We start from the raw sequence: 115343 nt of genomic DNA on the forward strand, positions 1-115343 counted from the left end.
GGGGATTTTTGCAGGAATGCTTATCGTTTTCTTAATTCTTGCTTATGTACTGGCCATTTATGTCTCTAAAAAAGCATTAAAGCCGTTAAGTAAATTAGCGGCAAAATTAGAAAACTTATCTGCCCATACTCACATCGAACCCTTGGCACCCTATTTTCCGGAGGATGAAGTCGGGAAAATTGCACATGCATTGGATAATTACGCGCAAAGCTTAACCGACTATGTGACCCGTGATAAAGAATTTAACGCCGATGTCAGCCATGAGTTAAGAACCCCGTTGGCGGTGATTACCAGTACCGTTGAACTCATTAAATCCAACCCGAACATCAGCGAAAAAGAACTCAGCCGCATTAACCGTATTGAGCGTGCCGTCAAACAATCCTCCGAGCTCACAGAAACCTTATTACTTTTAGCGCGCGAAGAACGCAAAGAAAACCAAGGTTTAGAACGCACCCAACCGGCCATCATTATCCGCAAGATATTAGAAAGTTACGAACCTACGCTCAAATTAAAACCGGTTAAAACCAAAGTCATTGAAAAAGACTGGTTACAAGTTAAAGCGCCGGAGTCTGTGATATCGGTTGTATTAGGCAACCTGATTGGTAATGCCATTAAATACACCACTGAAGGTACAATTCATATAATTATAGACACCCACTCAATTATTGTTCAAGATGAAGGCGTCGGCGTGAACGAATCTGAACTGCCTAAACTTTTTGAACGGCATTACCGTGCCAACAAAACAAGCTCAAAAGGTTCAGGAATCGGTTTGGCTATCGTCAAACGCCTGTGTGAGCTGTATAATTGGGACATTGAAATCAGACAAAATAAAACAGCAGGATTAACGGCCATTTTAACCTTTAATCCTGATTGACTCTTTAAAGGATTAAGCCAGTGTCTTTGAAAGCCACCACAAAAAAAGATATTCTCAATTGTTGCCGGCGTGGCCAATTAGCGCAGCTACAACAATTGTTAAAACAGGGTATCAGTATCGACACTGTCGACAGTGAAGAGTTTGCACCTTTAAATATCGCTCTCCGGCATGGCCGTTGGCAAGTGGCCCGTTACATCTTGCAACAAAATACTTTACCCAATTATGCCACCACACCTCCACTGATTGCCGCCTGCCAATATAATAAAGATGACACAACGGGTATTGACTTAATATACCGACACACGGCGAACATAAATTGCAGCGATAGCCAAAACCGCACCGGCTTAATGACAGTCTGCTTACTGGGCCATGAAAAGAAATTTGATTTTATAGTCAAACATTGTGAAGATGTTAATCGCTGTGATGACCATGGAATGACGGCTCTTTTAGATGCCGTGACCAGTCAATCGATAAAAATCGTGGAAAAATTAATTCAGGCCGGTGCCGATGTCAATCAATGCAATCATAACAATGACAATGCCTTGTTATTGGCTTTTAAAGCAAAACACCCTTCACCCAAATTGATTCAACTGTTGATTGATCACAAAGTTAATATTTATCAGCAAAACAAACAAGCGGAATCGCCCTATGAAGTCGCCAAACAAAAACATGCTGACCTCGTTAAGTTATTGGATATTGCCATTGCCAAAGAACAGCAAATTGAATTGCCACTGTTCAACGACATATCATCACAAGACCAAACCACGACCAAGACTAAACCACCAAACAACATGACAAGCAACAAGGAACACCAACACAACTGGTTCGAAGCTGTCAGCAAAGGCAACTTAGGCCAGCTAAATCGGTTGTTATTAAAAGACGTTAACATTAACCAAACCGATGACAAGGATTGTACTGCACTGATTCATGCAGCCGGCCAAGGAAAACGTGCTGTCTGCTCGTTTTTAATAGAAAAAGGTGCAAACATCAATCACCGCAGTCGCAACGGTAGCACCGCTTTATCAAGTGCCATTATTAGTCAATCTGATAACGTCGTCGAATTACTGTTGCGTCATCAAGTGAAGTTAAATGAAACAGGTCCTGGCGGATATCCCTATGTCAATTTAGCGGCAGCGCAATGGAATGAATCCTGTTTGAGCAGACTGGTAGAAGCTGGCGCCAGCCCACTGAGCAAGGATCCCGGTCGTGGCAACTTGTATCATAATGTGATTTCAGCCGCTGCCTATTACAGCCAGACAGGTAAAGCACTACAAACGCTTAAACTCATTCACACCTATAACATTGGCATCAATGATCGTGATGACCAAGGTCGTACACCACTGACCCTATTGGCACGTTTGGGCCGTCATGATAAAGACCAACAAGTTGCCACGTTGGCACATTTATTGCTTAAATGGCATGCCAAGCCCAATAACAAAGACAGTAAAGGCATGACTGCTTTAGATTACTGCCAACAAAATCAGTTAGCCAATACCCGAGGGGTTATACTGTCTTTTACCGATTAATCATTGCCAATGACACAGTGAACAAAAAACAACTGACAATCTTATTTCAAAAGCATCAACATTTGATTGATCAAGCCGTGTTCAGCAAACAAATCAATATAACCGGCGTGACCCTTGATGATGTTTATCAAGAAGTGTCCATTCGCGTGATTAAATTATTAGACAGTGACCGAGAAATTGAAAACCTTCCGTCTTATATATACAGAATCACGGCCAATGTGATTGTTGATTTAGCCAGGGCCAATAATCGCCATGCTCAAGAGACACCACTACCGGAACACCGTGATGAATCGGACAGTTATCATCCCGAACTCGATGGGGACGTACTCCAACCGGATAATAGACTGGCTGATAAAGAGTTACAGAAGACCATTTTAGCAGCCATTGAATCGCTTCCTGAGGATCGTAGAATTGCCGCTAAAATGAGATTACAAGGCTACACGGTTAAAGAAATGATGTCATTAACCGGCTGGTCTTACTACAAGGCTGAAAATTTGTCTAAACGTTCCATGACCGCCTTAAAGGAACAATTAGAAAAAATGGGTATTGATTATGAAATTAACTGAACAACAATTATCACAATTATTTCAAAATAGCAGCAAACATAAGCACACCACAATTGACGTTGGTGACTGTCTGTTAAACCCGAAATTAGCTGATGTTGATGCCATTGTTAGTGATTTTAATACTGCGCAAGCAGCACAATTAGCCACTCACTTTGCTCCTTGGTCGCAACAGGTGGCCAAAGACATTCAACACAGACGTCAACCCAACATATCTTCACGAATTAAACTGTTTATCAATCAATGTCTGCCTAAATCACCGATGATGGGGGCAAGCTTGGCTGTGGTTTTTACCCTATCTGCTGTGGTGTTTTTTAGTAACCAGCACATTGACACGCCATCGTCTAACACCAATGTGGCTACTAATGACGTTATTAATGCCTTACCTTTTGAAGGTGACAGCGATCGATTAAGTCGAGGCAATTTTGATGAATCGAACCAAGACGACCAATTATTTAGAGCCAATTTTAGCTAACAATCACCACCTCAATCTTGAAAACTGTTGGTCAATGGCTGCAAGAGCGACCGCATAAGATTCCCGAAACTGTCCATCGACAATTGCTCGCACATGTCCTAAAGCGAAATACCGCTTGGTTAATCGCTCATGATGACGTGACCGTTATTAATCAACAAGCTCGCCAGATTAAAGATTACCAAAGACAATTCATAGACGGCATTCCGCTGGCTTATATTCTCGGCGAACAAGCTTTCTGGGATTTAACCTTAAAGGTTAATGAACACACCTTGATTCCTCGTCCTGACACTGAACTCATCATTGAAACCATTTTGGATTTAAACCTGTCTCCGTCATCTATTTTGGACTTAGGCACAGGATCCGGCGCCCTGGCTCTGGTACTGGCGAGACTATTTCCTAACGCTTCAGTCACCGCCACAGATATCAGCTCCCAAGCCATTACAGTGGCACAGAGCAATGCCCAAAAATACCACATAAATAACATCTGTTTCATCCAAAGCCACTGGTTTAATAACATCCAAGGCACATTTGATTTAATTGTCAGTAACCCCCCCTACATCGAACCCGATGACAGTCATTTAAGCGGCTTAACTCATGAGCCAATAACAGCTTTAGTGGCCGATAATAACGGCCTTGCCGATTTACAGACCATCATTCGTCTGGCGCCTCAGTTTTTAAATCACAATGGTATCCTATTAGTAGAGCATGGCTATAATCAACAACAAACCGTCGCTGAATTATTTACTGACAAACATTATTGCAAGATAAAAACACTTTTTGACATTGAACAGCGTCCAAGAGCCACAATGGGTTATTGCAAATAGAATGTTATTTAAGCTTTAATTGTCCGGTAATAATCTGCCAGAACATCACCCAATCACCCATTAAACTATATAGTGGGTAGCTAAAAGTCGCGGGTCTATTTTTTTCGTACTTAAAATGTCCCAACCAAGCAAAACCATAACCAATCACAGGAACCAACAGCAACAACCAAGGATTACTTAAATAGATACTCAGCAAAACTGTCAAAATAACCAAAAAAGAACCGATAACATGTAACAAGCGACAAGTGGGGTTCTGATGCTGGGACAAGTAAAACGGATAGAACGCTTTAAAGCTGTTAAATTGTTTATTATGATGAGTCATGTGATTATTTTAACATATAATTATCTTTTACCTATTTGGAGTCTGTCATGCTTCAGCGAGCATTGCTTTTTACACTATTTATCTTGTTAACCGCTTGTGGGCCGGCACGCATTGAGAAGCCCAACAATGATTTGCCCACTCTTATTGAAGTGGTACGATTAGATGTCGGTAGCCAACAACTTATTATTCGCTTAAGCCATCGACAAGCTCAAGTTCGTGATGCATCAACATTACATTGTCAGTTACAAATTGATCAATCCAAAGCCATTACTTTACCAGTTTTACAAACCCCTGAATTAACCTCATACGCCAGAGAGGTATTGGCGTGGTCAATACCCGATTCGTTGTCAATACCGACCCAAGCAAGGATTGACTATGACTTTGATTGCACACTGCGCTCGGCCAAATGGCGCGATGAGCACTTTTATAGCCGTGGCACTTTGTATCGATTAGGACATCAAGAACCACCGATTTATCGATAAAAATCTTCTCAGTAAGTGAAGCATCAAATCACTCGACCAGCAATCAGAAAAATATGACTAATGGACTATTTGTTTTTTCTATGGTGTTATAGTACACTACAACACTATTAAACACAGACGGTAAATATGATGACTGTATTCAAACAAAACTTATTGGCCACAATGCTACTGGCAAGCGCTTTATCGTTAAGCCTTTTAATGAGCTATTGGCTGACTTATAACGACAGTGGTCATGTCGATAAGCCAACGGCTCAAAACATATTAAAAATAGAAAAATTCAATAAAATGAATCACAGCTTAATTTTATTGTTACCGGCCATCAGGTAAATATATGGCCTACCACTGGAATGACAGCCAACCTATTTATTTGCAACTCGCTGAGCAAATTAAAGACCTAATCTTAAATGATGATGTCGGCACCGGCGAAGCTCTGCCATCTGTTCGGCAACTGGCTGTAGACTACCAAGTCAATCCAATCACCGTTTCTAAATCCTACCAGATACTTGTGGATGAAGCGTTGGTGGAAAAAAAACGCGGTTTGGGTATGTTTGTTAGCAGCAATGCAAAAAATATATTAAAGCAAGAACAACGCCAAGCCTTTATTAACCATCAATGGCCACAAGTTCTCCAAAAAATAGAACAGTTGGACATTGATATCGACAGCCTTATTGAATCTTTAAAAGACACTGGGAGCCAATCATGAGTGCCATTTTATCCGCACATAATCTCAATAAAAGTTACGGAAAATTCCAAGCTTTAAAAAATATCAACATAAACATTGAACGCGGTCGAGTGGTTGGCCTGATCGGCCCCAATGGCGCCGGTAAAACCACCTTTCTAAAAGCTGTTTTGGGCTTAGCACCCTGTGATGGTGACCTGAACGTTCTGGGCATAGACCCATTCAAAAAGCGGGCTGAATTAATGAAGGATATTTGTTTTATCGCTGATGTCGCAGTTCTACCAAAATGGATACAAGTTTCCCAGTTATTAGACTATACCGAACAAGTCCACCCAAACTTTAACCGCCAAAAGGCTGAACAGCTGATTGCTAAAACTAAGGTTTCTCTCACACACAAAGTTAAAGAATTATCAAAAGGCATGGTGGCACAATTGCATTTAGCCATTGTTATGGCCATTGATGCACAACTGTTGGTTCTAGATGAACCCACCTTAGGCCTTGATATTTTGTTTCGTAAAGAGTTTTATGACAATTTAATCAATGATTATTTTAACAACCAACGCACCATCATTATCACCACCCACCAAGTAGAAGAAATTGAACACATTCTCACGGATGTGGTGTTTATTAAAGAAGGCGAAATCGTCCTTAATTCTGATATGGAAACACTCACCCGAGATTATTTTGAGGTCATGGTTAATCAAGATAACTATGAACAAGCCATGGCATTAAAACCGTTGGCTGTGAAGAAGGTATTTGGAAAACATATTATGTTATTCAAATCACCTTCGCGTGATCATGTTGCTGCCCTGGGTGAGGTTCAAAGACCGTCCGTTTCTGATTTATTTGTGGCTATTATGAAGGAGGACAACGCATGAAAACAATGTTGGCTTTATTGAAATTAGAATTTCAAGAGCACAAAGGTGCATTTTTTAAAACACCCATCATCATCGGTTTAGTGTTGGCCGCGCTTGCCATGCTGAGCTATTTCACCACAGACCGTTTTATTCTTGACGTTAGTGGTGGTGACAACATGCAATTTGCGATTGGCACCTTGCAACAACTGGGAGATGATAAAATAAACTTTGGCATTGATGTGTTTATGCTCATGACCGGTTCCCTGTACCATTTAATTTTATTTATTTTGGTGTTCTTTATATTGTTGGGAAGTTTGTATGATGACCGTAAAGACGGTAGTATTTTATTTTATAAGTCTTTACCTGTTTCAGATACTCAGACAGTAATATCAAAATTACTGACTGCCACATTAGTGGCTCCGGCTGCCTTTATCATTGGTATTATGATAAGTCATTTAATTATGTTTATCATTATTAGCCTGATATTGACATTTAACGGGCTAAATCCGTTTACGATATTATGGACAAATATATCATTTATCGAAAACTGGGGGGCATTCATCGTTGGTTGCATGGTTCAAGCATTGTGGGCTCTGCCCTTGTATGGGTGGTTACTATTCGCATCATCCATTGCTAAACGAAGACCATTTTTATTGGCGGTATTTGCGCCGTTAACAGTTGGTTTTATTTGGTACTGGTACAATGCGCTGGTTAACCTCAATTTATTTAAAATAGGATTTTTCCAGACCATTGGTCTGCTGTTCGCGAAAGCCACCACGCCTTTTGCTACCGGTCTTGGTCAGCAAAATTTTGAATCCATGGATTTCGATCCCACTGCCCATTCAAGTGTTGAGGTCATCAATAGTATGCTCAAGGGATTATGGCAAATTGAATTGTTATATGGTGTCATTTTTGCAGCACTGACCACTGGCTTAGCCGTATACATCAGACGTTACCGCAACACCATTTAATGAATATGGCGACTTCTTATTAAGGGGTCGCTTTGCTACAATATCCAAATTCGTTTTACGGCCTCTACGAGGCCGTTTTTAATAGCACTTATGCCGGATTACATTAAATACTTGCAACTGCCTTCGCCCTTTGTTTTTCATCGTGGCGGTCGTTTATATGAAGCTGAGTTACAATACGAAACTTGGGGGCAATTAAACCCGTCAGCAGATAATGCGGTATTAATTTTAACGGGATTATCACCTGACTCACATGCCTGTCGTCACCATAAAAATGATCAACCCGGCTGGTGGGAATTTATGATTGGCCCCGGTAAAGCCATAGATACCGATCAATTTTACGTTATATGCGCCAGCTCTCTGGGGAGCTGCAAAGGCTCGACAGGCCCCGCTTCTATCAATCCTAAGAATTCCCGTGCTTATCGCTTTGACTTTCCGGATTTGTGTCTTCAGGATGTCGCTAATAGTAACGTTTTGTTGTGCCGTCATTTGGGCATTGATCGTCTACACGCGATTGTGGGTCCATCAATGGGCGGTATGACCGGTACAGCTCTACTGCAACAACACCCGGGCTTTGCTCGCCATTGGGTACAAATTGCTGCCGGTTTGGCCTCTCCACCTTTTAGTACCGCCATTCGATCATTACAAAGAGAAGCTATTATTAATGACAACAATTTTAACCGTGGTTTTTATTCTCGTGAAGATTGGCCCATTGATGGCATGAAGTTTGCCCGTAAAATAGGCATGCTATCTTACCGTTCCGCGAAAGAGTGGAATGAACGTTTTCCACGTTCTTTAAAAAAGGTACCGGATCACCCTTTTGGTATCGAATTCCCTGTCGAAAGTTACTTAGAACATCATGCCAATCGCTTCATTCACCAGTTTGATCCAATTTGTTATTTATACTTATCTCGGGCCATGGACTGGTTTGATGCCTATCAGTATAAACCCAAAACAGCTCCCCATAATCCTCTGGCCGATATCAACATTGAATCTGCATTGATCCTGGGCACAGAAACTGACTTGTTGTTTCCCATTGATTTGCAAAAACAAGTATCTGATTTGCTCGATAAAGCCAGCATCGATAACCGCCTATATATCACGGACTCCATTCAAGGCCATGATGCTTTTTTAGTTGACGAAGATACGTTTTCAAAATTGGTTGCAGATTATTTATCAGCCACTGTATGAAGTATTTGCATCACTTTTTCATCATTTAAAGCAACAATATCTTCTGTCACATTCACACATTGTTCAATACAGCGGACGATGGCAATGGCATCATCCTGATGCGGACGACCTAACACCCATGGTGTCACTTTGCTTTTATCACCGGGATGGCCAATACCAATTCTTAAGCGTTTAAAATCTGCACCCAAACCCGGAATAATGTCTCGTAAGCCGTTATGACCACTATGCCCACCACCACGTTTGAATTTGGCCGTTCCTGGCGGGATATCTAACTCATCATACGCCACCACCACACGATTTGTCGGAATTCGATAAAATTGACAAAATGGAATAACCGTCTGTCCTGACCGATTCATGTATGTCTGTGGTTTAACAAGCCATAATTTCTCACCATAAAAGTCGGTGTGAGCAACCTCTGCTTTAAATTTATTTTCCTGTTTAAAAGTACACCCCACATGTGATGCTAAGGCATCTAAATACCAAAAACCGGCATTATGCCTGGTGGCTTGGTATTGTTGCCCGGGGTTACCAAGGCCAAAAATAACTTGAATCATATTATCAATACTCACTCAAAAAAAAACCACGGTACCCAAAACTGAGTACCGTGGCTCTAATCTTAGAAAATTCCGAGTTCTTAGTCGTCTTTTTCTTTGTTGTCATCTGAATCTGAATCGCCTTCAGATTCATCTTCATCAACTGTCGGTACATCAACATCCGGCTCTTCAACATCATCATCATCTGAAGTATCCAATACCGTGGCTGTGTTAACAATCACATCATCAAAATCTTCGTCCTCAGTCCGCAAGAATGCAACGACTTGAACCCCTTCAGGCATTTTGATTTCACTAAGCATAACCGAATCACCAACATCAAAGTTAGATAAATCAACTTCAAAGTACTCAGGTAAGTCTTTCGGCAAACAGGTGATTTCAATTTCATGTATTTGGTAATCAATAACAATACCGGCAACTTTACTGGCTGGACAATTGTCTGCACCGGTGAAGTGAATCGGAATGTTCATAACCAATTCCTGATTATCATCTACACGCATAAAATCCATGTGCATAATGACAGGTTTAGCCGGATGACGTTGCATATCCTTGATAACAACTTTTTGTTTAGCACCACCATCAGCGGTGAATTCAATAATACTGGAGAAGAAACCTTCGTCTTCAATTAAACGCAGTACTTTGTTGTGGTTCAATGTTAAATTTCTTGGCTCCCGGCCGGCACCATACAGTACCACAGGAACACGTCCTTCACGACGTAAGCGGCGGCTCGCACCTTTCCCCACATCGTCACGGAGTTTTGCATCAACTTTATAAATAGCCATAATATTTTCCTTTTAAAATAAAAGATTCTTGCGACCAGAATCTTATAAAAATCGATTGTGAGGTATTTTCAATACGAACAAAGAAAGTGTTGAATATACCTCACTTGTTTCAATCGATATACATGGAGCTAACGGACTCTCTGTTAGCAATACGTCTGATTGTCTCGCCGAGCATTTCAGCGACCGACAATTGACGAATTTTTTTACAATTCAGCGCTTCCGGTTGCAGTGGTATGGTATCCGTCACCACCAACTCGTTAATGTCTGAATTTTCAATGTTCTCAATGGCATTGCCGGATAACACCGGATGCACACAATAGGCATTCACTTCTTTGGCGCCCCATTCCATCAACGCTGTTGAAGCCGCACATAAAGTTCCGGCAGTATCAATCATATCATCTACCAGGATACAAATTTTTCCTTTAACGTCACCAATGATGTTCATCACCTTAGCCATATTAGGCTTTGGTCGGCGCTTATCGATAATGGCCAGTTCGCAACCTAATCGTTTTGCAATGGCTCTGGCTCGAACCACGCCGCCGATATCAGGTGAAACAATGGTCACATCTTCACTGTCATACTTCTGCCACATATCTGCCAGGGTCAACGGCGAAGCATAGACATTATCCACGGGAATATCAAAAAATCCTTGAATTTGATCAGCGTGCAAATCAACCGTCAATACCCGATCGATACCCACCGCGGCAATCATTTTAGCAGCCACTTTTGCGGTAATTGGTACCCGAGCAGACCGAGGACGTCGGTCTTGTCTGGCATATCCAAAATATGGAATAACCGCAGTCACTGTTTTAGCTGATGCCCTTTTTAAGGCGTCAACCATGACCAGCAATTCCATGAAATTATCTGCCGTGGGCCGACACGTTGGCTGAATCAAAAATATATCCTGACCCCGCACATTGTCTCTAATTTCAACAGAAACCTCGCCGTCACTGAAGCGCCCAACATTGGCGCGCCCCAAAGGAACACCCAAATTATTGGCAATTTTTTTGCCCAATTCCGGATTAGCGTTTCCGCAAAACAACCTGATTCCACGGTCGAACATTTCGTTGGCCCCTTAAATGAATATGCCCGCGCAGTGCGCAGGCATCACAAAATATGGCTGGGATGGCAGGACTCGAACCTGCGAATGCCAGGATCAAAACCTGGTGCCTTAGCCACTTGGCGACATCCCAATTCGCGAGAATTTTCTCTTTACCAGCTTTGTAATCGCTGTCAAAGGCGGCATATTATAACCACAATGACATTGTTTGCAAACCTTAATAATACATTTTGTTGCCAATTCATACTGACTGACAACAAACTTGTGCGCCATTATATTTCAATCAACTTGGTTCGACAATAAGCAGTGGCAATTTTTTGTTGTTTGAGGGCTTCAGACTTGTTATTAAATAATGCAAATAAAGTCGAACCGGTGCCCGACAACCGTAATAACATGTCTGAACTCAAAACTGAAAATATCTTAGATACCTCTGGGTAAGCTTGCAGTACCACAGGAAAACAATCATTTATCCAGAAATCTGTATCTGTCAAATAAGGTGTGCTTAAAGGTGTTTGCTGACGATTTAATTCAGGATGTTGAAACACGTCTTTTGTACCTATACTTACCGAAGGAAACAACAAAAGCACATATCCTCGATAAAATCTCATGGGTTCAATGTGTTCACCTATGCCGGTTACCAATGCGGATTGCCCTGTAACAAAAAAAGGCACATCAGCGCCTAAACGCAAAGCCATTTCTAATAATGTATTTTCATCTAAATGGCATTGCCAGATATTATTAAGCGTAAGCAAAGTGGTGGCGGCATTGGAACTGCCTCCACCCAATCCGGCCCCACTTGGAATTTGTTTATCCACATGTATATCAATGGCACAGATTTTTTGTGCATAAGGTTTTAATAATTCTGCGGCATGATAAATTAAATTATCTTCGCTGGCGATTTCATCAAAACCACTTATATTGACTGATGCTTGTGTTGCTGAAAGGGTTTTGAACGTCATCTCATCACCCCAAGGCAATATTTCAAAACAACTTTGCAGCTCATGATAGCCATTGTCTCGCTGGCCAACGATGCGCAACATCAAATTTATTTTAGCAGGGGATTTTTTGACAATCAGGGCCACTGCCAGTCTCGAATCACTAATCGAATACTGTACGGTGGCTTAGAGGCCATAATTCGATGTGGTAAACAGGCTTTAGGGTATTCTTGGAAACGATCATAAACAATATCCCAGCCTTGTTCTGATATGGTTTTTGAGTTTTCCGTAGTGTGGATGACAGCCTGCTCTTGGTTCAATGGTCTCGCCACGAGCCATTTTTTTAGGGCTTCCCAGGGTACCGGCCAGCCCACCGCATCCTCAATAAGTGTGGTTGCAGATGAAGCGTGGTAGGAATCTTCATTATTAACAATCATGGTGGCACCATCAAGGGTTTCTTCAATATACCAATCACCTTGTCCCATGGGTGCTTTGAACTGAGCTGTTGTTGCTGACTTGAGGTGATGCCACTTAAATTGGCCACTGCCACCTTCTTGACCATCGGACAAAGCCAATTTACCTGTCAATTGAAAGTTCTGAAAATCAAAATCACCGGCCATGTCACAATTGCTTGGTTTTTTCGCGAAATTTTGACAACCGCTCAATAAAACCACACAACATACAACAATTAAACCAACATTAATATCTCGCAACATGAACCGGCTTTGCAACAAAGCACCAAAATTATCCATACTGCTAGATTTAGAGATTATGTTTGAATTTAATATATGGAACAGTGCCGGTGAACTGATCTAAGTTAGTCGAGGCATTATCATTCATGTTCTTTCTGGCACCAAAAGAAAGGGTACCATCTTGATTAAAGTGCCAATCCACTTGTAAATCAATGCTGGAACGGTACAAGTCACTGTTTTGTTGGCTACTTGCAAAATCTGAATGTAAGCTGGCTCCGAAACGCTGATTACGCACACCTAATCCGAAACTGGTGGTATCTAACTGATCCTGATACAGACCCAACACATCACCGGATACCTGGCCGGTACTGAGGTCAACACCAAAACGCCAGTTGGTGCTTATATCCAACACCGAACTGATACCCAATTGGTAACCAAAATCATTACTATCAGAAGGTTTTATTTGATTGGGAACAGGCATAAATAATTGATTAACCTGGCTGTCATCGTAAACACCTAAGCGCAAAGACAACCAATCGGCAAATTGCATACGAAACATCACCTGATGGCCGTAAACACTGTTTTGTGTATTTAAGTACGCATGTCGAGCGCGACTTTGTGGCTTCAGTAAATCATAGGCATAGTCATCAGCATACATTGAGTCGCTTAATAGCCAATCACTACCTGACAATGAAAACTGCGTGGGCGCATGGGTTGTTAGCCGGGAGGTTTGTTGCACGCGTTTATCTGCCGTTTGACCAAAAGCCACGGAACATAAACACAACAAACATAATGTGATTAGATATTGCTTCATTTTCACTCCCAAATAACTAAGTACCCTAAGACTCAACATGAGTCGAATTAGTTCAAAGTTAATATTATTTTAACAAAAAAACCATGTTCCTGTCAATTTTACCCGAAAAAAATGTACCTGTAATCATTAAGATACTTATTATTCTTAAATAAAAGATTAACTTTTTTGAATCCGGTCACAAATTAAACAAGATATTAACTTTTGTCATTAACATGCTGCCAAAACTGACTGGCTTTTTTCATGGCTTTACCCATGATGGTGTTTTCCGCATACGCTCCATCAACCAACAATCCGGCAGGTTGAGCCATTAAAACTTCCATGGCCTGGCTGATGTTATCAACTGCATAGATATGAAACTGACCATCAATACAAGCCTGCTGCACGTCCGGACGTAACATTAAATCACCGGCATTACTGGCAGGAATAATAACCCCTTGCTGACCATTAAGCCCATTCAAAGCACAGGCATCAAAAAAGCCTTCTATTTTTTCATTCACACCGCCAATGGCCTGTAGCAATCCGTGTTGATCAATGGCACCGGTCATGCTAATGCCTTGGTTAATCGGAATTTGTGTGAGTTCAGAAATCAAACAACAAAACTCAGCACCAGAAGCCGAATCACCATCAATTCCACCATAACTTTGCTCAAATGCCACTGAAGCCGAAAATGTTAAAGGATGTTTTAGCGGCAGCATGTGACGTAACAAGCCGCCCAAAATCTCAAAACCTTTGGTATGTATTGATCCGGATTTTCCGGCCTTGCCCTCAATATCAATGACGCCGGCGCGACCGGCACCAATCGAGGCGGTAATTCTTGAAGGAAATCCATACACAATTGGGCCGGCGTGAATCACAGCCAAACCGTTAATCTGCCCCACTTGTGCACCTGAGGTCGAAATGTTTAAAGTACCGTTAGCCAGCTGCTCAAGAAATTTCCTCGCCGGTAAACCGGCACGTCTTTTGGTGCGGCGAATGGCCTCGCTGACGTGTTCGGTTTTGACTTCTTGGTGATTATCTTTACAAGCCACATAATGGGCTTCTCTGGCAATGTCTGCAATCCGTGAAAAACGTGCTGTCAACTTATCTTTTTGTGCACAAATACGCGCACCATGCTCGATGAGAGCCGCCACTGCGCCAGCCGTAAATGGATGCAAATTATCTTCCTGGATAATTTTAGCGATGATGGCACTGTAATGCTTAAACCCCTGGGCATTGCGATCAATCACTGAATCAAAATCTGACAACACTTTAAATAACTCAGGAAAATCAGGGTCTTGGTTATCCAATAGATAATATAAACCGGCATCTCCCAATAAAATTACTCGAATGCTGACCGGAATCGGCTCAGGTTTTAATGAAGGCTGACCAAACGGCCAATTCATTTCAGCCGGCACAATCTCAAGCAGTTCGTTTTTAAGGGTGCGTTTCAAAATTTTCCAAGCCCCCGGCTCAATCATGAGATCTCGGGCATCCAACACTAAAAAACCGCCGTCAGCTTGCAGTAAAGAGCCACCGGTTATACTCATATGATCGGCCATGACCGGACCATTTTCACTCCATTTACTTTCGATACTACCTAAAAGATTCTGTAAAGAGGGAACCCGCTCGGTAACAATGGGGCATTTTTTGTCAGGACTTCGTGATATAAGAACATTCACCGCATAGCGCTCTTGTGGCTGATAATTCTTATTTTTCTTATAAAAATATTGGTCAATGACATCCTGTTTTAGCTCATCTAAAAAATCATTAACTTCAGCGCTTTCAAAGTGGCTTTTCACTGATTGAATCTGGACATCCAACTGCTCCGAAACATACTGCTCCATTAACGTGCGGATGTCATTAATACCCACTTTTTTAACTTCATTTACTTTACGACTGACTTCTTCCAATTGCCGCGTGTAAAGTTGTTGTTTTTCCATCAGTTGCTTTTCCTGGGCTTCAGAAATATCACCGGCTGTCACTTTTTCTTGCCAACTCTTTGGGTCCAAAGCCTGGCCATCCACCACCGGCACCACAATGGTTTGGGCTCCCTGATTCGATTGGATATTTAACATTGCCAAAGACTGTTGCTTCAGTTCTTTTTCAAATGGCTCGGTGATTTCTTTGATCGACTTTTGCAAACTGTCTTCGGCCTGGGATTTTTCCTCAGCCATGGCCTCCGAATCAAGGGACTCACGAAGATCCTCAGCTATAAACACGGCCAATTCATCCATTGCCTGACTGAACTGATGACCTTTGCCGGCCATAAGGGTAATCAATTTCGGGCGGTCCGGTTGCTCGAAATTTGCCACGTAACAGTGTTCCTTTTTGAATTCAACTTGAGGCTGAGATGCTTTTAGAATATCAGAAACCATGCTCATGCGTCCGGTACCACTTAATCCACGTACATAGACATTCTGTCCAAATGCACGGCACTCGATGGCAAACCGCAGGGCATCAACGGCTTCATTTTGACCAACAACACCTTGCACAGGCTTTACTTCTTCTGTGTTTTTAAAGCCTAATTTTTCAGCATCACAGTGCCATCGAACTTCACTGCCTTTTAATTGGGTAACGTGTTTCATAAACTCCTCGAAGTATAAATTTAAGTGCTCAAACGATAACCGTAAACAATAACAAAATAAGCTTGCATGGTGCTGATTTTTTCCCTAAAGTTTGTATTTTTTGCCGGTTATTTTATGACAAGCAGGTGGCGCGTACTTAAGTTTGGCGGCAGTTCGGTATCCACACCCGAACAGTGGCAAACAATTTTGCAACAAGTAACAGACAATATACACCAGGGTTATCGTGTTTTACTGGTTCATTCTGCTTGTTACGGGTTAACCAATGCCCTTGAAGAAAAAATTAAAACCGGTCATTCCGTATATAAGTCCATTGAACAAAGACTCAATACATTGGCACAAGATTTCGCTGTGTCAATTGATGTATTCACCGAAGATCTTCAACAACTGCATCAGTTATGCGAATTATCTGAGTTAAACAATTACCAACAAGCCGAATTATTGTCCTGGGGTGAACGCATCACCCACCGCTTAATTATTAATCACATTAATAAAACCCAAGAAGCACATAGTTTAAACCCCAAAGACTGGCTGACCACCACTGTTGATGATCATCGCAATCCCCATTCACGGGTGTTATCGGCCAAATGCCAGGTGCAAAACAATCCTCAGCTACAAGACAAATTGCAACATCAATTTTACGTCATGCCGGGTTTTTTTGCCGCTGATGAAAGTGGCCGAACAGTGTTATTAGGCCGAAGCGGTTCAGATACATCAGCTGCTTATATGGCCGTTTTATTAAATGCTGAACGCATTGAAATCTGGACCGATGTGGATGGTATTTTTAGTGCCAACCCACATCAAATTCCAGAAGCAAAATTACTACTGAGGTTAAGCTATCAAGAAGCCAGAGAAATTGCCGCAAGTGGTGGCACGGTTATTCACCCGCGTTCCATTTTGCCGGCGGAACAAAACAACATTCCGATATACATTAAAAACAGCCTGAGGCCTGAAGCACCCGGCACCATTTTAAAACACGAATTTAGCCCAAAAAAACCACGGGTAAGCGCCGTCAATACCCGACACCAAGTAACATTGGTGTCCATGGAATCAGTTAATATGTGGCACCAAGCCGGTTTTATTAGCGATTTATTTGCAGTTTATAAAGACTTAGGCTTATCCGTGGATTTGATATCAACCGCTCAAACCAATGTCACTATATCACTTGATGCCGCTGACAATGTCTTAACACCATACATTCTTGCCAAACTCAAAGACCAACTGGCACCTTTGTGCGATGTAACAATAATTGCCAACTGTTCTGCGGTCACTTTGGTGGGTTATCGCATCAGAGCCATGGCTGATACCATTGCCTCCGTGGTGGCCACCTTTGCCGATCAACGCATCTATATCACCACACAATCCACTAATGATCTTAATCAGACATTTGTGGTGGATGAGGATCAAGCTGATAAGCTGGCTCGGGCTTTGCACGAGGTGTTAATAACGCGGTTACCTGAACGGGATGATTTTGGCCCGAGTTGGGCAGATTTGGTGGCCAGACGATCAAAAACCAAAACCATTACACAAACCTGGTGGCAACAAAATAGACAGCAATTATTGGATTTGGCTCAACAGCACTCACCGTGTTATGTCTATCATTTAGACACCATTAGTCGCCAAATTGACAAACTTAAATCACTCACAGCGGTTGATCGTTTTTTTTATGCCATGAAGGCCAATTCTCAACCCGATGTCTTATCGCGCATTTATCAACAAGGTATCGGCTTAGAAACAGTGTCCCCCGGTGAAATCCGCCGCTGTCTGGAAATAATGCCAAAATCCGATGTGGCGACACTGTTGTTCACGCCAAATTTTGCACCCATTGAAGAATACCAACTGGCACTTCAACAAGGCATTACCACAACCATTGATAATCCTTCGCTGCTGTATCTTCATCCCCATGTTTTCCAGAACCAGTCTGTCATCTTACGACTCGATCCGGGACATGGCAGTGGTCATCATCGCTATGTGCGCACCGCAGGTGAACAGTCTAAATTCGGCATACCTGAATCTGAGTTGCCAAAACTGGCAACATGGTGCCAACAACAGAACATTCATATTTGTGGCTTACATGCCCACACCGGCAGCGGTATTTTAGACCATCAAAACTGGCAACGCATTGCCCATTTTTTAGCGCGTGGCCTGCGTTACTTTACGGATGTAAGGATTATTAATGTTGGCGGCGGTTTAGGCATTAAAGAAAATCCCGGCGACACGGGTCTTAATTTTTCGGCATTGAACAAATCACTTTTGGAATTCAAAAAACAATACCCAAGCATTGAGTTATGGATGGAACCGGGGCGCTTTTTGGTGGCACACAGCGGTGTATTGCTGGCCAAAGTCACGCAAACCAAGCTCAAAGGAAACCAAGGTTATATCGGTTTAGAAACCGGAATGAATTCCCTGATTCGACCGGCTTTATATGGCGCTTGGCATAACATTGTTAACTTATCCCGCTTAGACGCTGTTTGTAACTACACGGCCAACATTGTTGGGCCGATGTGTGAAAGTGGCGATATTTTAGGCATTGACCGACCAATGCCCGATACCCAAGCTGGTGATGTGGTACTGATTGCAAACACGGGTGCTTATGGTGCCACCATGGCATCCCGATATAATTTACGTGAACCGGCGCAAGAGCTTATTTTTCGGGCTTAGTTTTAGACGGTGAGACCTCTGTGTAAGTCTCATGGCATTAATTCAAATCAGCGGATAAGGAAGCCAGCAGTGATTTAAATTCTGTGGCAATGGTTTTTTGTAAGTTTTCAGGCAATGCTTGCTGATTCACCGATAACCAGAAAACATCTTCCGCCCGATTACCAAAGGTTGCGATTTTAGCCGCTTGCATATCAATGCCGTGAGAAACAAAAATCCGGGTTAAATTAACCAATAAACCATCGTGATCTGAGCATTTAACATCCACCCGCGTTTCGCTGGCATCACGGCCGTTGCTAAAGATAATTTCAGGCATCTCAATAAAAAGACGCTCTCTGCGAGTGGCCACCATATCGCGTTTGCGAACTTCTTGTACCGGCATTTTCAAAGCCACCAACAAAGCAGATTCAATATGAGCCAGTAAGTCCTCATCATAGTCACCTAAACAATGGAAATGATCTAATATGCGACCATCACTGCCACTAAATATACGGGCATTGACAACACTGATGTGGTGGTTAGAAAACACCTCCACCACCTGATGAAAGAGCCCCAAATGGTTATCACCATAAAGCATCACTTCAAATCCATCATCATGTCGATCTGTGATGCAGACGGTGTCTTTACCATAATTTGCAACAATCGCTAAACTGACGGCCGCCACCTGCTCGGGCGTGGCATAATCAAAAAACCGCTCCGGAAAACTCTGCCACAACTGCTCAATGGCCGACATCTGATCCGCATCAATCAACTCGCGCGCTTCAGATTTCCCTTGTTCCACCGCATCGGCTTGTTGTGAGCTGTCTAAATACAATGTGGTGCGCAAATAAAGTTCGCTCAACAAGCTGTCTTTATATGAATTCCATAATTTAGGGTCGGTTCCCTCAATATCGGCAATGGTTAAGATATACAACGCATCCAAGTATCGTTGCCGCCTAACCAATTCTGCAAAACGCTGAATGACCTTGGCATCATTAATGTCTTGTTTTTGCGCCACCACTGACATCACCAAGTGATGTTTAACCAGCCACACCAGCAATTGACCATCTGCTTTAGGTAAATTAAATTCGATGGCAAACAGGCGCGCCTCTTCTGCACCCAGTTCAGAATGATCACCACCTCGACCTTTACCAATGTCATGAAAAAAACCTGCCAAATGCAACACGTAGGGTCGCTTAAATTGGTCTGCAACCTTATGCGCCAGCGGGTGCGATTGTTTGTCTAAAAAAATCTGCCGAATATTTCTCACCACAAATAAGGTATGCTGATCAACCGTGTACATATGAAATAAATCATATTGCATACGCCCGACAATACGCCCAAATACCGGCAAAAATTGACCCAAAACCCCCAAAGCATTCATTAAGTTTAATTGACTGAATACTAAATTTTTGTGTTTAAAAATATTGAGGAAAATATCTTTTACAGTGTTGTCATTGCGAAAATCATCATCGATTAAATGCAAGCTCATACTGACGTGACGTTGGGTATTGGCCCGAATCCCATAGACACGGGGGTTCTGCTGATAGTGATGAAATAATTCGAACAAAGCCGCCGGTCGGTCCAAAAAAACCTGGCGATCATTGACCTCTAAAAAACCATTAATAATAGAAAAATCATCATTAATGGCGGTCACTTGTTTGTCTTCGTTACTTTGCAAAATGTTTTCTTTAAACAGCTGCAATAAACGCATATTTAACTGCTCTAAGTGCATGGCATTGCGGTAGTAATTCTGCATGAATTTCTCCACCCCCAACGACTCATCATCATCCTGATAACCAAACACCAACGCCAATTGTTTTTGGTGGTCAAATAACAACCGATCTTCTTTTCGTCTGGCCAGCAAATGCAAAGCAAAACGAATTTTCCATAATTTCCGCAAACCTTTTTGCAAACGAATATACTCATCTGGATGCAAAAAGCCGACATCCACCAAACCGTGCATTGATTTCACATGAAAGTGCCGTTGTGCCACCCAGGTCACCATCTGAATGTCACGCAAGCCACCCGGACCTTCTTTAATATTGGGCTCTAAATTGTAAGCACTGCCGCCACATTTGCTGTGGCGCTGTTGTTGTTCTGCATACTTAGCTTGAAAAAAATCACGACCCGACCACATATATCGGTCATCGATTAAGTTCATCATCTCCTTGTACAAAGATTGTTTGCCACGCAAAAATCGGCTTTCCATCAGATTGGTGGTCACTGAAATATTTTGTCTTGCCAGGTCCACAGACTCATCCACCGTGCGCACTGCATGACCAACGTCCAAACCTAAATCCCAAAGGTTTTGAACAAATAAACTAACCGCCTGTTCAGGCAATTCAGTTTCATAGAGAATTAACAAATCCACATCAGAAAAAGGTTGTAAGTCACCCCGGCCAAAACCACCAACCGCCACCAAAGCCAAGTCATGATGCTGTAATTCGCAGCGTAACCACAATTCCAGCACAAATTGCTCCACCAGCCAGGCGCGGGTTTTGACTAAGCGAGTAATGTTACTCCAGCGATAGAAATCGGCATTAATTTTTTCTTCAGCTTGTTGCAATAGCTGTTTTAAAACCGAGAGATAATCATCATCCTCAACCGTATCAAGCGCAATGATGTTAAGGTATTCTTCAGCGTGATCCGGTGGAGCCAGTAACGCCATGTGTTAAAGGGGGAAGTTCGGAGATTCTGTGAGCACATCAAAGCCATCATCAGTAACCGCTAAGGTATGCTCCCATTGTGCTGATAATGAACGGTCTTTTGTAACCACTGTCCAACCATCGGATAACAGTTTACTGTGGCGTTTACCAATGTTAATCATGGGTTCAATGGTAAATGTCATGCCTTTTTCCAGCACCAGCCCGGTGCCGGGGCGACCGTAATGTAAAACTTGCGGATCCTCGTGAAAGGTTTGGCCAATACCATGTCCACAATATTCATACACCACAGAATAACGATTTTTAATGGCATGAGCTTGAATCGCGGCACCGATATCACCCAAGCGAACGCCGGGCTTAACCATTTCAATACCGAGTTTCATGGCTTCATAAGTAACTTCAACCAGCCGTTTGGCACGTTGTTTGGGTTCGCCGACAAAAAACATGCGCGAAGTATCACCATGCCAGCCATCTTTGATTACAGTGACATCAATATTGATAATATCGCCTTCTTTGAGAATTCTGTCTTCACTGGGTATACCGTGACAAATGACTTGGTTCACCGAAGTACAGATAGATTTAGGAAATCCTCGGTAATTCAATGGTGCTGGAATATTTTTTTGCTCATCCACAATAAAACGGTGACAGCGTTCATCCAATTCCAAAGTTGACACCCCCGGTTTCACATAAGGAGCAATCATATCCAGTACCGCTGCCGCATCCTGTCCGGCGGCACGCATTTTTTCTATTTGTTCAGGCGTTTTGATAATAACAGCCATACGCTTTAGTTTGTGGTGTTTAAAGGCTGAAATTTTAACCTAAATTAACTAAACTATCACCTTTGTTTCGATATGGATTTAAAAGACATGCACTTCCCACATACCCGCAAACGTCGGTTACGTCAAAATCAGGCCATCAGAAATTTGGCGCAAGAACACCAACTCACCAGTCAGGATTTGATCTGGCCGGTTTTCATTCTCGATGGCTTTAACCGCTCGGAGCAGATTCAATCAATGCCCGGTGTTACCCGTATGAGCGTTGATTTGCTGCTTGATAAACTCCATAATTTAGTGGCCAAGGGCCTTAATGCGGTGGCCTTGTTTCCGGTGGTTGATAAAGCCTTTAAATCCGATGATGCCTCAGAAGCCTGGAACTCGGAAGGTCTGGTACAAAAAGCCGTCAAAACCATTAAATCAGAACTACCGGAATTATTGGTGATTACCGATGTTGCCCTCGACCCCTATACATCCCACGGACAAGACGGCATCATTAATGATCAGGGTGAGGTTCTTAATGATGTCACCACCCGAGCTTTGGTAATGCAAGCCCAATCCCACGCTGATGCCGGTGCTGACATCGTGGCACCCTCGGATATGATGGATGGCCGAATTGGTGAAATTCGAGCCGCTTTCGAACAGAAAAAACGACACAATGTGGGTATTTTGGCTTATTCAGCTAAGTACGCATCGGTATTTTATGGCCCGTTCCGAGACGCCATAGGTTCAGCAAGCAATTTAGGCAAAAGTTCAAAAGCAACCTACCAAATGAATCCGGCCAACGCCCGTGAAGCCATCGATGAAATCCAATTAGATATTGAAGAAGGCGCAGACATGGTGATGATTAAACCCGGCATGCCTTATCTCGATATCATCAAAACCGCCAAAGAATACTTCAATGTACCCATCTGCGCTTACCAGGTATCCGGCGAATACGCCATGTTACAAAGTGCCATCAATAACGGTTTTTTAGATGAAAAAGGTGCCATCATGGAAGCCTTATTGTGCTTCAAACGTGCCGGCTGCGATGCCATTTTGACCTACTATGCCGATCGTGTGATTCACTGGTTAGATGCCGAATGATATATCCGCTTGCCTTATTTGGTCATCCGGTGAAGCACAGTCTGTCACCCCAAATTCATCAGGCATTTGCCCGACAATTCGATCTCGACATCCAGTACCAGCTGATTGATGTCAGCTCAGACAAACTACACCAAAGGGTGCATCAATTTTTTGCACAAGGTGGCCATGGCGCCAATATCACTGTACCCCACAAACAAGCAGTTATGGCAGTAGCTGACCACTTAACCGAACGCGCACAACAAGCCGGCGCTGTAAATACCCTATTTATAAAAAATCAACAATTGTGGGGCGATAACACCGATGGTGAAGGCCTGCTCAACGACTTTAAAGAAAAGCATATAAATTTAGCCAATCAACGCATTTTGATTATCGGTGCCGGTGGTGCAGTGCAAGGCATTTTACCCAACCTGGTGAAATCCCAACCCGAATCCATACACATCAACAACCGAACCCGGAGCAAAGCCGACGTATTGGCACAATTTTCAACACTGTGTTACGTTCTTAATGACATCGATACAAGCACAACTTTTGACGTCATTATCAATGGCACATCCATAGGCCATCAAGGCAATTCACCGGAGATAAAACCTCAATGGCTACACCCAAACACCATCGCCTATGACTTATCCTACGGCACTGCCGCCGAACCATTCCTCAACAAAGCCAAATCTCTTGGCATACAACAAACCCATGACGGACTCGGCATGCTCCACCATCAAGCCGCTTTGAGTTTTCAGCGTTGGTTTGGTAAAAAGCCTTGTCTGGATTAATTGATATCGATAAACTGAATCCATGAAAATCAATGACTTTGCCATAAATGCTCAACATGCAATCCCTTAAGAATTTAATAACCTTACTCAGGCCGCACCAATACCTCAAAAATTTATTTGTTTTTGCGCCTTTGTTTTTTGCTTTTGCCTTTGAAGCCAGCATTATCTGGCACACACTCGCTGCCTTTATTCTATTTTGTCTTATTGCCAGTGCCATTTATGTGTTTAATGATTTAAACGATGTCGCTGAAGATCGCACACACCCCACAAAAAAATACCGACCGATCGCTTCAGATGCTGTCTCAAAACAAACTGCTGTGTTTTTGTTTTTAACTTTAAGCTTAGTGGCTTTAGTGGTCGCTTATTTTTTTCAACCGGCTTTATTTTATGTACTGCTCATCTACTTTTTAATCAACATCGCTTATTCTTTAGGCCTTAAGCATGTGCCGATTATTGATATTTTTATGATTGCCATAGGCTTTGTGCTGCGTTTATTTGCCGGTAATGTGTTTTTGGACCAGCCTTTGTCGATGTGGATTATTATCATGACCTTTTTATTGGCCATTTTTCTGGGGATTGCCAAGCGCCGAGATGATGTCCTGTTACAACAACAAGGTCACTCCACCCGAAAAAACATTGATGGCTATAATCTGGAATTTATCAATGCCACCATGGTGTTGATGTCGGCGGTGATTATCATTGGCTATATTCAGTACACCATTTCACCGGAAGTCATGAAGCGTTTTGGCACGGATTATGTTTATTTAACCGGTATATTTGTTATTTTAGGTATTTTACGCTATATGCAAATTACTTTTGTAGAACAAAAAAGCAGCAGTCCGACCCGGGTACTCATACATGACTTATTTATTCAACTGACCATTGTGGCTTGGTTGGTTAGTTATTTGCTGATTTATTTTTTCGCTGCACAATAAATCATGCTTTCCTCTTTTTATTCTAAACAATTTTTCTTATTTTTATTGACCGGCGGTATCGCGGCTTTGGTGAACTTTGGAAGCCGTTTTTTATACAGCACCGTTTTCAGCTATCCTGTGGCAATTATCTGGGCGTACATTACCGGCATGGTGGTGGCATTCATTTTATTTAAAATTGTTGTCTTTAAACCGGCTAAACATTCCGTTAAAAAACAAATTTTTTATTTCACCGTGGTCAATCTATTGGCTGTTGCCCAAACCTTAATCATCAGTTTATTACTGGCCAACAGCTTGTTCCCGATGCTGAACATGACCTTTTATCCTGAAGCCTTAGCCCATGCCTGCGGCATTGCTGTACCGGCAGTCACCAGTTTTATTGGTCATAGCCTGTTCAGTTTTAAACAACACGAAAGTCACCATGCCTAACCAATCAAGCAAACAAGTGAGCGGATGGGGGCGCTTTCCTCAATTTAAGCACCGGGTTTTCACACCGCGCACAGCATCGGATCTCCACAGCTTCGTAAAAAACAATGACAACCCTAAAACCATCGGTTTTGGCAATGGCCGCAGTTATGGCGATAGCGCCTTAAGCGAGTGCATCATTGACTACCGTCAGGCTCAGAATTATTTGATTGATTTTGATGCCCAACAAGGCACATTTACATGCCAGGCCGGAGTCACTTTAGATGAAATCCTAAAGGTCATTGTGCCCAAAGGCTGGTTTTTACCGGTGACACCCGGCACCCGTTTTATCACTTTAGGCGGCGCCATTGCTGCAGATGTTCATGGTAAAAATCATCATCTGGCCGGTTGTTTTAGCGAACATATCATTGAACTCCAGCTTTTATTGGCTGACGGCACCATCATCAGTTGTCATAAAAACCAACAACCGGATTTATTCAGAGCCACTTGTGGCGGTATGGGCTTGACCGGCATCATCCTGTCAGCCACCATTCAGCTCAAAGCCATCTCATCCACACAAATACAGCAGACCACCCATAAAACAGGCAATTTGCAAGAAACCTTTGCGGTATTTGAACAAAACCAAAGCAGCACCTATTCAGTAGCCTGGATTGACTGCTTTGCCAAAAACAAATCGCTGGGGCGAAGTTTGGTCAGTATTGGTGAGTTTGCCGATGATGGCTCGTTAACCCAAACCAGTAAAAAAGCCCGTACCATGCCCCGCTGGTTTCCCGGATTTATGTTGAATGCCTGGACCATTAAATTGTTTAATACCCTGTATTATCACCGTCAAAAGAAGCCGATTAAACAAGAAACGGTGCATTACCAGCAATTCTTTTACCCTTTGGATGGCATCCATCATTGGAATAGAATGTATGGTCGTCGCGGTTTTATTCAGTATCAATTTATTCTGCCCAAAAAAACCAGTTTTGAAGGTCTTAACGTCATTCTTAAAACCATAGCAGAGGCCGGACAGGGTTCTTTTTTAGCGGTTTTAAAACTTCACGGCCAAGCCAACAAAAACTGGCTGTCATTTCCCATGGAAGGTTATAGTCTGGCCCTGGATTTTAAAGTTCAGGATAAATTATTTCCGCTACTCGATCGATTGGATCAACTTGTTTTAAATTATCAGGGCCGGTTTTATCTGGCCAAAGATGCCCGCGTTAGTCGTGAGGTATTTGAACAAGGTTATCCGAACATTGAAAAATTCAGACAATATAGACAGGAGCACAACATGAACCAGCATTTTAATTCCGCACAATCTTTACGAATAGGCTTATAACCATGTCAACTTTATTAATACTCGGCGCCAAAAGCGACATCGCCCGGGCCGTGGCCCAACAATATGCTGCCAAAGGTTATGATTTACTGCTGGCCGGACGAAGCATCAACGAATTGGATGACTTTGCCAAAGACTTGACCATTCGAAATGAGATTAAGGTCTCCTTACATGAATTTGATGCCAACGACTTTGCCAGCCATGCGTCGTTTATTGAACAGCTACCACAATTACCGAATGGCGTTATTACAGCGATTGGCTATTTAGGTGACCAACAACAGGCTCAACAAGACTGGACAGAAACCGAAAAAATCATGACTCAAAACCTACTCGGCAATGTATCTGTTCTCAATATTCTGGCCAATTTATTCGCCGAAAGACAATCCGGCTTTATCATCGGAATCAGCTCAGTGGCTGGTGACCGCGGCCGCCAAAAGAACTATATGTACGGCGCTGCCAAAGCAGGCTTCACCACTTATTTATCGGGTTTGCGCAATCGGTTATTCAAAAACAATGTTCATGTGCTGACTGTTAAGCCCGGTTTTGTAAATACGCAAATGACCGCTGATATGGATCTGCCCGACAAATTAACGGCAGAGCCCGAACAAGTCGCCAAAGACATCTATAAAGCCCAACAAAAAAACAAAAACACGCTTTACACCAAAGGTATCTGGGCCTGGATTATGCGGATTATCCGTCTCATCCCAGAATGGCAATTTAAGAAAATGGATTTATGAAGGAGACACGGTTTTCAATAATTTGGTTTTCTTTGAGCGTCAGCTTATTACTGCTAACAGTCGCCTATTTAGGTGTCATTTACTTCAGTCACGACCTGCAACGCTTTAGCATGTTGTTCAATGCCGACAGTTTATATTTACCCGCCTTATTAAATAACCTGCTTAATGAAAACGGTGCTTACAGTGATTGGTACTTACCACCGGCACCTTATTTTTTCCCTGATTTACCCTTATATCTATTGGCTTTTGTGCTCTCCAAAAATGTCTATATAGCCCAATTTATCTTTGCTATATTGCAAGGTGTACTGGTCTCAATTGCTCTATTTGGACTCAATCGATTATTTTTTAGCCGTACGCAGGCTTTTTTACACACCGTTTTGGTGCTGGCCTTGATGTATTTATCCGTGCTTGGTCAGCCAACTATTCACGCCATAATCAGTGGCCATCATTTTGGTGCTTTTGTGGCCATTTTAATGGGCTTATTTTTATTCGCTCGGTTGATTCAATCTGATGGTCACGGGCTTGTTTGGTCTGTACTGTTGGGATTACTCATCGGTTTAACGGTGGCATCAGACAAGCTGTTTATTGTCCAGTTTGTGATGCCACTTATTGTAACTATGGCACTGTTGCGGCTGTTCGCTGTGGTGTCCACCCAATTTTTTTTTAAGGTGTTTTTTATTGCAGTTTTTGGCCTGATTATTGGCTATCTTTTTTATTATTTATGGGTACCCAATCCGACCGGCTTTACCCCTAATTTCAGTATCCATCATTTGACCGATAATCTACCGCTTGTCACCACTCTTTTTCACAGAGTTATTACAAACAATTATCTATACAGCGCAGTTTTTTTTGGGTTTTACGGCATTTTATCAATAACACTAATCAAAGCGTTGTTTAATAAAAATCTCAAGAACAAAGGCATTCTTGAGCTCAGTTTATTGATTGCAAGCATCACTTCAATCACTGTTCTTACTGTGGCATTCAGTGATTTAACCATTGATTTTCGTTATTTTATTCCGGTGTTTTTCATACCCTTATTATTGGTGCCTTTGTTGTTCATTGTGGTGCCGTCACCATCACGCTTAAACCTAATTCTTCCGCGTTTATCGCTGCTGCTCACGATGATAGTTATCAGTTTTCATCTCTGGCAAAAACGCATTCAGCCATTAAAAGCGGACTATTACCCACCGGCAGTTCAGTGCTTTGATAACTTTATTGACACAACCAAAGCCCATCGCGGTATTTCACATTATTGGGATGCCAAGCGAACCGCGTTACTGAGTAAAAACAAAGTCACGATTGCCGCTTATACACCTCATTTAACCACTTATAATTGGATTAGTACCAGCCAGTGGCAACATAGTCGCTATGATTTTGTGTTAGTCAGAAACAAAAGTTACCCACAATATCAACTGGATCCTGATTTGATAAAACAATACAGTCCGAAACAAACTATCGGCACGTTCTCATGTGGCTTGTTTGATATCCACTATTTTCCTCAGGGACTTTACACCAAACCCAGACTATGACTAATAAGTTTGAGACAAAATTAGCCTTGTTTGATTTTGACGGCACCATCAGCCGAAAAGACAGTATGGTGGACTTTATTCAATTTCTGGTGGGAAAAAGACGATATTACAATGGCTTAGTCAAGCAATCACCCATGCTATTGTCTTATTTGTTGAAAAGAATCTCTAACAGCGATGCCAAGCAGGCTTTAATGGCCCATTATTTTTCTGATTACTCAACCCGGGAATTTGAAACATTAGCCCGAACATACGGCGAACAAAAATTACCCCGTATTATTCGGCCAAAAGCTTTACAACGGATTCAATGGCATCAAGCACAAAAACACAGGATCGTTATTGTTTCAGCTTCTGTTGAGGATTGGTTAACATCCTGGACTGAGCACATCAATGTCGAACTGATTGCCAGCCAATTGGATAAAAGCAAGGACCACATCACCGGTTATTTACAAGGCCATAACTGTCACGGAATAGAAAAAGTCAGACGAATTAAGCACCACCTCAAACTTGAAGACTATAGCCATATCTATGCCTACGGCGATTCAGCCGGCGACAAAGAGATGCTGGCACTGGCCGACGAGGCCCATTACAAACCATTTCATTAAATTCAATTAACCAAACATTATGAAATTCAATCCACCACTAATAAAAACAACACTCATTAAACGCCATAAACGCTTTTTGGCAGATGTGACCCACCCTGAGATGGGTGATTTTACCGCCCATTGCCCCAACACAGGCTCCATGAAGAACTGTTGGGCCGAAGGTGATACTGCCTGGTTGCTGGATTCAGAAAACCCGAAACGTAAATACCGTTATACCTGGGTAATTAACGAAACCCAAGACGGTCATATGATTTGTATTAACACCCATTTGGCTAATCAGCTGGTTATGGAAGGCATCGAAAACGGTGTGATTAAAGAATTACAGGATTATGATCTAGTTCAGCAGGAAGTTAAATACGGTGATGAGAACAGCCGCATTGATTTACTATTAACCACGGAAAATAAACCCGATTGCTATGTGGAAATTAAAACTGTAACTCTATTAGAATCTGGCGAGGACTTTATACCGGGTGCCGGCTTTTTTCCCGATGCCGTTACCACCCGCGGCCAAAAACATTTACGCGAACTGATTGAAATGAAACAGCAGGGGCATCGAGCCATACTGTTTTTTCTGGTACAACACAGCGGTATTGAGACGGTCGATGCAGCCGGACACATTGATAAAAAATATGCTGATTTATACAACCAAGCCCGCCAAGCAGGCGTTGAAGTCATCGCTTATCAATCCTCAATTTCGGCCAAAGCCATTGCCATTGAGCGCGCCACATCGGTGATTTAATGGGTTTTAGTCAAGATTCTTATCTTTGTACTCACATAAATCCACGATGATGCATTTATTACATAAGGGTTTACGGGCTTTACAGATATAGCGGCCGTGCAGAATCAGCCAGTGGTGGGCATCTTTCAAAAATTCTTTGGGCACCAAGCGTAACAGTTTTTTCTCGACGTCTAACACCGTTTTTCCCGGAGCAATTTTGGTGCGGTTTGAAACCCGGTAGATGTGGGTATCCACCGCCATGGTCGGCTGGCCAAAGGCGGTGTTGAGAATGACATTGGCGGTTTTTCGACCGACACCCGGCAATGATTCTAAGTCCTTACGATTATCAGGCACCACCGAATCAAATTGATCCACCAATATCTGACAAGCCTGGATAATGTGCTTGGCTTTGGAATTATACAGACCAATGGTTTTGATGTAATCTTTCAGACCCTCTTCACCCAAAGCTAAAATGGCTACGGGGGTATTGGCTTTGGGAAATAATCGTGCTGTGGCTTTATTGACACCGACATCGGTGGCTTGCGCCGATAAGGTCACTGCCACCAATAACTCAAAAGGTGTGCTGTATTCCAGTTCAGTGGTGGGCTCAGGGTTGTTATCCCGCAGACGTCTAAAAATTTCGGTGCGCTTTTGTTTATTCATGGCGCTCTGGGTCTGACTGCATCGCATTTAAGGTAGAGAGTAATTGAATTTTTTCAAACTGTTCGCCATGCCAGCTTTGGTTCAATTCTCGTATAACAGCCGCCGCATTGAAATCCTGTTTTTCCCAGAATCCCGCATAATTTTTCTTAATTTCAGCTAAGTTTTTATGACCAAAATCCTGTGACAAACCGGATTCATGCAACAGACAATCCACTTCTGTCATAATGGTTGTTAATTCGCTCAATTCATCTTCATTGATGGCATAACTTTCCGGCACTGATTTTAATGTATGGGCCGTGGCTAATTGCGCATCACTTAACCCAAAGATTTTTAGCTTGTGTAAATATTCATCACTGTTAAAAACATCCTCATCCAAATCAATCACCAGATCAGCCTGACCACTGCCCATTGTCACCGAAAGCCGGTACAGTAAATAAAACCGATAAAAGCCGTGTCGTCCGGCTTTAGGCGCTAAAAATGGCAGAATCGGTGTTAAATCAGCACACCATTGCATTAACTCATAGGCATCGGCATAGGACTCATTTTGGCGTTGTTGCACGGGGATATGTTTTCTTTGCGAATACCATAGTTGCAAAGGATTGCGTTTTAAATAAAGCGTTTTGGCCTGTGGATAAAAGCCCTTTAGCCACGGGATTCGAAAATCCATGCGATTAAATTGTAACACCGGCCGTTTCTCGCCACTGCATGTCATCAAGTAATCAATATACTGCCTCAATGCAGACCAACTGTCTTGTGCTGTTAAATATAATCGCTCACTGCCAAAACGCAAATCATGGTAGTCGGCCAATTTTTCTAATGCCCGATAAGCCGTCCAGTAATCTTTAATGTTGACATGGTCGGCTTTAGGTTGAGTGTGTTTAATGTGTGCCAACAATTGTGGGTGCAACGGTTCATACCATGCTTTAAAGCCCTGTATCTGATTAAAAATGTGCCAAAAATACGAGGTGCCGCTGCGAAATCGGCCAATAATGAAAATGGGTTGTTGTTTCATGCCGCTATTTTAACCTGAATGGCTTTCAGAGCAAAAGCAATGCGACGTTGATCATCACTGCCAAAGGCTTCGGCATGACTCATGACCTGTGGACTTTGAAAATATAAACGCAATAAACCATTGTCTTGAATGTTTGACTGTGGACACTTTAAATGCAAAGTTCTAACCACACCGACATCTTCACTGGACCAATCAAGGTCGTGACCATTGGCTTGTATAATTAAATCATCTAAGAGTGATTCTGATAAGGCATTAATAATTTCAATAGTCATGTCATAATCGTGTGGCTCAAGCCAAAAATCAAGGCTCGCCAGCTGACCTGGTCCTGACCACCTGAAAAATGTTTGCTGTTCTGCAATCCATTCGCGGCGATGCCAGTTTTGACCGAGCAATACATCTCCGCATTGAAACGATATCGACCTTGCCAAAACGTGCTTGTGTCGTTGTAAATAGTTATTTTGGTAGTGTTTATCCAAAGCCACATCAATGTCATCATCATTGGCTAATTCAGTTAGACCCAAGTCATGTAACATTTGTGTATAATGATGTTCAAATTGACTGCGGGCATAATCATAGAGCTCACCATCAGCTTGGTTATTGGCCAACACCCGTTGCCGCGCCACATCACTAATAACCGGTCTACTTTTATGTTTATTCAATTTCTGGCTATTCCCCACCGGTGGCAAAACCATGCGATAACTTAAAAAGCGCATGGCATCATCAAACCGTTCCAGCAAACCAAACCAAAACGCATGATCCAGCCATTGCTTTGCCCGTTGTAAACGCTGATCATCATTCAAAGGCACTTGATTATCAGTCAACAGTGGCTGCAAATCTTCTACTGTCTGTGGTGATAAAAAAACCTCCTGGGCACTTGGGTCTTCCTCAAAATCAAACGATAAATACCGCACCATGCGGTTACTCACCAATGGTTGGGTTTTTGGATGAATCAGAAAATCCTCAAAACTCAATTGCTCGCGATGCACCAAATCATGTACCACTGTGTTTTGTTCTCGCTTGATAAATTCGTAAGTGGAATGAGATAAATCCACCGGATCACGCACCATGGTTAAGTGCCGTAAATCTTGTGCTGTTAACATTTTGGCGCCACCACCACCAAAATGACCACGAATTAATTGATGGTTTTGCTTTTTCAGCTCTTCTAAATCAGTGACTTCACGCCATAACTGCTGTGGCATAATGGACTTTGCAGAGAAATATCGATCCAGCAGCACAATAAAGCTGGTACCCGCGGTTTTCGGAATATGCGCAAAGTAATAAACCGGTTGCTTCGGTGACTTAAAAAACTGTTTAAACCAAGCCTTCATAAGCCTGTGCAATACGCTGTGCATAGTTTTCAGGACTAAAAAATGCCACCCGCTCACGACCCTTTTCGATCATTTCTTGGCGTTTTTCGGAGTCATCAATCAATGCATTGATGGCATCACGAATCTCGCTAAACTGATATGGGTTAATATAAACCGCAGCATCTCCCGCCACTTCAGGTAACGACGATCGGTCAGAGCAAATCACCGGACAATCATATTGCATGGCCTCTAAAACCGGTAAACCAAAACCTTCATACAAAGAAGGCATCACTAAGCACGTGGCATTCTTATACAACATACCCAACTCATATTCGGCCACATAGTCTAAAAACACATATTCATCTTTTTTGAGGTAATTCTTTAAGCCTTTTAACTGTCCTTCGTGCATCCAAGCTTTTCGACCAACAACCGCTAATTTATAACCCTTTTTAACATAAGCCATGGCTTGAATTAATTTTTTAAGGTTTTTCTTGGGCTCTATATTGCCCACAAACAGAATGTATTTTTGTGGCTCTAATTTATGTGACTGCAGATACACCGCTTCATCTTGTTGTTGAATGTCGGGCGCACTTTGTCGATAAGATTGGTAAGTTACTTTGATTTTATCCTCTGGCACACCGTAAATATCGATGATGTCTTTTTTAGTGTGTTCGGACACCGCCAAAATCAAATCCGCCGATTCGGCCGCTTGTTTAAACAAGTAATAGAAGTATTTTTTGTAATCCAGGGTGGTGAATGGGATTTTTAAGGGAATCAAGTCATGAATGGTTATCACCGTCTTAACACCGGGTATTTTTACCGGCCACGGTGTGGTCAAGTGAAAAACACCAGGCCTTTGTGCCGGATTTATCTTGGTTAACCGCTTAGTCAATGCAAACATTCGATTGGCCAATTGAAATACATCCGGGATATTTTCAATAAAGGCATATTTATCACCACCCACTTTAGATAAATAATTATCCGGATCCGGTTCTACAAATTGCGGCACCACCCGATGGGCAGTTCGTGAACGCAACAAATAACTACCTGCACGTAGATTACGCAACCACTTATGATTAAGAAAAGGATGTGTACGCACTTCATCCTGATCAAATAAATTAACTTCATCCAATAATGCATTTTCACCGGTAACAAACTGGTTGTCGGTTAATACACTGACTTCATATCCCAGCTGTTGGTAAGCGTCCAACAAAGTCATGCCATAGGTTTTAATGCCGGAACCTTTCTTCAGTGACAAATTAAAACCATCAACCAATATGTTTGTTTTTTTATCCATGCATAACTCTCTTAGTGTTTGTCCACATCATTTTTTGTGACCACTGTTCTACCGAACCGACCATTGTAGCGAAATCACTCGCAACAATAAATTAATGGTCTTCATAAAACAAAAACTTGGCCTCATTAACGCCCATTCAATGAAAAAACGGTCAGATTTATGCTGACCATTGGTGATTTTGTGAATTGGCTTCAGCAAATCGCTTGATGTCCGACTCTTTTAAGTACGTCAAAATGTAATCATTAAGCCGGTTTTCAGTATAATGGTACAATTGTGCATCTGCCTGATTATAATGTGCAATAAGCTCGAGTTCTGAGTCAGTTAAATCATCACGGCTTAACGTTTGACGTGATTGATTACGCCTTTGATAAAACAAATCCGTGAAACCTAAAAACCGATGCAGCAACAATAGGGTCTCATCAAAACATGCAGTGGTTCCAACCAATGAAAAACAATTCTGCAAAGCATCGCAAGCCGTTATAAATAACGTCTCATCATCCGCTGGCGATTGATGTAAGTAACCACTGAAACGACGCGCTTGGCCATTATTCAACTCAGGCGTGACACCACTTTCAACAAATTCAGCCAGACGTAATGTGTACGCTTGTTGATGCAGGGGATGGTCGGTTTTACCCCGCACATAATTATAATAAGACAACACCCGCGCCACCGGCTCACGGAGCATGGTGAAGTGAAACAACGGTTCCTGAGGCAAATGCTGATAAAGCGGTGAATGCAAAGGATGGTGGCCACAAATAAAGCGTGGTGGGTTCTTTTTTAAAGATAAGATGTCCGGATATTGTTTAAATTCAGGCGCATTCAGATGCAAGACATCGGACAGGCGATAGTTTTTAGCCACAATCGTTTCCAGGGTGGTACCGCCGGTTTTCGGAACATGGGAGAACACCAAGCGTGGCGATTGGTTTTGTAATGCCTGCTCCGGTGTCAGCACCCATTGCGTTAAAAAGCCACAGGCTTGTTGGAAATATTCGGTATCGTTGTGCACTAAAATATCATACGGAAATTATAGTCAGAATAATTGATTTTAAATCATTAGGCAAGCTTATCAGGGACTTGCGCCATTAGCCAAAATCGACCCTAAAACGGTGCCGTTGATTGAAAAGTCATTCGCTCGCCACTCACCGGATGCTTAAATGCCAAAAAAGTACTGTGTAAATGAAGTGATGAACGGCTTTTCTCACCCATTAGTTTTTCAATAACAACTGTTTCATCCGGACTTTTGCCTTCAGTTTGATACAAGCTATCCGCCACAATCGGTAAGCCCATGTGCCATAAATGCACCCGCAGTTGATGAGAACGGCCGGTAACCGGCTTTAAATCCAATAATGTGGTCACAACCTCGCGTTGATAAACATGCCAGTGAGTTAAAGCTGCCTTCCCCACATCAAAATCCACTTTCTGTTTGGGTCGATTGGGCCAGTCACAAATTAACGGCACATTAATTTCACCGGACTCTTTTGAGGGATGACCCAGCACCCGCGCACGGTAGCACTTGTCCACTTTTCGCTGCTCAAATTGCTTATTCAAATGTGCTTGAGCAGGTTTATGTAAAGCCAAAACCATCAACCCTGAAGTTTCCATGTCCAAGCGGTGGACACAGCGAACATCAGGATAATCCGCTTGTAATCGGCTAACCAAACAATCTTTATAAATCCGCCCGGGCACCGACAGTAAACCTGCCGGCTTATTGACCACCAGAATATCGCAATCCTGGTATAGCAATTCAATGACCCCCATAGGTGGTCGGTAATCAATCAAATCTATCGGCCTTTATTTTTAAAACGAGATTTACGAGCTTCTTTTTTAGCGGCTTTTTCTGCCAAAAGTTGTTCCACTTCAGCCACTTCTTGTTGTTGCATCGCCGGGGTTTCCAAAGTAATACGACCCAGTTGACCTTGCCGAAATTCAGTAATCAACTGACGGTAAAAACGCTCCATGTCCGCCTGATTTCCGGCTTTGACAAAATGTCGGGACTTAGCCATGTCTTCCATCAACGCATAAACCGCCATCTCATCGCTAGGATCAAACCCATTATCCAGACTTATTTGAAACCGCCCTTCGATTGCGTCTGCATAACGTTCGGCCAAAAATGCCGTCAGAAAATGGGCTAAATCACCCATATCCACCACCGATGATTTGATGCTTCCGGCAATCGCCAGCCGATGCGCGCTGTATTGGTTATCAAAGCGCGGCCACAGAACCCCGGGGGTGTCATGTAAAATCACATTTTTCGGCAATTTAATGCGTTGCTGGCGCTTGGTCACCGCTGCTTCATCACCGGTGGTGGCAATACCGCGCTCGGCAATGACATTAATGACCGTCGATTTACCGGCATTGGGCACCCCCATAATCAGCACTTGTATCGGTTTTTTATTAACCTCACGCTCCGGGAACATGGCGCGGCACCAGTCGGGAATCTGCTTCATCACCGCCGGTTCCGATTGACTCACGGCATAGGCTTTGGCCTGATTGACCTGCTCAAAAGCCTGCAACCATTGTGACGTCACATCAGCATCGGCCAAATCCGCCTTATTTAATAACTGAATAGTTGGTTTATGGCCGCGTATTTTTGCCAATAAGGGATTCTGAGAGCTGTAAGGTAAACGGGCATCCAGCACCTCAATCACCAAATCCACTTCAGGCAACAGGGCGCGGATATCCTTTTGCGCTTTATGCATATGGCCGGGAAACCAATTTATCGTCATAGGGAATTATTTCATGTCACAAAAATGACATTTTACCTTACAGCCGCGTACCGCGTCTTGAAAACCACCAAATCATCCCTAATTTACAGACATCTTAACATTTATGTATTTACTATGACCCAAACAGCCAAAAAACACAGCTTTCAGGCGGAAGTGAACCAGGTCTTAGACTTGGTGATTCATTCCTTGTATTCAAACAAAGATATCTTCTTGCGTGAATTAATTTCAAACGCATCAGATGCCTGCGATAAATTGCGTTTTGAAGCCATTAAAAACAAAGACCTGAACGCCGAAGACTTACACATCAAGGTCGATTTTGATAAACAAGCAAAAACCATCACCATCACCGATAATGGCATCGGTATGAGCCATGATGAGCTCATCGAAAACATTGGTACCATCGCCAATTCCGGCACCAAAAAATACCTGCAATCCATTGCCAAAAAGGATCAGGCTGATGCCAACCTCATTGGCCAATTCGGTGTGGGTTTTTATGCCTCATTTATTGTCGCCAAAGAAGTGGAAATCAGAACCTTAAAAGCCGGCGAGAAATCAGACCAAGCCTATGCCTGGCGCTCCGACGGTAAAACCGGTTACACCCTTGAAAAAATCGACAAACAAAACCATGGTACCGAAGTTATTTTGCACCTACAAGATGACGAAGCCGATTTTGCCGATAACCATCGCTTACGCTCATTAATCAAAAAATACTCCGAGCATGTGGCTTTCCCGATAAAAATGCTGGAAGTGATTTATCCGGAAAAAGACGAAGACGGCAACGACAAACCAACCAAAGAACCTGAATACGAAGTCGTTAATGATGCCACCGCACTGTGGAAGAAAAATCCCAGCGACATCAAAGACGAAGACTACCAGGCCTTTTACAAACAAATCAGCAACGATTTTAACGACGCCGCGTTCTGGACCCATAACCACATCGAAGGCACACAAAGTTACAGTAATTTATTGTATGTACCGAAAAAATCACCTTTTGGTATGTTCCAAAATCCCGATGATCGCGAAGGCTTAAAACTGTACATTAAACGGGTCTTTATCACCGATGCCTCGAAAGAACTGCTACCGAACTATTTACGATTCGTGAAAGGTATCGTTGACTCCAATGATCTGCCTTTAAACGTCTCGCGTGAAACCTTACAAGATAACCCGCTTCTGAAAAAAATCCGCTCTGGTCTGGTTAAACGGGTTTTGGGCATGCTCAAAAAGAAAACCAACGACAGCGAAGTTTATGGTGAATTCTGGAAAGAATTTGGCGACACCTTAAAAGAAGGTGTGGTGGAAGATTTCTCCAACCGCGAAGACGTGCTAAAACTATTGCGTTTTGCCTCCACCCATAATGAAGATGCCACCGAAAATGTGTCTTTGGATGATTACATCAACCGCATGCAGGACAAGCAAGATAAAATCTACTTTATCACCGCCGAGTCCTATGCCGCCGCGAAAAACTCACCCCATCTTGAGTTATTCAAAGAAAAAGGCATCGAAGTGCTGCTCATGCACAGCCGCATCGACGAATGGATGATGGGTCATGTCCAGGAATACGACGGTAAACAGTTTCAATCTGTGGCCAAAGGCAAAATCGACTTAGGTGATGAAGACAAAGACAAAGAAGACACAACCACCGAGGAAGACAAAGATTTTCTGAAAAAACTCACTGAGCAATTAAAAGACCAAGTCAGCGAAGTCACCGCCTCAACCCGCCTGGTTAATTCAGCCAGTTGTCTGGTGATGGACGAACACGCCATGGCCATCCACATGCAAAAACTGATGGAACAAGCCGGCCAATCGATCCCCGGCCAAAAACCGGCACTGGAAGTGAACCTCAATCACCCCCTGGTGAAACACATTGAGCACATTGAGAATGAAGACCAATTCAAACAATGGTCCGAACTCCTCTACGAACAAGCCCTACTCGCCGAAGGCGGTCAACTCAAAAATCCCGCCGAATACGTGAAAAAAATGAACCAACTGATGCTGGATATGTTGGGGTGATTTACTCAAATTTGAGAAAGCGATAAACTGCGGGAGGTTCCTCCACTCGCTCCGCTCGGTCGGAATGACAACAAAAACTGTCATCCCGAGCGAGCCAAAGCGAGCCGAGGGACCTCCTCACTTTCACGAAATCTAAAAAAAGCACTGCCGTTCCGACCGAGCGCAGCGAGTGGAGGAACCTCGGTCTCTGTTCCCGTCTCGACTCTAACACCTACTTTCTGTAGGCGTCCCAACGCCCATACAATCTAAAAATAACGTGTCATTCCGACTAAGCGAAGCGCATGGAGGAATCTCCCAATGCTAACGATATTTATAATATCAAAGCTCACTTAAAGCAAAAAACCTCAATAAATCTCCCCACTCAAATCCAACCACTCCGGATTATCACGATTAACCAAAAATTCCTTTTTCGCTCGCCCCCAATTCTTAATCTGCTTTTCCCGCGCAATGGCTGAAATAGAATTCTCCGTCTGTTCAAAATAAACTAATTTATCGACATTGTATTTATATGTAAAACCCTTCACCAACTTATTCTTATGCTCATAAACCCGCCGCACCAAATCATTGGTGACGCCCGTATACAGTACATTGTTGTACTTATTGGCAAGCATATAAACGTAGTAAGTTTTCATGGTTTTATTATTACTTTTTTTTAAATTTTCGATACCCTGATGGAGATCCCTCGGTTCGCTTAGGCTCACTCGGGATGACAGTCCTGTTTTTTAGATGTCATTCCGACCGAGCGCAGCGAGTGGAGGAATCTCCTTAAGTTTAACGTAGCCTCAAACTCACCCATCCTCCAACAACTGCCTCAAATCAATCACCCCGGCATTGGCTCTCGAAATATATGACGCCATCACCAAGGAATGATTGGCGAAAAACCCGAAACCGGAGCCGTTGAGAATCATGGGTGTCCAGATACTGTCCTGGGTGGCTTCCAATTCACGGATAATTTGCCGCACTGAAACCAGGGCATTTTTCTTCTCTAACACACCTTTAAAATCCACTTCGATGGCTTTTAGTAAATGAATCAAGGCCCAGGTCGAACCACGGGCTTCATAAAAATTGTTATCAATCTGCATCCAAGGCGTTTTCACCTGTAACTCACTCGGCTGATAGGTGGCGGATTCTGACTGGGCATCTCCACCGCTGTTGGTGTTGATGCGGTCTTCACCGACACTGGCGCTTAAGCGCTTAGACAAACTCCCCAGGCGTTTTTCCACCAAATTTAACCACACCACCAGATTATCGGTGCGGGCATAAAACTCTGCCGGCGGCTCAGCAGAACCGGCTAAACGGTTCATGTATTTTAAAAAGAACTGACGACCGGATTTATAACGACCCTCGGTCGCCGGCCAAATCCATTTATCATGGTCATTATGAAATTTTGGATCAGAATCCGCTAAATCTGCATCCTCTTCCGACTGACTTTGCGAACGACTGATGTCATTGCGCATCACCCGAACAAAGTCCCGCACCTGAATCACCACCCCAAACTCCCAGCTTGGCATATTGTCCATAAACACAAACGGTGGCAAAACATCATTCGACATATAACCACCGGGCTTATTCAGTAAAATATCCGTAATTTCCAAAAAAGCCGCCCCCGAAGTCACACCGGTAACGTCCCGCCACTGATGTTCCTTGGCATATTTTTCAGCGTTCACCTGGACATCAAACAAATCCGGTTCCCGATCAAAAAACATCACCAACAAAACCTGCAAAGCCAAAAACAGCGCCAGCCCCACACCCCACCAGCGCCAGGATTTACGCAAAGTCAGCTTACGACTTTTCTTATAGCGTGTCTCATCATACTGAGCATCATAATCCGCCGGTACCTCATCATGCACCGCCTTATCAGAATCAGGAATTTGGTTATTCATGCTTGCTCGCCTTCAAAAAAAGAAACAATGATTATAACAAGAGACCCGTTAAAAATGCATGTGCCGGAGGTTGGGGTATCAACTACTCTGCTATATCGTGTTGACAAATGCAACACGTCATTATAAGATTTAACTTTAACTTCGTGGTTTATTATGAGCACATTAAGAAAAAAGAAAGACAATATCCACATCAGAGTGGAACCGGAACAAAAAGAAGACATTAAAAAGGCTGCTGAATTGCTCGGTTTAGATCTCAGTTCGTTTGTATTGCAAAACTCTTTAAAAGCTGCCCGAGCTGAATTGGCCAAATATGAACAATTATCACTCAGCCGTGCTGACGCTGATTTGTTTTATGATGCCATCTCTAATCCGCCAAACAGTAATAAAAATCTAAAATCAGCTTACAAAAAATACCAGAAAGCTTTTAACCCTGAATAATGTCTTTTCAGTTTCGCACCTTGGACAAATCTATTGATAGAACAAACTTCGATTGTGGCATCTCTGAATTAAATCAATTCTTACAAAAACAAGCCCGCCAACAACAAACCAAAGGTTTTAACAGAACTTTTGTTTTAGTCAATTCCGACAATCCCAGTAAAGCCACCGGTTATTATACGCTAAGCATGGCTGAAATGAGTTTAAACTCGTTACCTGAAACTGTACTAAAGAAACTACCTAAACACCCTGTGCCTGTAGCAAGAATTGGTCGATTGGCTGTAGATATTTCATTCAAAGAAAAAGGCTTGGGTCAAATGCTGCTTGTGGATGCGTTGAAACGAGTTCAAAGCGCATCCTTGCAGATAGGCGTCTATGCTGTTGTGGTTGACGCCAAAAATGAAGTGGCAAAGCGTTTTTATCAAAAATATGGCTTTACCCCATTCATAGATATAAAAATGTCACTATTCATTCCATTGGCGTCATTGCCAAATTAACCGCGTTTCTTCAATACCATTACGCATCACCCTCTTTCATTTGAAGCAGTGATTTCATTAAAATAATGGCCATCATCGGTCGTCAGGATTTGGAAGTAATATAGTTACTGCTCATCCTCTAAACCATGCCATATTCTTAGAATAATAACCGTATCGCTATGAACAGAGTAACGAACCACGTATCGACCAAAAACCACATCTCTCACCGAATTGGGATCCGGCGCCATTTCTACGGCAATTCCTATTTCCGGGAAATCTGGCAATAAGTCAACTTTTTTAATCAGTTCCTTAGCCATCTTGTTGGCAGCCGAGGGATTGTGGTCTGCAATAAATTTTCTTAAGCGTTGTAAATCCGAGATTGCCTCATCCGTATAAATCAGCTTCATCAATCGAACTTATTCATTTGCATTCAGGGGCATCCAGCTCTTCATCGGACCCCCAACTATTTAACCACCGATGAACTTCATCTGCATTGACAACTTTACCTTGTACTGCTGATTCCATGGCCGTAAGTGTTTCCTGCCAGCGCGCTTGTTCAAGCGCTTGCTTCTCGATGTATTCAGATACTGCACGGTTTATAACCCAACCTTTGCTTCGTTGAAGCTTACGAGCAATGGCTTCCAGATCTTGCTCAACTTTCGGCTTAAGCCGAACTGTCGTAACGCTCATAAAGCACCTCAAAATTTGATGTATACAATGTATTACATCATAGTTGCTGACAGATAAACAAGGAGTTTTTCACACACGACCTAACGCCGTCATTAAATTTCATCTCATTATTCAAGATACTATATCTCGAACAACAATCTCAATCTCTTATAAAATGACATCCATGGTCTTTGGCAATCACATTTAAAAGCATGAGCGCTGGCCCCCTCGGTGAAGGATTGCCCCGTTCCCAAAGTCGCAAATTACTTACACTGGTACTGAGCAAATCGGCAAACTCAGCTTCAGACAAACCTAACTTGGCACGAACCCGTTTAATATCAATTGGATTAAACTTAAAAACTTTACCGACACCCGGTATAACACCAGAATAATCAACGACTTCTTCGGGGGTCTGATTATTAGTGGTTAATTCATCACACATTTTGATTAGCTTGATTGTTTATTAAAGACTGAGATAATTTAGTCGAATTAATCTGCTTGGCTTTGGCCAGATTCAACTCTAATAATAGAAAATACAGTAAAAAATGGGTGTGATATCAGCCCAAGTCAACTATTTGAACTAACTTGTGAATCAGCTTCGACTTTAAGATGCAAACCAAGACCACTAATAACTTTGGTAAAACTTGATAATTTAGGGTTTCCGGATTCAGACAACATTTTATACATACTTTCTCGACCAAGTTTAGACCGCAGTGCTAAACCCGAAATACCACCTTCTTGCGCTTCGGCAATATTTCTCAACGCCATCAAAACAACACTTGAATCACCACCTTCCAAAGCCTCGCTTAAATATTCAGCCGCTACTTCAGGATTTTTTAAAAATAAATTATGTGTTTGTCTAACGTTTCGCATTATTGGTTTCTCCGTTTATGGTCTTGCCAAAAAACTTTGGCCTTTTTAATGTCTTTCTTTTGTGATGATTTATCACCACCACATAACAACAAGTAAATATTTTCACCCGTTCTCCCATAATAAACCCTGTAACCGGGTCCATAATGTATTCTTAATTCACTTAACCCATTTCCAATCGGTTCAGAATCACCAAACAACCCAAGTTCCATTCGATCGACCTGAATAATAATTTTAGCAATGGCTTTGTTATCGACTAAACCATTTAACCAATCAGCATAAGGGCTATTACCTTGCACATCCTCATACTCATTAATTATATTCCGCATAATAAGCATTGTATCCCATAAGATACAAAATCAAAAGTAAAAAGAACATTATTGACCAGACTGCTTATTAAAAACTGAAACATATCTCGACATATCTCGACATATCTCGGCATATCTCGGGACAGGCATCGATCATCAGCTTAAAAAGCACAAGAATAGCCATAAGCATGTCTTCTGTCTAAACCGTTCGCTTAGTCTGAAGCAAAATTTAATAAACAGCCTCAGTGAACTAATTTTATATTTTTTTTTGATTATTGCTTATGCAACACCTAAAGGCCTAATCTGCGCGACTTCGGATTTAAGTGACTGATTTGCTTTCCACAAATCCACGCCTCGTTGTGCATTCAGCCAAAACTCTGCTGAATTGCCAAATAACCTGCCCAAACGAACAGCCATTTCGGGACTAAGCGCTCGACGTTCTCGAAGGAGTTCATTAATCGATTGCCTTGAAACACCTAAGGACTCTGCTAACGCAGTAACACTCAAAGAATAATCGGGCATAAAATCCTCACGCAACATCTCACCGGGATGAGTAGGTTTTGTTTTAATTCCAGTATTTTTAATGGTCATATATTTCACCTCAAATTAATGGTAATCGCAGACCTCAACTTCGTAAGCATCACCGTCTTCAAACCGAAAGCAAATTAGCCATTGATCATTAATTGCTATGGCATGCTGCCCTTCGCGATCGTGGGTCAGTTTATGCAACCTATTCCCAGGCGGAACCTTCAAATCATCAATACAGCTGGCCAGATTTACATAATCTAACTTCCTTGAAGCCCGTGCGTGAATAATAGGTGGAAATTTTTTCGACGTCCCAGATTCATACAATAACTTGGTATGCTTATCAGCAAAGGTCTTAATCATGAAATCTATTGTATTCTGTCACGTGACGAATGTCAATCATGATACTAATTACCACATTGTCTATACCGAAAAAAACTTTGCTTTGGTGCGATTAAAATCAGACTAAATCCGTGACTTCCAGAATTCCGGGTTTCTATGTTGGTTTAAAATTGCGAAGATTGAAATACAATCACTTTGATTAACAAAGTAAATAGAAAATGGAAAACGATTGACTAACGCCCTTCTGACTATATCCTTGTATATAACTTGGTAATGATAGGGAGCGACAAGAATAGAAGCAATTTTCTCGTCCACGCAACGAGCGAATTTCGTCCCGAGTCCAAGGTTTTGACTTTCATACCAATCATAAGCTTCCAAAAAGTCATTTTCTGCATGCGGGGTAAGAATGAGTGACTTAGGCACAATTTATACGAGTTTTCTGCATGAGACCTCTACCTAAGTCGTGAATCATGTTAAAACCAACAGAAGGGCCTTTAAGGCAGTTTGAAAAGCTAAATTTCTGCGTTAGAAAACTAATCAATAGCTCTGCTATTACTCGCGTTTCCTGCCTTGAACTTTAGCTTTTCAATTCATTTTTCCAAAGAACCAGACTTATACAGAGGTCTCATATATAATTTTTTCGGATTTCATCCCACGACTTGCCATTCTGAGTATCTTGATCAAGGGATTGCAGTCGTTCATTTAAAATATTTTTATGATGTTCCGGAAGATCTAATAAATCAGAATCAGAAGCGATTGAATCCCACAAGGCCTCTACTAAGGTAATTTTATCTTCAATATTTAGTCGAGATAACTTTTTGATTAATGTGTCTTGCATAACGCTTTAATTAAATGTTTTAAAAATTGCTAAACCAAATGAGCTAACTTATTAATTATACGCACATCAACGCTATATTTCAGCAAATTTAAAAGCCAAATAAACTAGCAGGCTACTAAAATATTTACGAAGCCAATTATAGACAGGCATTATTTAAAACACTTGTATATTCATCACACATTTTGACTAGACTAATTATTTATTAAGAACAAGGTGTGACATTGGGGTTTACGTTTTTACTCTCAAGCATTAGCATGAACATCTTCTATCAGCTCAGGATTCTTATTAAGCAAGTCAGCGAGCACAATCGCTGCGCCGTTGGGTTGTGAGATACCTTGCTCCCAATCTCGTAGCGTCCCCAACGGTGTGTTGATCTTTTTTGAGAACTCGCTTTGCGTTAAATTCAATCGTTTACGCGTGGCAATAATTTTAAGTTGCTCCGGAGTATGGATGACCTTGGCTTTTCGCGCCAGCATTTCACCTAAAGCACCTGCCAGATCGGGGCATTGTTGCGCCATGTCTTTTTCTACAGCTTTGACTACTTGCTGAATGTCTTGTTTTTTCATTTTGCATCACCTTTTAGTTTCTTGGCATCAGTCGGTTTAATGTTGTCTTGTTGATTTTTGGGGTATATATCCAACAACCACACTTCACCATCATCAAGATAGTTAAAGTAAATCACCCTAACACCGCCACTTTTGCCGGAATGACCCTGTCTCCACCGAACTTTTCTGACTCCTTGAGCACCAGAGATAACATCACCATCTTTATAACGCACTGCTATCCAGGTAATAAAATCCTCTTTCTCAGACTCTGTCCAAATTTTGTTGGATTTCTTTTCAAAATTTTCAGTTTCGACCACAGTCTTCATATTTTCTAATTATACTGGAAACCAGTATTTTTGTATAGCTTTGAATTTATACAATCAATATCCTAGCGAATAGCTTGACAAAACCATCAGATTTATTCAATTAAGGACAAGTATGTTTTAATTTGGCGGATGAAGCTGGACGATGTGTATGTGAATAACCCCTATATGGATTTAGATGTGTCTCGTGAGCAGGATGCGGAAGAAACCAAGAAGGATTACATATCTAAAAATTAAATTCTGCTTTGACCGAATTAGACCTCTATCCTGATACATGGATAGTATAGGCTAAAAAGTGAGTGCGGTTTTTGCACAACAAAAGAAGCGCTTGCTTTGTGCCGTTATGCGTGAAATAAAGGCTTTCAAATCTGTTGGTTTTTCAGCTGTTGGAACTGTCAGCCAGCTTAAAGAATATTCAATTAAAACAAAACGATCTTGGACTATTGGATTACGCTTAAGACCAGCTTTAAAATAGTCTAAGTTTCACAAGTATTTCCCTTCTCTCACGCTCGTGGAGCCATGCCACTCGACTTGAATCTGCCAAAAATCACTTAAAACAGTATTTCTAACATATTAGAAAACTCACCCAACCTTAATCACTGTAAAACAACTGAATTTAGGTGTTTATAGCTCTTAAATTTAACTCAAAAACTCGGTTGATGGCTTTCATAAAATGCCTGTCCTTGTATATTTTTTATCAAAATGCAGATAGCTCATCAGGTATATATTATCTCAGCGATTTAGGCTTTGAGAAAATGTAGTAATATTGCAATAAAAAGCCCCTTTACTGGGGCTTTTCTCGAATAAAAGACCCTGTAATGATATATAGTTATTAAGGTTTCTTTAAAATCCAGATATACCCTGGTGTCAGCCAATTCAAATAAGAAGCTATAAACTTAGCCACTGATTGCTTAAAGCTACTCGGTCTGATCATATATGAAACTCCAAACTTTTCAGGTTCACAAACTAATTTTTTTGTGTATTCGGTAACGCTGTATCTTTTAATCAAACTTTTTAAGCCCCAGTAACTATAATGTTTTTCATAATAATATTTACCACGCCCTAAAGCTCTTAAGTAAATATGTGCAAGGGGTCTTGGAATAACAGACAACATTGGCAAGTTATAGTGTGGCTCATTAAACATTAATCGATTACTGGCAGCAAAGTAAACCAAGCCCCCAGGAACCAATACTCTGTATATTTCATTCATCATTTTAGCCGCATCTGGGACATGCTCATAAACTTGAGAACAAACAACCACATCAAATTTTTCTGAATCATAAGGCAAATTCATGGCATCACCCAAGTCAAATGACAAATTTTCTTTATTAAAATTAGACTTAGCAAATTCAATCGCTTTCTCATCAATATCGACACCCGTAACATGTTTAAAGTAACGAGACAAATATTCATCTATAATCCCTGCTGAACCACCCACATTAAGCAATGACAGCTCATTAATTTTTGAACCACCAATATAATCCTCAAAAACCCTCACCATAGTATTGGCTTTTCTTTGCCTCAATTCTTTTTCAAACATAGCGCCATCATTCTCTGAAAAACCATGCTGGTATCCTCGGCTCATAAAATAAACTCCTAATTGATAAAAAATTTCTATTTCACTGCATTGTTACGTATATTATTTTAATACACATTAAGCTGATTAAGAACAAAATAACCCTTATAATGATATACCTTGCTATTCATATTAGCCTATATGTAAATGATAATAATACCTTTTAACAAGCCTCCTAAAACAGGTAATGAAATAAAATATGTGACTGAGGCCATTAATAGTGGGCACATTTCTGGTGATGGGAACTTTACTAAGAGATGTCAAACTTGGTTTGAAGAAAACTTACCGTGCAAAAAAGCTTTATTAACCTCCTCTTGCACCCATTCTTTAGAATGCTCAGCCATATTGTTAGATCTGAAGCCAGGTGATGAAGTTATCATGCCTTCATACACTTTTGTCTCTACGGCCAATGCCTTTGCACTCAGGGGCGCTCACATTGTATTTGTGGATATCAGACCCGATACCATGAATATAAATGAAACACTCATTGAAGCTGCAATTACCGAGAGAACAAAAGCAATCGTACCTATTCATTATGCGGGTGTTGCTTGTGAAATGGATGTCATCATGTCTTTAGCTGAAAAATATAATCTAACTGTAATTGAAGATGCAGCCCAAGGCATGACCAGTACTTATAAAGGCAAAGCTTTAGGCACAATCGGTCACATAGGCACGTATAGTTTTCATGAAACTAAAAACTACACAAGTGCCGGTGAAGGTGGGTTATTGATTATTAATGATTCAAAGTATTTTGAACGAGCTGAAATTATTCGAGAAAAAGGAACCAATCGAAGTCAGTTTTTTAGAGGAATGGTGGATAAGTATTCATGGGTTGATATAGGCAGCAGTTATTTAATGAATGACATCAGTGCTGCATATCTTTGGTCGCAAATTCGAGATATACAAATCATAAGAAACAATCGCATGAAAACCTGGCTTTTATATCATAAGTTGCTTAAACCTTTAGCTGATAAAAATCAAATTATTCAACCTACGATACCTGAATCATGTGAACACAACGCTCATATGTACTACATTAAAGTTGAAAACCTGAAAGAACGATCAAACTTAATAACTCATTTAAAAGATCAGGGCATACTTTCTGTTTTTCATTATGTGCCACTACACTCTGCTAAAGCAGGAATAGAATATGGCCAATTTCATGATAAAGATATTTTCACAACCTTGGAAAGTGAACGTTTACTTCGCCTACCTCTTTATTATGGAATCACTACAAAAGAAGTAGAAGACGTTACTCAAGCCATCTATTCATACTTTAAGAAAGCTAATAATGCATGAGTAAAATTATAAAGTTTATAGGCCATGCATTAGCTATAGTTTCAATTATATTTTTAATTCAAATATTTATAGAAAACTACCACCAACTTGCAGACCTACCTCTCTACTGGTACAGCTACGTTACTGTAATCATTATAATATTACTGGGGTTGACGGGCTTTTTAATTATGTCGTTTGCTTGGCTTACCCAATTAAAAGAAAATTATCCAGACTTCGGTATATCTGAGGCATTTACAATTCTGGCTGTATCTCAAATTGCCAAATACCTTCCTGGAAATGTAGGTCATTATGTTGGGCGCTATTATCTTTCAGCCAAGTACATAAAAAAAGCTGATGTTATATATTCATTTTTGATTGAAAACATTATGCTTGTTTTCGCTTCTACTTTAGTTGGTTCCTTTTATTTATTATACGCAAATATTAATGAATGGGTGGGCAAACAAGAAACCTATATCGCATTAATAATCATTACTTTGAGTTTGCCTGTTCTTTATTGGGCTAACAAAAAGCTTAAGTTCAAATTAGTTACTTTAAGAACTAATTATTTAATATTATTTAAATTACTGACATTATTCGTTATTATGACAATACTTGGAGGGTTAAGTATTTATGCTATATTCTATTTGATAACACCACTTGAAATGCTTCCTTTTTGGTTATTAACCTCTGCTTTTTCTTTCTCATTTTTATTAGGTTTTGTCATACCAGGCGCACCGGGTGGCATCGGCATTCGAGAATATGTATTTACTTTACTACTCACTCCATTTATTGGGCAGATTATCGCATTACAGGCTATAGTCCTTTTTCGTTTAATAAGCATCATCAGTGACTTAATTCTATTCTTAATTGGGAAATATCTTAGTAAAAGACAAGAAACTCTCGACCATGCCTAAAATTTTACATATATTTAATTTTGAAGAAAAATTCTCAAAACCTTTTTTTCAATTTCTCCAGGATAATGACTTTGACCTAAAACAGCATCAGCTTTTTCATTACGGAAAATATAATCCAGAATACAAAAAATTTGATATGAAATTTACCTTCGCTCGATATTATTCTGTCATTAAACACATACGATTATTAAGTGATATGTTTAAATCCAAACAAATTATTGTACATTCTTTAGCTTCACCTTGGTTATTGCTGTATTTATTCTTATTTCCCAGTCTTACCAAAAAAGTATATTGGGTAATTTGGGGGAAGGATTTGTATTTTTTTAAACTTTTAAAGAAAAAGCACTTTTATCATCATATATATGAGTACTTTAGAAAAAAAGTTTTTAAGAACATTAAACACATTGTTACTTATGTCAAAGGTGACTATGAATTAGCAAACAGGTGGTATGGTACAAACGCTAAATACCATGAATGCTTGATGTATCCAAGTAACCTTTATAAAAACCATCCAACAATTCAAGATGTAAAAGGTCAATCAATAACGATACAAATTGGCAACTCAGCTGATCCAAGTAATAATCATGATGAAATTTTCAGGAAATTAGAACCTTTTAAAGAGGAAGACATACAAATTATTGCTCCACTATCATACGGAAATAAAGAGTATGCAGAAAAGGTAATGCAACGTGGGAAATTGATTTTTGGTGACAAATTTACTCCGTTAACTTGTTTTATATCCTTTAATCAGTATTTAAAGATCTTAAATAAAATTGATATAGCTATATTTGCACATGACCGTCAACAAGCAATGGGAAACATAATAACTTTACTCGGTATGGGGAAATACGTTTATTTAAAAAATAACGTTTCTTCATATAAATTGTTTGCTGATATAGGTATCAAGGTGTATGATTTTTACAGCGAATTTACATTTGAACTAAAAGAAGATTTAAAAAACTCCAATCCAATAAAAGTGGCTGAATACTTTTCATTCTTCAAACTAAAAAAACAATGGAGCTTAATTTTTTACGAGAAATAATATGGCGTATTTTAGTAATAATGAATTGCTGGAAATGGGGTTCTCATTTATTGGTGAAAATGTTCAAGTAAGCAGGCAATCAAGTATATATAATCCAGAAAACATCATATTAAGTGACAATTGTAGAGTTGATGATTTTTGCTTGCTCTCAGGAAAAATAATTATTGGTCAATTTGTACACATTACACCTTACTGTCTTCTTGCAGGCGGAACACCTGGCATTACCCTCAATGATTTTAGCACTCTTGCCTATGGAACATATATTTTCACACAATCCGATGACTATAGTGGCGAAACAATGACTAATTCTCTAATCCCAACAAAATATAAAAATGAGAAAAAAGAGCCGGTAATTTTAGAGTCACATAGTATTATTGGAGCAAGATCAACTATTCTACCCGGGGTTACTATTGCAGAAGGAACTGCTATTGGAGCCATGTCCTTGGTACTTAAAAGCACACTACCATGGGGGATTTATGCTGGTATACCAGCTAGAAGAATAAAAGAAAGATCAAAAAGCATGCTAAAAAACCATCAAAAATTTATTTCTGAGAATAAATTTTAATTACGTTTCTGGTAAAACAATGCAGTGATCTGTTCCGAAACAAGTCCTAATAAAAATATCATAATTGATGTGGAAAGCAGCAAAACACCCATATTGGTAAACCGCCCATCTGTAAAAAAAGTATAAATATAATACAAAAGGCCCGTTAAGAAGAACACCAAACTCGCAGGAAAGAATAGTTTCATCGGTGAGTACAAAGTCCCAATCTTAAAGATAATTAAAAAGAACCGTATACCGTCTTTCAGAAGATTGATATGGCTTTTGCCAATCCGTTCCGGCGCCACAATCGGCTCATAAGCCACACCGTAACCGGCACGAAAAAAAGCCATGGTAATGGTCGTAGGATAAGAGAAACCATTGGGTAAAAGATAAAGAAACTGCTTAAATTTATTCGCATTAACCACCCGAAAGCCCGAAGTTAAATCAATAATTTTTTGCCCGGTCATATAACTTGCGATTCGATTGTAAAGGCCATTACCGAATAAACGGGCTTTTGAAGCCTGCGACTCACTACCACGCGCGCCGACCACCATATCATAGCCTTCGTTATAACGATTGAGTAAGCCTTGAATATCTTCCGGACGGTGCTGGCCATCGGCATCCATAAAAATAAAGATGTCGCCGGATGATGTTCGTGCGCCTGATTTAATGGCCGCACCATTGCCTCGACTGTAAGGATGGTTAACAACTTTGACACCAGCATCTTCACAAATCTGCTGAGTATTATCCGTTGAGCCATCATTCACGACAATAATTTCAGCCTCAGGCAAAACTCCTTTTAGCTGAGGTAGCAGATCAAATAAACTTTTAGCTTCATTCTTGGCTGGAATTATTAGGGATATTTTTTCTGGCATTGTTGATTTTTTTATCTATTTGATTAAGGAAATTAATAGTGCAGTCTTTGAAATTTGCCTGACAATAATTTTTATAATATGTTCCCAATTCTATACCTTTTTCTGTATCGTAATATTTCAAATAATCGATTGCCTGTAGCGCTGTTGATTCAAAAACCGGGTCACTATTTAAACTTTTGACTTCAGTAATTATTTTTTTAAATGAGTCTAAAGATTCTTCATATTTAGATAGTTGAGCATTTACTGTCGCACTTTGATAGTAATAGAACTTTCTTGCAATAGAAGATAATCTAAATAACTTATTCTTTACAAATGCAGACATGTACTTTTCAGCATATTGCTTGCCATATTCCTTATAACAATCTTTTTTAACTAAATTATTTAATAGGTCACGAAAAGCTGTTAAATCATCTTTAACAAAATTAATTTTTTTCATGTCACTATATAATTTCTCTAGATCCGATTGATTTAATTTATTAATCTCGCAAAGTAACGAAATTCTGTTTATTCTTAACTGAAGCTTATTATGGTTTTGTATTCCATACTCAAGCATTTCAAGAGCTTTATCGTATTCACCTTCCCAAGCCAATAAACTCGCTGTGGTATTTGTTGCGCGTGCAGACTCCGGAAACTTCATTGCTGTCTCATAATGCAAATTAAAGTTATTACTCCAAATATTGGTACGTAGAAAAGTAAAAAACATAAGAAACAAAATCAATAACACCGGTATTGTATAAAATAGCTTTAGACTATTTTTTAAATTCAGCACAATAAGGCTTATAGGTACAAACATAAACATCGCAGGTAAGTAATTTCGATGCTCGTAGTAAAGCTCTAAGGGTAAATAAGTTGATTCAAGAAGGTGACCAATGAAAAAAAACAGGATGGTGAAACTAATTAAAGGCTGTTTTTTCCTATAAATCCATGCCAATGAAATAATTAAACCAATACCCAATACTGAAAATAAAGTTGTTATCGGCTGGAATAAACTTTTTGAAGCCACCACACCATCATTAAAGACGCCCTCAGTTAAATAATCAGGTACCCATATATAATATAAATATTTAAATAACACCCTACTTTGTGTCAATAATCGCTCATAGAGATCAAAAGATCGTACATCGTAATATGAAGTATGTTGAGGAAATTTATATATTAAAGCGAGAAAAAGTAAAATACTCGGTAGCACAATGAGAATATAGTATATTCGCTTTGATAACGTTTTACTGATTTGATTTCGTAAAATCAAATACTCAAACAACCAAATTAATAACAGTAATAGCACACCATTTTCTTTACTTAAAGTAGCAAACAGCGTACAGCCCCATACCCCTAAAACCATTAAGGTTATTGATATAATAGGTTTTTTATGTAAAGTTAAACGACCCTGTAGGTAGAGCAACATCCCAATCAGCGTAAAAGTCGCCGGTAACATCGCCATCCGTTGTACCACATACATAGTAGTTGAGACAAAAAAGGGATGTGCTGCCCACATCGCACAGGCAATAAATGCCAACCAATATTTATATTTAGCTTTCTCCTCATATAGCCCAAATAACTTCACCATTAAAACAAACAGTAAAACGGTGTTTATCAGGTGAATAATTAAATTAGTAATTTTAAAGGATCTCACACTGGCAACCGGCCAATCCATGCCATCCAATAAAAAAGTCAATGATGAAATCGGCCTACCAACCGGACCGGATTTCTGTCCAGCTAAATACTCTTGTAGTCTGTCTAAACTAAACTGACCATCCATGATTGATAATAGGTGCAAATTATTAAAATCATCAAATATAAATCCACCACTCAACCCTGGAAGGTATATGATGCCAACAATAATTATCAAAAGTAAACTATATATGGCTGGTTTTAAATTGGTATGCATGATTTTTTATCTGATCTTAAAATAAAAAAGCACCACTAAGTGGTGCTTTTTTATTTATATGTTTTTATGTACAATCATCTGCAAGATGCAGGAACATATTTTGAAGCAATAGATGTAGAGCAATTCCATCGAATACTGCCGGAAACATCTGTAGGAACCAATAGTAAGTTATCAGTAACTTCATCAATTCCAGAATAAACTACTGTTATTACGCCATTAGCACCAACAGCAGTACTATCTACATTGTTACCATTAGCTGAAGACACTCCTGCTAATGCATTAGTAGTCGGCCAACTACCTGTACTTTGATAATATTCAGTGACAGCAGTCTTAGAGGCACTGGCTAATGTTAGACCTTCACCAACTTTAGTTCGAATGGTGTAATCTTTATAAGCAGGTAATGCGTAAGCCATTAAGATGGCGATAATCGCGATTACGATCATCAGCTCGATTAATGTAAAACCTTGTTGATTCTTTTTCATGTTATTTACCTCAAATGTGATTAATTAAAAAATCGTCCATGGTGTGTAGATTATTCACTTTTGCCTTTTTGCGCAAGTGCCTTGTGATTTTTTTAGTTTAAATACCATCTCAATGTCGACTGGTTCACATTTTTGCCCTTTTTTAAATCTTGACGCAAATCAAAGTCCGGACAGTGACGTAAATTGTCACTTAAAAGCCATTTTGACGAATTAAACTCGCAACCAAACCAATAAATCCTCATACAACACGCTTTCAGACAGAAAAACCTAAGCAGAAACACCACGCATACTGCACTAAAACCAACAAAAAATCCTCAATAACCAAATCTCAACCCCAAGAAACCACTCAAACCCCACCTCAACAAGCCAATGAAAAAAACAGCCACACAACCCACCGCAACATACATTTTTGGATGTATGTACAATTGACAATTCTTACTCATAAATAGTGCATTTGCTGGTGTTCCAGCAATCTCTGCATTCCCTACATCCCTGTTAATCGCATATATTGTCTCAAATTGCGACGTCTTCGGACACCGGCCACTTTCTAGTCCATTTTATCGTGGCACACCTACTTCACTGTAGGCGATCCGGAGACCCACGGTGAAAATCTGTTAATGATTGGCTTTTGTATGCTCACCAACAATAAAATTACAAGCTACGATTTTGTTCACTGTGATCACTCGCCTAAAGTGATTTAGTTATGTGGCGTGAGCAGGACGCGGAAGCCACCGCCTAAAGGGCTGTAAGTGTATCGCGTTAGATTGGTAGCTATTGTTGTACTTTATGACATCCATGTCATCAGCCCCTCGGGTTGCTTCACCTGGTAAAACGACTGTTCTACTGTTTGATTAGGCAAATTCTGCCCTTCTTGTGTTTATTTAAGTGGATTTTAAGGTAATACTTTCTAAAGCAAAACCAACAATTCGATTGTCGTCACCTTCAAAAGCACTTTTATGCGCTTTTAATTCACTGTTAATAAACTGTATTCGCAACAAACCAGAACTCGAGATCATTTGCTTGTCACAATGGATAGTTAACTCATATGCACGACCAATTGAGTCATAATGCCATTCGGGTGATTGGTTGTTAATCAGCAGATTTAGATTTTCGATGAGTGAAGAACTGATGGCGTTAATCAGTTTAACTGTGATCAAATAACGCTTTTGTTGTGTCCAAAGGTCTATAAAACTGACTTGGCCCGGGCCGGACCAACAAAAATATTTTTTCAGTTCTGGGTTCCATTCACGACGATGCCACTGATCACCAAATATGGGCTCTTTAGGTGTGTAATGATAATCTAGTTTTAGGATGGTTTTACTGCCATGAATAGATTGATATCGTTTATCTATGGCTTTTTTGATGTCTTCTGTTTTGCTTTCTTTAGTCAGTGATAAATTAGCTAACATATGCGCATAGTTTTTTTCAAACTGCTGCCGGGCAAAGCGATATAATTGACAATCATAATGGTTTAAGGCTTTTAATTTCTCTTTTATCTGGGGCGGAATAACTTGTGGCTTATTATGTACATTGAGTTTTTGGGTTTTAGTTACCGGTGGCCAACCCATCACATAACATAGTAAATCGATAGATTGATCATACTGCTCAAGAATGCCAAACCAATGGCAATTTAAGATAAATTGCTTTAAACGCGACAACCTTTCTTCTGCTGTTGAATTCACCCTACTTTTATTAATTGTTTTTTTAAATTGTCTGTAAGAATCAGGTGTCAATGTCATGTCATCAAAATCCATCTGGTTATCCAAGCCAAAAGTCAGCGATCTCACCATGCGATTTTGTACCAGATGCTTGGTTCTTTGATGATCAATGAAATCTGCAAAGCTTAAATCATTACTATCTATAAAAGTGTGCAGTTTCGTGTTTTTGTCTCTTTTTGAGTAATGGTAAGTTGATGCAGCCAGTGAAATTGGATCACGTAAGATGGTTATATAATTAAGTTCTTGTGCAGATAAAAGTTGCGCTGCACCACCAAAATGACCTCTGAATAGCTGATAATTTTTACTTTTAATTTCCTTTACACTGTCAATATCCCACCATAACTGATGTGGACATATTTTATCGGCATCGAAATAATGGTCTAATAAGGCAATAAAACTGGTGCCACCGGTTTTGGGTATGTGAGCAAAGTAAAAAGGAAGGTCGGTTATATGCATGCGTTTAGTTTAGAGCCGTGATAAACACAATTTACACAGCCTTTTTAATAGTAACGGCACTGAGCGCAAGCCCCACTTCTCTGTCATCTTCTGATTGTAAAAGACTCGGTGCTAACTTCTCGGTAGGCCCTTCAAAATGAATTCGTAGTAAGCCGTTGGATTTAACCAGCCGTTTATGACAGTTAATTCTGATTTCTTGATAACTGCTTTTGTTATAGCTCTCCCAGTCAACAGCTTGATCATTAATTTTTATTTTTAATTTATCCATGTAATCTTTGGTGACGGTATTAATGAACTTAACTTTTATATCGTAATTATTTGGTTTCACCCAAAAATCAATTGATGACTGATTTCCAGGCCCAGACCAGCAGAAATAACTTTGATGATTTATAGACCATTCTCGTTGGTGCCATTGACTTCCTAATATAACATCCGCAACAGTATAATAAACCTCGTTTTTCAAACCCACATCATGTATTTTTAAGTAATTATCTTGATAGTATTGGTCAATAAGATGAGAAACATTGTCATTATCGCTATCAGTGCTAAATCCTAACTCTGTAAGCATTTTGTGATATTTGTTTTTGAAGATTTTTAAAGCATATTCATACAACTGAAAATCATGGTTGTTGATTTTAGCAGCTTGCTTTTTAGCTTCTTGAGAAATTTCGGTGGTTTTTTTATTTCTATTTAGTTTTGCTGTTTGACCCACAGGTGGCCAGACCATTGTGTAACATAGTAAATGTAATGATTCATTAAAGTGCTCTAAAATACCAAACCATTTAGAATTATTAATGAAATCGATGGCTTTTTCAAAACATTCTTCTTCTGTCAATCCATTGTGAATAGGATTTAACTGTTTGCGAATCGCCTTAAAGCTGTTGTTATTGATAACTGTTCCTTGTTTGTCAATATTGTTGTTCTCACCATAACAAAAATTATGAACAATTCTATTTGATGCTAAATGAAATGTTTTAGGGTGAGATAAAAATGTCTCAAAATCCATATTTTCTCTAATTACAAGGTCATGAACATGGGTGTTTTTATCTCTAAGTACATGTTGATAAGTCGAGTAAGCTAGTTTAACTGGGTTTCTTAAAACCGTAAAATAAAATATTTCTTTATCGGTTAGCAAATCAGCAGCACCACCACCAAAATGCCCCCTGAAAAAATTATAATTATGATTACGAACTTGTTCAATATCTTCTACTTCCCACCAAAGCTGGTGAGGAAATATTCTATCTACAGGAAAAAAACGATCTAATGTGGCAATTAAGGTAGTACCACCGGTTTTAGGAACATGGGTAAAAAAATAAGCATGTTTTGATGAAGAATTTATATTTGAAGACCGTTTAGCACGCGTAGGTCTCAACTTCTTAAAATATGACTGTATTTTATGAGCAAAATTCTTCATAGGAATTTATTTAAATTTAGCTAAAAATATTTGAATTAAAATTAAGGACAAAAGCATTTTTTTAACTGATTAACTTACTTATCTTGTAAAGCAATATGTCTTAGATGATTATATCGACTTATGACAGCTTCAATATCTCCAAACTGAACAATTTCACCTGCATCAATAAGAATTGCTTTGTTGCAAAACTTCTTAACTAACTCCATGGAATGGTTCGCAAAAACCATTATCTTAGAACTGTCCAATAAATCCTCAATGAATTTTTGTGCTTTTTCCAAAAAAAACTTATCTCCAGCGCCTAAACCTTCGTCAATCAGCATAATATCTGCTTCGACAAACATCAACATCCCAAAAGTTAAACGGGTTTTCATACCCATTGAATAAGTAGATACCGGCCTATAAATAGCGTCCCCTAACTCTGTAAATTCAATGATTTCTTCTATCTTTTCTTGAATAAAAGTACTCGGCAAATTCAGTAATAACCCTCTTATTTCTAGGTTTTCCAGCCCTGATAATTGCGGCATGACACCAATACTTCGACCAAAAAACGAATATATTTTACCATCCGTCGATACTTGTCCTTGTTCAGGCGTATAAACACCTGCCATAATTTTCAATAAAGTTGACTTACCCGCACCATTCACGCCTAACAAAGCAACACGATCACCATCGTTAATTTCTAAGTTGAAATTTTCAAATACAAGATGACTTTTTAAGCCCGAATTACTTTTCAATAACCCACCACTAATCGAAGGAAAGTAGCGATATGAAAAATCAACACCTTTTAAAGTAATATACGCCATAACTACAGCCAATAAACCAACCTGTTTTTAACTCTATTATAAAAAGCAAAGCATATAGCCATATTAAGTAGCAAAAGACCTATGCCAACTTGAAAAGAAAGAACAGGTATTTCATTATGCAATATAGGTGCTCGGATAAGTTCTAAAAGATGATAAAAAGGGTTTAATTGAAAATAAAGGCTATTGGCATACTCCGCTGGAGGCGGCCAAAGAATCGGTGTCACCAAAAATATAATCATAATAACACTGCTTAACATCGGTTGAATATCTCTAAAGCGCGTAGCCAGCCAGCCTAACCAAAAATTAATAAAGAATGCATTCAAAACAATGAGCACATAACCAAATAAAGCCCACAACCAAACAATACTAACAAACGACCATCCTTTTAAAATAATAACCAATGGGATTGCGAAAAGCTGATACATGATAAGTGAAAGCACTTCTCTGTAAATATTTTGGAACACAAATGTAGAGTGCGGAAGTCGCATTTCTAACAAGAAGTTAGTGGCTTTTTTAAATACAGTACCACTGGTTACTATAATCGCTGAAATAAAATTCCAAGTTAGTACACCAATGGCCAAGAACATAACGTATTCTTTAAAATCCCTGTCAAGCACCATGGTATATACCAATGAAAGCATAAAGACTTTCAGCATAAGAGTAAGCACAATCCAGAAAGATCCAATAACTGCACCTTGATAACGAGATTTAAGCTCAAGAACAGCTAATCTTTTCCAAAGCTTTTTACGGCTATAACCGTTTTTTATATCTTCAATTAGGCTCATAGACAAAATACGAAAAATTATTTAAACTTTTTAATCAATAAATTTAAAAAATGACAGAATAAAGAATTATATTTAAAGAAAAGATGTACTTTTAATTCCTAACTTTAAACTCCAGAACCTAAATGATGAACTTATATTAAAATAAAGATTGCACATTGTACTTTAAACTTAAATACGTTTCTGCCATTGCCACAAAAATAATTAGCTTGAATCATTTGAGATATCATTAAATCTATTTATAAAATTGAGACTAAGGTTTAATTATTAGGTAATCCCCCCGAAAAATAGCTGACTTTTGAAAATAGAATTTTCTTGTAATTAATTTTAAGGAGATTCAAATGAAAAAATCAAAATATTCAGACAGCCAAATTCTGGCTATTTTCTGAAAAGATTTTAGTTGATTATTTAATTATTAAAATCATAAAGAAGCCCTCTACTTTTTTTATGAAATTTAATACTATTTTTGGGGTAGAGCATAATATCTAATTCCCCACATGTTTTCATTTTCAAAGGGGGTCCCAAAACTTTCTCAACATCAGAAGCATTAAGTTTAGTAGCTCTTTTACTACGATTTTTACTGCCATAAACCAAAACTGCGGAAAAACTTGGCTCAATCCTGTTTCTGTTTGTCACAATGTTTCTTTGTTTGAAATTTTTATTGAAATGTATTGCTGAAATCTTATTTTTAGAAAGAAAAGTAAATCTTCTTGATTTCCAGTAATCTGTAATAAATGAATAAACACCTTCATCCTCAGCAAAGTCATCTACACATTCTACTGCAGCCGGATAGTATTCTGATACAAAGGCTTTAGGACGCAAAGAAATTAAATTCAATGCTATTATTGCCACAAGAATAATAGTCAGAAACCATTCGAAACGTTTACTTTTAAATTCGGGAATCATATAAAAAATGAAGAGTACTGGAATATATAAGTAAGGCAAAAAATACCTTATATTCATAACTGAAGAGGGACTCAACATAAGAACAGTCAGTGTTACAAATAGAGATAAAAGTAAAAGGATTGCCCAAGATCTATCATTATTTCTGATGATGATGGAGTAAAAACAATATGAATAAAAACAAACTACTGCTAACAAAGTAACACTGTTCATCGTTATTCTTATTTGCCGAAATAGAAAACTAAAATCTTCAATAACTTGGGTAAGACCAAAGGCAAATGAAACTTTTGTAGTATGAATTTGCGGGTCCAATATCAATTTTGAAAAATAATATGCTAAACAAGACGCCAAAATGATAACAACACCAAGAATAATATTCTTCTTCAAATTCTTTCTATATAAAAATGTTTGTAAGCAAACATATAGCAAAGCTGGAATTACAAAATGCAGATAATATAACTGGTCATTTATACCAGCAATAAGACATACAAAAAAGAACCAAATCAAATTGGATTGTTTCATGTTCTTATAACAAAGAACAAAAACCCCAGATATAAGGGTAAACAAAAAATCAAAATAATGATGGGCTGGAATTAAAACCATGAAATGTGGCGAACTTACATCATGTAGAAGAATTGTCCCCAATAACATAATTGAAATAGAAGAATATATTGCTGAAGTATTTCTTGAATACTTAAAACAATACAACCTGTACATCAAAATAAATGTGATTATTATTTTGAATGTAAAAAAGATTGAAATACTTTTGAACGATTCAAAAAAATAGTTTATTGGTAAAAAAAACAGCAGTTCTACTAAACCAGGGGCACGGCTAAAGTTCCAAGAAAATATTTCTACAAACCCATTATTCAATAAATCCTGAGAAAGATCTGGTAGGTATAACCCATCAGAATTAAAAAATGAAATCATGGGGAATTGTAGCGTATAGTATTGATAATTAAGCAAATAGACAACTGCAACCAATGTTGCACCCATCAACACATAGCTTAAATACCTCAAATGATTTTCTTCTTCAGGTGGCTTCATTATACTTCTACTCAGTCTTTTTAAAATTATGTTACTTGATGTGGCATTATTTTTAAAAATAATGAATCATACTTTATTGCCTGATATGACGTAACCTAACCCTCTATAATTATCTATAAAACATTAACTATCATTTTCAGAATTATTTTCAACATTTTCACTGATTACATACTTGGGACGACCTTTAATTTCATTAAATATTTCTGACAAATACTCTCCTAAAATACCCAAGCTAAATATAATTATACTTCCAATAATCAATATTAATAATATCACTGTAGGAAACCCCTCAGCAGAAGTACCGTTCATTGCTTTAACTACTGTGTCTATAGATAAACCTATACTAAAAATAAATAACAACAACCCCAACCAGGTAATAGACTTTAGAGGTAAATCCGAGAAACTCAAAATTGAATTTTTTGCATACTTAATCAGTTGAATTACTGTCCAGCCACTTTCATTATCTACTTTATCATTGATAGTAATATCAATATCAATTGCGTTGAAGCCTAACCAGTTAATTAACCCCCTATAAAATTTGTTATTTTCTGGCAGGTGAATGTATTTATCGATAACAACCCTGTCTAACAACTTAAAATCGGTATGGTTTTTTAATTCCAAACCCGTACTAAAGCTAAAGACTTTAAAGTAAAAATAAATGAACATTTTCTTTAAAAGAGACTCTTTTTGTCTATTTACTTTTACGGCATTAACAATATAAATGTCTAAATTGTTTTTCCATAGAGCTATCATTTTAGGGATGGTATCAACAGGATGCTCTAAATCAGCATCCAAAGTAATGGCTGTATTTCCAGTGCAGGCTTTGAGTCCAGCTTCTATTGCAGCTTCTTTACCAAAGTTTTTAGAAAATTTAATTCCTTTTATTATGCCTGGATTATCATTTTGTAGCTTCAAAATGCTACTCCACGTCGAATCTTTAGACCCATCATCAACAAAAATGATTTCTAACCTCCCATCATTTAAGCCTATCAATTGGGAGGTCAGTTCATTCAGATTCTTTTCTTCATTGAAACATGGAATAACCAATGAAAGTTTTTCTAATTCCCTTTTTTTTATACTCATATTTCACTTACTCCAAATCAGACTCTTGATAATATATATCTCCGTCCAAAATTTCTGTATCAATTTTATTAAATTTTCTTTTAGGATAAGCGATATTTAGAAAATCGTGCAAATATGGGAAAAAATGGACATGTAAATCAAAAGAGTATCTGTAAGCCCTCTGTTTAGGAACAATAATAATTAAATTAGATTTACAAACCCTCCTCAATTCACTCAAAGCTGTAGATATGTCTTTGACATGCTCAAGTGTATGGGTGCATATAACCGTGTCAAAGCTATTATCCTTAAATGGCAAATCTGTTATTGAGGCTTCAACAAATTTTGTATTTGGTGAATTAAATTCAAAGTCATCATGCTTTACAAAATCAGCCCCAGTAACATTATAATTATCTTTTAAAATGTTGGTTAAATATCCACGACCACATGCAACATCTAGTATGTTCTCACCTTCAACATTATCAATGATTTTTTTTATGCTTTTGCTGTTTAAGTCAGTTAATCTTGAGATATGTACAGAGGCCGTTTCTTTATAAACTTCAGAAATTTGTTGATCTGTTAGTTGATGGAAATCTTTTTTAAACCCAAAGAAAACATTACTTTTATTCCCAAACATTAATTTAAAAGGGAACCACATAAACCATTTAGCGTCTCTAAGGATTGGTGGAATCAGTTCATCAAGCACAAATCTAATGATATTAGCAAAATTTCTGGATAGTTTCATAAATAAATTTTTGGGATTATTAAGATATTAATGGATTTATATTAAATCACTTTGACCGGCATACATGATAATTAAAGTGAAAAAATGGTTTCAATTTTAACATCTAATAATCGTAAGCGCCAAGTAAACCCCTTCTATCATTTCACTAAAGGCTGATGTACGCTTTGTTTTTTTAGCATAGTGAAGCTCCATGAGCAAAACCTATCGCAGTAAAAACCAGTGGATTGAGCTTATTCATGCACACAAAATCAGGGTTGACAGTCGCTGCATTTTGCCGACAGTAAAGCATTAGTGCCAAGTATTTTTCCAAACGACAAAAGGACTTTGGGTTTAGTTCATCCACCAATAATGACTTTATTTAGGTTAAGTTTGAAAAACCAGTCTATCGAATGGTGATATTATTGGAAACGAGGCATGGCCAAATTGAAATAAATTTCTGGCCTGATCCTGATTATACTCATCAACTACTCAAAGTTTTGCTATGATTCACTTTTCCGATGGACCGGTTTTTATGCACCGATATTATGTTGATTTCCGTAAAGCCATTAACGGCTTGAGTCAAATTGTCCAATATAATATGGACATGGATGTGTTTAGCCCGGGACTGTTTGTGTTTTGTAATAAAGGCCGTGACAAGCTCAAACTGTTGTACTGGGATAAGACCGGGTTTTGTCTGTGGCCAAAACGCCTTGAGAAGGATAAGTTTATCTAATCCAAAAAGGAATTTAATGGCATTATCCAGTGGGATACAGAGCAAATTGGCTAGTTACGTACAGGCTTTAACGTGGCACAGTAGCATCAAAAATAATCATCGGTACCGGAGTCATCTTCGCTGGAGAGGTTGATGCGGACTTCGAGGCCTTGGCGGGAGTCGGCGTTGCCGAGGGCTTCTTCGAGGGTGATGATGCCTTCTTTGTACATGTTATAAAGTGCCTGGTCGAAGGTTTGCATGCCATCTTCGAGGGATTTGTCCATGGCGCTTTTGAGTTCGTTGATTTCGCCGCGGCGGATAATTTCTCGGATTTGCGGGGTGTTGTAGAGCACTTCGCAGGCAGGTCGGCGTTTACCATTGACGTCGATGACTAAACGCTGTGAGATAACCGCTTTGAGGTTAAGGGCGAGGTTCATCAGGACGTTATTATGCATTTCGCTGGGGAAGAAGTTCAGCACCCGTTCCATGGCTTGGTCGGAGTTGTTGGCGTGTAGTGTGGCCATGCATAAATGTCCGGTTTCCGCAAAGGATACCGCGGCTTCCATGGTTTCGGCGTTGTTAATTTCACCAATCAAAATTAAATCAGGGGCTTCGCGCAGGGCGTTTCTCAAGGCCGGCTCATATCCTAAGGTATCAATGCCAATTTCGCGTTGGTTTATCACTGATTTTTTGTGTCGGTGAACATATTCAATGGGGTCTTCGACAGTTAAAATATGGCCGGTCTGGTTACTGTTACGGTAATCAATCATAGAGGCCATGGTGGTGGATTTTCCCGAGCCGGTGGCACCAACCACTAAAATCAGACCGCGTTTTTCCATGATTAAGTCATACAAATGCGACGGCATGTTCAGGTCTTCTAATTTAGGTATTTCGCTTTTAATGGTTCGAATCACCATACTGACTTCACCACGTTGTCGAAACACGTTCACCCGATAGCGACCAACGCCTTTAATTGAGACCGCCAGGTTACATTCTAAGGTTTCTTCAAATTCTTTTTGTTGTCGCTCATTCATAAGCGAGTAGGCAATTTTTTCGACAATGCCCGGTGGTAAGCCGGTACTGCTCATGGCTTCTAAAACGCCTTCGATTTTAACGTTAATGGGTGCGCCGGTGGTCAAATATAAATCTGATCCGTCCCGTTCGCGCATGGTTTTCAGAAAATGTGTTAAGTCCATAATCTCCTCGTCTTTTGATTGGCTGCGCCAATTTAATGTGCGTTATCTTATCATCTTTTTATGGCCAAACATGGGTGACTTAATTAATGCTGTTTTCAGGGTGACAAATTCTGTCCAATTGGGTTTTGTTGAACCCCAATTGCTCACCGGCCTGAAAAAATGTTTGGGTTTCCAGCAAATGAATTTCACCATCAGCTGAGGCAATCTGCCATAACTGCACCATTAATGCGTGTTTGTCGTTGCGGTTCAAATAACGGTTAATGATTTCGGTTTGGGGTTTTAATGTGACCGATACTTGCGCAGTGATGTTGGCATGGGCTAAATAGTGATTGGCCTTAGCTCGGCTGAGGTTTAATTGCTTGGTTAGATGTTCGTTAAGTACCAGTTTTTCGATGTACAGCTCCACATAATCGGCCTTGACCATTTCTGTTAACAGGCAGATGATGGCTTGGTTGAGTTGGTCTTTTTGTTCATCGTTCAAATCATCTTTTGAACTTTTTGGTTCAAAAAAAGACTTAATTGAATTCAATATATTGACCATAGAATGGTTGATGCTGACGTCAAAATACTGATAATACACAATACTCACTTAACTGCAAACAGATTTATGCGTCTTATTCTATTCTTTGTGACTTTATTCGTTTTTAACGGTTGCCAACAACATAATATTAAAAAAGAGGTGCAACCATCGGTATCCGAAACTTCTTTACCGGCATTGATTTCAGCCATCGAACAATGTCAAAAGAACCCCACTTGCGAAGAAGCCTTAAATGCGTATTTTAAACAGTTTGAAGAAACCACCCAAACTGAAGAAATGATTGCCGATCAAGCCAATCTGGAGCCAACCAGTCAACAACCACTGGATGTCACCACATTGAACCAACCGATGTTGGCCAATCAGCGCATACAAGCGGCATTAAACGAATGGCTGACCTGGAAGCGGCCGATTTTGTTGGAAACCTGGAATAATTATCAGTTTTTAAAACGCTATATTTTGCCACCATTTACAGAAAAGAATATTCCCGAGCATTTTATGCTGGCTCTGATTGCTCAGGAAAGCGGTGGTCGGGTGCACTCCATGTCCTCAGCCGGTGCCAGTGGTTTATTCCAGTTTATGCCGGCCACGGCACAACGTTTTGGCGTGGTGGGCACTTTGGGCGATTACGATGCCCGTTATCATCCCAAAACAGCCGCTCAGGGTGCAGCGGATTATATCCAGGAACAACGTGAACTTTATGGTGATGATTACGCCAAAATTTTGGCTGCTTATAATGCCGGTGAAAATCGTTTTAGACGCCTCAATAATAAACACAATAACCAAGCCATCTGGCAGTCTGATTTTTATTATGATTTGCCACGGGAAACCCGCGGTTACATTGCCAGCGTATTATCGGCGATGTTGATTTTTTCTAACCCCGATGATTTTAATGTTGAACTAACACCTCTGGACGGTCGCACTGCAGTTATCAAAGCCCATAATGACGTGTCTCTGAGTGAACTGGCGGTATGCTTTGGTCAATATAACCATCAAATGGGTTGGTATCGCACCTTACGCAACTTAAACCCAACCGTTAAAGCCAAACGGGTAATCAGCCAGGGTTCGCCGATTGTGGTGCCGGAATTATTAAAGCCGATATATGAAGAACAATGTCAGGACACGGCATTAATGGCTTTGGCTAAAAAAATCCACGATGCAGATTTTCCTGAGCGCCCTGCTTTCACCTACTACCGCATAAAAAAAGGTGACTCATTAAGCACCATCAGCCGTCAATTCAGCTGCTCCAGTAAAACTGAAATTGCCCGTTTGAACAACATTAAACCACCCCGTTATTTAATTAATGCCGGTAAAAGGCTCAAAGTACCACAATGCTAACCGGCACCGCTAAGCACCGGATGTTCTGGGGACTGCTGGTCTCCATAATGATTCTTCAGGTGTTATTGGCGGTGCAGACTGAATTATTTGGTGACGAGGCTTTTTATTGGCTTGAAAGCCGTTTCCCGCAATGGTCATACAGCGAAGTACCCGGATTTGTGCCTTGGCTCAATGCCTTGAGCAGTGCGGTATTACCGCAGCATCCATTTTTTCTGCGATTACCTTATTTATTGGCTTGTTGGTCATTACCCTGGCTTGCGTTTAACTTGGTCAAACAAATCAGTCAATCACAAAGAGCGGCGCAACAAGCGGCGTTAATGACTTTAATTTTACCGCTGATCGGTTTAATGGGGATGTTGGCCATTGCTGATATTTGGTTGGTTTTTTTCACAGTGTTGGCGGTATTTTTCTTGATTCGACTGATGCACAGCTCGCGTGGTTTGGATGCGTTTTACTTAGGGCTGACTTTAATGTTGGCCGTTAATGTCCATATTCGTTTTTGGTTTATGCTGTTTATGGCGCTGGTAGCGGCTGCGGTTATTTATAAACAATCGCTGTTCAAACAAAAAACCCTGTGGCAAATCACTTTACCGATGACGCTATTGGGTTTTTTGTCGATTTTTATATTCAACGTCCAGCATAACTTTCCACTCATTAGTTTTCAATTGGGTGAACGCAATCCCTGGCAATTTCAGTTAAGCCATATGTGGTTTTTTCTGGGGCAAGTGATAATCACCACGCCGTTGGTTTTTTGGCTGTGTGTTGTCAGTTTTAAGCGGCCACCTGTTAAAGCGAACCATGACCTTCAAGCTTTACATTTTATGCAACTGCTGGCGATTATGTATTGGTTGTTATATGCGGTATTGGGGTTTTTTTCGGATAATTTACGCACCAATGTCCATTGGCCGTTACCGACTTATTTGTTGTTATTACTGGTTGCTGCCAGCTTTTCCGAACGACATTTGGTTTTAAAAAAATGGGCGGTAATCACAGGTGGTTTGGCTCAGGTGTTATTTTTATTGGGATTCTATATACTTTTGCATGCACTTCCAATAATGTCAACCAACCATAAACAGCTAATTAACAATGCCATTGGCTGGCAGGAATTGGCTGCCAAAACCAATGAGCTACAACAGCCAGGTCAAACCATCATTGCTGATCATTTTATGACTGCAGCGGCTTTGAATTACTATTACGATGATTCGCAATATTTGATTCCGGCTTTACCGCATCCGATGAATCAAAAACATGGTCGTCAAAAACAATTGGCCTTAATGAATTTACGTTATACAGATTCACCGAACCAATCGGCTTTATTGGTGGTTGAGCACACAGCGCTCAAATTGACCCAACAAATTTCTTTCTACCAAAACAGCTGCCAACAGCTCAACGGCTTACGGCTGATTGATGATTTAAGCGTGCGTCATGGCAGTAAAATTTACTATTTTTTTCACAGTAATGCCGGAGAATGTGACATTCCACCGATTATTTATCATGATTATCAACATGGGCTTCACAGCGGCTGGGTGATGGTGAAAAAAGAAGACCAGGCACAACTCGACAACATTGATGTAACTGATACACTAACACCCATATCATCACTGCAAACTTTGTCTTTGGGTCAGAATGAGTTATTTAAGGCCGTTAACGCGGCTGACTATCAGCGATTAAGCTATCAGCTCGAATCAAGGGAAAGTATTCAGTTAATCGTTTCCGGTGGCGAACAGAACATCGTCACGCAACGGTTTTATTCTGAATAGATAATTAGCGCCGAATTAAGCGAAAGCCAATGTGGGTATAGGCATCACCATATTTTATGGGTACTTTTCGGCCGCCATCTGATTGATCAGATAACCAGGACAAGCCTGCTGCCGGGTTAACGTCACAGGGTTTATCAGGGCTAAAAAATGATTTGACTTTACCCGGCTCTTCACAGCCTGCCAACCATTCAGCGGCGTTTCCGTAAACGCCGTTTAAGCCCAAACCGTCAGACGCAAAGGAGTGTACCGGCGCTAAATGCGGAAAACCATCATCACAATCATAATAATTAATGCCTTCTTTTTTATCGGGAAATTCACGGCCGGCCAGATTGTGTTGACCACATGTTTTGGGTTGATCTGTTTGGGATGCCATTAATTGCCATTCAGACCATGTGGGTAATTCATATGAGTGGCCGGTTTGTTGGCTCAACCAGTCAGCATAATCCATCGCATCCTGCCAAGTGACACAAACAACAGGCACATCTTCACTCAAACTAAATCCCACATTATCCAGACTACGTTTAGAAAATATTAAATTTGACTTGAGCGCACTCTGACACCGTTCTAGCGGACGATTTGTGGCTTCTCTGAATTGTTGGTATTGGGCCATGGTGATTTCAGTTTGCGTGGCATAAAAGCCATAGCCAAGAGATTGATTTGACTGAGGTGTTATTAATACGGATTGAATACCCAGCTTATCAGTCACCACCTGACCACTTGTTGGCATACCTGCTAACGCCTCATTCAATTCAGTGACAATGCGATGATCCGGCATTAATACATCGGTTAGATTAATTAACCGCTCAGCCTGAGGACGGTTATTATTGCTCACTGCTGCCCGGACTTGTTCAGCTAAGCTACCCAACAGTAAACTGACCGTCATTTCACTGTGGTCGGTTAAATATTTAAGCAAACGCTCATCGACCAAAGCCACTTTGTGACGTACCGTTGTGACTGAATCAGCAAAGCTTTCCGCTTGGTCATGGTTTTTATTTAATACCGCCTGATAAGCCAGTTCAAAATAGCCGTCACTGATCTCAGACAACAGCTGTCGCGCTTCTTCTTGCTGTGGCCGGTCTGCCAATACAGTGAGTAATTTATCGAGGGCGTTATCATCGGTTGGTGTGGTTAATTGTTTACGTACGATGTTTTGTTTGGCCTGGTTCAGCAAATTATTGACTGTTTCAGTGCTTAACTGTGGGTCGGGATTGTCTTCTACGTCATTCCCATCAGTGGTTTCGCTGTTTTCTTCCTGAGTGCTGACAAAGTCAATGGCTTGTTTCTTGTTTGACTGTTGTAAGGAGATATTTTGTTCCGCAGAAATTGTCACGGGACTCATTATTTTAGTCCACAGCCACCAACCGGCCATCACCGACAATAAGGCGAAAGACACCAACAAATAAGGCCAGGCTGTTAACCGTCTTATGGGGCCATGGTCAACTTGTGGGGTGATGGATTCAATGGCTTTTTGTAGGGCCTCCATTGATTGAAATCGCTGATTCGGTGATTTTGCCAGACAGCGGTCAATAACGTCTTGCCAATGTGCCACTTTTTCCGGTAATCGTGGAATCGGGCTTTCCACATGGGCCATCATAATAGCTAAATCATCGGGCGCATCAAACACCGGTTGTCCGGTGAGTGCTTCATACAAAATGGCACCCAAACCGTAGATATCTGAACGGGCATCCACATGCTTTGAGCGCGCTTGCTCGGGACTTAAATAATGAATACTGCCGACAATGCGTTGATCTTTGGTGAATCGACGCTTACCACTGCTAAGGGCAATGCCAAAATCAGCAATCTTCACATTACCAAATTGATCAAATAAAATATTTTCAGGTTTAATATCGCGATGCACTACACCCTGGGCATGGGCATAGGCAAAGCCTTGGCACAAACCCGTCATCACACGGATGAGTTCTTCATCATTGTGATACGCAAAGCCGGTTAAATCGCCATGCTGCAAATAAGGCATGGCATAAAATAAAGTGTGTTCATCAACAGAACCGACATCATAAATACTGACGATATTGGGGTGATACAGCTTAGCAATGATCTCTGCTTCTTGTTTAAAGCGATTCACCACATTACCCTCATCGGCAATCACCGGTCGCATGATTTTTAACGCCACTTCTCGCTTTAAAGATTCCTGATATGCTAAATAAACCACACTCATACCGCCTTCACCAATTTGGCGAATAATGCGATAACCGGGTATTTCTATTGAGTGCGATTTAGATGTCATGTCAATATTGTAACTTAATCAATGAATAAATTATCTAAAATTAACCCGTGGTGCATTTGGAATGATAATTGGTTCTCAAGATTGCTTTCAGCACCTAAAAGTGCCATGTCATTCCGACTAAGCAAAGCGCACGGAGGAATCTCGCCAATTTTATCGCAAATCTCCATCGTCAGGAGATATCTCCACTCGCTTCGCTCGGTCGATATGACAAAACTTGTTGTGTTCTGTCCTAAATGCACCACAGGTTAAAATTAAATAACTTGCCGCTATCAATTGGATCATTTCGTGATATGCTTTGCAGACAGGGGATTAAAAATTGTGTGTAAATCATGAATCAAGATATTATCAATGATAAAGATGAAATTATTAGGGTTAAATGTTCCGATTGTCATCAACAAACCATTTACTTAAAGATTATAAATGCCGCCATCAACACTCAAAAATATCGGTCACAAGGTATTTTATGCGCACAATGTCAGTTAATAAGCCAAGCCAAGAAAATCGACTAAATCCCAGTTTTATCCACCATGAATCCGCTTAGTTATCATAACATTCTATCAGCGGACATCAGTACCCAACAAGGACAGCTTTATAATCGCCAATTTGCTGATATTTATCATCACAGCAATGCAGTCGCAGAATCTCAGTATGTTTTCCATGTGGGTAACCAATTACCGAAACAATGGGCAGATAAAAAAACCAATAATAACTTTGTGATCGCCGAAACCGGCTTCGGTAGCGGACTTAATTTCCTAACCACCCGGCAACTGTGGCAAGCCACTGCTGCAAAACCCAAACACCTGCACTTTATCAGTACCGAGCAATGGTTATTAACACCCGAACAATTAGATAAAGCCTATCAGTCATTTCCCGATTTACATCAGGGTTTAGTCAACATTCGGCAAGTTTTTCAACAACGGCGTGCCGGTTTTCATTGCCACACCATAGATCAAGACATCACCCTGTACTTATTATTGGGTGATGCCACTGCTTGTTTCCGGCAGCTGAACGCCTGTGTGGATGCCTGGTTTTTAGATGGTTTTTCACCGGCTAAAAATCCGGCCATGTGGTCACTTGACTTATTCACTGAAATGGCACGTTTATCCGTGCCCGGTAGCACTTTTGCCACCTTTACGGCCGCTTCACAGGTGCGTAAAAACCTACAGACTGTTGGCTTTGAAGTAAGCAAAACACCCGGCTTTCAAGGCAAGCGTGAACGTCTGGTCGGCCGCTTCAAGGCAGCCACCAAGCCACACATTGACAAACAACCTTGGGCACCGACGCCTAAAGCCATGACCAAACCCAAAAGTATGGCCATTATTGGCGGCGGTATTGCCGGTATGTGTCTGGCTCAAGTGGCGAAGCAACACGACTTACAGGTCACGGTTTTTGATGAACAGCCTGCACCATTAAGCGGTGCATCCGGCAATGCCTATGCCCTGGTAATGCCCTATTTAACGGCACAAAGTTCTCCTGAGGCCTTATTTTATTGGCGTGCATTTGAAACCGCTTTGGGGTTTTATCCTGCCTCTGTTTTTAATGCCATTGGTGTTAGCGAAACCACAAGCCCCGCATTGACCGATGATGCGCGACTTCAATTACCCGCTGATTTGATTCAAGCTGCAGAACATGGTTTTAATTACCCAAGTTCAGGCTTTATCCACACCCGTACTTTGGCCGATAAATTTTCTACGGCGGTAGATAACTGGCGAGGGGCGCAGGTCACTCACATTGAACAAAATTCGCATAATCAATGGCTGCTTCACGACGACCGGCAGCAAACCATGGATTGTTATGATGTATTGGTCATCGCCGGCGGCATTAAAAGCCTGGCTTTATTACCGGAATTTAATGACTTTATGACTGCCCGCAAAGGTCAAACTGAACTTTATCAGTTAAGCCCCTGGCCTTCGGCATTGAACCGTGCGCAATTGAATAACGGCTATTTAATTCCGAATAAAGACCGGCATCAGGTACTTATCGGCGGTGATTACCAGCATCTTGAGCAGGCACACTGGTTTGATGCCGTTGAGCCCAAAGCGCCTTCGCTGAATTTAAATCGCTGGCAAAAAAACAGCCCATGTGAAGCTCTCACGTCGGCACAACTGATCTCGACACATGCCGGGATTCGTGCCAATTCTCTGGATCATTTGCCGTTGTGTGGCCCAGTGGTGGATGCTCAGCAATTTAGTCATGATTATGCAGATTTGCACCATGGCCGACATTGGCAGCATTATCCGCCGGCTTTAACCAAAGATAACCTCTACGTCATGACCGGTTTAGGTTCTCGCGGTTACACCACAGCACCGTTACTGGCGAAACATTTGATGGCGATGATTTTAGACCACCCTTTGCCCCTGGAACAGGATTTGGTTAAGATAGTGCATCCCAACCGATTTTACTATCGGCAATTGAAAAAAGCACCTGAGGACTAACGTCGTATGTCAGCCTATAAAATAAGCCATGTCGCTGTTTATTGCGCGTCCAGCCGCGACATTGAACAACATTACTTCACCGCTGCCGATCAGCTGGGCGAGCTGATGGCTAAGAATAAATGGACTTTGGTTTATGGGGGTGGCGGCACCGGACTGATGGGCCAAGTGGCCAATTCCATCCAAAAACATGGCGGTAAAACCCTCGGCATTACCCCCGAAGTTTTGAAAATTGATGCCCTGATGAATGCCCATGATGATGAGCAAATCATCACCCATGATATGCCTTCGCGCAAAAACAAAATGATTGAAGTGGCCGATGCTTTTATTGCCCTACCCGGTGGTTTCGGAACCTTAGAGGAATTGTTTGAAGTAATGACTTTAAAACAATTGGGCTTTCATCAAAAACCCATTATCATTGCCAATTTTCATGGCTATTACGATCAGTTATTGGATTTCTTTGAAGTGTTGTATGCCGAAAAATTCACCAAACAAACCTACCGTCAACTTTATCACATTGCGGTTGATGCCGAAGGTATCGTCGATTATTTAAAGCATTACGTGCCACCTGATTTAGATAGACATTGGTTTGTCTAATCGTTATTGTCCGATTCGTTCCAGTAGTAACTGTCCGGATATTGACGTTCGCCGAATACAGCGGTGCCGACGCGAATAATGGTGGCGCCCTCTTCGATGGCAATCTCTAAGTCACCGCTCATGCCCATGGACAGCTCGTCCATGACTACGCCTGGGATTTGTAAGGAATTGATATCCTGCTGAATGGCAACCAGCCGTTTGAAACAGGCCCGCACTTTGTCTTTATCGTCAGAAAATAAGCCAATTGTCATCAAACCTTTGATGTGAATACGAGCAAACGTACTGATTTTTTTGACCAGTGCCACTGCCTGGTCCGGCTTAACGCCAAATTTGCTGTCTTCGTATGAGGTGTTCACCTGAACCAAGACATCGATGTGTTTGTTTTCAAATTCCAGCCGTTTTTGTAACTTCTTTGCCAGCGACAGGCGATCCACTGACTGAATACAATCGACCCAACGCAGCACGTGTTTAATTTTATTACTCTGTAAGTGACCAATGAAATGGATTTCCGGCAGCGGTTGTTTTAAATCAGGGCCTTTTTGTTCTAATTCCTGCACCCGGTTTTCGCCCATCAAGGGCTTATCCATTAGGCCCAGGGCCTGCTCGATTCGCGGGACATCCACGGTTTTGGTGGCCAACAACAAACGAACTTCATTGGCACGTCGATTAGATTTCAAACAGGCTTGTCGGATGCGTTCTTGAATAACACCGATATTATGGGTGATGTCCATTTTCGCCTGATCAACTTCGCTCACACAACACCTCTTTTAACACCACCGCCTGATTATGCTCTTCATCTTTGGCACCGTATAGTATTGTCACCCGTTTGTGTTTGGCGATATTCACCAATTCATCGAGCTTATCTTCGCAGTCTTTGAGCTCTTTTTTGTATTTTTTGGAAAACTCATCAAACTTATCGGCATCATGATCAAACCATTGTCGTAACTCATCGGACGGCGCCAATTCCTTACACCAGTCATCCAACCGCGCTTCATCTTTACTGACGCCACGCGGCCAGAGACGGTCCACCAAAACCCGGTGACCGTCTCTGTTGGCTGCATCTTCATAAATCCGCTTTGTCACAATATCCATCTGAGACATTATTTACGCCTCTTTGAGAAAATCTCGCAGTACGTATTGCAAAATACCACCATGTTGATAATAGGCAATTTCAATCTCAGAGTCTAAACGGGCCACGGCTTTGAAATTAATCTCATCACCATTGTCTTTTACGGCTTTAACCGTCACTTCTTTATGTGGTGTCAAACCTTCGGCAATGCCGGTAATGGTAAAGGTTTCGGTGCCGTCTAAGCCCAAACTGGCGGCATTTTCACCGTCTTTGTATTGCAATGGCATGACACCCATACCGACTAAGTTACTGCGGTGAATCCGTTCATAACTGTCCACCAGCACTGCTTTAATACCCAGCAAGGCGGTGCCTTTGGCGGCCCAGTCACGGGATGAACCACTACCGTATTCAGTACCACCTAAGACCACCAATGGCGTGTTGTCTTCACGGTATTTCTGAGCAGCTTCATAAACCGTCATTTCTTCACCGGTTGGCAGGTATTTGGTAAAGCCGCCTTCTTTATCCACCAGTTCGTTCTTAATGCGAACATTGGCAAAAGTACCGCGCACCATGACCTCGTCATTACCGCGACGGGAACCATAGGAGTTAAAATCCGCCGGATCCACACCTTTGCTGATAAGGTATTGACCGGCTGCGGATTCTGCTGAAAATGAACCGGCCGGCGAAATGTGGTCAGTGGAGGTGCTGTCACCCAGTTTTAATAAGGTGCGTGCGCCCTGGATGTCCTGTAATGCCGGCGGCTGTTCTGAGATATCTTTAAAGAACGGTATTTCCTGTACATAAGTTGATTTATCTTCCCATTTGTAGAGACTACCTTCGGCCACAGGGAGTTGTTGCCAGATTTCGTTACCGGCAAAAATCTCACCGTAGTTTTTGGCAAAATCTTCCGGTGTCAGTACTTCGGCCATAATGGCATTTATCTCATCATCACTGGGCCAGATATCTTTTAAATAAACCGGATCATTATTTTTATCAAAACTTAACGGCTCATTTTCCATATCGATATCAATGCGGCCAGCAATGGCAAAAGCCACCACCAGCATTGGCGACATCAGGAAATTCATTTTAACCAATGGGTGAATGCGTGCTTCAAAGTTGCGGTTACCTGATAACACCGAAGTCGCCACCATGTCATATTGCTTCACCGCTTGTTCCACTTTCGGCAATAAAGGTCCTGAGTTACCGATACAAGAGGTACAACCATAGCCCACTAAGTGAAACTGCAGCGCTTCAAAATCGCGCATTAAATCGGCTTTGTTTAAATAATCTGTGACCACTTTTGAGCCCGGTGCCAAAGAAGTTTTGACCCATGGTTTAACGTCGATACCGCGTTTTCTGGCGTTACGCGCCACCAAACCGGCACCAATCATTACGAATGGATTGGAGGTGTTGGTACAGGATGTAATGGCGGCAATGGCAATGGAGCCATCGGAAAACTTATATTTCACCCGGTCTTGTTCAATCCAGACACTTTTTAAACCATTCTCGGTTTTTTTACCGTGCAGTTTATTTTGCAAATTACTGGTGTCATGCATCTCAACCGGTTGCGCGCCCCCTTCTTCCTGAAAGCGTGTTTTCATATCTTCAATGGTTTCACGGTCATCTTGTTCAATGTATGAACGACCAAAACCACCATGTAACAAATCACCAAATTTTGGTTTGATATTTTCCAGCAGGATTTTTTGCTGCGGTAATTTGGGTCCGGCCAATGTCGGTTTAATGTTACTGATGTCCAATTCCAACACCGTGGAATAGTTAATGGCCTCTTCGTTTTCACGCCACAACATATTTTCTTTACAATAAGCTTCCACCCGCGCAACTTGTTCCTCTGAACGGTTACTGGTGCGCATATAGTCCAGGGTTTTATCATCAATCGGGAAATAGGTAATGGTGCAACCAAATTCCGGTGACATATTGCCCAAAGTGGCACGATCCGGAACAGATAAGTTATCCAATCCATCACCAAAGACTTCAACAAATTTACCCACAACACCATGGGAACGCAGCAATTCTGCCACCGTCAACACCAAATCCGTGGCCGTGGAACCTAAAGGCAACTCTCCGGTGAGCTTCAAACCCACCACTTCGGGCATAATTAAGTAAATCGGTTGACCTAAAATGGCGGCTTCGGCTTCGATACCACCGACACCCCAGGCCACCACACCAATACCGTTGACCATCGGCGTATGACTGTCGGTACCGACTAAGGTATCAGGAAATAACTGACCGTCGCGGGCAATCACGCCTTGCGATAAATATTCCAGGTTGACCTGGTGACAAATACCCATACCCGGTGGCACCACCGAAAAGTTAGTAAATGATTTTTGTGCCCATTTTAATAACTGATAGCGTTCTTCATTTCGTTCATATTCCATTTCCATGTTGCGCTGGTAGGAATCACGGGTACCAAAATAATCAATTTGTACCGAGTGATCAATCACCAAATCAACCGGAATCAACGGATTAATTAAATCCACATTTTTACCTTTACGCGCCACTTCTGAACGAATCGCAGCAATATCCACCACCGCAGGAACGCCGGTAAAATCTTGCATTAATACACGCGCCGGTTTGAAAGGAATGTCATCATCAGACCCCTTGGGCTGCCAATTAAGCAGTGTTTCAATGTGTTCCTTGGTGACACCAAAACCGTCAAAATTACGTACCGCATTTTCCAACAATATCCGAATTGAAAAAGGTAATTTCTCAATCGCATGTCCTTGTGCTTGTAAGGCCTTTAAACTGAAGTAATCGTAGTTTTTATTATTGACTTGAATTGTTTTTTTGACGCCATAGGGATCTTTATTAGCCATCGTATACTCCTTAAATCATGGGTGAAATAAAAAACCAGAGGCTTTAATAAAACCCTGATTTTCTATCAATTTATATAATAATTGTTATACCTGAAATGCACTTGTTTTTCAAGTTTTAGTACTCATGCCACATCACCAACCAAGTTCAAACAGCGCATTTAAAAAATCAACACCAGCAACAAAATAACGGAAAAAATAATTAAAAACCATTTATAAACCGATGTTTTACTGGGTATCGAAGATCTGTGACCGTGTTGCTCCGCCAAAAACCGTTGCATCATGGCCTCTGCATCTTGAGGGGGCTGTTGTTGTGTTGCCGGCTTTTCTGGCTTAGCCTGTTTAGTTTTTAGCGTTGCCACAGCTGGCATAGTGGATATTTCATTAGATTGGGGTGGCTGCTGATCTTTTGCCGGCACATATTCGGCCTGTTTCATCGTCTCTAAAATCTCGATCAGCCGTTTTCTCTGTGTCCAGGGGATTTTCCGTAAGGACACCACATCATCACGCAGGCGATAAGTTTTACCACCGATACGTATCAAAATATCATCGTCCTTAGTCATTACGCTTTTTTCGAATATATAAGGTTTTATTAACCTCAGCCACGGTGTCACCGGATTCATCGGTAATCACTAATTTGTATATTGGCAAATCTTTTTCACCATTTGCCGTGGCTTGTTTAATGCGTGCAATTTCAGCATCACTAACTGTCATGGTGGCTGACACTTTACCTTTACCCGGCTTGATAAAGTTAATACTGGCGGCTTTGTCCCAAACAATGTAATCAGACCCCAGAATTCGCATCAGCATCAACATATATTGCGGATCCACCATGGCGTACAAAGAACCGCCGAAATGGGTGCCCACGGCATTGGTGTTATACCAATGTTGTTTCATGCTAACAGTAACGCGCTGCCAGTTTTCGGCAATTTCATCGATACGTACACCGGCCCCTAAATAAGGGCCATACCAGTTCATAAGCCGCTTCATTTTGGCAGGTGTGTTGGCATGTTTAAGTCGCTTTAATAAACTCATATCACTACGTCGCTAAATATTGCAAAATAATTCCTGTCAACATCGCTGCCGAAGTGCCGACTACATAACCAAAAACTGCCAACAAAACCCCAACCGGCGCTAAGGCCACATGAAAAGCCGATGCCACCACCGGTGCTGAAGCGGCACCACCGACATTGGCTTGTGAGCCGACTGCTAAAAAGAATACCGGTGCTTTAATCAGCTTACCCACCAACAATAACAAGGCGGCATGAATAGAAATCCAAACGCCACCAATGACAAATAAAAACGGTTTTATCTGCGTGACATCCATTTTTAAACCAATGGTGGCCACCAGAATATATATAAACACTGACCCCACTGCTGAAGCGCCGGCACCTTCATAATTTCTGGCTTTGGTAAAAGATAATAACACACCACCAAGGGTGGCAAAAATTACCAACCAGAAAAATGTTGAATCTAAATTAACTTCCGCCAACACCGGAAAGGTACTGCCGATGGCCGGTCCCAACCAATTGGCAACTGCATGAGCAAGACCGGTGACGCCAAATGCGATGGCGGCTATCAGCATTAAATCATCTAATTTAACCGGCCTTTCATTCTCTTTTTGAAAGGTTTCCATTTTGAGTTTAATGCGCTCAATGGCCGAGACGTCAGCACCGGTTCTGGCATCAATTTTGGCTGAACGCGCTGCCATTAATAATAAAATCGACATCCAGATATTGGCCCACACCACATCAATGGCCACCATTTGAGTGAAGGCCGGTCCGGATACCTCCCAGACTTCCATCATGGCCGCCTGATTGGCACCGCCGCCGATCCAGGAACCGGCCAGGGTGGTCATGCCACGCCAAATATCTTCGCCACCGGAGCCGGCAAATGCTTCAGGAAACAACCAGCGGGTCACGATAAAAGCCACCGGCCCACCGATAACAATACCCAGCGTACCGGTGAGAAACATAATGCCCGCTTTAGGCCCTAAGCGGATTATTCCTTTTAAATCCACACTCAAGGTCAATAGCACCAGCGCCGCCGGCAATAAATAACGCGAGGCCATGTAATACAACTGAGAATCCTCAACATTGATTAAACCGAAGGTGGTTAGAAAGGAAGGTATTAAGTAGCACAACAACAATGCCGGAATGTAGGTATAAAACTTCACCCATATTGGGTGTTTACTTTGTTTGGTGTAAAAAATCAGTCCCAGAATTAGGGCCAAAACCCCAAATAGGACGGCATCACTTTCAATAAAATACGGTTGATCCACAGGCTGTCCCTTTATTTTCTTTGAGGCCAATAGTGTAACAAAAAAACCAAACCCTGCAGAAAAAATTAGCACCGATATTACGCCTGATAACCTTTCATCTCACCACATGGAAGTCAGATACGTTACAATTTAGGCATGAACAAAATACTGACCTTACTGCTGTGTACAGTTTTACTGAGCAGCTGTTTTAACCCCCAATATGACAGCCATCAACGTCAAATTTTTGTTTTTGGTACCTTGGTTAATATTACTATCTGGCATCACGATGCTGTGCGCGCTGAACAAGCCATTGGTGACATTGATGATCTGTTTAAAAACATGCACCAACAATGGCATGCCTGGAAACCGGGTCGCTTACAAGACATTAATACCGCTTTACGCGCCGGTAAAAGCATTGAATTAACCCCTGATGAAGCCGTTTTTATGCGCCGGGTTATTGAGCTGTCCAGGCGCACTAACCACCACTTTAATCCGGCCATCGGCGAACTGATTAATCTCTGGGGGTTTCACACCGATGACTACCCCATTACCAGCCCACCGCCGACTATTGAAGCCATTCAACAATTGGCCAATCAACAGATAACTGTCAATAATCTGCATTTAAATGATTTAGTTCTCAGTGCCGACAATCAACATATATGGCTCGATTTTGGAGGTATTGCCAAAGGTTTGGCGGTTGATCAGGCGATTGCCATAATCCGAGATTACGGCATTGAAAATGCCATTGTTAATGCCGGTGGCGATTTACGAAGCATCGGCCAAAAAGGTGACCGTGCCTGGCGCATTGGCATTCAATCACCCAAAAACCAAGGTGTTTTAGCCGAATTGCAAATTATTGGTGATGAAGCTGTGTTTACTTCAGGCAATTATCAGCGCTACAAAGCCTTTGACGACAAACGTTATGCCCATATTATTGATGGCCGTACCGGTTTACCGGTGCAAGACATTATCTCAGCCACCGTGATTGCCACTGATGGCATAACCGCGGATGCCGCTGCCACCGCTCTAATTGTCGCCGGCAGCGATCACTGGCTGCAAGTGGCGAAAAACTTACGGCTCGATGAAGTATTATTGGTCAACAGTCAGCATAAATGTTTAGCAACTGACGCCATGTTTCAGCGCTTAAAGAACCTAAGTACAGACTGTGAAATTATTCGTATCAATGAATAATATAACCATAAACCGCCATAAAATGACTGAAACTGCCGAATAACACGAAAAAGTGGAAAATGGCGTGATTATAAGGTATGGCTTTGATGGCATATAAAATGGCACCCACGGTATAAGAGATACCACCGGCGATCAGCCAATAAATACCGGCTTCGGGTAAAGCCACTGCCATCGGTTTAATGGCAAACATAATTAACCAACCCATAAAAACATACATTAAGGTGGAAACCACGGTAAAACGGCCGGTAAAAAACAGTTTGAGAACAATGCCCAGCAAAGCCATCCCCCAAGTCACAGCCAACAAAGTCCAACCTAAAGACCCTCGCAAAGTGGTCAACATAAAAGGCGTGTAGGTACCGGCAATTAAAATATAAATGGCTGCATGGTCCACCACCCGCCAGCGAATTCGCCGTTGCGGGGTTTGGGTGGTGTGGTAAATGGTGGAGGCGGCATACAACATAATCAGGCTCACACCAAAAACAGAAAATCCAAGCACATGCCATAGGGTTCCTTGTGATGTGGCCCGCAGTATTAATAAAACCAGGCCCACACAACTCAACATGAGACCGAACGCATGGCTAAAAATATTTAAGCGTTCCTCACCCAAAGAGTAGAACTTCACATGTTTGTCGGCTGGATTGAGTGGCATTATCTTGACAAAGCCCGGTGACCAATATCCGTGCGGTAGTAAACATCTTGCCAGGTTATAGATTGCACGCCGGCATAGGCTTTTTGTTGCGCCTCCGTCAGGTTATCACCTAAAGCACAAACACATAATACCCGGCCACCTGAAGTGACCACTTGTTCGTTACTTACGGCAGTGCCGGCATGAAATACTTTGACGTCAGTTTGCGATACAGGCAAGCCTTCAATAACCGCACCTTTTGCATAGTTTTCCGGGTAACCACCGGCAGCCATCACCACGCCCAAGGCCGGCCTTTTATCCCACTGGATACTGTGTTCAGCTAATTCACCATTCACTGCGGCTAAACATAAGCTGTCTAAATCACTTTTCAGGCGCATCATGATAGGTTGAGTTTCCGGATCGCCCATACGCACATTAAACTCCAATACCTTCACTTCACCTTGATTGATCATCACACCGGCATATAAAAAACCGACAAAAGGCTGTTCCTTGGCCATGCCTTTTAAGGTGGGCTTAATGACTTGTTCGATGATTTTTTCTTCGATTTCAGGTGTCACCACCGGTGCCGGCGAGTAAGCACCCATGCCACCCGTATTGGGGCCTTGGTCACCATCGTCGCGGGCTTTATGGTCCTGTGATGTTACCATGGGAATAAAGGTTTTGCCGTCACTAATCACAATATATGAGGCTTCTTCACCGTGTAAAAATTCTTCAATAACAATGCGCCGCCCGGCTTCTCCAAATTTATTGTCACTGAGCATATCAGTGGCCACCGCTTCACCCTGCTGTTGATCCTTAACAATCACCACACCTTTACCGGCGGCTAATCCATCCGCTTTAATAACCTGCGGATATTCGCAACTTTGCAAATACTTCAAGGCTTTATCCAAATCACTAAATTCAGCATAATCAGCGGTTGGAATCGCATTTTTTTGCATAAAGCGTTTGGTAAACGTTTTTGAGCCTTCTAGCCGTGCGGCGGCGGCTTTCGGACCAAAGCATGGAATTTCTGCCGCCGATAAGGCATCAACCATGCCATCAACCAGAGGTTGCTCGGGACCGACCACCACCAAACTGACCTGTTGGATATGACAAAAGTCAATCACTGCTTGAAAATCAGTGGTATCAATAACCACATTTTCAACGCCTGACTCTTGCTGCGTACCGGCATTACCGGGCGCCACAAAAACTGTGTCAACTGTGGACGATTGCGCCATCCGCCAGGCCAAGGCATGTTCACGCCCGCCGGAACCAATAATAAGAACTCGGTTTTTTGTCATCATATAAACCCTTAGTGGTTAAAATGTCGCATGTCAGTGAACACCATGGCAATATTATGCTCATTGGCTGCGGCAATGGTTTCCGGGTCTTTTTTAGAGCCACCGGGCTGAATAATGGCGGTGATACCGGCCTGAGCAGCGGCATCGATACCATCACGAAACGGAAAAAAAGCATCAGACGCCATCACCGAACCGGCCACTTTTAAATCCGCATCTTCGGCTTTCATATTCGCTATACGCGCCGATACAACTCGGCTCATCTGACCGGCACCGATGCCAATGGTTTGGCCGTCTTTCGCGTAGACGATGGCGTTGGATTTGACCCATTTTGCCACCTTCCAGGCAAACGCCATATCCCGCAACTCTTCCTCTGTGGGTTGACGTTTAGTCACCACTTTAGCATCATCGACATTGATCATGCCAATATCAGCATCCTGTACCAATAAACCGCCACTAACACGTTTAAAATTCTGCCATGGTTTATGCTGTTTAGGTAATTCCCCACAACACAGAATACGCATGCGTTTTTTCTGAGCAAACACTTCTAAGGCTTCAGGGGTAATCTCCGGTGCAATTAAAACTTCAGCAAATTGTTTACTTAAAATTAATTCAGCGGTTTTCTCCGTAACCGTACCATTAAACGCCAAGACACCGCCAAAAGCTGAAGTGGGATCAGTGGCATAGGCTTTTAAATAGGCCAAATCAATGTTTGACTCCAACGCCACACCACATGGGTTGGCGTGCTTAACAATTACACAAGCCGGCTCCGGACCCACTTCTTTTAGGCATGATAATGCGGCATCAGCATCATTAATGTTGTTATAAGACAAGGCAATGCCCTGAATCTGCCAAGCATTACCAATACTGCCTTGTGGCGGGTTCTTTTCAATATAAAAAGCGGCTTTTTGATGTGGGTTTTCACCATAACGCAGTTCACTGCGGTGAATAAACTGTTGCGATAAAAATTCAGGGAAATCCAATTCCTCGGGGGTGCCTTTTTTAGCGGTTAAATAATTGGCAATCAAGCCATCATATCGGGCCGTGTGAGCAAATGCTTTACCGGCCATATCAAATCGGGTGGTGTCGGAAATGCCTTTATAAGTTTTGTTTTCTTCCAACACCTGTTCATAATCCTTAGGATCCACCACCACGGTAACCCGCTGGCTGTTTTTAGCGGCGGCACGAATCATGGCGGGTCCACCAATATCAATGTTTTCAATGACTTCCGCTAAACTGACACCTTCTTTTTGGGTGGTGGCTTCAAAAGGGTATAAATTGACCACCAATAAATCGATGGCTTTGATGCCATGCTCATGCATTATTTCACTGTCATCATGTCCATCTCCACTTAAGCGACCTAATAAACCACCGTGAACACGAGGATGAAGGGTTTTTATTCGGCCATCCATCATTTCCGGAAATTCAGTGTAATCACTGATGTCAGTGACAGCGATTCCTGCCTCTTTAAGCACTTTAGCTGTGCCACCTGTGGATAAAATCTCCACCCCTGCTCGCACCAATCCTTTGGCTAAGTACTCAATTTGGGTTTTATCAGTGACGCTGATCAATGCCCGTCTAATAGGAACTCGTTGATTATCTTGATTCATGGAATTTTTTGCGCTGAATTCAGAGGTGGCGTATTATAACGCTTATGGTCAACGATTGGCATCGGTTTACATAAAAATAGCGGTCTAAAATGTTCGCTTCACTTAATGTTTAAATTACGCATTTTAGTGCGTAAAGTGGTGCGTGTAATACCTAAGGTGTCGGCTGTTTTCGAGCGATTACCTTTATGCCACTCCAGCACGGCTTTAATCATACCACGTTCAGTTTCCGCCAACACCAAATCATATAATCCATCGGTGTCATGACCGCTTAAGGACTCAAGGTATTCATTAACGGCCATATAGGTACAATGTTTTTGACAATGATGATCACTCATGGTTGGCTAAATCCTATCTCGAAAGCCACCGCATTTTCACCGGGGTTTTGAATTTCTAAAGTAATCGGCACGAGGGTATTGTTAATAAAACCCGCTTGTAAAATATCGGCTGTTAAGTATTCACTGGCCTTAAATCGGCGCATGGCGATGACCTGGCCGTTGAGGTCCGACAGGCTAATGGACAACGCCGGAAAACGTTGATCTTCAGAATGGGTTTTAATCATACTGGCAGAAATAATCAAGGCATTGTCACGCCCCGGATGACTTCGGATATTACGAGACACCAGAGAAATATTGGTTAAATCCAGAGGGCGATTTTGTTGGGCGCAGCTGAGGGCATCACAAACCCTATCGGCCCATTGACTGTCCGGTAATCGTAAACGGCCATCAGCAAGTGCTTGTTGTGCTTGCCATAATATCCCGGCCACCATAACCACACTCATCAGTCCCCACCATTTACGACCTGTTTCGTGGGTGTCCTCTGCATCCTGATAGGGCAAATCAGCTTTCAGCGGTTTTTCTTCAACACCTAAGAAATCCGGGGTGTCATCATCTGTAAGCTCATCGTCATCTAAGTGCTGAAATTCTGTCGCAACAACATCATCTACCAAAAATGTCTCATCGGCGTCTTCTGCGGCGGTCTCATCGACATGGAAACTGCGTGTCAACAGGGGTGGCGCATGTCCACTGTCATGCAGCAATAAATCTTCATCATCAAGTGGTTGCTCAGAAGTGAGGGTTGCTAAGGCATCAAACACAGTTCCACAGACATGGCATCGGACTTGTCCGCGTGCTAAAGTGAGATGTTCTGCGTCAATAATAAATACTTCGCCACATCCTCTACATTGTGTATAAAGCATTAAGTCTACCTAGTTAATTTAATGATGTGTTGTTACCGACGGCTTATGTGGGCCTTGGTGGAACAATCGAATCTATATGTTGCGCGATTATCGGGGTAACCGAGCACTAACCCGCACCCAATCTTCTAAGTTTTCACATTCAATGTCAATAAAACTTTGTGCATATTCACGACTGAGCTGTTTTTGTTGTTCAGCCAGAATACCACTGAGGACGATTTGACCACCAGGTTTAAGCATATCTGCAAATATCGGACGTAATTGCAGTAACGGTGCAGCCAAAATATTGGCCAAAATGCCGTCTTTGTGAAGGATTTCACTGACCGCTTCCGGTGACACAATCTCAATGCCCTGTTCGACATTGTTTTTTCGAGCATTTTGCACAGTGGCTTCAATGGCTTGATTATCTATATCTACACAGGTAACCCGTTCAGCACCTTGTAGCAAAGCCATAATAGCCAAAATACCTGAGCCACAACCAAAATCAACCCAATGTTGCCCTCGCACATCATGTTGATCTAACCAGCTTAAACACAAGGCAGTTGTGGCATGGGTGCCGGTACCAAAAGCCAAACCAGGGTCCAGAAATAAATTAATGGCGTCTGCATCAAGCGGCTCATAGCCATCGGGAATGACCCAACTGTTTTTTCCAAAACGCATGGGCTTAAAATGCTGCATCCACATTCGCTCCCAGATTTCATCCTGAAGTTGAGTGCGGAGAATTTCCACACCGGGCAAATGTATTGACAACAATTGAAAAGCGCCATTGGCTGACGGTTCATTATCAAACAAAGCCGTCAACTTAAGAAAATCCCATAACGGTGTTTCGCCGGGCAAGGGTTCGTAAATCGGCACATTACTGTCATCTTGATACGTGATACCCACCGCACCTAAATCAGTCAGTATTCGCTCTAAGGACTTGGCCTGGACCGCTGTGACCGGTAATGTGAGCTCATAAAAAGGCATCTATTAATTGACCTATTTTTCTTTATTGAGCTGTTTTTCTAAATAGTGAATGTTCTGACCGCCTTTAACAAACCCTTGATCCTGCATAATTCTTTGCTGTAATGGGATATTGGTATTAATACCGGAAACAACGGTTTCAGCCAAAGCTAAACGCATGCGCTTAATCGCAGTAATGCGATCTTCGCCATAGGTCATAATCTTGCCAATCATCGAATCATAATTAGGTGGCACTTTATAGCCGTCATACATGTGCGAATCCACCCGAACACCCGGTCCGCCCGGGGCATGAAAGATATCAATGGTGCCGGGCGATGGCATAAATGTTTTTGGATCTTCGGCATTGATACGACATTCAATGGCATGGCCTTTAAACTCAATGTCCTCTTGCTTAATCGCCAGTGGCTCACCGGCGGCAATGAGAATTTGTTGTTTAATCAAATCAACACCGGTAATCAATTCTGTCACCGGATGTTCCACTTGAATTCGGGTGTTCATTTCGATGAAATAAAATTCACCGGCATCATACAAAAACTCAAATGTACCGGCGCCTTCATATCTAATACGTTGACACGCCGCCACACAAACCGCGCCAATTTCGGCCCGCTGCTCATCGGTGATACCCGGAGCCGGTGCCTCTTCCACCACTTTTTGGTGGCGCCGCTGCATGGAGCAATCTCGCTCTCCTAAGTGGATGGCGTTACCGTGCATATCCGAGAGCACTTGAATTTCCACATGTCGCGGATTTTCTAAAAACTTTTCCATGTAAACCGTGTCATCACCAAAAGCCGCTTTGGCTTCGGTTTTGGTGGTTAAGATGGCATTGTTTAAAGCTGCTTCCGTGTAGACCACACGCATACCGCGACCACCGCCACCGGCAGCGGCTTTGATAATCACCGGATAACCAATTTTTTTGGCCATTTTCAGATTGTCATTGACATCATCACCCAAGGGGCCATCAGAACCCGGCACACAAGGTACGCCGGCGGCTTTCATGGCTTCAATAGCCGCCACCTTATCGCCCATTAAACGGATGGTTTCAGCCCGTGGACCAATAAACTTGAATCCCGACTCGGCAATGCATTCAGCAAATTCGGCATTTTCTGCTAAAAATCCGTAACCCGGATGTATCGCCTGGGCATCAGTGACTTCTGCAGCGGCAATAATTTTTGGAATATCTAAATAGGATTCTACTGCTGGAGGTGGACCAATACATACGGACTCATCCGCCATACCAACGTGCTTTTGGTTGCGATCAACAGTGGAATGGACCGCCACAGTTTTAATGCCCATGGTGTGGCAAGCGCGCAAGATGCGCAAAGCAATTTCGCCGCGATTTGCTATCACTATTTTACTGAACATGGTGTCTCCCGATGGACTTATTCAATCTCAAATAAAGGTTCGTCAAATTCAACCGGTTGGGCATTTTCCACCAGAATACGTTTTATTTTACCTTTAAACTCTGACTCAATTTGGTTAAACATTTTCATGGCCTCAACCATGCATAAGGTATCACCGATGTCCACCGATTGACCCACTTTAACAAAGGGTTCTGCATCAGGCGAAGGGCTGGCATAAAAGGTGCCGACCATTGGACTTCTGACGATTTGACCGGTGGCTTCAGGTACATCTTCGTCTTGGTTTTGCTCTGTTGTTTGCTGCGGGCTTGGGGGTGCTGGTTGAGCAACTTGTTGTGGTGCAGATGGCATCATATAAGTCTGCGCTTGTGGCGCTTGCATTGATTGCCTGGATAATTTAACTTTTTCCTCACCTTCGGTAATTTCCAATTCAGTTAAGGATGATGCTTCTAATAATTCGATCAGTTTTTTTATTTTTCTGATATCCATAACGACTCCTAAAATGTGTATGTGGCCCAAAATCGCAAGGCCGCCAAATAACCTTCAGCGCCCATTCCAGAGATGGTCGCGACTGCCTTATCCGAAAAATAAGACTGTTGTCGAAAAGGCTCACGGGCAGCTACATTTGATAAATGCACCTCAATAAAGGGCAAATCAACCGCCAATAAAGCATCGCGAATAGCAACACTGGTATGGGTAAATGCAGCCGGATTAATAATTACAGCATCGACGCCATCAGCGCAGCCGTGAATAAAGTCAACCAACTCATGTTCGGCGTTAGACTGAAACAAACGCAATTTGAGCGACATCGAGTCAGCTAATTTTACCAGGGACTGATTCATATCCTGTAAGCTGGTATGACCATATAGCGTTGGCTCTCTGCTGCCTAACAGGTTTAAATTCGGACCATGAATGACGGCAATCTCGCGCATAGGTTTTCAATTGAATTAGCCACTAAGTTCTGCGATTTTGCATCAATCAGTTGCGAATGTCCAGAAAGTAGACTACATTAATATTTTTTCAAACGTTTGTTTTAAGGCCGCTGCATTCTTATAACCAAAGAAATTATACTGCGTTAACGGCAGACCATCAGCATCAAAAAACAAACTCGCCGGCGGCCCAAATACCCCAAAATGCTTCAGCAGAGCCTGATCAATCTCATCATTGGCAGTGACATCGGCCTTCAACAAGTTAAATTGCTGCGACAAGGCGACAATGTCCGGGTTCTGAAAAGTGGTGCGCTCCATACGCTTACACTCAATACACCAATCGGCGTAAAAATCAAAATACACCGGTTTGGTTGTGTTTGATAATTGCTGTTCTAAATCAGCAATCGATTTAATTGTAACAAACTCAACCTGAGTGTCTGTTACGACTGCAGAACCACTGCCGGCAAAAATTCCGGCTAAAGGCTGAAGTGGATCTTTTTGACCAGCCAAGGCACCGATAATTTGTGCCATTCCTATCACCAGCAGAATCACTTTCAAGGCATCGAACAAACCCATCAACCAACCGCTGACACCATTATCTTTGGCATTTTGATGCCACATGATGGCACTGGCCACCAGTAACAAACCCCATAATAATAACACCACCGATTCCGGAAGAATACGGGCCATAAACCAGATGGCCATACCGAGTAAAGCAATCCCAAAAAAGGATTTCACCACATTCATCCAGCCACCGGCTTGTGGCGTCCATTTACCGGCGGTGGCACCAATCAGCAATAATGGCACACCCATACCCATTGACATGGCGAACAAAGCCAAGCCACCCATAACGGCACCATCTTGTACTGTCGAAATGTATATCACAGCAGCCGCTAACGGTGGTGCCACACAGGGCCCGACAATCAAGGCCGACAATAACCCCATCACCGCCACACCAATTAAAGAACCACTTTTTTGTTTGTTGGAAAGATTGGACAGTTTATTTTGCCATTTAGCGGGTAATTGCAAATCATAGAATCCAAACATGGATAAGGCCAATAAAACAAACACCAGAGAAAATGAAATGAGAATCCATGGCTTTTGGAAAATCGCCTGTAAATTAGCGCCCAACAAGCCGGCCACCACACCCACCACCGTATAGGTTAAAGCCATTGCCAACACATACACTAACGACAGTAGAAAGGCTTTAGAGGCACTGCGAATATTTTGACCGACGATTAAAGAAGACAAAATTGGAATCATCGGAAATACACATGGGGTTAAGGCCAACAATAAGCCAAAACCAAAAAACCTTAATACCGTCCACCATTTGGCATCATCGCCAATCTCTTGGGTCAGTTTTTGTTGCTCAGACAAAATCTGATTGTTAGTCACCGTGGCCGATGACTGTTGCGATACTTGCTTGCTGATAACCGCGCCGACCGGTAAGTCCACTGTGATAATTTTTTCAGTGGGCGGATAGCAAATCTTGCCGTCTTCACAACCTTGGTAATCGGCTCGCAAAGTGATTGAACGTATGTCTTTTTGACTGTGGATTAAAGGCAGTTCGATTTCAGCCAAATCATAGAAGACCTGCACGCGACCAAATTCCGGGTCATTTTTCTCCACCGTTTCGCTATATATGGGTTTACCTATTTGGATACCATCCGTTTCACTGGTGAACTGTAATTGGTCCAAGTATAAGTACATGTTTGGCGCCATGGTAAATCGAGCCAACAATTTATTGGCATCTCCGGCAATGGCCTCAAATTTAAAGGCATCATCCATGGACACAAATGACTGAGCACCCGGGAAAAAACCCTGGTTAGTTTGGCCTAATTGCAGCAAACCACTGCCTTGCTTCAGATCTTGAGAAACCACTGCTGGTTTAATTTTGCCGCTTAAATCAAAGGTCTTTTTCTGAGGCGGATAACAAATACCGGCATCCACACAGCCCTGATATTTAACCGTTATTTGTGGCTGTTCTCCAACGTCAGAAAATGGAATGGATACTTTTAACTGCTGGCGATAAGTCTCTACTTCACCGAAATACGGATCGGTTTTTTTCTCTCCGGCAGGGATAGCCTGATCAATGTCATTGAGAACAATATCTTCACCCATAAAACCCAAGGCATGGCGATATAGGTAAACATCATCAGCCACATCAATGGTCACCTCGATGGTTTGGCCATTGACCTGAACTGATGGCACCATGGCCTCATCAGGATGCAAAACCTCATCCGGATCAATGGCTGCTTGTGCAGTAAAAGCGGTGATTAAATATAATGAAGTCAGCCATAAAAACAGGCTTTTGTTAGTGATTAGTTTCATGTTTTATCCATGTTAAATAGTCATCGCTACCGGCAACAATATCCACTGCGATTATTTCCGGCACGTCATAAGGATGCAGTTTTTGAATAAGCTGTTCCGCGGCCGAAAAATGTTTTTTTTGGGTTTTAAGTAATAATAAATACTCATCATCACCACGTAATTCATCCTGCCATCGGTAATAACTCACCATTTTCGGCAAGCACTGACCACAAGCGATTAAACCTGCCGTCAACAGTGCCTTAATCAGCACTTCAGCCTGCACGCGGTCATTGATGCTGACCATAATTTGTATGTAATGAGATGTCATAATTTATGGATGATTGTCATCAATCGGTCGCCATTATAGCGTCCTTGTTCAGTTTTTGTGGTTAAGACACGACTTAATGATTAAGGTTCAGATGATGTCCGCTTTACGGCGGATATTTGCTAAAATAGCGGATTTTCCAACACCAATGGCCAAACTCTATTTTTATTATTCTGCCATGAATGCCGGGAAAACCACGCATTTACTGCAATCCAGCCATAATTATCAGGAGCGTGGCATGCAAACCTTGATTTTATCATCTTCCATTGATGACCGATATGGCAAAGGCGTGGTTAAATCTCGGATTGGATTACAGTCGCCTTCTATTTTATTTAACGAGCGGGCTGATTTATTGCAACTGGTTAAAACACAGAACCCGGTTAATTGTGTGTTAGTTGATGAAGCACAATTTTTAACAAAGTCACAAGTTTATCAACTCACTGAAGTCGTCGATCAGCTTAATATTCCGGTACTGGCATACGGTTTACGCACTGATTTTCAAGGCGAATTATTTGAAGGCAGTCAGTATCTGCTGGCTTGGGCTGATGAGTTGTGTGAACTAAAAACCATTTGTCACACCGGCAGAAAAGCCACCATGGTCATCCGCATTGATGAACAAGGCCAGGCCATCACCGGTGGTGCACAAATACAAATTGGTGGCAATGAGCGCTACGTGTCAGTTTCCCGCGCAGAATATAAACGCATTTTTCATGGTGAAGGCAGCATAAAACCATCACAAATCTCGCTCCCCTTAGACAATCAACAGGACTAAACCATGCGCATAATTTTTTGTGGCACACCGGATTTTTCAGTGCCGCCGTTACAACAGTTACACGCCTCTGGCCATGACATCGTTGCGGTATTTACACAACCGGACAAAGCCCGTGGGCGGGGTCAGAAACAACAAAAAACACCGGTCAAACAGGCCGCCGAAGATATGGGGATAACAGTTCACCAGCCGATTGGCATGAAAGCGACTGAAACCCAACAATTAATTGCTAACTACCAAGCCGATTTAATGGTGGTGGTGGCCTATGGGGTGATTATCCCACAAGCAGTTCTCGATTTACCGCGTTTAGGCTGTTGGAATATTCATGCGTCTTTACTGCCACGCTGGCGGGGTGCAGCACCGATTCATCGCGCCATCTTAGCAGGTGATGAAGAGACCGGTGTGTGCATAATGCAAATGGCTGCCGGTTTAGACACGGGGCCTGTTTATTTTTGTGAAAAAACCAGCATACGAGCAGAAGACAACGCCGGCTCCTTACATGACCGCCTGAGTGTCATGGGTGCAGATGCCATTATTAAAGCCGTTAGTATGGCTGACAACAACACATTACCCTCACCCCAAGAACAAGACGATGGCCAGGCCACGTATGCCCATAAACTGAAAAAATCCGAATCAACCATTGATTGGCATCAATCGGCCACAGACATCGAACGCCAGATTCGCGCCTTTACACCCTGGCCCGGCAGTCAGACTAAGATTAAGGGTGAAACCTTAAAAATTTGGGCCGCAGAAGTTATAACAAAATCTGCCAAACACATACCAATCGGCGATATTGCTTATGCAGACAAGGAAACCTTGGTTATTAATTGTGGTGAACATCAATTAAAACTTCTCGAGGTGCAACGTGCCGGAAAAAAACGTATGGCCATCGGACCTTTTATGCGCGCCAAATCGGACTGGTACTTAAATGAATAAAAACCGTTATTATGGCAGTCATATTTTGTATCGTGTATTAATTAAACACGAACATCTGAAGACCGCCATGAAAACCACACTACCCAACCACCTTGAAGCACAGGATAAAGCCTGGATTCAACATGTGTGCTATATGAGTTTACGTCATTATTATAGCCTCACCGCTCGCTGGCAAAAGTTTTTGCACAAACCCTTAAAAGATCAGCTGGTGTCACAACTGTTGACTTTTAGTATGGCCCAGAAAATCTATGCACAAGTACCCGATCATGCCATCGTCAATGAAGCCGTTAATGCTGCCGGGCAATTAAAGAAAACCTGGGCCAAAGGTTTAATCAATACGGTGCTGAAACAAAGCCTGGCCGATGACGACTTTCAGGCAGACAATGAAGAACAACAATATGAACACCCGTCTTGGTGGTTGGCCATGCTTAAAAAAGACTGGCCCGATGATTGGGAAAATATCGCCCATGCCAACAATCAACCACCACCACTTTGGATTCGTACCAAACCAGGTATTGATGGACCGGGGCAAGCACATCCACACCTAAACAATGCTTATTTATTGACTGATAAACAATTGCCCCTTGAGCTATTGAAAGCAGGTCATGCCACAGTCCAGGATGCCGCTGCACAATGGGCCGCACATATTTTAAAACCTAACAATGGTGAGCGAATATTAGATGCCTGTGCCGCACCAGGCGGTAAAGCCACCCACTTATTAGAATTAAACCCGCATATTCAGTTGGATATAGTTGAACAAGACAAAAATCGGTTGCAATTAATTAAAGACAACCTCAAACGTTTGCAACTAAAAGCCAATCGATTGATCCACGGCGATGCGGCCGAACCAAACACATGGTATCAAGGACAAAAATATGACAAGATATTACTGGACGTTCCCTGTAGCGCCTCCGGCGTGGTAAGACGACATCCTGATATTAAATTGCTGAGACAAGCACAAGACATGCATTTTTTAACACAATTACAAACCAGCATTCTGCAGGCCTCAGCTGACTTACTGGTCAGTGGCGGCTTGTTATTGTATGCCACTTGTTCAGTTTTTCAGGCAGAAAATGAGCGCCAAATTAAACGCTTTTTAAAAGCCAATCCTAACTTCGAAGCGCAAATTATGGATGTGCCTGAGAGTCTGCCTCAAAAGTACGGCCTGCAGTTTTTACCGGGGCGAGCCGACATGGACGGCTTTTATTATTGCCTGCTAAAAAAATCATGATACGGTTTATTGCCCATGTCGTATTGTGGAGCCAGCTGTTAATCACACAGGCTAACGCACAGTCAATCTCCCCGGAGAACATATTGATTAAGCAACAAGGCGATTACTGGCAAGTAACACCAAAATATAACATTACATTAAGTGAAGCCATCGTTGAGGCCATTCATAACGGTATTGAAATCACTTTTGTCAGTGAAGTGCGATTACTGGCAGAAAAAAATTGGTGGCCCGACAAAATGTTAAGTAAAACCGAAAAGCGCTTTGAAATTCATTATTTTTCTTTAAGTAGCCAATACCAGCTCAAACAACCGGACACCGAAAAACCTGCAGCCTTTACCACATTGGACAGCTTACTGATTCAGTTAACTCAAAATACCCGCTTCAGCATTAAAAAACAACCACAAGCCACAACAGTAGAAAGTCGTTTTTACCTTGATCAACGGGCGCTGCCCTCGACCATGCAATTACCGATTTTGTGGGACAAAGAATGGTCTTTACAAGCTCAGCCGTCACGTCAACCACTACCGGTCACTGATTAATGATGAAAAAAAGGCTGAAAAAGATAGTTTTCAATAAAAACCTGCCGATTCTGGTGCTGGTTGGGGTTTTACTCGGCGCCATGTACTTATTAACCATCGCCATGCAAAGTGCCGCCCAATTTAATCGCCTGTATTTATGGTTGGTGGGTGCGGCTTTGTTGGCTGTGTTTGTGTTATTGCTGATCATTATCCAACGCATCGTTTGGCTTTACCTACGTCGACGACAGAACGCCGCAGGTTCACAGTTAACCACCCGCATGGTATTGATGTTCACCGGTTTGTCGCTGCCGCCGGTGATTGTTGTTTATATGTTTGCTAACTTATTGGTCAATCGCTACATTGATTCCTGGTTTGACGTCAAAACAGATGAAGCCTTACGAGATGCCATCACCTTAGGCAAAATTTTTCTCAACACACAAACCCTCACCCACTTAAACACCGGCAAAGATTTGGCCGATCAATTGGCGGATATTGACCCTTTAAATCAATCCATTTACTTAGATCGCTTATTGGACACCACCAAAGCCACTTCTTTAAGCATTTACAATGCCAATGGCAGATTAATTGCTTCCAGCCAGCTTGACCCATTAAATCTACCACAGCAAGTGATGCCCACGAGTGCTTATAACGAAGTCAGCAATAACCGAAATTACGCGCGGGTGGAATCAGCCGGTGACGATGGCTTACAAATCCGGGTGGCGGTGCCTATTTCATCACGACAATCGATAAGCATGAGCAGCCATCGATTATTACAGGCACTGTTCCCGATTCCCGAAGAATATGAAGGTTTAACCATTAACATTGAGACGCAATATCACCAATACAACAAACAAACCTTCCAACGACAGCAATTAAAAAGTACTTTTTTAATTATTCTGACCATTGTTTTATTATTAAGCGTTTTGTTGGCCATCTTACGGGCTTTTTCCTCGGCACGAAAATTAGCCGCACCCATTCGTTTATTATCGGAAGCCACAGAAGCCATCGCTGAAGGTAACTTCAGTAAGATTATTCCGGTGGATTCTAAAGACGAACTGGGGATGCTGGTGCAATCTTTTAATAGCATGTCTGCTCAAATTGCCGCCTCCAGTGCCCTCGCTCACCGCGCGCAATCAGAAGCCGAAAACCAGCGTACATATTTAGAAAAAGTGATGTCCCATTTATCCAGCGGAGTCATCAGTATCGATCATGATTTACGAATTCGCTTAAGCAATGAGGCGGCTTTAAAGATTTTGCACCTGGACGGGCTTAACATTACCAATCAAAACATTGATTATTTGTCCATGAAGAATGCCACCCTATTGCCCCTGATTACTTTAATTAAACAAAAAGTGGCCGATCAAACCGGGTATTGGCAGCAGGAAGTGCTCATTGCGGAAGATTCTTTGCGACGGGTATTGTTGGTGCGTGGCAGTCAAATCAGTGAAAAAGACATTGAAGGCGGTGGTCATGTGATTGTTTTTGATGATCAAACCATTATTAACCAAGCGCAAAGGGATGCCGCTTGGTCGGAAGTCGCTCGACGACTGGCGCATGAAGTGAAAAATCCATTGACCCCCATACAGTTGTCAGCTGAACGCATGCACCTTAAATTCAAAGGCAAGCTATCCAAAGAAGAAGACGAGATACTCAATCGCGCCACCCAAACCATTGTCTCTCAAGTGGCGCATTTAAAAACTCTGGTCAATGCATTTTCCGATTACGCCAAGCCACCGGAACTAAAAAAAGAACTGGGTGGCTTAAATCAGATTATTCAGGAAATTGTGGATTTATACAGCATTTCACAACCAGGTATTCAGTTCAACCTGGATTTAACAGAACCTGAACCCCAGTTATTGCTGGATCGAGGCCGGATTAAACAGTTACTGACCAATCTCATTAAAAACGCCCAAGAAAGCGCAGACAATGATCATTTGGTTATCACCATCAGTACCAGTCACACCGATAATTCGTTACTATTAACCATACAAGATAATGGCCACGGCTTTAACGCCGATATTATGCAACATATTTTTGAACCCTATAAAACCACAAAACCCGGTGGCTCCGGCCTGGGTTTGGCCATTGTTAAAAAAATTGTTGAAGAACACGGCGGCACCATCACCGCCGGCAACCATAATCAAGGTGCCTTGATTACCATTTATCTACCCATCGCGTGAACATTATGCAATCACAACTCAGCCAAATGCAGCAATTACCGGCCTTAACATTAGAGCAACGGCTTGGTCGCTTAAAAGCGCTGCAAAAATCCATCCAAACCAATAAACAGTTAATTATTGATGCCATCAATGCCGACTACGGGCAACGCGCTGCCAGTGAAACCTTGTTGGCTGAAGTGTTGGTTAATTTAGAAGACCTAAAACACACCATCAAACATTTACCCCGTTGGGTTAAAGCCGAAAAATGGACTGCAGACTGGAAATTTTGGCCATCCCGTTGTGCCATTATTCCTGAGGCAAAAGGCGTGGTCGGTATCATGGCACCCTGGAATTATCCTTTTAATTTAGTGGCCGGACCTTTAACCGCCGCCATTGCCGGTGGCAATCGGGTGATGATAAAACCCTCAGAAATCACCCCAAAAACCGCCGAACTCATTCAATCCTTATTAAGCGATGTATTTTCTGATGATGAAGTATTCGTGGTACTTGGTGATGTCGCGGTGGCCGATGAATTTAGCCGCTTAGCCTTTGATCACTTATTATTCACCGGTTCCACCCGCGTCGGTAAAATCATTATGCGCAATGCCGCCGACAATTTAACCCCGGTGACCTTAGAACTCGGCGGTAAATCACCGGTATTAATTGACCGTGACTATTCCCTGGATAAAGCCGCCAAAAGCATTGCCAAAGGCAAATGGTTTAATGCCGGGCAAACCTGTATCGCGCCTGATTATGTAATGATTGAAACTAATCGCGTTGCGGCCCTGATTGATGCCCTGAAAAAACACACCATCAGTGCCTATCCAAGCATTGACAATAACAACCGGGATTATAGCTGTGTGGTCAATAATCAGCATTTTGAACGTTTACAAAAATTACTGAAACAATTAACCAATGAACAAATTGTCCATGTTTATCCTGAGCACCAAGCCCAAGGAAATCGCATGGCGCCGGTTATTGTTGATAATCCGAATTGGCAAAATACAGTGATGCAGGAAGAAATATTTGGACCAATCTTGCCCATTATCGCGGTTGATGATATGACCGATGCCATCGAAACCATTAACAAAGGTGATAAACCACTGACCTTATATTTATTCAGCAATAACCGGCAAACCATTAAAAAAGTTCGCCAACAAACATCCTCGGGTTCGTTTGCAGTGAATGAAACGCTAGTTCATTTTGCCCAACAAAATTTACCCTTCGGTGGTATTGGCGCCAGTGGCATGGGCAGTTATCATGGTTATCAAGGCTTTGTCACCATGAGCCACATGAAATCAGTCTATTACCAATCCCGGCTTAACGGCAATGACCTGGTGCGTGCACCCTTTACAAAACTTAAAAAGAAAATCATTGATTGGATGAGTTAATTCTGTTTTGACAAGCTGTACCGGCAAGCACTCACCAAAACCACTGCCATTAACAGCATAAGCATAAAAAGATTATTGACCGGTACCGAAGCAGCCAAGCCGCGGAAAGTAAATTGTTGGGTGTTGTTGGTCATATCGGGATCTGTGATGCCGTGCATGAGATTAACCTTCCACAACATATCTGAAATACCCACACCAGGTACTGATGTAGTGAATTCGCAGGTTACTGAGGACTGGGATGGAATGTCCTTATGAATACCACCAAATAATTTTAATACATAGTTATCTACTGGTGGCGGCGGGTCGTTGTGCTCAAATGCCAATCTACAATCGCTGTCATCACTTTGAAATTCCGACAGAAATCCAATATTAGAATTCATATAATTGTAATATCCAGTCAGTTTGATTAATTCTTGTGATGAGATGAGATCATCTGGCCCATGATTAAAGACGGTAAAACGGATCACACCATATTGATTAACCGGAATGCCGCCAACAAAATCATTGGCTTCAAAAGTGAGCGCTAAATCACTTTCCGCTGAGCTGAAAAATGGTGTAACAATAAAGCAAATAAATAATATCTTTTTAATCACGAAATCTCCGAAAACTAACACCATCTTATAACATTCATCAAATTCCCTTCAAGCAATTGTTCTTTATCATTGGCTTATCTGAATGAACACATGAAAACTTAGCGGTTTATGCGATTTTAATAATGACACAGTATTTCAGCTAAATACATCACGTTTTACACTTCTGGCATATGCGCTTAGCCATCAATAATGATACAATTTTCGGCACTAAAAGGACGGTTGCGTTGATCGTCACAACATTTAAAATAAATCATACAGAGAGGTTACCATGAAAAAACTCATCATTATAAGTCTGATGGCTTTAGGGCTGTCAGCCTGTGGCGATAAAGAGGATGATAAACAACCGGAAGCGGTTAAATCAGCCATCGCCCAATCCGATATTCTATCCTATGTTCCGGCTGATACGCCGCTGTTTTTTGCCTCAGGTTTAAGCAATGACATGTATCCAGATCGCTACGTTTCAGTGATGCAAGATAACATGAAAAACATTGCTGAATATTTAAAACTGAGCTTCAGCGATCTAGATGTGGCATTACAGCAACTCAGCGAAGATGAAGAGGACGTTGTTATCAACCAACAAGAAATCAATAAAACCAAAGCGTTTATTGACCGTTGGGTCATTGATGGTAATTTTGCCAAACTCGGTATGAAAGTCGGCGAAACCCAAATGGTCGGTTATGCCGTGGATTTATTCCCGGTGATTCGCATGCAACTGGCCAAGGGTCATCAAATAAGCGATATGTTTGCAGACTTGGATGAGCAGTTTGCACTGACACCACAAGTACATCAACAAGATGGTTTATCCATTCGCGAATATCAAGCAGATGAAATGACCATTTTAGCGGCTCATAATGATGATTATATGGTGTTGTCATTGGCACCAAGTGTTATTAAAGATAAGCTGATTAATAATTTAGTGGGTATTGATAAACCCGCTCAAAGCCTGTCACAAAATCGTGATCGCTTGAATCAAATTAAAGTCAAACACGGATTTGTGATTGATGATTTGTTGGTTATGGATATTCAAGCCATTGCTGATTATTTTATTAATCCCGATAATTATGATTCAGCTTTATTGGACTTTTTGCAGATTGAAGACAATAAACTATCACCCGTGTGTAAATCTGAAATCAATGCATTGTTAGCCAAAGCCCCCCGTTTAGTGGCCGGTGCAACCGCCTTAACCGATGCGCAAATTGATAGCGCCATCATCTGGGAAATGGATACAGAAATCAGCCAGGACATGGCTCAACTGGCAGGTCGTATCCCTGCCATTGATGAAGCGGCGGCTTTTAGTTTTGGCATGAGTGTGGATATTTTAAACAGTCAGAAAGTGCTGACTAAATACATTGACAACATCATCAATTCGCCTTATCAATGTGAGCTCTTTACACAGCTCAACCAACAGGCAGAAGCCTTTAAACTGCGTGTATCTCAGCCATTACCGCCTTTTGTCAGTAATTTTAAAGGCTTTAACATGGCGTTTAGTGATTTAAAAGTGAACGAACAAGCCGCTAATACAAATAATCCGGCTGACATGATTGAATCGTTCAAAATGCAAATGGCCTTGTCTGTCGATGAAGCCCAGTCTTTGGTGGGTATGGCACAAATGATGTTGCCACAATTACAAGGTATGACGTTGCCTACCGACGGTAGTTTAATACCACTGAAAGAACAGCTGCCGGCTAATTTAATGAACTTACCGGTGGATATCAGCAGCGCCTTTGCCGCCATCAATAACCAAACCATTGGCTTATCATTGGGTTATCCGGGTGGTGGAAATTTAGCCGATATGGTTAAACAGCCCGGCGAGAATTTACTGTTTAGTGCCACCGCTGATGCTGACGGTTATAAAACACTGGTTCAAGAAATTTTTAAATTAGCGGATATGCCTCAACTGTCAGAAGATATGAAACAGCAGCTGGAAACCCAAAAAGAAATGACTTTGAGCATGCTTTATTGGAAACAACAAAAAGTCACCATGAACTTTGATGATAAAGGCTTCACCACCAATATGACTGTTACTTACTAACCCGAAATGTTCATGTAAGCGGCATTAATACCATGCTTACATGAATAAACGGACTAACCGTTATCTTCTAAAAAAACCCGAGCCGGCTTTGTTGGCTCGGGTTTTCTTTCTGGTATACTAAGGGACATGACAATTCGTTCTTTTTCAGACCATCAACCTAAGCTTGGTGAACGCGTATTCATTGATTCCACCGCAGTGGTTATTGGTCAAGTAGATTTAGCCGATGATGTATCGGTGTGGCCGATGACTGTTATTCGCGGTGACGTCAATTCCATTCGCATTGGTGCACAAAGTAACATTCAGGATAATTGTGTTTTACATGTCACTCACGTTGGCCCTTACACAGCAGATGGCGGCGCTTTAAACATGGGCGACATGGTGACGGTAGGTCACGGTGCCATTTTACACGCCTGTACCATTGGCGACAGCTGTTTAGTCGGTATGGGTGCGCGCATTTTAGATAAAGCAGTGATGCAACCATATAGTATGTTGGGTGCCGGCAGCTTACTAACTCCGGGAAAAGTTATTCCATCAGGTGAATTATGGGTGGGTAATCCAGCGGTTAAGCTCCGTGATTTAAGCACAGAAGAAAAACAATCTTTGGATTATTCAGCATCGCATTATGTCAAATTAAAAGATCAGTATCTGTCGTCACAAACGGACAAGGGTTAATGACAGCTCATTTATTACCCGCCGATGCCACCAGTGAAAAAATCAACAACATCAGTCGCGCCCGCTATATCTTAAACCAATTAGATCAGCATCACCCACGCTTAGGTGTTTGGTGTGATTGGGCCAATACCACATTTGCTGAACAAACCTGGTTGCCGTATTTAACCGATATCATGCAGTTAGCTTATGCCCGAATGTGCCACCGAAATGGTAGCCTGAGTCAACAGCCGCGTAGTTACCACAATGAATTCCATTGTAACGATTTGTGCGAATATCTGATTGAATCTCACAACCACTTTTCGGATATGTTCTCACCGGCACATTGGGCGTTATTGTCTTATTTTGCAGTGTGTCACGACCTTCAACAAGGTTTACCTAATGATAACCGCGATCATCGACTTGTCGGCGCCAATGAAGCTGCCAGTTTTCAAGAAGCCAGACAAATGATGGATTTAATCATGCCTGATAACAAGGTAAACTCATTGTGCCAGCCACAACATATCTTGCTGCTAAAAACCATGATTGAAGGCAGCACCTTTGGTCGTCATGGTGACAATAAACGCTATTTCTTTCAAGGCAATATTGCCAAACACCTGTTAAACAGCATTGAGTTAGAAAACCAAGCAGACAGACAATTGGTTTACTTAGCCTGTGATATTGACACCGCAAATGTGAGCATGCCCTTTAATGATTATGCCCGTTCCGCCATCCGTGTCTACGATGAACTTAAGGCGCATCGATTAATCAAAGTCAGTGCTCGGGCGTTTTTTAGTGATGAGCAACTTAATTACTTTTTTAAGCAACAACAATTTAACTCAAAGCCGGCATTGGAGTTATTTGAACCTCGCAAACAACGCAATGCACCGTTATTAAGAGAAACAGTGGCTGCTGTCAAAGCCTTACCGGAAGATGCTGACACAGAAACCGTTAAACATACTTTTTTTAGAACTGCTGAGCACTTATCAATCGCATCATGAATTTATTTATTGTTCGCCACGGCCATAGCCCGATGCAAGACATCGATCACCAAAGACCATTATCTGAATTGGGTCGGCTACAGACCCGGCAGGCTGCCGCCTTTATTCAACAAAACACCGACACCGTTCCCTATATGCTGTGTTCCGATGCTGTCCGTACACGGCAAACCGCTGAATTGATTGCGACTGCTTTGGGGGTTGATAACTGTGATGCCCGTAATGAGTTTTATACCGCCGGTGTGGGCATCTGGTGCGACGCCATTGAGGCCATGAGCCACTGCCAATCGCTGGTCTTAGTGGGTCATAACCCAACCATCAGTCAGTTAACAGGTTATTTAACAAATAGTGATGAAACTTACTTCAAGCCGGCTTGTGTCAGTCACATAAGACTTGAAATTCTCAGCGATGGCCTCAGGTTACCCGCTCAACTTTTAGCCAACTTTAAACCCGATGCAAAACCAGAATAACCCTCTATCCGCGATACCGCCTGTGACTCGGAATGTCTTAATCGCCATGTTGGTGATGTACGTATTCCAACAATTTTTAAGTGGTAACTTTATTTATCGGTACTTTCCGCTTTACCCGATAAACTCGGACTATTTCTATCCTTGGCAGTTGCTGACTTACAGTTTATTGCACGGTAATTTTATGCATCTGTTTTTCAATGGTTTTGCCATCTGGATGTTTGGCTCACAGATAGAGCATTATTGGGGTGAGAAAAAATACGCCATTTATCTGATTGTCTGTATCATCGGCGCAGCACTGGCCAATGCATTACTTTCTAATGCACCGGCCATCGGCATTTCCGGTGCGGTTTATGGTTTACTGGTGGCCTACGGTATGATGTGGCCCAATCACACCATTTATCTGGTGATTCCGCCGATTCCCATGAAAGCCAAGTATTTCGTGTTAATCTTTGCCGGTATCGCCTTATTCAGTAGTTTAACTTCAAGCCAAGACGGCATCGCCCACATTGCTCATTTGGGTGGCGCTTTAACGGGCTTTTTACTGATTCAATATTGGCGCGGTAAACCCCCGTTTAAATGGTGAAAAACCCCTGTATGTTGCTTTCAACCTTTTAGCGTCCGCGTTTTTTGGCCACTGATTTCACTGTCAATTGCGAAGTGGGCGGTTGGTAACGGCTATCCTCAAACAAAATAGACAGCTCTTTATCATTGAGTTCTCGGTGCTTACCCTGAGCCAGGTTTTTAGGTAAAAACACACCCCCGTAACGCACCCTTTTTAGGCGATTGACTTGCACCCCTTGGGATTCCCATAAACGCCTGACTTCGCGGTTACGACCTTCCATGACAACCACATAAAACCAATGATTGGCACTGCGTTCTCGATCTTCTTCAGCCCGCTGAATATCCGTAAAGTTGGCAAGCCCATCTTCCAACTCCACACCGGCCAATAAGCGCTCAATCATGGCATCATCAACTTCACCAAATATGCGACAAGCATACTCACGATCAATGCCGGCACTTGGATGGGTCATGTGATGGGCGAAATCACCATCGGTGGTGAACAACAGCAAACCGGTGGTATTAATGTCCAAGCGTCCGATATTAAGCCATTTTTGGCCCTTGATCCGCGGTAATTTATCAAACACGGTGGGGCGACCTAATTCATCTTGACGTGTGGTCACCAAACCTTCGGGTTTATGATACATGAGTACCCGTGGTTTGACTTGTGACTCTTCCACCAACCAAATTCGGTTTTTCCAGACAATGCGATCACCAGCAGTGAGTTTTTGTCCTAAAACCACAGGGCTGTTATTAATCATGATTTGCCCTAATTTAATGGCCTGCTCAATTTGGCGCCGTGAACCCAAGCCGCTACGGGCTAAGGTTTTCTGGATACGTTCTTGCTTCTCAATGTCTTCTTTCATGTGGCTGATTGCTCGTTAAAATCCAATGATTGTTCAAAGGATTCAAAGTCTTTAATATCGGCCAGGGCCGGTAAATCCTGTAAAGACTTCAGATTAAAATAATTCAAAAAAGCGTCGGTGGTTCCCAATAACGCCGGTTTTCCGGGTGCGTCACGATAGCCCACTTCTTCAATCCATTCTTTATCCATCAGGTAATGAATAATCTTACTGGACACTGCCACGCCGCGAACATCTTCAATTTCTCCGCGGGTGAGCGGCTGTCGATAAGCCACCAATGCCAAAGTTTCTAAGAGTGCCCGAGACAATTTACGTGGCTTTTTCTGCCGTAGATTATCCAGCCAGACTTGCATCTGTGGTCGCGTTTGTAAACGAAAACCCTTACTTAATTGCTGCAACTCGATACCGCGATTGGCATAGTCTTCATGTAAACTCTGTAAAGCCAAATTAATATCGGCTCCACTAACAGCCTCTTCATCAAATAACTGTTTAAGGTGATGGACACTTAATGGCTCATCAAAAGACATCAATGCCGCTTCGACAATATTTTTAATTTGTGCGTTATCCATGGTTACTCCGATGCCAAATTGAGATAAATGGGACCAAAGGGTTTATTCTGAACCAGTTCCAGCATATGAGCCTTTAACAATTCCAATATCGCCAAAAAACTCACCAAAGCCCCTTGTTTACCCTCTTGCCGGGTAAATAATTCATCAAATCGTGTGGTTTTACCGGAACTTAACTGCCGCATAACACTGGCCATACGATCTTTTACACTAAGGACTTCGCGACTGACTGCATGAGAGGTTTTCAATTCCACCCGTGCCATCACTGATTGAAATGCCAACACCAACTCACGAATATCCACGGTTTCAATCTGTTGTTCTAAAACACCCGATTCGCTGTGAATCACCACCGGTATAAAATCACGTTCTTGTCGGGGTAATTCATCGATGTCATCAGCGGCTTTCTTAAAGCGTTCATATTCTTGTAAGCGACGAATCAACTCAGCACGAGGATCATCTTCGTCCTCTTCTTCAGCCGTTGGTCTTGGCAACAGCATGCGAGATTTGATTTCTGCCAGCATCGCCGCCATCACTAAATATTCTGCCGCTAACTCAAAATTCAGCTTATGCATTAATTCGATGTAATGAACATATTGACGGGTGATGGAAAATATTGGAATATTTAAAATATCTAAATTTTGACGTTTAATCAAATATAGCAATAAATCTAAAGGTCCCTCAAAAGCTTCTAAAATAACTTCTAGCGCATCCGGCGGGATATATAAATCGGTGGGCATTTCAGTGAACGGCTGACCATCCACCATAGCAAACGGCATTTCTGATTGCGTCGCCCCATGTTGCTGATTGTTATCAGACAAAATCGATTTCCCCGGCACCTTTTCTCAATATGTTAACATCCCCATCACTGAGGTCCACCACTGTCGATGGTTCTTGCGCACAATAGCCGACATCAATAATGACATCCACCTGATTACCAATTTTATCAACGACATCATCGATGTCCAATTCATACATATCAACATCAGGAAATTCAAGTGATGAAGTCATCATTGGCTCACCCAATTCTGCTAACAACGCTTGCACCACATTGTGTGCCGATAATCGCACTCCAATGGTGCGACGCTTTTGATGTTGCATTTTTTTCGGCACCCGTCTGGTGGCAGGAAGAATAAATGTGTACGGGCCCGGCGTATGCTGTTTAATTAATCTAAAAGCAACATTATCCACCAAAACATAATCCGTCATTTGGGAAATATTGTCACACATCATGGTGTAATGCTGATGCTGCTTTACAGCTTTAATCATGGCCACTTTCTGCGGCGCCTGATGGTTATCCAAGGCCCAGCCCATGGCATACCCCGAATCAGTGGGATAGACAATTAACCCACCTTGCTTTAAGACATCAATGGCCATGCTTATGGAACGGGGTTGTGGATTGTCGGGATGTACTTTATAAACGTCAGCCATGTTAAATTGCCTCGAATCGGTTAGCGCGGCGGTTTTTTACCACGTGTTGTGGGTCCCAGATTTGACCATTCATAACCACCCAAACGCCACGTGGTTTCGACTGAACTGCTGCCACTGCACAGCCAATATTAAAGATGGCATCAGTGGCATTAAATCTGGCCGGGGTAAGCGCACCCGTTAAAACAATTGTTTTGTCTTTGATGCCGCTTAAAAATTGTGCCGTTTCAATCATGGTGTCGGTGCCGTGGGTAATTAATATATACGATTCATCAGATTTCTCAATCACTTGCCTGATAAGCGCTCGATCCTCATCATTGATATAAATCGAATCTTTTTTCATAAGGGGCACCACTTCAAAATCAAAGCCCACATGATACGTTTGTAACAGCTCACCAATAATTGGCTGACCAATTTGATAATCACTTAAATCATCAAAATACAACTTATCAATGGTGCCGCCGGTGGTGATGATTTTCAGGTTTTTCACAATGCTGTTTAACTGATCAATTTTAAATGAGCCATTTTAGCTTGCCACACCTTAACTTCCAATACAATTTACCGCTCACATTGGCTTTATTCCGACGACAGCATAATATACACTTTCTCGACCATCGGGCATTTGATACAATCTATTTTCTTATTACTGACACAAATCTCCGCATGGCTTTGAATTGTTTAAAATTGCCGGCTCCTTGGGTGCTTGTTTGTTTACTCCTCTGCTCTTTTGCTCAAGCGCAAGATCAAGATCAGGCACTTAGTGCGCTCGATGGTTCTGACGGTGAAGCGGTGGCTGATTTAATTAAATCAAACCACGACATGGCTAAAGCCGTGTATTTAACACGGGTGGCCGAACAGTTGTCATTGTCTTTTGCGTCACACCAACAAATGAGCAGTCATTGGCAACAAGCGTTGCTTGAGAACGTTAGTGCACCCCACAACCTCAGCCAGATAGATACCCACGCTCTCATGGCTCAGGTACTTATTCGTTATTCAAACGGTATGGATTTAAACCGCTGGCGAATGGTTGATTTAAGCCCGCAAAAGCCTTTACCTAAACTTAGCGAACATATGTCCGCCACCCAACAGTTTACGGCCTGGCTCAATTTAACGCATTATTGGCAAGATATTTTACAGCGCCTGTCAAGTCAGGGCAGTAGTGCTTGGTTAGGTATTACCACATTGGATAAACCGGAACCGCCGTTATCCCAGCAATTGCAATTAAGTCGGACCCTGGCTTTTGTCAACCAGTTACCAGATCCACCCAAGACCGATAAGCAGTCACAACAGTACAGCAATAAATTGCGACTATTCAGTCAACAATGGTCCACTTGGCAACCCTTGCCGACTATTCTATTAAGACAATCTTGGCACCATAATCGCAACCAATGGATGGCATGGGCCTATGACTGGATTGAAATTTATCAACGTATTGAGTTAAGCCAACACTTACTCACCGCACAAGAACAAGAATTATTGCAACAACACATCGTTGACTCCAAAACCCAATGGCTAGCTCAAAAAGCAATAATTGAAGGTCGTGATAAGTCTTTTTATGTTCTTATTGGAGATATATTTGAGCAGTTACCGGTAAAATTCAAAAACCCGGATCACAGCAATGAATCCATAAACAGTCGAATATTGACCTTAGCCACCGGCATTCAAGATCCCATTGACTACTTTAGACAACCTTTAAGAGACCAAATTCAGGAAAACCTGGAAGTGTGCCTTAATTTAAGCACCCATCAGCCACCCAACCCTGAACAACCCATTGCGGACAATCAATTCGATAGCTGTTTACAGGATTTTACCGATTGGGCTCAAATATTTGCATTTGAACCGGGTTTAGCCGGTCAGTTTACGGTGCTTGACAGCGCGGTCAGTTTAGCACGGGTACTGGATATGTCACCACCTCAAATCATCAACTATTTACCCGCACAAACCATTCAAAACCCCGAATGTCTTAACCAAATGACCCTTCAACCCAATCCGGTAGAATGGTTATTGGCAGTGGAATCCTTAAACTGGCTTCACGACCGCTGGCCCGGTATTTTTGCTGAAAAGCCACTGCCGGAACAAACCGTACAGAATATCTTAAACAGCGGTTTAAATGCTTACCGATATCCTGATTGTTATGAATCGAAATCAGTCTTATCTCAGGAATTTATACGTCTTGAACAAAAATGGTCAACGGTGAAACAAGCGATTCGCTTACACCTCAAAGACTACCGCGATACCCATTTGGCCAAAGGCAGTGACATCGACTTTTTTCAGAACACAGATCAACTGACAGATGCGGTACCGGACAACCTCACCATTTCTCCCTGTGATACGAAAACGGCCTGTGGTGCTTTTGTTCAGCTTAAGCCGGATAACAAAGTTTTACAGTTATTTCCTAATCACCTGAAAGTGGCCCAACAGTTCCAGCTGGGTGATTTATCGATATGTTATGATCAAGTCGGCTGGCAGGAAAGAAAATCTCTACCGGGTCAAATTAACAATAAAAAAATTGCCAATTTTGAAGGCCAATTGGGTTTAACCTTAGTGGGTAAGTTTCAACAGGACATTGTCTTTGAACAACGCTTGGAAACCACCGATCGCTATGTTTATCTGTTTGCTGAAAACAACCAGTCAATTTTGGATATGGCTTGTCCTTTGTCCATTATCGGTCAGCAAATAACCACCACTTTAGACCGTGGCACTTTTGGCTTGCTACCGAATCGTTTGACTTTTTTAACCGCACAAAAAGTGGACGTCAACAACATCATCAAACACCACTGGCAGCAATGGCAGAATAATTTAGATCCCGCAAAAGTTAATTTAGTTAATGCCATGGACAATATTAAACCCATGGTCAATGAGGCGTTTATCCAACACACCAACACGGTACAACAACAAATATACCGAAAACTAACCACCAGCAACCCGGCCAGAATCAATGATTCAGCCTTATCCAATGCCGTGTTTGAATACCTCACTGAGCGTCGTCGTTTAGCAGCCACCGTGAGGGCGCTGTTTCCTAATACCTTTCATAAAGACATGTCAATTCGTAGCAGCCTCACCGGAACTTTAGCATTACCTGATATTGATTTCTTCAGGCAGGCCTTTGAGGCGCAATTAAATCTTTTGGATATGATGGAGCAAGGAGATGCCTTGATGGAACAACACAAACCGGCGTGGTTTGATCAACAACGTATCTTTACGGAAGATTTCTTACAACCCACATTAATGCAGTTTTATAAACGCTTTGCACAAAAAGCCGCTGTCAAAGAGAATGACAGACTCTATTCAGCACCGACTGATAATGATTAAGTGCCGGTTTCAACAACCGGCACCCACTCGACTGGTTGTGTTTTTATAAACGACAGTTTGGTCGACGACCACTGTTCAGTGCTTGCTGCTGAAGCTTTTGCGCTTCAGGCAAGTACTTTTGCAACGCCACGATGCGATTTGACGGCTCAGGATGGGTGGATAAAAATTCCGGCGGCCGTTGTCCTTGTGAAGCTTTCTCCATATTTTTCCAAAGCTGGATGCTTTCTTCAGGATTAAATCCGGCACGCGCCATTAAATTTAAACCGTATTGATCCGCTTCAGACTCATGGGCACGACTAAAGGGCAATAAAACACCCACTTGTGTACCGATACCCAGTCCGGCCATTAAAATTTGTTGTTCAGTGGAACCTTCCATATGTTGACGCGCCATGATGTCTGCCAGCTGCATGCCGGTCTGTGAAGCCACTTGTAACGACACCCGCTCAGCACCGTGACGTGCCAGTACGTGGGCAATTTCATGACCCACCACCGCGGCTAATTGAGACGGCGTTTCTGCCACAGTCAAAAGACCGGTATGGACACCGATTTTACCGCCTGGTAAGGCAAAGGCGTTGGCTGAATCATCATCAAACACCACCACTTCCCAGTCTCTACCGGACCATTCCTGGGGTAAAGCTTCAATAATATGGTTAGCGACACAGCGTACATATTGCTGTTTATTTCTGTCATTGCTAATTTTATTATTGGCTTTTAATTGCTGAAATGAATCAATGCCCATTTGTTGCATTTGATCATCACCCACTAAAATCAGTTGGTTACGACCTGTTGGGCTGGTGGCGCAAGCCGATAGCATTAGTATTAATAAACATGTTGTTAATAGACGCATAGTGAACTCCTGAAAATGGGTTACAGCAAATATATCAGTCCCATAATGATACCACTGATTAAAACAATCAGATAAATCCATTTAGCCATTCGATATTTTTTTTGTACCTGTGGCGCAGTGTAATTTTTGCCGCGATGATGTAACCAAGTTAACTCTAAAAGAATCACAAACACAAACATCATCACAAAAACGATACCAAATAAACCGACCGCATCAGCCCAAGACGCCTCCGGCATCACCAAAGCAGCCAAAGTTGCCAGATTGGCCAAAATCATAATAGCCATTAAGATAACCCGCAAAGGGGTAAATACCACCGGTGTATTCATATAAGTCGCTGAATATATTAATTAAAATAATATTGTAATCAGTGACAATGGTTGTGTCCAGTCATTAACCATCTACAATCCGGGTAAATAGACACAATTCCAGTGTCACATCATGACTTCTTTCACTGTCAAATAATCTCAATTGTGCTATATTAATTATTATGAAATATCATTTTACAATCTCGCGAATAAAACCGATTTTATTATTGGCAGGTGTTATCGTATTGCTGCTAATAAATGGTCCGAGCACAGCACAAGATGGCTCGACCGACCCCATCGGAAAACAGACAGTGGTGGTACTCACCATTGAAGGCGCCATTGGTCCTGCCACCCGCGATTATGTTATAAACGGCATCGAACAGGCAGAACAACAAAAAGCTGCACTGGTATTAATTAAAATGGATACCCCGGGCGGCTTATCAGCGTCCATGCGGGATATGATTAAAAAAATCCTCAATGCTGAGGTGCCCATTGCCACTTGGGTTGGACCCTCAGGTTCACGGGCAGCCAGTGCCGGTACTTATCTTTTATATGCTTCACACATCGCTGCCATGGCACCGGCCACCAACTTAGGTGCCGCCACACCGGTTCCTGTTGGTGGGCAAAAACCACCGACACCGGCGGGCAAGGCCTATGAAGAACTCAAAGAAGCCACAGAAGACAGTGAAGAAGAAAACAATCCGGCATCAACAGATCAAGCTTCGGGCAATAAAGCCTTGGAAGATTCGGTTGCTTATATCCGCGCTTTGGCCGAACAAAAAAACCGCAACGCCGACTGGGCTGAACAAGCGGTACGCCATGCCGCCACCTTAACGGCAGATCAGGCTTTGACAAACAACGTGATTGACTATTTAGCCGGTGATGAACAAGATTTATTACAACAAATTGATGGTCAAACCATTGAGCTGGCACATTCTCAAGTTACATTGACTTTAGACCAAGCACAATTAGAAACCATAGAACCGAGTTTTAAGAATAAAATTTTGGCCACCATCACCAACCCAACCCTGGCCTATATGCTATTGTTGCTTGGTATTTACGGTTTAATTTTAGAAGGTTATAACCCCGGCGCTTTGGTGCCCGGCGTCATTGGCGGAATTAGTTTACTGGTGGCATTATACGCGTTTCAAATTTTACCGGTTAATTTTGCCGGATTAGCCCTGATTTTCTTGGGATTTGCCCTGATTGCAGTGGAATTTTTTGCGCCATCCTTTGGTATTTTAGGTATTGGCGGTATTGTTTCTTTATCTTTTGGTTCGGTGATTTTAATGGACACAGACGTACCGGGATTTGGTATCCCAATTAGTTTAATTATTAGTATTGCATTAACGGCGGGTATCCTGTTTGCCGTGATTATGTATTATTTAGCCGGTTCCTTTAAAAAACCGGTGGTCTCAGGCAGTGAAAGCCTGGTGGGCCAAACCGGAGAAGTGGTCAGCAATCATGATGAACATGGTTTACGGGTTCACTTAGACGGTGAAAACTGGCGTGCCAAAGCCACCACTAAACACCATTACGATGTCGGTGATACGGTTTTAATTGAGCGTATTGACGGCCTCACCCTTTATGTCAAACATCTGGAGAATGCATCATGAACGATTTATATTTTTGGTTAGTACCTGTGGCAGTGATTTTCTTTTTACTGTCATCAATGATCAATATCATGCGCGAGTATGAACGCGCCGTGGTTTTTACCCTGGGTCGTTTTGATAAAGTCAAAGGTCCCGGTTTTATTCTGGTCATTCCCTTTATCCAGCAACTGGTACGGGTTGATTTAAGAACCGTGGTGTTAGACGTGCCCACACAAGATGTGATTTCCTTAGATAACGTTTCAGTCAAAGTTAATGCGGTTATTTATTACCGTATTTTAGACCCTGAAAAAGCCATTATAGCAGTGGAAAAGGTCCATGACGCCACCAGCCAACTGGCGCAAACCACGCTGCGCTCGGTGCTCGGTAAACATGAACTGGATGAAATGCTGGCCGAACGTGATTCATTGAATGCCGATATCCAGGAAATCTTAGATAAGCAAACCAACGCCTGGGGCATTAAAGTCGCCAATGTCGAAATTAAACACGTTGATCTCGATGAGTCTATGATTCGCGCCATCGCCCGTCAAGCCGAAGCCGAACGTGAACGGCGGGCTAAAGTAATTTTGGCCGAGGGTGAGCAACAAGCCGCTGCTAAATTGGTGGAAGCCGCTAAAGAGATGACCGAATCAGCCGGTGCCATGCAATTGCGCTACCTACAAACCCTCAGTGACATCGGCAGTGAGAAAAACTCTACCATTGTCTTTCCAATGCCTATGGAAATCATCGCGCCTATCTTGGAAAAGCTCAATAAATAAGCATGTCACACTTGAAACGGCAACCAATTGAAGTTATCCAATACGTCAGTTGGTTGCTGGTTCTTACTTTCATCAGCTTTAACACCACTGTTTTTGCCGAATCCGTATGTGGCAATAGCCCGGAGGCGGTTCAATTGGCTGAACTTATTCGCAAGCATCCTGAGCAGTTAAGAACCGATATTCGCTGCAACTTTAAATTAACCCAAATCGCTGAGCACAAAGCGGGTTTGTTGAGTGAACACGATGTCATTATGCATCATATTGGTTATTTAACACCCAACCAATTACTCCGTAAAAAAGGTTATGCATTAAGTAGCGGCTACCCCATTCTCGGCAATCAAGTGGAAGCCATCGCGGCTGGTGAAAAAAGTGCCAAAGAAACATTACAACAACTATTAAACAGCCAGAACCATCGCCGACTGTTATTGGGTGAAGCGCCTTTTTACCAACCACAGAATGAAATTGGTGTGGCGTATGTTAACCAATCACACAGT

General features: G+C 41.8%; 120 protein-coding genes and 1 tRNA gene (2 of these 121 cut by a window edge). 51 read left to right on the plus strand and 70 right to left on the minus strand.

What is annotated here, in order from left to right; translation table 11 throughout:
• The 5 genes in view from OS173_RS03605 to prmC are tightly spaced (at most 20 nt apart) and all read left to right on the plus strand, a layout consistent with a single transcriptional unit that may run on beyond the window.
• Nucleotides 1-874: the 3' portion of a sensor histidine kinase gene (locus OS173_RS03605; RefSeq protein WP_267182912.1), read on the plus strand. Its footprint begins 425 nt before the window's first position; 874 of the gene's 1299 nt are visible here — the last part of the coding sequence; the start codon falls outside the window, past its left edge; the stop codon is at nucleotides 872-874.
• Between the two features lie 20 nt (nucleotides 875-894).
• Nucleotides 895-2400 carry an ankyrin repeat domain-containing protein gene (locus OS173_RS03610; protein WP_267182913.1) on the plus strand — a complete coding sequence of 502 codons (1506 nt, stop codon included), beginning with the start codon at nucleotides 895-897 and terminating at the stop codon, nucleotides 2398-2400.
• A gap of 17 nt (nucleotides 2401-2417) precedes the next feature.
• Nucleotides 2418-2966 (plus strand): RNA polymerase sigma factor, encoded by a 549-nt coding sequence (locus OS173_RS03615; protein ID WP_267182914.1) that lies wholly within the window; start codon nucleotides 2418-2420, stop codon nucleotides 2964-2966.
• Entirely contained in the window at nucleotides 2953-3438 is a 486-nt protein-coding gene (locus OS173_RS03620) for a hypothetical protein (RefSeq protein WP_267182915.1), read from the plus strand. The genes OS173_RS03615 and OS173_RS03620 overlap by 14 nt, the downstream gene beginning before the upstream one ends.
• Before the next feature lie 17 nt (nucleotides 3439-3455).
• Entirely contained in the window at nucleotides 3456-4262 is an 807-nt protein-coding gene (gene prmC / locus OS173_RS03625; RefSeq protein WP_267182916.1) for a peptide chain release factor N(5)-glutamine methyltransferase, read from the plus strand.
• A 4-nt stretch (nucleotides 4263-4266) separates the two neighbouring features.
• Here the strand turns inward: prmC and OS173_RS03630 are convergent, their stop codons facing one another.
• Nucleotides 4267-4584 carry a DUF962 domain-containing protein gene (locus OS173_RS03630; protein ID WP_267182917.1) on the minus strand — a complete coding sequence of 106 codons (318 nt, stop codon included), beginning with the start codon at nucleotides 4582-4584 and terminating at the stop codon, nucleotides 4267-4269.
• Between the two features lie 47 nt (nucleotides 4585-4631).
• On the opposite strand from OS173_RS03630, the gene OS173_RS03635 reads away from it, so the two are divergent.
• The 6 genes from OS173_RS03635 (at nucleotide 4632) to metX (ending at nucleotide 8761) form a co-directional block, all read left to right on the plus strand.
• Complete coding sequence (locus tag OS173_RS03635; protein ID WP_267182918.1) at nucleotides 4632-5066, plus strand: hypothetical protein; 435 nt, start codon at nucleotides 4632-4634, stop codon at nucleotides 5064-5066.
• 126 nt (nucleotides 5067-5192) lie between these two features.
• Nucleotides 5193-5393 carry a hypothetical protein gene (locus tag OS173_RS03640; RefSeq protein ID WP_267182919.1) on the plus strand — a complete coding sequence of 67 codons (201 nt, stop codon included), beginning with the start codon at nucleotides 5193-5195 and terminating at the stop codon, nucleotides 5391-5393.
• A gap of 4 nt (nucleotides 5394-5397) precedes the next feature.
• Nucleotides 5398-5769: a GntR family transcriptional regulator gene (locus OS173_RS03645; RefSeq protein WP_267182920.1), complete on the plus strand. Its 372-nt coding sequence runs from the start codon at nucleotides 5398-5400 to the stop codon at nucleotides 5767-5769.
• Complete coding sequence (locus OS173_RS03650; protein ID WP_267182921.1) at nucleotides 5766-6623, plus strand: ABC transporter ATP-binding protein; 858 nt, start codon at nucleotides 5766-5768, stop codon at nucleotides 6621-6623. The genes OS173_RS03645 and OS173_RS03650 overlap by 4 nt, the downstream gene beginning before the upstream one ends.
• Nucleotides 6620-7573 carry a hypothetical protein gene (locus tag OS173_RS03655; RefSeq protein WP_267182922.1) on the plus strand — a complete coding sequence of 318 codons (954 nt, stop codon included), beginning with the start codon at nucleotides 6620-6622 and terminating at the stop codon, nucleotides 7571-7573. The genes OS173_RS03650 and OS173_RS03655 overlap by 4 nt, the downstream gene beginning before the upstream one ends.
• A 90-nt stretch (nucleotides 7574-7663) precedes the next feature.
• Nucleotides 7664-8761 (plus strand): homoserine O-acetyltransferase MetX, encoded by a 1098-nt coding sequence (gene metX / locus OS173_RS03660; protein ID WP_267182923.1) that lies wholly within the window; start codon nucleotides 7664-7666, stop codon nucleotides 8759-8761.
• Here the strand turns inward: metX and pth are convergent.
• The 8 genes from pth to OS173_RS03700 form a co-directional block, all read right to left on the minus strand.
• Nucleotides 8740-9315, minus strand: a complete 576-nt coding sequence (gene pth, locus OS173_RS03665) for an aminoacyl-tRNA hydrolase (RefSeq protein WP_267182924.1) — start codon at nucleotides 9313-9315, stop codon at nucleotides 8740-8742. The genes metX and pth overlap by 22 nt on opposite strands.
• A gap of 80 nt (nucleotides 9316-9395) precedes the next feature.
• Entirely contained in the window at nucleotides 9396-10094 is a 699-nt protein-coding gene (locus OS173_RS03670; RefSeq protein ID WP_267182925.1) for a 50S ribosomal protein L25/general stress protein Ctc, read from the minus strand.
• Between the two features lie 109 nt (nucleotides 10095-10203).
• On the minus strand, nucleotides 10204-11157 hold the full coding sequence (locus OS173_RS03675; RefSeq protein WP_267182926.1) for a ribose-phosphate diphosphokinase: 954 nt from the start codon (nucleotides 11155-11157) through the stop codon (nucleotides 10204-10206).
• A gap of 54 nt (nucleotides 11158-11211) precedes the next feature.
• A tRNA-Gln gene (locus OS173_RS03680) sits at nucleotides 11212-11287 on the minus strand.
• Between the two features lie 139 nt (nucleotides 11288-11426).
• Nucleotides 11427-12236, minus strand: coding sequence for a 4-(cytidine 5'-diphospho)-2-C-methyl-D-erythritol kinase (ispE, locus tag OS173_RS03685; protein WP_267182927.1), 810 nt, complete (start codon nucleotides 12234-12236; stop codon nucleotides 11427-11429).
• Complete coding sequence (lolB, locus tag OS173_RS03690; protein ID WP_267182928.1) at nucleotides 12227-12841, minus strand: lipoprotein insertase outer membrane protein LolB; 615 nt, start codon at nucleotides 12839-12841, stop codon at nucleotides 12227-12229. Before lolB ends, ispE begins: the two co-directional genes overlap by 10 nt.
• A gap of 10 nt (nucleotides 12842-12851) precedes the next feature.
• Entirely contained in the window at nucleotides 12852-13595 is a 744-nt protein-coding gene (locus OS173_RS03695; RefSeq protein WP_267182929.1) for a hypothetical protein, read from the minus strand.
• 194 nt (nucleotides 13596-13789) lie between these two features.
• Nucleotides 13790-16159, minus strand: a complete 2370-nt coding sequence (locus tag OS173_RS03700; RefSeq protein ID WP_267182930.1) for a Lon protease family protein — start codon at nucleotides 16157-16159, stop codon at nucleotides 13790-13792.
• 114 nt (nucleotides 16160-16273) lie between these two features.
• Here OS173_RS03700 and OS173_RS03705 point away from each other — a divergent pair, with 114 nt between their 5' ends.
• Nucleotides 16274-18817 (plus strand): bifunctional aspartate kinase/diaminopimelate decarboxylase, encoded by a 2544-nt coding sequence (locus OS173_RS03705; RefSeq protein ID WP_267182931.1) that lies wholly within the window; start codon nucleotides 16274-16276, stop codon nucleotides 18815-18817.
• Nucleotides 18818-18854: 37 nt separating this feature from the next.
• Here OS173_RS03705 and glnD read toward each other — a convergent pair whose 3' ends face one another.
• Complete coding sequence (gene glnD / locus OS173_RS03710) at nucleotides 18855-21464, minus strand: [protein-PII] uridylyltransferase (RefSeq protein ID WP_267182932.1); 2610 nt, start codon at nucleotides 21462-21464, stop codon at nucleotides 18855-18857.
• A 3-nt stretch (nucleotides 21465-21467) separates the two neighbouring features.
• Complete coding sequence (gene map, locus OS173_RS03715) at nucleotides 21468-22271, minus strand: type I methionyl aminopeptidase (RefSeq protein WP_267183032.1); 804 nt, start codon at nucleotides 22269-22271, stop codon at nucleotides 21468-21470.
• A gap of 54 nt (nucleotides 22272-22325) precedes the next feature.
• Between map and hemB the strand changes: the two genes are divergently transcribed.
• Genes hemB through sfsA form a run of 9 tightly spaced genes read left to right on the plus strand, consistent with a single transcriptional unit; the run spans nucleotide 22326 to nucleotide 30371 of the window.
• The gene (gene hemB, locus OS173_RS03720; protein ID WP_456085696.1) at nucleotides 22326-23318 is read left to right on the plus strand and encodes a porphobilinogen synthase; all 993 of its coding nucleotides are present in this window, start codon (nucleotides 22326-22328) and stop codon (nucleotides 23316-23318) included.
• Nucleotides 23315-24088: a shikimate dehydrogenase gene (gene aroE / locus OS173_RS03725; protein WP_267182934.1), complete on the plus strand. Its 774-nt coding sequence runs from the start codon at nucleotides 23315-23317 to the stop codon at nucleotides 24086-24088. Before hemB ends, aroE begins: the two co-directional genes overlap by 4 nt.
• Before the next feature lie 56 nt (nucleotides 24089-24144).
• Nucleotides 24145-25023, plus strand: a complete 879-nt coding sequence (locus tag OS173_RS03730) for a decaprenyl-phosphate phosphoribosyltransferase (RefSeq protein WP_267182935.1) — start codon at nucleotides 24145-24147, stop codon at nucleotides 25021-25023.
• 3 nt (nucleotides 25024-25026) lie between these two features.
• Nucleotides 25027-25449: a GtrA family protein gene (locus tag OS173_RS03735; RefSeq protein WP_267182936.1), complete on the plus strand. Its 423-nt coding sequence runs from the start codon at nucleotides 25027-25029 to the stop codon at nucleotides 25447-25449.
• Nucleotides 25442-26767, plus strand: coding sequence for an FAD-binding oxidoreductase (locus OS173_RS03740; RefSeq protein ID WP_267182937.1), 1326 nt, complete (start codon nucleotides 25442-25444; stop codon nucleotides 26765-26767). The genes OS173_RS03735 and OS173_RS03740 overlap by 8 nt, the downstream gene beginning before the upstream one ends.
• A gap of 2 nt (nucleotides 26768-26769) precedes the next feature.
• Nucleotides 26770-27501, plus strand: a complete 732-nt coding sequence (locus OS173_RS03745) for an SDR family oxidoreductase (RefSeq protein ID WP_267182938.1) — start codon at nucleotides 26770-26772, stop codon at nucleotides 27499-27501.
• A gap of 32 nt (nucleotides 27502-27533) precedes the next feature.
• On the plus strand, nucleotides 27534-29030 hold the full coding sequence (locus OS173_RS03750; protein ID WP_267182939.1) for a hypothetical protein: 1497 nt from the start codon (nucleotides 27534-27536) through the stop codon (nucleotides 29028-29030).
• Nucleotides 29027-29632, plus strand: coding sequence for an HAD-IB family hydrolase (locus OS173_RS03755; protein WP_267182940.1), 606 nt, complete (start codon nucleotides 29027-29029; stop codon nucleotides 29630-29632). Before OS173_RS03750 ends, OS173_RS03755 begins: the two co-directional genes overlap by 4 nt.
• Before the next feature lie 19 nt (nucleotides 29633-29651).
• Nucleotides 29652-30371, plus strand: a complete 720-nt coding sequence (sfsA, locus tag OS173_RS03760) for a DNA/RNA nuclease SfsA (protein ID WP_267182941.1) — start codon at nucleotides 29652-29654, stop codon at nucleotides 30369-30371.
• 6 nt (nucleotides 30372-30377) lie between these two features.
• Here sfsA and nth read toward each other — a convergent pair whose 3' ends face one another.
• The 7 genes from nth to ylqF form a co-directional block, all read right to left on the minus strand.
• On the minus strand, nucleotides 30378-31013 hold the full coding sequence (gene nth / locus OS173_RS03765; RefSeq protein ID WP_267182942.1) for an endonuclease III: 636 nt from the start codon (nucleotides 31011-31013) through the stop codon (nucleotides 30378-30380).
• Entirely contained in the window at nucleotides 31006-32025 is a 1020-nt protein-coding gene (locus OS173_RS03770; RefSeq protein ID WP_267182943.1) for a sulfotransferase, read from the minus strand. The genes nth and OS173_RS03770 overlap by 8 nt, the downstream gene beginning before the upstream one ends.
• Complete coding sequence (locus OS173_RS03775; protein ID WP_267182944.1) at nucleotides 32022-33353, minus strand: sulfotransferase family 2 domain-containing protein; 1332 nt, start codon at nucleotides 33351-33353, stop codon at nucleotides 32022-32024. Before OS173_RS03775 ends, OS173_RS03770 begins: the two co-directional genes overlap by 4 nt.
• Nucleotides 33337-34629 carry a glycosyltransferase family 4 protein gene (locus OS173_RS03780; RefSeq protein WP_267182945.1) on the minus strand — a complete coding sequence of 431 codons (1293 nt, stop codon included), beginning with the start codon at nucleotides 34627-34629 and terminating at the stop codon, nucleotides 33337-33339. The genes OS173_RS03775 and OS173_RS03780 overlap by 17 nt, the downstream gene beginning before the upstream one ends.
• Nucleotides 34630-34786: 157 nt before the next feature.
• Nucleotides 34787-35635, minus strand: a complete 849-nt coding sequence (locus OS173_RS03785; protein ID WP_267182946.1) for a sulfotransferase family 2 domain-containing protein — start codon at nucleotides 35633-35635, stop codon at nucleotides 34787-34789.
• Between the two features lie 92 nt (nucleotides 35636-35727).
• A complete protein-coding gene (locus OS173_RS03790) occupies nucleotides 35728-36408 on the minus strand; it encodes an RluA family pseudouridine synthase (RefSeq protein ID WP_267182947.1) in 681 nt (226 codons plus the stop codon).
• 2 nt (nucleotides 36409-36410) lie between these two features.
• Nucleotides 36411-37355, minus strand: a complete 945-nt coding sequence (gene ylqF / locus OS173_RS03795) for a ribosome biogenesis GTPase YlqF (RefSeq protein WP_267182948.1) — start codon at nucleotides 37353-37355, stop codon at nucleotides 36411-36413.
• Nucleotides 37356-37469: 114 nt separating this feature from the next.
• Here ylqF and htpG point away from each other — a divergent pair, with 114 nt between their 5' ends.
• On the plus strand, nucleotides 37470-39365 hold the full coding sequence (htpG, locus tag OS173_RS03800; RefSeq protein ID WP_267182949.1) for a molecular chaperone HtpG: 1896 nt from the start codon (nucleotides 37470-37472) through the stop codon (nucleotides 39363-39365).
• A gap of 344 nt (nucleotides 39366-39709) precedes the next feature.
• On the opposite strand, the gene OS173_RS03805 is transcribed toward htpG, so the two are convergent.
• Together OS173_RS03805 and OS173_RS03810 are read right to left on the minus strand one after the other, a co-directional pair.
• Nucleotides 39710-39997, minus strand: a complete 288-nt coding sequence (locus OS173_RS03805) for a GIY-YIG nuclease family protein (protein ID WP_267182950.1) — start codon at nucleotides 39995-39997, stop codon at nucleotides 39710-39712.
• Nucleotides 39998-40153: 156 nt separating this feature from the next.
• Complete coding sequence (locus OS173_RS03810) at nucleotides 40154-41248, minus strand: DUF2333 family protein (RefSeq protein WP_267182951.1); 1095 nt, start codon at nucleotides 41246-41248, stop codon at nucleotides 40154-40156.
• A gap of 153 nt (nucleotides 41249-41401) precedes the next feature.
• On the opposite strand from OS173_RS03810, the gene OS173_RS03815 reads away from it, so the two are divergent.
• Together OS173_RS03815 and OS173_RS03820 are read left to right on the plus strand one after the other, a co-directional pair.
• Entirely contained in the window at nucleotides 41402-41686 is a 285-nt protein-coding gene (locus tag OS173_RS03815) for a type II toxin-antitoxin system TacA family antitoxin (protein WP_267182952.1), read from the plus strand.
• The gene (locus OS173_RS03820) at nucleotides 41686-42180 is read left to right on the plus strand and encodes a GNAT family N-acetyltransferase (RefSeq protein ID WP_267182953.1); all 495 of its coding nucleotides are present in this window, start codon (nucleotides 41686-41688) and stop codon (nucleotides 42178-42180) included. Before OS173_RS03815 ends, OS173_RS03820 begins: the two co-directional genes overlap by 1 nt.
• Nucleotides 42181-42284: 104 nt before the next feature.
• On the opposite strand, the gene OS173_RS03825 is transcribed toward OS173_RS03820, so the two are convergent.
• From OS173_RS03825 to OS173_RS03870, 11 genes are all read right to left on the minus strand, one after another.
• Nucleotides 42285-42566: a type II toxin-antitoxin system RelE/ParE family toxin gene (locus OS173_RS03825; protein WP_267182954.1), complete on the minus strand. Its 282-nt coding sequence runs from the start codon at nucleotides 42564-42566 to the stop codon at nucleotides 42285-42287.
• 13 nt (nucleotides 42567-42579) lie between these two features.
• Complete coding sequence (locus OS173_RS03830) at nucleotides 42580-42849, minus strand: CopG family ribbon-helix-helix protein (RefSeq protein ID WP_267182955.1); 270 nt, start codon at nucleotides 42847-42849, stop codon at nucleotides 42580-42582.
• Between the two features lie 139 nt (nucleotides 42850-42988).
• The gene (locus OS173_RS03835; protein ID WP_267182956.1) at nucleotides 42989-43270 is read right to left on the minus strand and encodes a helix-turn-helix domain-containing protein; all 282 of its coding nucleotides are present in this window, start codon (nucleotides 43268-43270) and stop codon (nucleotides 42989-42991) included.
• Nucleotides 43271-43395: 125 nt separating this feature from the next.
• Nucleotides 43396-43701: an addiction module antidote protein gene (locus OS173_RS03840; RefSeq protein ID WP_267182957.1), complete on the minus strand. Its 306-nt coding sequence runs from the start codon at nucleotides 43699-43701 to the stop codon at nucleotides 43396-43398.
• Entirely contained in the window at nucleotides 43701-44027 is a 327-nt protein-coding gene (locus tag OS173_RS03845; protein ID WP_267182958.1) for a type II toxin-antitoxin system RelE/ParE family toxin, read from the minus strand. The genes OS173_RS03840 and OS173_RS03845 overlap by 1 nt, the downstream gene beginning before the upstream one ends.
• 258 nt (nucleotides 44028-44285) lie before the next feature.
• A complete protein-coding gene (locus OS173_RS03850; protein WP_267182959.1) occupies nucleotides 44286-44597 on the minus strand; it encodes a HigA family addiction module antitoxin in 312 nt (103 codons plus the stop codon).
• A 15-nt stretch (nucleotides 44598-44612) separates the two neighbouring features.
• On the minus strand, nucleotides 44613-44894 hold the full coding sequence (locus OS173_RS03855; RefSeq protein ID WP_267182960.1) for a type II toxin-antitoxin system RelE/ParE family toxin: 282 nt from the start codon (nucleotides 44892-44894) through the stop codon (nucleotides 44613-44615).
• 102 nt (nucleotides 44895-44996) lie between these two features.
• Nucleotides 44997-45296 (minus strand): type II toxin-antitoxin system RelE/ParE family toxin, encoded by a 300-nt coding sequence (locus OS173_RS13385; RefSeq protein ID WP_407659807.1) that lies wholly within the window; start codon nucleotides 45294-45296, stop codon nucleotides 44997-44999.
• A 202-nt stretch (nucleotides 45297-45498) separates the two neighbouring features.
• Nucleotides 45499-45711, minus strand: a complete 213-nt coding sequence (locus OS173_RS03860) for an addiction module protein (RefSeq protein WP_267182961.1) — start codon at nucleotides 45709-45711, stop codon at nucleotides 45499-45501.
• A 242-nt stretch (nucleotides 45712-45953) separates the two neighbouring features.
• Entirely contained in the window at nucleotides 45954-46277 is a 324-nt protein-coding gene (locus OS173_RS03865) for a helix-turn-helix domain-containing protein (RefSeq protein WP_267182962.1), read from the minus strand.
• The gene (locus OS173_RS03870) at nucleotides 46274-46582 is read right to left on the minus strand and encodes a type II toxin-antitoxin system RelE/ParE family toxin (protein WP_267182963.1); all 309 of its coding nucleotides are present in this window, start codon (nucleotides 46580-46582) and stop codon (nucleotides 46274-46276) included. The genes OS173_RS03865 and OS173_RS03870 overlap by 4 nt, the downstream gene beginning before the upstream one ends.
• Nucleotides 46583-46874: 292 nt before the next feature.
• On the opposite strand from OS173_RS03870, the gene OS173_RS03875 reads away from it, so the two are divergent.
• A complete protein-coding gene (locus tag OS173_RS03875; protein ID WP_267182964.1) occupies nucleotides 46875-47054 on the plus strand; it encodes a hypothetical protein in 180 nt (59 codons plus the stop codon).
• A 357-nt stretch (nucleotides 47055-47411) separates the two neighbouring features.
• Here OS173_RS03875 and OS173_RS03880 read toward each other — a convergent pair whose 3' ends face one another.
• The gene (locus OS173_RS03880) at nucleotides 47412-48164 is read right to left on the minus strand and encodes a class I SAM-dependent methyltransferase (protein ID WP_267182965.1); all 753 of its coding nucleotides are present in this window, start codon (nucleotides 48162-48164) and stop codon (nucleotides 47412-47414) included.
• A gap of 138 nt (nucleotides 48165-48302) precedes the next feature.
• On the opposite strand from OS173_RS03880, the gene rffA reads away from it, so the two are divergent.
• From rffA to OS173_RS03900, 4 genes are read left to right on the plus strand one after another with little or no spacing between them, the layout of a single operon-like run.
• Nucleotides 48303-49454 (plus strand): dTDP-4-amino-4,6-dideoxygalactose transaminase, encoded by a 1152-nt coding sequence (rffA, locus tag OS173_RS03885; RefSeq protein WP_267182966.1) that lies wholly within the window; start codon nucleotides 48303-48305, stop codon nucleotides 49452-49454.
• Nucleotides 49451-50347 carry a hypothetical protein gene (locus tag OS173_RS03890; protein ID WP_267182967.1) on the plus strand — a complete coding sequence of 299 codons (897 nt, stop codon included), beginning with the start codon at nucleotides 49451-49453 and terminating at the stop codon, nucleotides 50345-50347. The genes rffA and OS173_RS03890 overlap by 4 nt, the downstream gene beginning before the upstream one ends.
• The gene (locus tag OS173_RS03895; protein ID WP_267182968.1) at nucleotides 50340-51389 is read left to right on the plus strand and encodes a TDP-N-acetylfucosamine:lipid II N-acetylfucosaminyltransferase; all 1050 of its coding nucleotides are present in this window, start codon (nucleotides 50340-50342) and stop codon (nucleotides 51387-51389) included. The genes OS173_RS03890 and OS173_RS03895 overlap by 8 nt, the downstream gene beginning before the upstream one ends.
• A gap of 1 nt (nucleotide 51390) precedes the next feature.
• Nucleotides 51391-51954: an acyltransferase gene (locus OS173_RS03900; protein ID WP_267182969.1), complete on the plus strand. Its 564-nt coding sequence runs from the start codon at nucleotides 51391-51393 to the stop codon at nucleotides 51952-51954.
• On the opposite strand, the gene OS173_RS03905 is transcribed toward OS173_RS03900, so the two are convergent.
• From OS173_RS03905 to OS173_RS03950, 10 genes are all read right to left on the minus strand, one after another.
• Nucleotides 51951-52808 (minus strand): glycosyltransferase family 2 protein, encoded by an 858-nt coding sequence (locus OS173_RS03905; RefSeq protein WP_267182970.1) that lies wholly within the window; start codon nucleotides 52806-52808, stop codon nucleotides 51951-51953. The two genes, OS173_RS03900 and OS173_RS03905, sit on opposite strands and share 4 nt — an antisense overlap.
• Nucleotides 52768-54696 (minus strand): hypothetical protein, encoded by a 1929-nt coding sequence (locus OS173_RS03910; protein ID WP_267182971.1) that lies wholly within the window; start codon nucleotides 54694-54696, stop codon nucleotides 52768-52770. The genes OS173_RS03905 and OS173_RS03910 overlap by 41 nt, the downstream gene beginning before the upstream one ends.
• Nucleotides 54697-54770: 74 nt before the next feature.
• Nucleotides 54771-55178: a pilin gene (locus OS173_RS03915; RefSeq protein ID WP_267182972.1), complete on the minus strand. Its 408-nt coding sequence runs from the start codon at nucleotides 55176-55178 to the stop codon at nucleotides 54771-54773.
• An 881-nt stretch (nucleotides 55179-56059) separates the two neighbouring features.
• Nucleotides 56060-57352: a sulfotransferase family 2 domain-containing protein gene (locus tag OS173_RS03920; RefSeq protein ID WP_267182973.1), complete on the minus strand. Its 1293-nt coding sequence runs from the start codon at nucleotides 57350-57352 to the stop codon at nucleotides 56060-56062.
• 31 nt (nucleotides 57353-57383) lie between these two features.
• Nucleotides 57384-58766, minus strand: coding sequence for a sulfotransferase family protein (locus OS173_RS03925; RefSeq protein ID WP_267182974.1), 1383 nt, complete (start codon nucleotides 58764-58766; stop codon nucleotides 57384-57386).
• 74 nt (nucleotides 58767-58840) lie between these two features.
• A complete protein-coding gene (locus OS173_RS03930; protein ID WP_267182975.1) occupies nucleotides 58841-59569 on the minus strand; it encodes an ABC transporter ATP-binding protein in 729 nt (242 codons plus the stop codon).
• Nucleotides 59570-59571: 2 nt separating this feature from the next.
• Nucleotides 59572-60354: an ABC transporter permease gene (locus tag OS173_RS03935; protein ID WP_267182976.1), complete on the minus strand. Its 783-nt coding sequence runs from the start codon at nucleotides 60352-60354 to the stop codon at nucleotides 59572-59574.
• Nucleotides 60355-60759: 405 nt separating this feature from the next.
• Complete coding sequence (locus OS173_RS03940; RefSeq protein ID WP_267182977.1) at nucleotides 60760-62301, minus strand: hypothetical protein; 1542 nt, start codon at nucleotides 62299-62301, stop codon at nucleotides 60760-60762.
• A 123-nt stretch (nucleotides 62302-62424) separates the two neighbouring features.
• Nucleotides 62425-63384, minus strand: a complete 960-nt coding sequence (locus tag OS173_RS03945) for a glycosyltransferase family 2 protein (RefSeq protein ID WP_267182978.1) — start codon at nucleotides 63382-63384, stop codon at nucleotides 62425-62427.
• A gap of 7 nt (nucleotides 63385-63391) precedes the next feature.
• Complete coding sequence (locus tag OS173_RS03950) at nucleotides 63392-64105, minus strand: class I SAM-dependent methyltransferase (RefSeq protein ID WP_267182979.1); 714 nt, start codon at nucleotides 64103-64105, stop codon at nucleotides 63392-63394.
• Nucleotides 64106-64586: 481 nt separating this feature from the next.
• On the opposite strand from OS173_RS03950, the gene tnpB reads away from it, so the two are divergent.
• Nucleotides 64587-64817, plus strand: a complete 231-nt coding sequence (tnpB, locus tag OS173_RS03955) for an IS66 family insertion sequence element accessory protein TnpB (RefSeq protein WP_267182980.1) — start codon at nucleotides 64587-64589, stop codon at nucleotides 64815-64817.
• An 86-nt stretch (nucleotides 64818-64903) separates the two neighbouring features.
• On the opposite strand, the gene OS173_RS03960 is transcribed toward tnpB, so the two are convergent.
• Nucleotides 64904-65992 (minus strand): PilT/PilU family type 4a pilus ATPase, encoded by a 1089-nt coding sequence (locus tag OS173_RS03960; RefSeq protein WP_267182981.1) that lies wholly within the window; start codon nucleotides 65990-65992, stop codon nucleotides 64904-64906.
• Nucleotides 65993-66071: 79 nt separating this feature from the next.
• Entirely contained in the window at nucleotides 66072-66581 is a 510-nt protein-coding gene (locus OS173_RS03965; protein ID WP_267182982.1) for a tellurite resistance TerB family protein, read from the minus strand.
• A gap of 18 nt (nucleotides 66582-66599) precedes the next feature.
• Here OS173_RS03965 and OS173_RS03970 point away from each other — a divergent pair, with 18 nt between their 5' ends.
• Nucleotides 66600-67865, plus strand: a complete 1266-nt coding sequence (locus OS173_RS03970; protein WP_267182983.1) for a transglycosylase SLT domain-containing protein — start codon at nucleotides 66600-66602, stop codon at nucleotides 67863-67865.
• On the plus strand, nucleotides 67859-69625 hold the full coding sequence (locus tag OS173_RS03975; RefSeq protein ID WP_267182984.1) for an ArnT family glycosyltransferase: 1767 nt from the start codon (nucleotides 67859-67861) through the stop codon (nucleotides 69623-69625). The genes OS173_RS03970 and OS173_RS03975 overlap by 7 nt, the downstream gene beginning before the upstream one ends.
• A gap of 4 nt (nucleotides 69626-69629) precedes the next feature.
• Here OS173_RS03975 and OS173_RS03980 read toward each other — a convergent pair whose 3' ends face one another.
• The gene (locus OS173_RS03980; RefSeq protein ID WP_267182985.1) at nucleotides 69630-71870 is read right to left on the minus strand and encodes a bifunctional serine/threonine-protein kinase/formylglycine-generating enzyme family protein; all 2241 of its coding nucleotides are present in this window, start codon (nucleotides 71868-71870) and stop codon (nucleotides 69630-69632) included.
• A 329-nt stretch (nucleotides 71871-72199) separates the two neighbouring features.
• Between OS173_RS03980 and OS173_RS03985 the strand changes: the two genes are divergently transcribed.
• The 3 genes from OS173_RS03985 to OS173_RS03995 are packed head-to-tail and all read left to right on the plus strand — an operon-like array spanning nucleotide 72200 to nucleotide 74899.
• Complete coding sequence (locus OS173_RS03985; protein ID WP_267182986.1) at nucleotides 72200-72379, plus strand: hypothetical protein; 180 nt, start codon at nucleotides 72200-72202, stop codon at nucleotides 72377-72379.
• Nucleotides 72380-72397: 18 nt separating this feature from the next.
• Complete coding sequence (mnmC, locus tag OS173_RS03990) at nucleotides 72398-74305, plus strand: FAD-dependent 5-carboxymethylaminomethyl-2-thiouridine(34) oxidoreductase MnmC (protein WP_267182987.1); 1908 nt, start codon at nucleotides 72398-72400, stop codon at nucleotides 74303-74305.
• A gap of 6 nt (nucleotides 74306-74311) precedes the next feature.
• A complete protein-coding gene (locus OS173_RS03995; protein ID WP_267182988.1) occupies nucleotides 74312-74899 on the plus strand; it encodes an LOG family protein in 588 nt (195 codons plus the stop codon).
• Here the strand turns inward: OS173_RS03995 and OS173_RS04000 are convergent.
• The 6 genes from OS173_RS04000 to OS173_RS04025 form a co-directional block, all read right to left on the minus strand.
• On the minus strand, nucleotides 74896-75654 hold the full coding sequence (locus tag OS173_RS04000; RefSeq protein WP_267182989.1) for a YggS family pyridoxal phosphate-dependent enzyme: 759 nt from the start codon (nucleotides 75652-75654) through the stop codon (nucleotides 74896-74898). The genes OS173_RS03995 and OS173_RS04000 overlap by 4 nt on opposite strands.
• Nucleotides 75641-76000 carry a DUF488 domain-containing protein gene (locus tag OS173_RS04005; protein ID WP_267182990.1) on the minus strand — a complete coding sequence of 120 codons (360 nt, stop codon included), beginning with the start codon at nucleotides 75998-76000 and terminating at the stop codon, nucleotides 75641-75643. Before OS173_RS04005 ends, OS173_RS04000 begins: the two co-directional genes overlap by 14 nt.
• A 3-nt stretch (nucleotides 76001-76003) precedes the next feature.
• Entirely contained in the window at nucleotides 76004-78802 is a 2799-nt protein-coding gene (acnA, locus tag OS173_RS04010) for an aconitate hydratase (protein ID WP_267182991.1), read from the minus strand.
• Between the two features lie 158 nt (nucleotides 78803-78960).
• On the minus strand, nucleotides 78961-79362 hold the full coding sequence (locus tag OS173_RS04015) for a hypothetical protein (RefSeq protein WP_267182992.1): 402 nt from the start codon (nucleotides 79360-79362) through the stop codon (nucleotides 78961-78963).
• A complete protein-coding gene (locus OS173_RS04020) occupies nucleotides 79355-79834 on the minus strand; it encodes a DUF4442 domain-containing protein (protein ID WP_267182993.1) in 480 nt (159 codons plus the stop codon). Before OS173_RS04020 ends, OS173_RS04015 begins: the two co-directional genes overlap by 8 nt.
• A gap of 4 nt (nucleotides 79835-79838) precedes the next feature.
• Nucleotides 79839-81080, minus strand: a complete 1242-nt coding sequence (locus OS173_RS04025) for a DUF819 family protein (RefSeq protein ID WP_267182994.1) — start codon at nucleotides 81078-81080, stop codon at nucleotides 79839-79841.
• A gap of 135 nt (nucleotides 81081-81215) precedes the next feature.
• Here OS173_RS04025 and OS173_RS04030 point away from each other — a divergent pair, with 135 nt between their 5' ends.
• Nucleotides 81216-82250, plus strand: a complete 1035-nt coding sequence (locus OS173_RS04030; RefSeq protein WP_267182995.1) for an FAD:protein FMN transferase — start codon at nucleotides 81216-81218, stop codon at nucleotides 82248-82250.
• On the opposite strand, the gene trhA is transcribed toward OS173_RS04030, so the two are convergent.
• The 11 genes from trhA to cutA form a co-directional block, all read right to left on the minus strand.
• Nucleotides 82240-82872, minus strand: a complete 633-nt coding sequence (gene trhA / locus OS173_RS04035; RefSeq protein WP_267182996.1) for a PAQR family membrane homeostasis protein TrhA — start codon at nucleotides 82870-82872, stop codon at nucleotides 82240-82242. The genes OS173_RS04030 and trhA overlap by 11 nt on opposite strands.
• A 26-nt stretch (nucleotides 82873-82898) precedes the next feature.
• Nucleotides 82899-84179 (minus strand): phosphoribosylamine--glycine ligase, encoded by a 1281-nt coding sequence (gene purD / locus OS173_RS04040; protein WP_267182997.1) that lies wholly within the window; start codon nucleotides 84177-84179, stop codon nucleotides 82899-82901.
• A gap of 8 nt (nucleotides 84180-84187) precedes the next feature.
• Nucleotides 84188-85783, minus strand: a complete 1596-nt coding sequence (gene purH / locus OS173_RS04045; RefSeq protein WP_267182998.1) for a bifunctional phosphoribosylaminoimidazolecarboxamide formyltransferase/IMP cyclohydrolase — start codon at nucleotides 85781-85783, stop codon at nucleotides 84188-84190.
• A 98-nt stretch (nucleotides 85784-85881) separates the two neighbouring features.
• Nucleotides 85882-86118: a helix-turn-helix domain-containing protein gene (locus tag OS173_RS04050; protein ID WP_267182999.1), complete on the minus strand. Its 237-nt coding sequence runs from the start codon at nucleotides 86116-86118 to the stop codon at nucleotides 85882-85884.
• On the minus strand, nucleotides 86115-86978 hold the full coding sequence (locus OS173_RS04055; RefSeq protein ID WP_267183000.1) for a zinc-ribbon and DUF3426 domain-containing protein: 864 nt from the start codon (nucleotides 86976-86978) through the stop codon (nucleotides 86115-86117). The genes OS173_RS04050 and OS173_RS04055 overlap by 4 nt, the downstream gene beginning before the upstream one ends.
• Before the next feature lie 87 nt (nucleotides 86979-87065).
• Nucleotides 87066-87941 carry a 50S ribosomal protein L11 methyltransferase gene (gene prmA / locus OS173_RS04060; RefSeq protein WP_267183001.1) on the minus strand — a complete coding sequence of 292 codons (876 nt, stop codon included), beginning with the start codon at nucleotides 87939-87941 and terminating at the stop codon, nucleotides 87066-87068.
• A 12-nt stretch (nucleotides 87942-87953) separates the two neighbouring features.
• Nucleotides 87954-89300, minus strand: coding sequence for an acetyl-CoA carboxylase biotin carboxylase subunit (gene accC / locus OS173_RS04065; RefSeq protein WP_267183002.1), 1347 nt, complete (start codon nucleotides 89298-89300; stop codon nucleotides 87954-87956).
• A 17-nt stretch (nucleotides 89301-89317) separates the two neighbouring features.
• Nucleotides 89318-89785, minus strand: coding sequence for an acetyl-CoA carboxylase biotin carboxyl carrier protein (gene accB, locus OS173_RS04070; protein ID WP_267183003.1), 468 nt, complete (start codon nucleotides 89783-89785; stop codon nucleotides 89318-89320).
• Between the two features lie 8 nt (nucleotides 89786-89793).
• Entirely contained in the window at nucleotides 89794-90228 is a 435-nt protein-coding gene (aroQ, locus tag OS173_RS04075; protein WP_267183004.1) for a type II 3-dehydroquinate dehydratase, read from the minus strand.
• Nucleotides 90229-90300: 72 nt separating this feature from the next.
• Entirely contained in the window at nucleotides 90301-92556 is a 2256-nt protein-coding gene (gene dsbD / locus OS173_RS04080) for a protein-disulfide reductase DsbD (protein ID WP_267183005.1), read from the minus strand.
• Nucleotides 92540-92863 carry a divalent-cation tolerance protein CutA gene (gene cutA / locus OS173_RS04085; RefSeq protein WP_267183006.1) on the minus strand — a complete coding sequence of 108 codons (324 nt, stop codon included), beginning with the start codon at nucleotides 92861-92863 and terminating at the stop codon, nucleotides 92540-92542. Before cutA ends, dsbD begins: the two co-directional genes overlap by 17 nt.
• A gap of 145 nt (nucleotides 92864-93008) precedes the next feature.
• Between cutA and OS173_RS04090 the strand changes: the two genes are divergently transcribed.
• The 6 genes from OS173_RS04090 to OS173_RS04115 are packed head-to-tail and all read left to right on the plus strand — an operon-like array spanning nucleotide 93009 to nucleotide 99864.
• A complete protein-coding gene (locus tag OS173_RS04090) occupies nucleotides 93009-93632 on the plus strand; it encodes a thymidine kinase (RefSeq protein ID WP_267183033.1) in 624 nt (207 codons plus the stop codon).
• A 3-nt stretch (nucleotides 93633-93635) separates the two neighbouring features.
• Nucleotides 93636-94565 carry a methionyl-tRNA formyltransferase gene (gene fmt / locus OS173_RS04095; RefSeq protein ID WP_267183007.1) on the plus strand — a complete coding sequence of 310 codons (930 nt, stop codon included), beginning with the start codon at nucleotides 93636-93638 and terminating at the stop codon, nucleotides 94563-94565.
• Complete coding sequence (gene rsmB / locus OS173_RS04100) at nucleotides 94558-95796, plus strand: 16S rRNA (cytosine(967)-C(5))-methyltransferase RsmB (RefSeq protein ID WP_267183008.1); 1239 nt, start codon at nucleotides 94558-94560, stop codon at nucleotides 95794-95796. Before fmt ends, rsmB begins: the two co-directional genes overlap by 8 nt.
• Nucleotides 95793-96335: a DUF4390 domain-containing protein gene (locus OS173_RS04105; protein WP_267183009.1), complete on the plus strand. Its 543-nt coding sequence runs from the start codon at nucleotides 95793-95795 to the stop codon at nucleotides 96333-96335. The genes rsmB and OS173_RS04105 overlap by 4 nt, the downstream gene beginning before the upstream one ends.
• On the plus strand, nucleotides 96335-98494 hold the full coding sequence (locus OS173_RS04110) for a sensor histidine kinase (protein ID WP_267183010.1): 2160 nt from the start codon (nucleotides 96335-96337) through the stop codon (nucleotides 98492-98494). The genes OS173_RS04105 and OS173_RS04110 overlap by 1 nt, the downstream gene beginning before the upstream one ends.
• Nucleotides 98495-98499: 5 nt before the next feature.
• A complete protein-coding gene (locus tag OS173_RS04115; RefSeq protein WP_267183011.1) occupies nucleotides 98500-99864 on the plus strand; it encodes a coniferyl aldehyde dehydrogenase in 1365 nt (454 codons plus the stop codon).
• Here the strand turns inward: OS173_RS04115 and OS173_RS04120 are convergent.
• Nucleotides 99861-100457: a hypothetical protein gene (locus OS173_RS04120; protein WP_267183012.1), complete on the minus strand. Its 597-nt coding sequence runs from the start codon at nucleotides 100455-100457 to the stop codon at nucleotides 99861-99863. The genes OS173_RS04115 and OS173_RS04120 overlap by 4 nt on opposite strands.
• 268 nt (nucleotides 100458-100725) lie before the next feature.
• Between OS173_RS04120 and OS173_RS04125 the strand changes: the two genes are divergently transcribed.
• From OS173_RS04125 to OS173_RS04145, 5 genes are all read left to right on the plus strand, one after another.
• A complete protein-coding gene (locus OS173_RS04125) occupies nucleotides 100726-102489 on the plus strand; it encodes a hypothetical protein (protein WP_267183013.1) in 1764 nt (587 codons plus the stop codon).
• A 126-nt stretch (nucleotides 102490-102615) separates the two neighbouring features.
• Entirely contained in the window at nucleotides 102616-103161 is a 546-nt protein-coding gene (locus tag OS173_RS04130; protein WP_267183014.1) for a gamma carbonic anhydrase family protein, read from the plus strand.
• Nucleotides 103161-104138, plus strand: a complete 978-nt coding sequence (locus OS173_RS04135; RefSeq protein WP_267183015.1) for a hypothetical protein — start codon at nucleotides 103161-103163, stop codon at nucleotides 104136-104138. The genes OS173_RS04130 and OS173_RS04135 overlap by 1 nt, the downstream gene beginning before the upstream one ends.
• Nucleotides 104135-104605 carry a SixA phosphatase family protein gene (locus OS173_RS04140; RefSeq protein WP_267183016.1) on the plus strand — a complete coding sequence of 157 codons (471 nt, stop codon included), beginning with the start codon at nucleotides 104135-104137 and terminating at the stop codon, nucleotides 104603-104605. The genes OS173_RS04135 and OS173_RS04140 overlap by 4 nt, the downstream gene beginning before the upstream one ends.
• A gap of 22 nt (nucleotides 104606-104627) precedes the next feature.
• A complete protein-coding gene (locus OS173_RS04145; RefSeq protein WP_267183017.1) occupies nucleotides 104628-105188 on the plus strand; it encodes a rhomboid family intramembrane serine protease in 561 nt (186 codons plus the stop codon).
• 28 nt (nucleotides 105189-105216) lie between these two features.
• Here OS173_RS04145 and OS173_RS04150 read toward each other — a convergent pair whose 3' ends face one another.
• From OS173_RS04150 to OS173_RS04170, 5 genes are read right to left on the minus strand one after another with little or no spacing between them, the layout of a single operon-like run.
• A complete protein-coding gene (locus OS173_RS04150; protein ID WP_267183018.1) occupies nucleotides 105217-106029 on the minus strand; it encodes a pseudouridine synthase in 813 nt (270 codons plus the stop codon).
• Nucleotides 106026-106595, minus strand: a complete 570-nt coding sequence (gene scpB / locus OS173_RS04155; protein WP_267183019.1) for an SMC-Scp complex subunit ScpB — start codon at nucleotides 106593-106595, stop codon at nucleotides 106026-106028. Before scpB ends, OS173_RS04150 begins: the two co-directional genes overlap by 4 nt.
• Before the next feature lie 2 nt (nucleotides 106596-106597).
• Nucleotides 106598-107410, minus strand: a complete 813-nt coding sequence (locus OS173_RS04160; RefSeq protein WP_267183020.1) for a segregation and condensation protein A — start codon at nucleotides 107408-107410, stop codon at nucleotides 106598-106600.
• Nucleotides 107403-108020: an L-threonylcarbamoyladenylate synthase gene (locus OS173_RS04165; RefSeq protein ID WP_267183021.1), complete on the minus strand. Its 618-nt coding sequence runs from the start codon at nucleotides 108018-108020 to the stop codon at nucleotides 107403-107405. Before OS173_RS04165 ends, OS173_RS04160 begins: the two co-directional genes overlap by 8 nt.
• 1 nt (nucleotide 108021) lies before the next feature.
• Complete coding sequence (locus tag OS173_RS04170) at nucleotides 108022-108507, minus strand: asparaginase domain-containing protein (RefSeq protein ID WP_267183022.1); 486 nt, start codon at nucleotides 108505-108507, stop codon at nucleotides 108022-108024.
• Nucleotides 108508-108680: 173 nt separating this feature from the next.
• Here OS173_RS04170 and OS173_RS04175 point away from each other — a divergent pair, with 173 nt between their 5' ends.
• The gene (locus tag OS173_RS04175; protein ID WP_267183023.1) at nucleotides 108681-111329 is read left to right on the plus strand and encodes a hypothetical protein; all 2649 of its coding nucleotides are present in this window, start codon (nucleotides 108681-108683) and stop codon (nucleotides 111327-111329) included.
• A gap of 43 nt (nucleotides 111330-111372) precedes the next feature.
• Here the strand turns inward: OS173_RS04175 and OS173_RS04180 are convergent, their stop codons facing one another.
• Nucleotides 111373-112176, minus strand: coding sequence for a M48 family metallopeptidase (locus OS173_RS04180; protein ID WP_267183024.1), 804 nt, complete (start codon nucleotides 112174-112176; stop codon nucleotides 111373-111375).
• Nucleotides 112177-112196: 20 nt separating this feature from the next.
• The gene (locus OS173_RS04185; RefSeq protein WP_267183025.1) at nucleotides 112197-112502 is read right to left on the minus strand and encodes a hypothetical protein; all 306 of its coding nucleotides are present in this window, start codon (nucleotides 112500-112502) and stop codon (nucleotides 112197-112199) included.
• 161 nt (nucleotides 112503-112663) lie between these two features.
• On the opposite strand from OS173_RS04185, the gene OS173_RS04190 reads away from it, so the two are divergent.
• The 3 genes in view from OS173_RS04190 to OS173_RS04200 are tightly spaced (at most 11 nt apart) and all read left to right on the plus strand, a layout consistent with a single transcriptional unit that may run on beyond the window.
• Entirely contained in the window at nucleotides 112664-114097 is a 1434-nt protein-coding gene (locus OS173_RS04190; RefSeq protein WP_267183026.1) for an NfeD family protein, read from the plus strand.
• Nucleotides 114094-114849, plus strand: a complete 756-nt coding sequence (locus OS173_RS04195) for a slipin family protein (protein ID WP_267183027.1) — start codon at nucleotides 114094-114096, stop codon at nucleotides 114847-114849. The genes OS173_RS04190 and OS173_RS04195 overlap by 4 nt, the downstream gene beginning before the upstream one ends.
• A gap of 11 nt (nucleotides 114850-114860) precedes the next feature.
• Nucleotides 114861-115343 carry the 5' portion of a CAP domain-containing protein gene (locus tag OS173_RS04200; protein WP_267183028.1) on the plus strand. Its footprint extends 177 nt past the window's final position, so 483 of the gene's 660 nt are visible here — the first part of the coding sequence; it begins with the start codon at nucleotides 114861-114863; the stop codon falls past the right edge of the window.

It is taken from the genome of Marinicella gelatinilytica (assembly GCF_026410405.1).
In the GTDB taxonomy this organism is placed as follows: domain Bacteria; phylum Pseudomonadota; class Gammaproteobacteria; order Xanthomonadales; family Marinicellaceae; genus Marinicella; species Marinicella gelatinilytica.

What these genes read in the sequence shown, in the direction of transcription:
- OS173_RS03705 (WP_267182931.1), top strand. Translation starts at nt 16,274, where the DNA reads ATGACAAGCAGGTGGCGCGTACTTAAGTTTGGCGGCAGTTCGGTATCC.
- OS173_RS03860 (WP_267182961.1), bottom strand. Translation starts at nt 45,711, where the DNA reads ATGCAAGACACATTAATCAAAAAGTTATCTCGACTAAATATTGAAGAT.
- aroE (WP_267182934.1), top strand. Translation starts at nt 23,315, where the DNA reads ATGATATATCCGCTTGCCTTATTTGGTCATCCGGTGAAGCACAGTCTG.
- OS173_RS04140 (WP_267183016.1), top strand. Translation starts at nt 104,135, where the DNA reads ATGAATTTATTTATTGTTCGCCACGGCCATAGCCCGATGCAAGACATC.
- rffA (WP_267182966.1), top strand. Translation starts at nt 48,303, where the DNA reads ATGATAATAATACCTTTTAACAAGCCTCCTAAAACAGGTAATGAAATA.
- OS173_RS03935 (WP_267182976.1), bottom strand. Translation starts at nt 60,354, where the DNA reads ATGAGCCTAATTGAAGATATAAAAAACGGTTATAGCCGTAAAAAGCTT.
- OS173_RS03910 (WP_267182971.1), bottom strand. Translation starts at nt 54,696, where the DNA reads ATGCATACCAATTTAAAACCAGCCATATATAGTTTACTTTTGATAATT.
- OS173_RS03930 (WP_267182975.1), bottom strand. Translation starts at nt 59,569, where the DNA reads ATGGCGTATATTACTTTAAAAGGTGTTGATTTTTCATATCGCTACTTT.
- OS173_RS04180 (WP_267183024.1), bottom strand. Translation starts at nt 112,176, where the DNA reads ATGCGTCTATTAACAACATGTTTATTAATACTAATGCTATCGGCTTGC.
- OS173_RS03775 (WP_267182944.1), bottom strand. Translation starts at nt 33,353, where the DNA reads ATGAAGGCTTGGTTTAAACAGTTTTTTAAGTCACCGAAGCAACCGGTT.
- OS173_RS03865 (WP_267182962.1), bottom strand. Translation starts at nt 46,277, where the DNA reads ATGAAAAAACAAGACATTCAGCAAGTAGTCAAAGCTGTAGAAAAAGAC.
- OS173_RS04110 (WP_267183010.1), top strand. Translation starts at nt 96,335, where the DNA reads ATGATGAAAAAAAGGCTGAAAAAGATAGTTTTCAATAAAAACCTGCCG.
- OS173_RS04185 (WP_267183025.1), bottom strand. Translation starts at nt 112,502, where the DNA reads ATGAATACACCGGTGGTATTTACCCCTTTGCGGGTTATCTTAATGGCT.
- OS173_RS04135 (WP_267183015.1), top strand. Translation starts at nt 103,161, where the DNA reads ATGACAGCTCATTTATTACCCGCCGATGCCACCAGTGAAAAAATCAAC.
- OS173_RS04105 (WP_267183009.1), top strand. Translation starts at nt 95,793, where the DNA reads ATGATACGGTTTATTGCCCATGTCGTATTGTGGAGCCAGCTGTTAATC.
- metX (WP_267182923.1), top strand. Translation starts at nt 7,664, where the DNA reads ATGCCGGATTACATTAAATACTTGCAACTGCCTTCGCCCTTTGTTTTT.
- OS173_RS03780 (WP_267182945.1), bottom strand. Translation starts at nt 34,629, where the DNA reads ATGGATAAAAAAACAAACATATTGGTTGATGGTTTTAATTTGTCACTG.
- OS173_RS03940 (WP_267182977.1), bottom strand. Translation starts at nt 62,301, where the DNA reads ATGAAGCCACCTGAAGAAGAAAATCATTTGAGGTATTTAAGCTATGTG.
- OS173_RS03695 (WP_267182929.1), bottom strand. Translation starts at nt 13,595, where the DNA reads ATGAAGCAATATCTAATCACATTATGTTTGTTGTGTTTATGTTCCGTG.
- lolB (WP_267182928.1), bottom strand. Translation starts at nt 12,841, where the DNA reads ATGGATAATTTTGGTGCTTTGTTGCAAAGCCGGTTCATGTTGCGAGAT.
- OS173_RS04195 (WP_267183027.1), top strand. Translation starts at nt 114,094, where the DNA reads ATGAACGATTTATATTTTTGGTTAGTACCTGTGGCAGTGATTTTCTTT.
- OS173_RS03830 (WP_267182955.1), bottom strand. Translation starts at nt 42,849, where the DNA reads ATGAGCGTTACGACAGTTCGGCTTAAGCCGAAAGTTGAGCAAGATCTG.
- OS173_RS04020 (WP_267182993.1), bottom strand. Translation starts at nt 79,834, where the DNA reads ATGAGTTTATTAAAGCGACTTAAACATGCCAACACACCTGCCAAAATG.
- OS173_RS03905 (WP_267182970.1), bottom strand. Translation starts at nt 52,808, where the DNA reads ATGCCAGAAAAAATATCCCTAATAATTCCAGCCAAGAATGAAGCTAAA.
- OS173_RS04150 (WP_267183018.1), bottom strand. Translation starts at nt 106,029, where the DNA reads ATGAAAGAAGACATTGAGAAGCAAGAACGTATCCAGAAAACCTTAGCC.
- OS173_RS03635 (WP_267182918.1), top strand. Translation starts at nt 4,632, where the DNA reads ATGCTTCAGCGAGCATTGCTTTTTACACTATTTATCTTGTTAACCGCT.
- OS173_RS03645 (WP_267182920.1), top strand. Translation starts at nt 5,398, where the DNA reads ATGGCCTACCACTGGAATGACAGCCAACCTATTTATTTGCAACTCGCT.
- OS173_RS03925 (WP_267182974.1), bottom strand. Translation starts at nt 58,766, where the DNA reads ATGAAGAATTTTGCTCATAAAATACAGTCATATTTTAAGAAGTTGAGA.
- OS173_RS03970 (WP_267182983.1), top strand. Translation starts at nt 66,600, where the DNA reads ATGCGTCTTATTCTATTCTTTGTGACTTTATTCGTTTTTAACGGTTGC.
- OS173_RS03770 (WP_267182943.1), bottom strand. Translation starts at nt 32,025, where the DNA reads ATGAAACAACAACCCATTTTCATTATTGGCCGATTTCGCAGCGGCACC.
- dsbD (WP_267183005.1), bottom strand. Translation starts at nt 92,556, where the DNA reads ATGAAACTAATCACTAACAAAAGCCTGTTTTTATGGCTGACTTCATTA.
- OS173_RS03740 (WP_267182937.1), top strand. Translation starts at nt 25,442, where the DNA reads ATGCCTAACCAATCAAGCAAACAAGTGAGCGGATGGGGGCGCTTTCCT.
- OS173_RS03655 (WP_267182922.1), top strand. Translation starts at nt 6,620, where the DNA reads ATGAAAACAATGTTGGCTTTATTGAAATTAGAATTTCAAGAGCACAAA.
- OS173_RS03670 (WP_267182925.1), bottom strand. Translation starts at nt 10,094, where the DNA reads ATGGCTATTTATAAAGTTGATGCAAAACTCCGTGACGATGTGGGGAAA.
- pth (WP_267182924.1), bottom strand. Translation starts at nt 9,315, where the DNA reads ATGATTCAAGTTATTTTTGGCCTTGGTAACCCCGGGCAACAATACCAA.
- sfsA (WP_267182941.1), top strand. Translation starts at nt 29,652, where the DNA reads ATGAAATTCAATCCACCACTAATAAAAACAACACTCATTAAACGCCAT.
- OS173_RS03620 (WP_267182915.1), top strand. Translation starts at nt 2,953, where the DNA reads ATGAAATTAACTGAACAACAATTATCACAATTATTTCAAAATAGCAGC.
- OS173_RS03805 (WP_267182950.1), bottom strand. Translation starts at nt 39,997, where the DNA reads ATGAAAACTTACTACGTTTATATGCTTGCCAATAAGTACAACAATGTA.
- purH (WP_267182998.1), bottom strand. Translation starts at nt 85,783, where the DNA reads ATGAATCAAGATAATCAACGAGTTCCTATTAGACGGGCATTGATCAGC.
- htpG (WP_267182949.1), top strand. Translation starts at nt 37,470, where the DNA reads ATGACCCAAACAGCCAAAAAACACAGCTTTCAGGCGGAAGTGAACCAG.
- OS173_RS03915 (WP_267182972.1), bottom strand. Translation starts at nt 55,178, where the DNA reads ATGAAAAAGAATCAACAAGGTTTTACATTAATCGAGCTGATGATCGTA.
- OS173_RS04175 (WP_267183023.1), top strand. Translation starts at nt 108,681, where the DNA reads ATGGCTTTGAATTGTTTAAAATTGCCGGCTCCTTGGGTGCTTGTTTGT.
- fmt (WP_267183007.1), top strand. Translation starts at nt 93,636, where the DNA reads ATGCGCATAATTTTTTGTGGCACACCGGATTTTTCAGTGCCGCCGTTA.
- OS173_RS03880 (WP_267182965.1), bottom strand. Translation starts at nt 48,164, where the DNA reads ATGAGCCGAGGATACCAGCATGGTTTTTCAGAGAATGATGGCGCTATG.
- OS173_RS04030 (WP_267182995.1), top strand. Translation starts at nt 81,216, where the DNA reads ATGAACAAAATACTGACCTTACTGCTGTGTACAGTTTTACTGAGCAGC.
- OS173_RS04090 (WP_267183033.1), top strand. Translation starts at nt 93,009, where the DNA reads ATGGCCAAACTCTATTTTTATTATTCTGCCATGAATGCCGGGAAAACC.
- OS173_RS03835 (WP_267182956.1), bottom strand. Translation starts at nt 43,270, where the DNA reads ATGTGTGATGAATTAACCACTAATAATCAGACCCCCGAAGAAGTCGTT.
- aroQ (WP_267183004.1), bottom strand. Translation starts at nt 90,228, where the DNA reads ATGCGCGAGATTGCCGTCATTCATGGTCCGAATTTAAACCTGTTAGGC.
- OS173_RS04050 (WP_267182999.1), bottom strand. Translation starts at nt 86,118, where the DNA reads ATGAGTGATCATCATTGTCAAAAACATTGTACCTATATGGCCGTTAAT.
- OS173_RS03815 (WP_267182952.1), top strand. Translation starts at nt 41,402, where the DNA reads ATGAGCACATTAAGAAAAAAGAAAGACAATATCCACATCAGAGTGGAA.
- hemB (WP_456085696.1), top strand. Translation starts at nt 22,326, where the DNA reads ATGCACTTCCCACATACCCGCAAACGTCGGTTACGTCAAAATCAGGCC.
- OS173_RS03810 (WP_267182951.1), bottom strand. Translation starts at nt 41,248, where the DNA reads ATGAATAACCAAATTCCTGATTCTGATAAGGCGGTGCATGATGAGGTA.
- OS173_RS03650 (WP_267182921.1), top strand. Translation starts at nt 5,766, where the DNA reads ATGAGTGCCATTTTATCCGCACATAATCTCAATAAAAGTTACGGAAAA.
- scpB (WP_267183019.1), bottom strand. Translation starts at nt 106,595, where the DNA reads ATGGATAACGCACAAATTAAAAATATTGTCGAAGCGGCATTGATGTCT.
- OS173_RS04125 (WP_267183013.1), top strand. Translation starts at nt 100,726, where the DNA reads ATGAAAAAACTCATCATTATAAGTCTGATGGCTTTAGGGCTGTCAGCC.
- OS173_RS03735 (WP_267182936.1), top strand. Translation starts at nt 25,027, where the DNA reads ATGCTTTCCTCTTTTTATTCTAAACAATTTTTCTTATTTTTATTGACC.
- ylqF (WP_267182948.1), bottom strand. Translation starts at nt 37,355, where the DNA reads ATGACGATAAATTGGTTTCCCGGCCATATGCATAAAGCGCAAAAGGAT.
- OS173_RS04055 (WP_267183000.1), bottom strand. Translation starts at nt 86,978, where the DNA reads ATGCTTTATACACAATGTAGAGGATGTGGCGAAGTATTTATTATTGAC.
- OS173_RS03730 (WP_267182935.1), top strand. Translation starts at nt 24,145, where the DNA reads ATGCAATCCCTTAAGAATTTAATAACCTTACTCAGGCCGCACCAATAC.
- OS173_RS03840 (WP_267182957.1), bottom strand. Translation starts at nt 43,701, where the DNA reads ATGCGAAACGTTAGACAAACACATAATTTATTTTTAAAAAATCCTGAA.
- OS173_RS03855 (WP_267182960.1), bottom strand. Translation starts at nt 44,894, where the DNA reads ATGATTAAGACCTTTGCTGATAAGCATACCAAGTTATTGTATGAATCT.
- OS173_RS03700 (WP_267182930.1), bottom strand. Translation starts at nt 16,159, where the DNA reads ATGAAACACGTTACCCAATTAAAAGGCAGTGAAGTTCGATGGCACTGT.
- OS173_RS04130 (WP_267183014.1), top strand. Translation starts at nt 102,616, where the DNA reads ATGACAATTCGTTCTTTTTCAGACCATCAACCTAAGCTTGGTGAACGC.
- OS173_RS03920 (WP_267182973.1), bottom strand. Translation starts at nt 57,352, where the DNA reads ATGCATATAACCGACCTTCCTTTTTACTTTGCTCACATACCCAAAACC.
- OS173_RS03755 (WP_267182940.1), top strand. Translation starts at nt 29,027, where the DNA reads ATGACTAATAAGTTTGAGACAAAATTAGCCTTGTTTGATTTTGACGGC.
- rsmB (WP_267183008.1), top strand. Translation starts at nt 94,558, where the DNA reads ATGAATAAAAACCGTTATTATGGCAGTCATATTTTGTATCGTGTATTA.
- OS173_RS03825 (WP_267182954.1), bottom strand. Translation starts at nt 42,566, where the DNA reads ATGAAGCTGATTTATACGGATGAGGCAATCTCGGATTTACAACGCTTA.
- accB (WP_267183003.1), bottom strand. Translation starts at nt 89,785, where the DNA reads ATGGATATCAGAAAAATAAAAAAACTGATCGAATTATTAGAAGCATCA.
- nth (WP_267182942.1), bottom strand. Translation starts at nt 31,013, where the DNA reads ATGAATAAACAAAAGCGCACCGAAATTTTTAGACGTCTGCGGGATAAC.
- OS173_RS03900 (WP_267182969.1), top strand. Translation starts at nt 51,391, where the DNA reads ATGGCGTATTTTAGTAATAATGAATTGCTGGAAATGGGGTTCTCATTT.
- OS173_RS03850 (WP_267182959.1), bottom strand. Translation starts at nt 44,597, where the DNA reads ATGACCATTAAAAATACTGGAATTAAAACAAAACCTACTCATCCCGGT.
- OS173_RS03870 (WP_267182963.1), bottom strand. Translation starts at nt 46,582, where the DNA reads ATGAAGACTGTGGTCGAAACTGAAAATTTTGAAAAGAAATCCAACAAA.
- OS173_RS03980 (WP_267182985.1), bottom strand. Translation starts at nt 71,870, where the DNA reads ATGACATCTAAATCGCACTCAATAGAAATACCCGGTTATCGCATTATT.
- OS173_RS03890 (WP_267182967.1), top strand. Translation starts at nt 49,451, where the DNA reads ATGAGTAAAATTATAAAGTTTATAGGCCATGCATTAGCTATAGTTTCA.
- OS173_RS04015 (WP_267182992.1), bottom strand. Translation starts at nt 79,362, where the DNA reads ATGACTAAGGACGATGATATTTTGATACGTATCGGTGGTAAAACTTAT.
- OS173_RS03845 (WP_267182958.1), bottom strand. Translation starts at nt 44,027, where the DNA reads ATGCGGAATATAATTAATGAGTATGAGGATGTGCAAGGTAATAGCCCT.
- OS173_RS03630 (WP_267182917.1), bottom strand. Translation starts at nt 4,584, where the DNA reads ATGACTCATCATAATAAACAATTTAACAGCTTTAAAGCGTTCTATCCG.
- tnpB (WP_267182980.1), top strand. Translation starts at nt 64,587, where the DNA reads ATGATTCACTTTTCCGATGGACCGGTTTTTATGCACCGATATTATGTT.
- OS173_RS03975 (WP_267182984.1), top strand. Translation starts at nt 67,859, where the DNA reads ATGCTAACCGGCACCGCTAAGCACCGGATGTTCTGGGGACTGCTGGTC.
- OS173_RS04190 (WP_267183026.1), top strand. Translation starts at nt 112,664, where the DNA reads ATGAAATATCATTTTACAATCTCGCGAATAAAACCGATTTTATTATTG.
- acnA (WP_267182991.1), bottom strand. Translation starts at nt 78,802, where the DNA reads ATGGCTAATAAAGATCCCTATGGCGTCAAAAAAACAATTCAAGTCAAT.
- purD (WP_267182997.1), bottom strand. Translation starts at nt 84,179, where the DNA reads ATGATGACAAAAAACCGAGTTCTTATTATTGGTTCCGGCGGGCGTGAA.
- OS173_RS03675 (WP_267182926.1), bottom strand. Translation starts at nt 11,157, where the DNA reads ATGTTCGACCGTGGAATCAGGTTGTTTTGCGGAAACGCTAATCCGGAA.
- glnD (WP_267182932.1), bottom strand. Translation starts at nt 21,464, where the DNA reads ATGGCGTTACTGGCTCCACCGGATCACGCTGAAGAATACCTTAACATC.
- accC (WP_267183002.1), bottom strand. Translation starts at nt 89,300, where the DNA reads ATGTTCAGTAAAATAGTGATAGCAAATCGCGGCGAAATTGCTTTGCGC.
- OS173_RS03950 (WP_267182979.1), bottom strand. Translation starts at nt 64,105, where the DNA reads ATGAAACTATCCAGAAATTTTGCTAATATCATTAGATTTGTGCTTGAT.
- OS173_RS04165 (WP_267183021.1), bottom strand. Translation starts at nt 108,020, where the DNA reads ATGGCTGACGTTTATAAAGTACATCCCGACAATCCACAACCCCGTTCC.
- OS173_RS03640 (WP_267182919.1), top strand. Translation starts at nt 5,193, where the DNA reads ATGATGACTGTATTCAAACAAAACTTATTGGCCACAATGCTACTGGCA.
- mnmC (WP_267182987.1), top strand. Translation starts at nt 72,398, where the DNA reads ATGAATCCGCTTAGTTATCATAACATTCTATCAGCGGACATCAGTACC.
- OS173_RS04115 (WP_267183011.1), top strand. Translation starts at nt 98,500, where the DNA reads ATGCAATCACAACTCAGCCAAATGCAGCAATTACCGGCCTTAACATTA.
- OS173_RS03960 (WP_267182981.1), bottom strand. Translation starts at nt 65,992, where the DNA reads ATGGACTTAACACATTTTCTGAAAACCATGCGCGAACGGGACGGATCA.
- OS173_RS03895 (WP_267182968.1), top strand. Translation starts at nt 50,340, where the DNA reads ATGCCTAAAATTTTACATATATTTAATTTTGAAGAAAAATTCTCAAAA.
- OS173_RS03820 (WP_267182953.1), top strand. Translation starts at nt 41,686, where the DNA reads ATGTCTTTTCAGTTTCGCACCTTGGACAAATCTATTGATAGAACAAAC.
- OS173_RS03745 (WP_267182938.1), top strand. Translation starts at nt 26,770, where the DNA reads ATGTCAACTTTATTAATACTCGGCGCCAAAAGCGACATCGCCCGGGCC.
- OS173_RS03995 (WP_267182988.1), top strand. Translation starts at nt 74,312, where the DNA reads ATGTCAGCCTATAAAATAAGCCATGTCGCTGTTTATTGCGCGTCCAGC.
- OS173_RS03985 (WP_267182986.1), top strand. Translation starts at nt 72,200, where the DNA reads ATGAATCAAGATATTATCAATGATAAAGATGAAATTATTAGGGTTAAA.
- prmA (WP_267183001.1), bottom strand. Translation starts at nt 87,941, where the DNA reads ATGCCTTTTTATGAGCTCACATTACCGGTCACAGCGGTCCAGGCCAAG.
- OS173_RS03945 (WP_267182978.1), bottom strand. Translation starts at nt 63,384, where the DNA reads ATGAGTATAAAAAAAAGGGAATTAGAAAAACTTTCATTGGTTATTCCA.
- cutA (WP_267183006.1), bottom strand. Translation starts at nt 92,863, where the DNA reads ATGACATCTCATTACATACAAATTATGGTCAGCATCAATGACCGCGTG.
- OS173_RS04005 (WP_267182990.1), bottom strand. Translation starts at nt 76,000, where the DNA reads ATGTCTCAGATGGATATTGTGACAAAGCGGATTTATGAAGATGCAGCC.